Source organism: Alteromonas gilva, assembly GCF_028595265.1.
Classification (GTDB): Bacteria; Pseudomonadota; Gammaproteobacteria; order Enterobacterales; family Alteromonadaceae; genus Alteromonas; species Alteromonas gilva.
In genome coordinates, this window is sequence record NZ_JAQQXP010000001.1 from 403,701 (window position 1) to 519,043 (window position 115,343).

The window sequence follows — 115,343 nt, forward strand, 5'->3', positions numbered from 1 at the left end:
AGCCGTCGATCCGCGTGCCCACAAAGTTATCGTCGGAATAATAGCGGATCTCGGTGTTTACATCGCGAATAACGCTTTTTACATCCACAAACTGATGCGGTGTTGTGCTAGCCAGAGTCAGCTCAGAGGCAGTCAGTAAGATTAAACCTATGGCTGTGGTGGTTTTATTGATCATTGCTTTATACTCGTGGATTTGCCGGTGCCTTTGCTCGCGGGCGATTCGAAAAACGTCAGTCAATCGCTCAACCAGTCAGCTTACTATGCCAGAGTCTGCACGTTCATTGAAGAAATCGCCTGGCCAGGGGCGCGGTCGTTATGCATGCTGGCCAGATAAATTAAAACCTTCAGAAGCGCAAAGAAAGACAGCTTAATCCACCATCAATTTTTTGAAACTCAGACATCGCGACTTCCCTTACCTCATAACCCAGTCTGGCAATATTGTCTGCCGTCACCGGAAACCCTTTTGGGACCAGCACCGTGTCGTTTATCCACACGCTGTTGGCCGCGTAGGCCTCCTCGGCAGGCACGGCAATCTGGTTAAACCGGGCAAAATCGCTGTGACTTTGCATTTCACCAAAGGTCAGCATGTGATTGTTTTCTAAGTAGCTGATGCCGGTTTTTAGATGCAGCAGTTCCGACATGGTCACCGTTGAACCCGTGTAACCGTGAGTTTGCAGGTGCTCTATCATTTGCGCCGCGCCGGCCTGATTGGTTCTGGCCGACAGGCCAATATAAAAATGCTTGTTCACCATCATGATGTCGCCGGCTTCAACGTGTCCCGGCGCCGTAATGGTTTCAACTTGCTTATAATGTTTGCGCACCGCCGCACTAATATAATCCACCTCGCCACGACGGCTTATGGCCCCCGGATGGGTGAGCACGGCGACTGTTGGCGTCAGTAGCGCCACGTCTTCTACAAAGCAGGAGTCGGGATAGTCTTCCAGTGCTTCCAGTACGGTAACCTTGAGGCCACAGGCTTTAAGGGCGTCGATATAGTCAGCATGCTGCGCTAAGGCAAGCTCAAAGTCGGGTTTGCCCAGGTCGGCTTCGGTTAAACCATTCACCATTGCCTGGCAGGGCGTTCTTACTATTGCGTTTTGAAACATATGTCTTCCGATATCAGGTATACAAGACGCCGGCGCCAATGGTCGCCAGCAAAGAAAATACACTGGCTAGCGCCGCAATCACTAACCTGGTGTAGTTACAGCGCTTGCCTTGTTTTACGTCGTTCAACTCCAGCTTAATGCAGGCCAGGCCAGAGCCCAGGTAGGTAATAAGCACAGTAAACGTGGAAATGATCAACAGGTATTCAAAGCCTTTCAGCAGGGTGTTGTTGGCATTAAAGGCGAGTAAAAATACTACCACTGCGCTTGATGCCAGCAGTGCTCTTGCCGGCGTGCCGGCGCTGTTTTCCACACTAAAATAGGCAGGAAATACCTTATCGCGGGCGCCAGCCACCATAAAACTGCCCATCACCATTATCGTCACGTTTAAGGTGCCGCCAATAGCAAATAGCGCGCCAGCGCTAATCAGTATGGCCCCTGAATTGCCGATTAACAGTTTCGCCGCATCGTTAAAGGGTGAAGCTGAGGCGGCCAATTGGCCGAAAGGCACAATCGACATAACCCCTGCCATGGCAATAACGTATACGGCGAGGGCGCTGGCGGTGCCCAGTAAGGAGGCGCGAGGAATGTTCTTTTTGGGGTTTTCAATATCTTCGGCTGGTATCGTTGCGCATTCTACGCCAATGAACGCCCACATAATCAGCAGGCTCATGGCGGCGATACTTTCTACTACGGTGACGTCGCCGGGTTCATAGGCCGGAATTGCCGCCAGGTCGCCGGCATAAATGCCCAGCACACCCACAACTAACAGTGGAATGATTTTTATCAGTGTCATGACTAATTGCACGGTGCCGGCCGTTTTGACGCCGATTAAATTGATGAGCGTAAATATCACCACGCAGATAACGGCTAACAGAGTGGCGTGCACGGCAGTGTCGGTGAAGAGAGGTAAAACTGACAGGAAGTAACCGGCAAAAGAGAGTGATATGGCGGCTGCGCCGGCCACTAGCGACATCCAGTAGCCCCAGCCAACAATGGCTGCCGGAAGCGCGCCAAATGCTTCGCGAACATAAAAGTAGGGACCGCCCAAGCCGGGGTTTCTGGCCGACAAATAATAATAACACATAGCTAAACACATAGCCGCCGCACCGGTAACCAGCCACCCCACAAAACTAAAACTGCCATAGGGTGCCAGTACGGCAGGCAATGAAAGGATGCCCGAACCCACCATCATGCCCGTCACCAGCGCCCAGGATTTCCATATACCTATTGACTTAGACATGAATACTGACCGTGATCAAAAAATCTATTATACACCGGTTTGCCCGTGCCGGGTCACTACTTTTACTTTGCGCCTGTCCTGGTGTGATTGTTTTTTGCTCTCTTTCTCATCGCTAGTGCTAAGATTAAAATGACCTTAAGATAACAACACGACATTAAAAAGGGAGGCGCGTTATGCGTATCGTAAGTCTCGCAATGCTTTTGCTGGTGATAATGGGGTGTCAGCCAGCGGCAAACTCTGCCAAAGGTTTTAGTCTGCCAGAAGGGGATGCCAGTGCAGGAAAGGCTGCTTTTATGCAGTATGGGTGTGTGGATTGCCATGTCGTGGAGGGCATTACATCAAAACCTGCCGACAGCTACGCGTTGTTGCGTCCGGTCAGGCTGGGCGGTCCTGATGCCGGGATTCGTACCTATGGCCAGCTGGTGACCAGTGTTATCAACCCTTCGCATAAACTGGCTCCGCGTTATCCTGTTAGCATGATTACCGACTCCGAAGGCTCTAAAATGCCAAATATCAATGACTCGTTAACCGTCACTGATTTGATTAATCTGGTGGCTTTTTTGCAGCCTAAGTATGATGTGGAGCCTTACCCTAAATCCAAATACAGAACCTACGAGCTGCGTGTCCCCGAAAAAGACACGGCGCAAAAAAACTAAGTATTTCCTTACTGCACATAATCACACCCACGCGCCGCTTCGCGGTGCTGGGGAATCACTGATTGAGCACTTGTAATTTACAGCCAAACCGAGGACCCGCAGGCTATGTGTGCATTTCGGGGGGCGCGGCTAGCCGCTGGTTTTAAAGCTCTGTTAATGCCCGTTTAAAGTCTTTTTCACCTTTTTTCAGTCTCTTTTAATGGTGTTTTTCATGGCCGGTGTACGGCCATCACTGCCGCTGTGGGTGAAATTTATACATGCTTCATTATTCGCCACAGTATTGCTATAGTCAGATTAGCTTAACAATAACAAACTCCTACGTCAGGGAAGGTCAAAAAATGAAAGCGCTCTCAATATCCGTATCCGCCATGCTGGTGCTGTGCTGGTTTAACTGCAATGTAGCCATCGCCGCAGACAATACCCTCACCGACAAAGAGAAGTCGGCAGGCTGGGAATTACTCTTTGATGGTGAGTCGCTTGCCCAGTGGCGCAATTACCAAAAGCAAACCGTGAGCCCGTTATGGCGTGTAAAAGACGGCGTGTTAACGCTAACGGGGAAAGGTGGTGGCGATTTGATCACCCGCAAGCAGTATGATGAGTTTGAACTCAAACTGGACTGGAAAATAGCTCAGGGCGGTAACAGTGGTGTGTTTGTGCTGGCCGACGAAGCCGGGCAATACGTCTATTCCCACGCGCCCGAAATTCAGCTTATCGATAATGAAAGGCATGCCGACGCAAAAACAGACTCGCGTCGCGCCGGTTCGTTGTACGATTTAGTGGCAGCACCTTCGGCGGCTTTCAAACCGGCAGAAACGTGGAACAGTTTACGCATCCGCTTGCAGGATAACGTGCTGTCGGTATGGCAAAACGAGGTGATGACCGTTCATATTGTGCTGCATTCCTCGACCTGGGATAAGCTGGTGGCGGCCAGTAAGTTTGCCGACTGGCAAGGCTTTGCGCAGCAATCGTCTGGTTATATTGGCTTGCAGGATCACGGCGACCTTGTGTCATTCAAAAATATAAAAATAAAGGAGTTACCCTGATGACTGCACCAAAGCATGAGGTTCTGATCGTTGGCTCAGGCGCGGGCGGTGCCATGGCGGCCTATGAACTGACCAAAGCCGGCATTAAAGTACTGTTGCTCGAAGCAGGCCGTGATTACGACCCAAAAACAGAAACCCCCATGTTTAAACGCAATGCTGATGCGCCGCTGATGGCCACCAGTACGGCAGATAAAAACTTTGGTTATTACGATGCCACCGTAGATGGCGGCTGGTCGGTACCCGATGAGCCTTACACCACCGACGACGAGTCAGAGTTTTTATGGTGGCGGGCGCGTATGTTGGGCGGCCGAACTAATCACTGGGGGCGCTACTCACTGCGCTTTAGTGAGCATGATTTTAAAGGCAAGTCACGGGATGGGCTGGGCGCCGACTGGCCTTTTGAGTATGACGATATTGCGCCCTGGTACGATAAAACTGAAACGCTGGTTGGCGTATGCGGTACTAACACCGGGCTTGATGATATGCCCGATTCTCCAGAGGGCGTGTTACAGCCGCCACCGGTGCCTCGCGTGCCTGAGTTACTGATTGCGGCAGCCGCCAAAAAGCATGGCATTGCAGCCGTACCTATGCACCGCGCAGTATTAACCCGCCCTAAAGATGACCGCGCGGCATGCTTTTATGCCACCCCTTGTGGTCATGGCTGCTCCATCGGTGCGGCGTTTCAAACTACCACCTCGCTGCTGCCGATGGCACAGAAAACCGGTAACCTTGAAGTGATTACCGATGCCATGGTTAAACAGGTGAATACCGATGACGCTGGCAAAGTTACCGGCGTCACCTATATTGATAAAAAAACGGCCAAAGCCGTGTCGGTGAGTGCGGGTGTGGTTATTTTAGCCGCCAGTGCCTGCGAATCAGCCCGTATTATGCTGAACTCATCGTCGGCGCAGCACCCCAACGGGCTGGCGAATTCCAGTGGCCAGGTAGGGCGCAATCTGATGGACTCAACCGGCGCTGGTCTTGGTGCGACGATCCCCGCGCTTAAAAACCGTCCGCGTTATAACGAAGATGGCCATACCGCTAATCATTTGTTTATTCCCTGGTGGGGCCATGCTGCCCAGGCAGCCGGAGAACTCGACTTTCCCCGAGGCTACCACCTGGAAATCGGCAGTGGTTTCAAAGAGCCTGGTGCTAGCGTGTCGGGTGACTTTAAAGGCTACGGCAGCGATCTCAAAAAAGAGGCCATCGCTAACTATGGTGCGTCGGTATACTTTGCGCTACGCGGTGAAATGCTGCCCAATGAACATTGTTATATGGATATTGATCCCACAGTAACCGACAAATGGGGCATACCGGTTGCCCGTTTTCACTGGCAGTGGTCTGAACATGAGCTCAATCAGGTCGCGCACGGATTAATGACCGCTAAAACGTTGCTGGAAACCATGGGCGCTGACGTCGGTGAGCTACCGCCGCCTGAGCAAGCTATCGCTAAAGGCGGGCAAATTATTCACGAAGTGGGCACCACGCGAATGGGCGAGTCAAAAGAAGATTCGGTGACCAACCAGTGGGGGCAAACCTGGGATTGTCCTAATTTATTTGTCATGGACGGTGGTGTATTTGCGTCGAACCCGCACAAAAACTGCACACTGACTATTTTGACTCTGGCCATGCGCAATGCCAACTGGCTGGCTGGTCAACTTCAACAGGGAGCGTTGTAAAATGAAAACACCATTACCGTCCACTGAACAGATTTCCCTGTCTCGTCGTCAGTCATTAAAGTTATTTGCGATGATGGTCGCCAGCGCCACTCTGCCTGGCTGTATTGGCCAATCAGATAAGCCGGTGAGTAAGACTGCTGCCGTCGGTCACTGGCCAACGCTCACCATTGAGCCTGTTTCGCTGCCCGGTTACGGTCAGGATCCAAATTTAATTATTCCACCGTCATCGGCCTGGCCCAAAACCTTAACCACCAATCAGCTGGCGTTGGTGTCACGGATCAGTGATGTGTTATTACCAGCAGAAGGTACGCAACCGGGCGCACTGGGTATCGGCGCGCCGAGTGTGGTTGATGAGTGGGTGAGCGCGCCTTATAGCGGTCAACAGCGTGACCGTGACAGTATTTTACGGCTCCTTATATGGCTCGATGAAGAAGCGCAAATAAAGCACCAACAGGCGTTTTTAGCGGTGACTGAGGCGCAACAAAAAGCGATCTTAGATACCATCGCCTTTGGTGAGGATAGTGCCGAAGCAGGTTATGAGTTGCCGGCCAGAGCCTTTAACCGTTTGCGGGAGCTGGTTTTAGCCGCGTATTTTTGTTCGGTACCGGGTAGTCGCGAAATTGGCTATATGGGGAATGTGGCTATATCCGGTGATTACCCGGGTCCTACCGAAGAGGCTAAGGCTCATCTGGATGACGTACTGGCGCAGCTGGGCTTAAGTGAATACGCCTACACCGAAGTGGGTTAGTCGCGCGCCCCTGGCGCTGCCGTCAGTCTTTCATCGCGTTTGTGAGCTCCCGGCTAAGGTGTGTCCTTAGCCGGGCGAACATGCAAAAAGCTGGCAAAACGGGGGATGCCCTTTTGGGTTAAGCCATAATATTTAAAGGTTATCCAACTGCCGATAGCCGGGGGGCGCTGACGCTGCCTTAAGCTAAACCCACTGCCCAGTTTAAATTCTCTGCCATCCGGGGTTTGCACCAATAACGACCCCATCATATCTGAGAACTTGCCTTTCCCGGGTAAGTAAGCAATTACTTTGGCTTCGGCATCTTCAAACCGCTTAGCTTTAAGCAAACTGTTACTGCGGCCGTCTTTATACAATGCCTGACGATGATGCAGCATCAACCCCTCGCCCCCTGCCGCGGTAATGGCATCCAGTCTGGCTTCCAGCGCCTGTGGTGAGTTAAGGGTAAATTGCGGGATCATCTGCAAGTGGGGGTTATTGGCGTGTTCAACAATGGCCTTGATGGCGGCAACACGGCGCACAAAAGGCGCTTTGCTGTTGGGCAGGTCGAACAGCATCATAGATACCTGCTGCCAGCGTTTATCTGGTGTATCGCTGAGCACAATTGATGCTATCCGTTCAAAGTCACCCCGTTTGGTCCACAACTCTCCATCCATGGCCACATCTGGCCAGCTATCTGTAAACCAGGCCGGTGCGTGAATGGGGTTGCCGTTGCGGGTTAGCAGATGCCGGCCTGTCCAGCGCGCTCGTATACCATCGAGTTTTTCACTGATCAGATAATGGGCAGGGTTAACGTCGTGGTCATAACGTGTGGCCAGTTGAACCGGCCCTGTTGCGATATTGTGTGGTGTAGCCCCTGCCTGCGGTTGCCACAATACCAGTAGCGCCAGTAATAGTTGCCAGTGCATGTCCTTGCCCTCAGTTCAAAACTTACAGTTTACCGGCTTTTACATGCCAAAAAACTGAGCTGAGGGCGGGTATTCAGGTGTCAACAGACCCTAGTCAAAAGCCGCTTTAATGCTTTTTTGCAGGGTGTCGTCGGCACTGGTTTTGGCAAGGGCCAGGTGGTGCGTGAGCGCTTCAAGATTGTTACTGTGTTTATACAGCTGCGCTAAGCGAAAATGCGCCCAGGGCACGGTGGGAAGGTTGGGTTTGTCGGGCCCAATGTCTATAAAACGCTGCAGCGCCGCGGTGCCTTGTTCAGTAAATTGTTCACTGAAAACAGCATTGCGACCGATTTGGTACAGTGCGCTTAAGTGGAAGTGTTGTTCTTCGTCTATGTTCGCCGCAACGGCCTGGTTAAACGCCTCCAGCGCCGGGGCAAACTGCTCTTGCTGCTGTAAATGTAATCCCAGTAAATAGTGAAACTCGGCATGGTCAGCGTAGGCGCGCTGTGCACCGTGCAACAATTCAGAATATCCCTGCTCATTTTCAGTTTGACGATAAAAGCGCAGCTTGGCGCGAATTCCGGCCAGCGCGTCGAGATCCTCAATAGCACTGGCGTGCTCCCAGGCCAAATCAGTATCACCGCCGGCAATACCGGGAGCACTCAAATAATAGATCATCAGGCCAAGCCGGTAATCGGTATTTTCGGGGGCCAGTTCAACGGCTTTTTTAAAGCAGTCCAGAGACTTACCGGCATAGCTCATGGCTGAGAATATGGCGTTGCTGGCTTGTTGGCCCATGATCTGGCCACACAAAAAATGCGCTGCGGCGTTGTCCGGATAACTGGCCATCACCTCTTCGATTAACTCCTCAGCTTCGTCGAGGTCGCCAGCCATCCGCTTTGTTACCTCTGCCAGTTGCATGTTGATATCGGCGTTAGCAAATACCGGCAAACAGATAAGCAACGCACAACACAGTAAGATGATTAATCGTTGATGACACACAGACACACTCCTTTTTTGTGATTTCCACCAGATTAGTCTTAATACCGTGCCGCGAACAGTGTCAAAAGTCACTTTTTAAAGTGTGACTTCTGGCTGAGTCTGGTAGCGTTGAATTAGCCGCGGCCCTGGTTGAATAGCGGCGGCGAACTGTCTATTCTTGCCATTACTTGAGTGTTGTTGTGGATGGAATTATGTGTGAGTTGCTTGGCATGAGTGCTAACACCCCTACTGACCTGTGTTTTAGCGTTACCGGGTTAACCCGTCGTGGCGGCGGCACCGGCCCGCATAAAGATGGTTGGGGAGTGGCGTTTTACGAGGGCAAGGGTTTGCGTTTATTCCACGATGTTGAACCCTGCGCAACGTCACCTATTGCTGAGTTTGTTGGCAAACTGCCAATTAAGAGTAAAACCGCCATATGCCACATACGTCAGGCCAACGTCGGCAATATTAATCTGTCTAATACCCACCCTTTTGTTCGCGAGCTGTGGGGGCGTAACTGGGTGTTTGCCCATAATGGCCAGATACCGAATTTTACCCGGCGGGTGGGGATGTACGAAGCAGTGGGTGACACCGACAGCGAAGAGTTGTTCTGCGATATCATGAATCAGGTACGGCAAAATCTGCCGCGCGACGCCATGCCAGCACAACTCACCGATACATTGGTTTCGCTGGCTCAGGAATATGCCCGGCAAGGCGTGTTTAACTGTTTACTCAGTAACGGCGATTGGCTGTTTAGCTTTTGCAGTACCAAAATGGCCAGTATTACCCGCCGGGCACCCTTTGGTCCGGCGTGTTTAAAAGACGTCGAGGTAAACATTGATTTTGCCGCCGAGACGGCACCTGATGATGTGGTGAGTATTATTGCCACCGAACCACTCACCCACGACGAAGATTGGGATATTTATGAGCGCGGTGAGTGGAAGTTATGGCAGCACGGCGAGGTGATTGCTGGTGGCAAAACAGATGTGCCGGTGCATGCCGCCGAAGCGACCATGACGGCTCCGGCTGGTATGCCGGTGGATGCAAAGGCATAAGAATACCCTGACACCGTGCTCCATAAATTGTTACAAATTGCCAGTGGCTACGACTGAAAATTCCTGTAGGGTGAAAAGTACACAATAATAAATTCAGGGACTGGTCTTTATGCTCACCATCAATCAACTCACCAAAACGTACTCTAACGGCGTCCGTGCTCTCGATGGCATTAATTTAACCATACCCAAGGGTATGTTTGGCCTGTTAGGGCCAAATGGCGCGGGTAAGTCGTCACTTATGCGTACTATTGCCACACTGCAATCACCGGATACCGGCAGTATCGAATTTGATGGTACCGATGTTATTGCCAATCCAAACGAATTACGCCAACGGCTGGGGTACCTGCCGCAGGATTTTGGTGTTTACCCGCGGATCAGTGCCGAAAAACTGCTTGATCATCTGGCCATTTTGAAAGGTTTGAGTAATAAAGCTGAGCGTAAAGAAGCGGTAGAAGGTTTGTTGGTGCACACTAACCTTTGGCAGCATCGTGACAAAGCCGTCAGTGGCTATTCTGGCGGAATGCGTCAGCGTTTTGGTATTGCCCAGGCGCTGCTTGGTGACCCTGATTTACTGATAGTAGATGAGCCTACCGCCGGTCTCGATCCGGAAGAGCGCAACCGGTTTCATAATCTGCTGGTGAGTTTAGGCGAAGAAAAAGTGATTATTCTGTCCACGCATATTGTCGATGATGTGTCGGAGCTATGCCCCAATATGGCGGTACTGGGACAAGGGCAGATCCTGCTCGAAGGCAATCCTGTTGAACTTACCTACCGACTTAAAGAGCGTATTTGGTGCAAGCAGGTAAGCCTGGACGAGCTCAAGGAAATTGAACAGCAATACAGCCTGATCTCTTCGCGTCTGATTGCCGGTAAGCACGTGGTACACATTATGGCAGATGAGGCCCCTGAGGGCTTTGAAGCCGCACCGGCGAACCTTGAGGATGTGTATTTCTCGACCTTGTACGAGTCACGTAAAAACGCCGCGAAAGCAGCATAAGGAGCGCTGCTATGTTGCTTAAAACACTTGGTTTTGAATGGCGCTATTACCTGCGTCAGCCGTCATTTATTGTTACCGCGATGGTATTTTTCCTGCTGCCGTTTCTGGCGACTACTACCGACAGCGTGCGCATCGGAGGTGGCGGTAATGTGCTGTATAACGGCAGCTATGCGATTGCCCAGACGATTCTGATCATGGGCGTGTTTGCGCTGTTTTTACTGGTTAACTTTATTGCCGGGACGGCAACGCGCAATCACACCTCTAAAATGAGTGAGTTAATTTATACCCGCCCAATTAACCCCTTGCAGTACCAGTTAGGGCGCTTTTTTGGGGCGTTGCTGATCACTCTGATGGTTTTCGCCACAGTGCCGCTGGGTATTCTGATTGGCTCACTGATGCCGTGGGTTGATCCGGAGCGGGTTGGCGCAACGCACTTAAGCTACTACCTGACCGTCTTTTTTTATATTACCGTGCCGGGCTTTTTGTCGATGGGCATGATCTTTTACGCCCTCGCGCAGCGGGTGCGTTCGATGATGGCGGCCTACCTCACTGCGCTTGGCGTATTTATTGTGTATGTGGTGGGCGGCACTTTAACCAGTGAACCTGAATACCGGGAAATTGCTGCATTACTCGACCCATTTGCGCTACGCACTTTTGGCGAAATCAGCCGCTACTGGACCGTTTTTGATAAGAACGTTACCACCATCTCACTGGAGGGCGTGCTGCTGCAGAACCGCCTGATCTGGCTGGCGATTGGCACCACGGTTTTAGTGGTATTCGGGAATCTGTTTTCTTTTAGGTGGCAGCAGGGAACCAAGAAAGTTAAACCCAGCAAAGCATCGAGAATGCCAGCGCCGGTAGGTAACCGTATTGATTACCCGGCATCGGCGGCTTACCAATGGCAGAAATTTACCACCACCTTAGGCTTTGAGATGCGCCAGGTGTTGTTCAGCCCGGCGATGATTGTGCTGGTGTTGTTTAGCATATTCAACCTGACCTCCTTATACGCCGTCCCTTACGGTGGCTTGTATGGCACCGACAATATGCCGCTTACGCAAACCATGACCGGTGCCATTGTAGACAACTTTGGCCTCACCATGATGATCGTGCTGATTTACTACAGCGGCGAAATTGTATGGCGCGAACGTAGCAGTGGCATGGGCGATATTATCGAATCTACGCCAGTGTTCAATGCAGTGTTCTGGGTGTCCAAGCTATTGTCGATGTGGGCGGTGCTGGCCGTACTGTATGCGGTAGGCATGGTATTTACCATTTTCTTCCAGCTCACCAAAGGCTATACTAATCTGGAACTGGGTCTGTATTTCAGTGAACTCTTTTACGTGGAGTTGTTGCCCTGGATGTGGGTAACCGTACTGGTTTTCTTTATTCAGGTGCTAAGCCCCAATAAATACCTGGGCATGTTGCTTGCGTCAGCGTATTTAATTTCTACCCTGGTACTTAATCAGTTGGGGGTGGAACACAATATGTGGACCATCGGCGAAGCACCGAGTGTGCTTTACTCTGACCTCAACGGCTATGGCTGGTTCCTGACGGGCTTTAACTGGTACATGCTGTATTGGGGGGCATTAAGCCTGGCGCTGTCGGTTATCGGTTACGGTTTATGGCAACGCGGACCGGAAACCAAGCTGAAAGACCGCTTTAAACTGCTGGGCTATCAGCTGGGTAAAACAGGTAAAGGCCTGCTCACTGCCAGTGTGGTGGTGTTCCTGGCAACCGGCGGCTTTATTCATTACAACACTAAGGTGCTCAATGAGTTTACCGGCCGCGATGAAGGGCTCGATGCCCGCGCCGAGTATGAGCGTCAGTTTGTCGAATTTGAAGAGGCCAATATACCGGTGATCACCAGCGTGAATGCGTTGGTAGATATCTACCCGCACCAGCGCCGCATAGAAGCGACCGCCGAAGTTGTGGTTAAAAACAAACAGGACACCCCTATTCAGCGCGTGTTAGTGTCTTATCCTCAACATACGCCTGACTGGGAGATTGACTTGCCGGGCGCGCAAATTGTTGAAACTATGCCGGAATACCGCTCTGCCTGGCTGGAGTTCAGCGAGCCACTGGCGCCCGGAGCAGAAATCGCCGGTAGTATCAGTGTGGTGCGCGACCATGAAGGCTTTAAGGATCGCGGCTTTGATGTCGCCGTGGCCGAAAATGGCACCTTTATCGACAACTATTCACTGTTTCCGGTCTTTGGTTTCAGAACCGATCTGCTGATCAGTGACCGTCACGAACGTCGCAAGCGTGATTTACCGGAACGGCCTCGTGCTGCCAAGTTAGAAGACAGTAGTAAGTACTCGCAAAGCTTCTTCGGCAAGGGCGTGGATTTCATCGACTTTGAAACCACAGTGTCGACTTCCGCCGAGCAAATAGCCATTGCGCCGGGGTATCTGCAAAAAGAATGGACTGAAGACGGCCGGCGTTATTTCCACTATAAAATGGATTCACCGATGGTGGCATTTTATTCGTTCTTATCTGCTGAACATGAGGTTAAGCGCGATACCCATAACGGCGTAAATATCGAAGTGTATTACGATGCCAAACACGCCTGGAATGTGGATGTGATGATCCAGGGCGTGAAGGACTCGCTGGATTATTTTACGGCTGAATTTGGCCCGTATCAGCATAAGCAAATGCGCATTATAGAGTTCCCGGGCTATCGCTCATTTGCCCAGAGTTTTGCCAATACCGTGCCTTACTCTGAAAACATCGGCTTTATCGCAGACCTGCGCGATCCGGAAGATATCGACTATGTGTACTATGTGACTGCTCACGAAGTGGCTCACCAGTGGTGGGGCCATCAACTGGGTGCTGCAGATGTACAGGGCAGTGCAATACTGTCGGAGAGTTTGTCGCAATACAGTGCCATCATGGTGCTTAAAAACCGCTATGGCGAAAACCAAATTCGCCGTTTTCTTAAGTACGAGCTGGACCGCTATTTACGCGGCCGAAGCGGCGAGTTATTAGAAGAAATGCCCTTTATGCGCAGTGAGAGCCAGCAGTATATTCACTATCGCAAAGGCTCGGTCGTGATGATGTCTATTCTTGACCGCCTTGGTGAGGAACGCCTCAATGCGGCGCTGGCGCAATTAATGGCTGACTTCCGCTATAAGTCAGACCCTTACCCGACAACGCTGGATTTACAGGCGGCACTCAATGCCGTCGCAACGCCCGATGAGCAAGCCTTTATTGCCGATCTGTTTGAGCAAATCACCTTGTACGATCTCAAGTTGGACGCTGTGACGGCGGAGCCGGTTGGCGATGCATATGAGGTGACGCTTACCGTTAACGGCGCAAAATATGCCGCCGATGGTGAAGGCATGGAAACCGAGCAGCCCCTCGATGAATGGGTGGATATTGCCATTTTCACCGTGGAGCCCTCGAAAGTTAACGATGACAGCCAGATCCTGTATAAGGCGAAGCACCAGATAGTCAGCGGCGAAAACGTGATCACTGTCACCGTACCGGAAAAGCCCTATTACGCAGGCGTTGATCCCTTTATTAAACTTATCGACCGCGATAGCGGCGACAACGTTAAGCCGTTATAGCGGCTAATTATAACACCGGGCCTGTTAAGGCCCGGTTTTGCTGTATCTGCACGGTAAAAAACCTGCTTTACTCCGCGGCTTTACCCGCCCCGTTCTCGTTAGAATCATCGTTAGTGTTTTGCTCTTCAAGGGCTTGCTTCACCTCACGCCACTGAGTGATTTTTTGGTAATAAATATCCCAGATACACGGACAACAGCCGTCACCGCAACAGTCATCCATGAGCGGCTCCCTGGGCTTGGGAGGAAGTTTTTGCATAAGCACCTCGTAGCTGCGTGATTGCCTGGGTTATGACCAATACACCACTAAGTATGACGCCCGCGCCGGGCGTTCGCAACTGGCATCCGTCAATGATACAAGCCAGGCCTCAGGCGCAGTTTTTTTCTTACAAAATTTACGTTGCGGAGTGATTCTACGCTGTGTCATAGTCGCGCCATTGTATTGCCGCGGAACCATCATCATAGCGCGAGGGTCATACTGACCGTTATGTGGTGAATGATGCGTAAGCTCGTATTAATAAGGATATGGACATGAAAAACAGTTTGCAGTTGAAGTCTTTAACGCTGGTGGTTAGCGCCGTGCTGTTGTTGGGAGGGTGTACCGCCAAGCAATCTTCACGGGTAATCGAGGCGCCCAAAGTTGAGTCGTACAATACGTCTTACGCGGGTGAAAAAAGCAAGGTGGTCGTAGGCAATTTCGTTAACCGTTCGAGCTTTCAGAATGGCATTTTTTCTAATGGTGTCGACCGTTTGGGTTCGCAGGCTAAAACCATCTTAATCAGTAATTTACAGCAAACTAACCGCTTTGCCGTGCTCGACAGAGACAATATGGACAAGCTGGCAGAGGAAACCGGTTACGCCGGCACAACCCAGTCAGTCATTGGCGGCCGCTATCTCATCACCGGTGATGTCACCGAGTTTGGTCGTAAAACCGAGGGCGATAAGCAATTGTTCGGTTTATTGGGCAAAGGAAAGTCGCAAATTGCCTATTCGCGGGTGACCCTGAATATCGTAGATACCCAAACCACGGCGGTGGTGTATTCGGTCAGTGGGGCCGGCGAGTACAGTTTGTCAGAGCGCGAAGTGCTCGGCTTTGGCAGCAGTGCTGGCTACGATGCCACCCTTAACGGCAAGGTACTTGAGTTGTCGATTCGTGAAGCGATCAATAATTTGGTAGCGGGTATTGAAACTGGTCAGTGGCAGCCTGAAAGTTAATGAATATCAAAATCTTATTAGGCTTTGCGGCCGTTTTTCTGCTGACGGCGTGCGAGAGTACGCCGCAGCGCATTTACTATCATGGTGATTACGCTGCATCGGTTTACCACTACTTTAAAAGTGATGAGGTGACTGTTGATGAGCAAATTAACGCGCTCACTATCATCATCGAAAAGGCCGCTAATTCTGGCCGCCCCATTGCCCCGGGCATACATGCCCATTTGGGCATGCTTTACTTTGAGCAGGGCGACAGCGTAAACGGCATTGCGCAGTTTGAAATCGAAAAACAACTGTTCCCTGAATCCGTAGCTTATATGGATTTTCTGTTGGCTAATCAAGGAGTCACGCAATGAGCCGTTGGATGGGAATGATAGTAGTGGCGGTGGCTTTGCTAAGTGGTTGCACGAGCAGTCCGCAACAGAGCTATGACTACACCGCGCTGCGCAACGCCCGACCGGCGTCGATACTGGTATTGCCGCCGGTAAACCAAAGCACAGAGGTGGTGGCTCCCTATGGCGTGATGGCGCAAATTGCCAAACCCATTGCCGAAGCAGGCTACTACGTGTTTCCGGTTGCGGTAGTCAATCAAACCTTTATGGCTAACGGCATGACCGTGGCTGAAGATGCGCAGGCGATCCCGCCGCTTAAGCTGCATGAGATATTTGGCGCCGATGCGGGTATGTATATTACCATCACGGATTACGGCACCACCTACGCTGTGCTGGCCAGTGACACCGTGGTATCAATTGAGGCCCGCCTGATTGATCTGCGCAGTGGTCAGTTGCTATGGCAGGGCGCTGCCAGTGCGTCGAGCGGTGAAAACCGCGGTAATTCGGGCGGCGGTATGCTGGGTATGCTGGTAGAGGCGGCCATTACGCAGATTATCGAAACTGTTTCGGACCGTGGTTTTGATGTGGCCGCTATTGCCACCGGGCGGCTGTTATCGCCCACCGCGCGTGACGGCTTACTGCCAGGCCCGCGTTCACCGCAGTATCAACTGATGCCGCAAACCGAGGCGCACAGCGCAACACCGATCAGTGGGCAATGACGCTCGGGGCGCAATAATCACCAGGCGCTGCGTTAGCGCACGCCTGGTGTTGGTAAAGCCTGCGCCGGTTTGATGGTTATTCCCATCGGCCGTTAAAACCAGCGATACGTCAGGCTCAGCAGGTAATTACGCGGCCGGCCGGGAAAGTAGCGGTCGCCGCCAAATGAGGTAAAGTCGGCGCGCTCAGCATAAGCGGTATCAAGCGCGTTATTCACCCGGGCGAACATTGTTAATTGTGGCGTAACCTGCCATGAGGCTCTGATATTTACCAGTTCATGGCCTTCGTAACGATGCAGGTTTTCCGGATCGGTGTAGTAATCGTCCACCCGGTTCCATTCAAGTTCAACTCGCGTCGTGTCGGCCAGTTGATAACCCAGGCGTACATCGGCAATAACCCGTGGCGCCGTGTCGATGTCGTTGCCGTTGATATTGACGTCGTTAAGTACCCGGTCAAACTCATAGGTATGGCGCGCTGCCGTGGCGGCCACCGCGATATCCCAGTGTTCGCTGAGCTGCCAGTCAAGCTCCAGCTCAATCCCTGTGTGGCGGGTTTTACCATCGTTGACGTAAAAGAAATCACTGTCTCTGAAGATAAAATTGTCTTTATCCATGGTGTAAGCCGACACCGTATAACGCACAGACGGGTAATCGCCTTTAATACCCACTTCGAGGTTGCGGGCTTTTTCGGAGGCCAGATCGGCAACCTGCTGAGCGCGTTGCAGGCGGTAGAGTTCAGTAGCCTGGGGCGCGCGGTAACCCAAAGAGTAATTGGCATACCAGCGGGTGGTGTCTGAATAGATATAGGTGGCCCCTAATTTGGGCGAAGCATTGGTGAAACTGTTGTCGCCACTGGGCGGGCGACTGTATCGACAGCCGCCGAAACCGCACTCGCTGCCGTCTTCACGCAGTCGGCCGCTGTTCATATTATTGGTATAGTCGTAGCCCATGTATTCGTAGCGAATACCGGCTGATACCAGCCATTTCTGTTGTTGCCATTCAAGCTCAGCAAAACCGGCATACAGACTGGCGTCTACGGTGTAATCGTAGTGTTTGCCGGCAGGGATGGTTTCGGTCAGAAACGCTGAGCCCTCAGTGGGACCATCCTGCGATTGCAATAAAGTGCCTTCGGTAAACTCGATATCCACACCGGTATTGAGTGTCAGCGTGTCGGAAATGGCGTGCGCCCACAACGATTGTACGCCTGCGCCTTGTTGCGTGTTTTCCTCAAGTGGTGTGCCCGGCAAAAAATGCATTAAAAACTGCATATCCTGATCCCGAACATAGGGCGTTACAGAGACGGTATCGCCGTTGTTCAGTTGCCACTGCAGGCGCGACCAGATGCGTAATGCGCTGGCCTTGCGAAACGCTTCGGGGTTTTCATTGCTGCGCGCGAGTACGGGATCTTTATAGGCGTTCAGGCCGGTAATGTAGCCGGCGGTTTCCTGATCGAGATTGGTATAGGTCAGGCCGGTGGTGAGGCTGACGTCGTCCCAGGTATGCTGATGCCTGAGATTAATCTTTTCCTGATCAACACCTTCCTGCTCGCGATAGCCGGTGTCGCGGGTAATACTGGTGTTGATACCCACGCCGCCATCGCCATAATTGTGCCCGGCGCGAAGCTTATAGCGGCTATAGCCGTAAGAGCCGTAATCAACTCCTGCCATACCGCCACCCAAGGTGGTATCAGGGGTAATGACGTTTATCACCCCGTGCACGGCATTAGAGCCATACAGGGCCGAGCCCGGGCCTTTGAGCACCTCAATTTGCGCTGCCATTTCAGAATGGGCCTCAAACAGCTCGTTGATATTACAAAAACCGGCTGCGCGCAGCGGTATACCATCTTCGGCGGTTAACAGCCCCCCGCAGGCCCCGGCACCGGTAAACACCTGTGAGCGTAAGGCCGGTAAGTATTCCTGACCGTTACCCCGTTGCACCTGAGCACCGGCAATAAACTTGAGGGCTTCCTCAATATGGGTGGGCGAAAGCAAAGCCAGTTCGTCGCGACTGACCGCACTGATCACCAGCGGCGCATTTTGGTTATCGGTACCGGTACGGGAGCCGGTCGTTGTGATCCGCTCAATGTTGTCAGGTACGGTGTCGTCGTTAGATTGGCCTCTGGCTGGAAGCGCCAGTAACAGTAAGCTGCTGAACAAAGAGAAAATCGAAAGCGTAGCGAGTGTTCGCTGATAAGTCATAACTTCAACCTGATAAGTCAATATTGAGTGCCCGGCTTTGTGCACTGCCGCAAACCCCGAGTGATGACCACCCGTGTCAGCGGCTGTTAACACATAGTGCGGGAGAGATGTGTTGCTGCACCAAGGGCTGCCGTTGTATTGCAGCCGATTGTACGTAATACCAGTGGCTATGCAATACCCGTATGCCTTGCAGCTATAACGAAACAGCGCGCTGATGGGATCAATCCCACCGCATTGGTTTGTGGGAGCTGCAAAGCGCCGACACTGCGATAAGCGCTGACGGAAACGCGGTGGCGGGAAGGCCTTTTCGTCGTGTTTTACTTACATTACCTCTACTTTACGCTAAGCTGAAAACGACTAACGAACAGATATTTATATAACATAAAAAAGGTAATACTTATGAACCTAAAGGGATTTCGGCTTAGTGTTGCACTGGGCCTGGCAGTTATGACACTGCCATTAACCGCCACGGCCACCCAGCTTCTGCGCCAGCCTGCGCTGCACAACGATACGCTGGTGTTTACCTATGCCAATGACATTTGGAAAACCACCACTGACGGCGGCGAAGCCCTTCGCCTGACCAGCTTTCAAGGCAGCGAGTCGCAGCCGGTAATTTCACCCGATGGCAAAATGATTGCGTTCACCGGTGAGTATGAGGGCAATAAAGATGTGTTTGTGGTGGGGATTGATGGCGGAGAGCCCCGCCGCCTTACTTACCATCCTGGTGGTGACGCCGCCATTGGCTGGTCGCCCGACAGCAAGCAGGTATTGTTCAGTTCGGCGCGCTTTTCGGCACCGCGTAACTGGCAGCAGTTATTTACCGTATCGGTAGACGGGGGCAATCCCACCCAGTTACCGATGCAGCGCGCGTTTGATGGTGACTTCGACTCAACCGGCGAGAATGTTGTGTTTCGCCGGGCCGGGTTTTGGGACCGCGGCTGGCGCAACTATCGTGGTGGCCAAAACCAGGCGCTGCGCGTGATCAATTTAACCACTCTTAAGGAATATGACTTACCTTTTGACAACGACTTTGATGTCGATCCTGAATGGTCTGACAACGGCGATATCTACTTTTTATCTAACCGTTCCAAAGTTACCAATGTGTTTAAATACTCACACACAACCCAGTCAGTCAGCGCAGTGACTGATCACGATCAGTATGATGTGATGGGTTTTGCCGTTGATGGCAATAACGTGGTGTATGAATACCTTGGCGATCTGTATTTAAAAGAAGGTGAAAAGCCGGCTCAAAAGCTAGCGATAGAGATTACCGGTGATTTTTACTGGGCCCGTGAAGAATATGTCGAGGCGCATGAGCACATTACTTCGTTTAACGTATCGCCGCAGGGCAAGCGAGCGGTGTTTGCCGCCCGTGGTGATGTATTTACTGTGCCTGTTGAGCACGGTTCGGCGCGCGCCCTTACTGATACCTCGGGTGCCCGCGAGCACGCGCCAGCCTGGTCTGCCGGTGGCCAGCATATTGCCTGGTTTTCTGATGCGTCAGGAGAGTATCAACTGATCATCGCCGATCAGTATGGCAACACTGAGCAAACCATAGCGCTTGCCGGTAAGGGCTTCTACGACGAACTCGTCTGGTCGCCGGACGGCAAACGACTGATGTTTACCGATTCTGCGCAGCAGTTGTGGGTGGCCAACCGCGATAACGGCAGTACCAAAATCATCGACGCCAACAAGCGGGTACATCCTGAGTGGCATATGATGGCAAGCTGGTCACCGGATAGCCGTTTTATTGCCTACACCACACAAAATGCCACCATGTTTCGGGTATTACATTTATACAGCGTGGCCGAACGCAAGTCTTATCAGTTAACTGACGGGCTGGCGGAAGTCAGATGGCCCGCCTGGAGCGACGACAGCAGCAAGCTGTATTTCCTTGGCAGCGTTAACTACGGGCCGAAATCGGCCTGGCTGGATATGTCTACCATTGCCTTTAATCCGACTGCCCAGCTGTATTACGCAACCTTAAACCCGGCCGAGGATCCGCTCTTTGAACTGCGTTCAGACGAAGAGGCGCCGCCGCAGGACAAGCCTGAGGACGACACAGAAAAAGACGATTCAGCTAACGAAAATGCGCCACAAACGGTTGTGGTAACCGAAGGGTTTCGTGAGCGTATTATGCCGGTCGCCAGCAACGACGGGCAGTTTAGCCATTTAACCGGCGGTAAAAACGGTAACCTGTTCTTTCTTAGCCAGTACACCAGTGACAGCGGTGAGAGTCAGACCAGCCTTATGAAGTTTGATGCCGAAGAGCGTGAGATCACCAAACTGGCAGATAAGGTCAGTGACTTTAGACTCAGCGCCGACAAAAACTCGATTTTGCTGCAAAGTGGCAAGACGTATCGCCTCATAAATGCCGAGCAGGGCTCAGGTAAAGATGACAAAACCCTGCAACTGGCCTTATCCAAACGGGTTAACTACGCTGAGGAATGGCAGCAAATTTTCCGCGAAGCATGGCGTTATCAGCGCGATTACCTGTATGTCGATAATTTTCACGGCGCTGACTGGGATGCCGTGTATAAGGTATATCAACCTATGGTTGCCTCGGTAAGTCACCCGTTGGATCTAACCTATTTGCTTGATACCCTTGGCGGTGAAGTCGCCATTGGCCACTCCTACACCAGCAGCGGCGATAAGCCTGACACCGGTAAGTCGCACGTCGGCTTACTGGGGGTGGACTATGTGACCGACGAAAAAGGCGTGAAGTTAACCCACATCTATACCGGCGAGTCGTTTTTTGCTGACGCCAATAGCATGTCGCCATTGGGCAAGTATGCGGCACAGATCGGTAGCGATGCGTATTTGTTAGCGGTCAATGGTAAGCCCGTTAACCCTGAGCAAAACCTGTTTGCCCAGTTAGAGGGAACATTAGGCAAGGTCACCACGGTAACCATTGGCAATCCGGACAATGCCGGTGCCGCAGAGGATTATCTGGTGAAACCCATTGGCAACGAAAATGCCCTGCGAAAGCACCATTGGGTAGAGAAAAACCGCCGGTACGTGGAAGAAAAGTCTGGCGGCAAGGTGGCTTACGTATGGGTACCGAACACCGCCGAAGAGGGTTACCATTCTTTTAATCGTTACTTTTATCCGCAGGCTGACAAGCCGGGCGTGATCATTGATGAGCGCTTTAACCATGGCGGTTTTATTGCCGACTACATCATCAACGTATTGCGCCGTGAGCTCAATGGCTTCTTTAATAACCCGTTTTCGCCACAGCAGCCCATGACCAGCCCGGCAGCAGGTGTGTGGGGCAGCAAGGTGATGCTGATCAACGAAGTCTCAGGCTCCGGCGGTGATATGCTGCCGTACATGTTTAACTACTATGGTTTGGGTAAGCTGGTGGGAAAACGTACCTGGGGTGGCCTGGTGGGCATATGGGGCGTGCCGGCGTTTATTGATGGTGGCAGCATGACCGCGCCGCGCTCCGGATTTTATGATGTAGACGGTAAATGGCAGGTGGAAAACTACGGTGTGGCACCAGACATAAACGTAGAGCAATGGACCATTAAAACCAGCCAGGGTCAGGATCCGCAGCTCGACAAAGCCATCGAGGTGGCACTGGATGAGCTCAAGGGGTATAAATCGCCTATTAAGCCTCAGCCTGACGCACCGGTGAGAGTGCCAGTGAGTAACTAGACTAACGTGTTGATAGCAAATCCCACCCTCAGGTGGGATTTTTTTTGCGTTCGGTATGGCTGACTATTGCGCCGGCTTAGCGCTGCAATTTGTGCCCCGGCCCCATCAACAGGTGCTACCACTTTCTTAGAATATGCTAATCTGCGCACATGTTATTGTTTGCTGGTTGATTGGCAGTGTTATACCCACAATGGCTGGGCCTTTTCATCACGGCGTTTTTGGCCGCTACCATTTTACCCCTTAGCTCCGAAGTTGTTCTGACCGCGCTGTTGCTCGATGGTCAGCCGCCGTTATTAATGGTGCTGATCGCCACCGCCGGAAATGTAATGGGGTCGCTGACTAATTACGCCCTGGGGTACTTCGCGAATGAGGTAGTGATAAAAAAATGGCTGCGCATTTCCGATGTTGAGTTCAGCCGCGCTGAGCAACGTTTTAAGCGCTATGGTACCTGGGCTTTGTGTCTGGCTTGGGTGCCGCTCATTGGCGATCCATTAACCGTACTGGCGGGTGTATTAAAAGTACGTCTGTGGTGGTTTTTATTGCTGGTCACTACGGGTAAATGCCTGCGCTATGTGGTGCTCACCTACATGGTCGTTGGGCTTTGGTAGCCAGCCAGTAGCTAGCCAGTAGCCATCACTTTTAAACGCAGGCAGCGCCCCCAAAGGGGCGTCATTAACCTATATGACCTGCTACGCCGGTTACCGGACGTGAGCCCCTACTGTTCAGCCTTGCCATAAAAATCCCGGAGCAGGTAAAAGGCTTGCTTTTTTTCACCTTTTTCAGAGATTAAGCCTTTTCGATTAAAGTCGTCCTGTATGCCTGGCAAGGGGCGCCGGGGCGACCGAAAATCGCTCAGGATCCAGGGCGAAAAGCCGATGAAACCATCAATACTCCTGGTCATTTCAATGGTCTTTTGATAAAGACTGGCCTGATATTCTTCGGTCCATCGCTCGTTAACACTGCCATGCAGACCGTATTTGGCGCCGGCACCGAACTCACTGATAAAGACCGGTTTGTCATAAGGAATGTGCCAGCTTACCTGATCAATTTTTTCCAGTGGGCCACTGTACCAGCCAAGATATTGGTTAAAGCTAACCAAATCGACGATATCTGCCAGCGGATCCTCCACGACCGATAAGGTTCTTGCGGCATTGCCCCAATGTCTTTCCATTGCCGCGCTCAGTACCCGCGTGTTATCGAGGCTGCGGGCACTGTCGGCCAGGCGCTTAAGAAAGCGCGTACGCTCCGGCTTCACCGGCGTTTCATTGGCCAGCGACCATATAATGACACCGGCACGATTGAAGTCGCGCTCGATCATTTCGGTTAACTGGTTGCGGGCATTCTGGTAAGTGGCTTCATTGGTCCAGTCGATCGTCCAGTAAACCGGGATCTCAGACCACAGCAAAAAGCCCATTTTCTCGGCGAGTCGCACCATGGCCTCACTGTGCGGATAGTGCGCCAGACGAATGAAATTAGCGTTAAGATCCTTTGCCCAAATAAGCTGTTGCCGGGCTTCCTCTTCATTTTTAACCCGGCCACCGCCATCAAGGGCAAGCTCTTCGTGCAGGGCAATCCCATTGAGTCTGATTGGCTTACCGTTAAGCAACAGCTCTTTACCGGCTGTGCGTATGGTTCTGAAGCCCATTTCATCAACCACTTTATCGTTATGGTAAGTCAGTTCCACCTTATACAGTTTGGGTGAGTCGGGATGCCAAAGCTCTAGTGTGGCTGGCTGGAGAGTAAACTGAGCCGTACCGTCCTTTGCGACAGGCACCGAGGTAGCAATATCGAGTTCCGGGATCGACACGGTCAGAGTGTTCGCCCCTGGTGGTCCATCAATAACTGGCCCGTCGATAACCACTTCGCCTGAAATTTCCCGGCTGGTTTCGGAGCGTAGCGCTATTTTATGTTGTCGGATAAACGAACCCGGCGTAGTGACCAGCCTGACCGGGCGGGTGATGCCGCCATAGTTCCACCAGTCAGTATTAATGGTCGGTACGCCTTCTTTCACACGCTTATTATCCACTCTCACGACCAGCGAGTTATTACCTGGTTTTATTGTATCTGTGACTTCATAGCTGAACGGCGTAAAGCCACCAATATGCGTGCCCAGTTTTTTGCCGTTTAACAAGGGCCTATTGACTTTTGCTGTGCAAATTTTGGTCTAAATGAAAACATTTTAATCGCGAAACAGTCCTGCAGGCCTAGTAGTTCTAAGTCAAAGGACTGTGACAAAGAGTAAAATGTTTTCATGACGACCCCTTCGGGCAGCGCCTGTGTGCCATTTATACTGCGTTGCCTGTTTTTGATTTAGGCCCACTAGACCTGCAAACAGCCGCCTTGTCTAAACGGCACACAGACTGCTGCAAAAATGCATAGCAAAGGTTAATAGGCCCTAGACGTCGGCACGATAATTTACCGCGCCAAAGTGCACAAAGGCGCGTTCGTGTTTGGATAATCCGCTAAAGGTAAACTTATTGCGGTACCAGAGCGTGCCCTCATAATAATACAAACGGCTGTCCTGGGTGTTCCAGTCGCCCGGCACGGATAGTGTTTCTTCCTTATCAAAATTGTATTCCAGTAACTCTTGTTTATTGTCCACCGTAGCGTCCATAAAGTATGCACTTTTAGACGGTGAATCCGCTTCATCCCAGGGTTGCCAGCGGTAGTTGTAATAACCATTTTCATAGGGGTCGACGATATACGCCCAGTCACCATTCAGCGACTGGCTATCGCGAAGATATAAATCCGGGTTGATGTGTTCGCTACCATTGACCAATAATGACCAGCTCAGCAGCGCCATCAGCCATAACAAGCGGTTACCGGGCCTTTCCAACAAATCTGGTTTCATAAATATCCCTATTATTGAATTTTACGTTGTTGAGAAAACGGTGTTCATTCGTTCAGATTGTTAACGGAATATTTACATAGTAAGGCAGGAGGCAAGCTGTCGTCTACCCGAAGCTGCTCACGGAATGAATCATGAGCTCAGGCAAGCCCGTAGCAACCTAATAAACGCTGCGCGCTGCGGGTTAAATCGTGTTGTTTACCTGCAACTTCGGCCAGGTGGCTAACCAGTGCTTGTTGTTTATCCGCTGCCTGAAGACAGCCGGTTTAGGACAATGCTGATTGAGTGTGACGCTCAGGGCAAACAGGGGGGCCAGTCCAAAAGGCGCGATAAATTCAAGTTCACGACTGTTGTTCAGGCGCACGCCAACGGCAGTTTCGATTTCTACCCAGTGCCGCATGGCATCGGCGGTGGATAAGTAAGGCTTATCCTGATTGCGCGTATGCATTCTGGCCTGGTTTTTTACCGACCAGGGGAACGGTGACTTGCCGTATAGCTGTTGTTGGTAGGTTTGATCGGAGGCTGCATTGACGTCTTCAGTATTAAAATACACCACGTCAATATCGTTAAGTGGCGTGGGTTGTGGCTTATTATGCAGGTGATCCCACACCAGATTGCGCACAAAGCCAGCAGCTAAGCACCAGTCTGGCAGTTGCAGCGAGGCGGCCACCTCGAGCGCCTGCCAGCGCTGTGTGTCGGCGCGCAGCCAGGACGCAATTACTGATGGATAGTCTGTGGTTGCCAATATCTGTTTTCTCAGCGTGTTAATTATTGCGTTTAATAATCGGTGTTCGTTTGCGTACTGTCCTGTCAGATTGGTGGGCGATTAATGGACGAGTGAGGGCGCGGCTGGCCATAAAATGGCAGGGATCCCAGGATCTCTGCCATTTCGCCATATATCGCCATAAATCAGCGTGACTGCGGGTCGATTCAGAACTTGTAGCTGATACCGCCGCGCAGCATGCGTGGTTCAATCGGGTGATAGTGCACGTCTTCAACACCGTCTTCGGGTTCGCCCGGTAAGCGGCTGGCATACAGGTAATCAATATCGTGGTCGTTACTGTCAAATACATTCAGCACCGACACTGACGCCTGCCAGTTGCCTGTCTCATACACCAGGTTGGTATTAACCACCGTAAATGTGTCTGACTCGCGCTGCTTAAAGCTGTCTAAGGTGCGCTTGCCAAAATACCGAACGCGCACATCGGTACGCCAGTTATCATTCATTTGCCAGTTAAGCCCAAGGCTGGCAACGACCGGCAGCGAACCATCGATGTAATTACCTTCTCCGGCTTCATCTTCGGTAAAAGTAGACTCGGTCCAGGCAATTTCGAGATCGGTGGTGAGGTTGGCGGTAAACCAGTAATAGGCCGAAAACTCCACTCCCCAACGACGTGAGGCGCGGCTGGCTTCGGTGTTGCCAGCATCGCCAACAAACAGCAGCTCGGAGTCGTTTTCCAGATACCACAGCGCCCATGAGGCATTGTACTGGCGGTATTTCGCTACTCGCAGGCCCAGTTCGGCGCCTTCGCCTCTAACAAGCATATCCACAGGCTCGGCAGCATCGCCGGACACCGGGTCAATACTTATTACCGCGCCCCGGGCATCATTAGAGTGAAATGACTGGCCAAGGTTAAAGTAGGCCTGCCAGGCATCATCGATAATATAGCTGATACCGCCTTTTAAGCTGGTGATAGTGTCGCTGTCCTCACCACTGTTGGCGGCAATATCGCTATTTACGTCAACGCTGAGGTAGTCATGACGGATACCGGCATGGGCACTGAGCCTGTTGGTGAGCGTCACGTCGGCTTCGTAAAAAGCCGAAACCGAGTACTCGCTGGCATTGTCGACGCGTACCGCGCCCTGGCGGACTCTGGCGCTGGTGCGATATAAGCCGACTTCGTCAATGTTATCAATACGAAAGTCGATACCGGTTTTTACATGCACATGCGCACTGCCCATAGGGCCGGAAAAAAAGCGCATAACGGTACCACCATAAATTTGCCGGTCGTCGACCTGCTCAAACTGGTCGCCGCTGTCAGGGTTATCTAAAAAGTAGGTGAAGTTAGAAAACAGATTAAGGTTGCTCTGCACCGCATAGGCGTTAACCAGCCAGTCATTCGACTGCCAGTTGAGCGATAAGCTGTAGCGATCCGATTCGCCGCCCAGCGTGGTATCGATGGAGCCCAGTTCGTCAATGAGGCCACTTTGTACCGCCCGGCGCGGAATTTGATCGGCGGCATTCCAGCTATTGTCGTAGCCCATAAACGTGATGTGTAAACGACTGTCGGTGTTGTCCTGCCGGTAGCGTACAAATACATTTTTCTTATTGATGTCTTCGTCGATGTCGGTCCAGGGACCATCGTAGGTTTGCCATTCAGCCCCCACGGCCAGGTTGTCCTGCCCCAGTGTCAGGTTGGTGGCAGCGACCGAGCGCAGAAAGCCGTTTTCGCCTAATTCAACCTTGGCAAACGGCTGATTAAATGCCGAGACCAGGGCAAAATTTGCCGAGCCTGCCACCGAGAAGTCGCCCTGGGTAGCCCGGTAAGGGCCTTTTTGATAATCGATTTGCTGAATAAATTCTGGCGTAATAAAGTTGAGATCGGAATAGCCCTGACCATGGCCGTGGGTACGCATGTTCACCGGCATACCATCGATATTAATACTAAAATCAGTACCATGATCAAGATTAAAGCCACGCAGGAAATACTGGTTGGCTTTGCCTGAGCCGCTGTGCTGCGTTACCACCATGCCGGGCACAAATTCAAGCACTTCGCCGGCGCGCAGCAGTGGCCGACGTTCGATATCACCGGCGCCAATAACCCCTTCAGAAGCCGAAATAGAATCACCAACCAAATCACTTTGTTTACCAAAAACGACGACCCGCTCTATATGCGGCCCGTCGGCAAAAACGGAAAATGAAGACAACAGCGATAAACATAGAATGGAATATTTCATATTTACTTAGTAGTTAAAACAATGACTACTAATACTAACGCGCAGCCTGCTAGCTTGGATGCACTAATGGGGTGGTTTATTTATAAATTACGACCACCGGATTGAGTAACGCCGGGGCTGATGCGTATTTAAGCGTTGCGCTGTAGTGAAGGCGCCCAAAAAGTAAGCACATAAACCAGTCGCATTGGCGCTTTATAATACCTGTACCAGCAGCAAACCGGTTGCCGCTTGCAGTAACAGGCCGATGAGCAACACAACACCATCTTTGTTGAGCAGACCCACAGCGGTAATAGTGATAGCAAACGCCGGCACTGCCGCGGCAAACGGGATAACCTCAAGCGGGATCATGCTCAGTGATACCAGCGCGCAATACAGCGCTATGACTCTGGAGGCGGGACTATCGGTGAGTCCTGTCAGGCGTGGGGTCAGTATCTTTTCGGCGTTAACAATATAGGGCTTGAACTTATTAATGGCCCTTTTCAGCTTGTCGTGATTGAGCGAGCGTTCTTTGAGTACCTTCGGTAGCCAGGGCTCGCCAGCCCCCAGTGCCATTTGCAGGCAGATCATAAATAAGGTGATACCACAGATAGTGGGTACCCCTGGTATTGCACCGGTCGGCAGCAGGGCAATAAGCGCCGGTATCAGTAACAGTGGCGCGAATCCCCGGCTCTCAAATTTACTTACTACCTCGCCAACAGACACATCGCCGTCGGTTTTCGCCAGCAAGTCATCCATTAACTCACTCATTTTGGTTTTGCTCATATACCCTTTGCCCCGGTGCAAATAAGAAAGCATTCCCCTCACAAACAGGGTTACATTAACGGGCTGTGAATACCAGTTAACTTTTGTGGCGTTACCAGTGTGGTGAAACGGGGTTGGTATATCATGCCAGGCGTTGGAGATTAGATGCAGAAGGGCAATACTGCCGGCACGTGCTGATGGCGCACATGCCGGCAAAAAAGCGGGCTTAGTAAATAACGCCGACCGCATCCATGTTGTAGTCGGTATAAGTATTATACTCCCCTTTTAACCACAAAATCGCGTCCTGCTTATCGCTGGTGGCAAAGATAGGGCGGATATTATCGCCCGCTGAGTCGTCGCTAAGGCGTTGCCAGCTTATGGTGCTTACATTGTCTTTTAAACCGATAGACGCGTGGTAGACGTGGTAGCCGTCAGTACTGTTTTCGCCGCTTTCAGGGTTCGCGTTAGTGGCAATCACCGCGTGGCTGGGATCTTCCGGGTTCAGGCTGATAAGACCGGTATAGCTGGCTTCCCGTTCGTACAATCGGGTGCCGGCGAAAGCCACTTCACGGTCGTGCCATTGTTTACCATCCCAGGAAGCAATGCGATAACGTTGATCGTTATTGCTCAGGTACAGGGTGTAGGCAATGTGCGGGTAGCCGTTGCTGTCCAATACGATATCGCTGGTCCAGGCGCTGTTTTCGGCGCTCAGTTCATGACCTCTGAAGTTGCCACCGCCGCCCGTGAAAATCTTTTCGGCCTCTGATGGCATCAGTGCACCGTCTTTTTCGAGATTTTTAATATAGGTTCCATCGACCTTGTAAAAGTTACCATGGCGGAACTCGGCATAGTACAGGCTGTTACCAAAATCCCGCGGATGGGCATCGGTAAATGATATGGCGATGGTGTCCTGGTCATTGCTGGCATAGCGTGCATAAGGGCGCTGTGTGCCGTTTAATTCATCCTGAATAAAGTGTTTGGTGGTATTCCAGCTGCTGCCGTGATCATCAGAGGTCACATACGACGGATTCCACTGAATGCCGCGGTACAGATTGTACAATTTACCCTCGTCTGCCAGATTAAACAGGTTCATATAGGTGACCGATTCGGGTTGTTCAATAACCTGTTCATCGCCCCACTGCAGATAGTTTTTGTCATCAGAGATACGGTAATAGTGCACATTCTCGGTACTGTGGCGGGCATAAACAGTGAGCACACTGCCATCAGGGCGGGCATAAAAGACCGGCGAATTATGATCGTCATGGTCAAAGTCTTCGTGTAACACAACCCGACCGGCAACCTGTTGGCTGTTTAAATCATAGATTCCGGCGACGGCATTACCGCCACCGTTACCTTCTACACCACCGATAAACAGGGTGTCGTTGTGGATCATCGCTCGTGGATCCTGAAACCAGCACCAACCGCTGTTTTCCATCAAGGTCAATACGTCGGCTGCGGCGATTTGAGCATTGCGTTCGTTTTCCAGCAGCTTATACAGTTCGGTTCCGGCTGCCAGCAGGGCGCCCACGCCATACACTTCGGTGTAGTCGGGGAAAGAATCACCGGGAGCAGCCCCAACCGGTTGCACATTGCCGAGCATGCCATGGTGGTTTACCGCTAACTGCAGGGCGCGCCAGGCCTTCATGATCACCGGGCGGTATTCGTCGCTGTCGAGCAGGCCGTAATTAATGCCCCACGCCAAACCAAAGGTAAAAAACGCCGTACCGCTGGTTTCTACTTCCGGGTAGCCTTCTACGCCACCCAGTAAGCCCATCGACCAGGTGCCATCGTCGCGCTGAATGTCTTTGATACGACTGGCCATGGTGGTAAATAAATCCACATAGAATTGACGACCTTGCCAGTCCTGGGGTAAATCAGGGATCATCAGCGCCAGGCCACCAAATACCCAGCCATTGCCGCGCGCCCAAAAAATGTCCTCGCCGTTTTGTTCACGCTGATCAAAGTAACTGGAGTCGCGCCAGAAGAGCTTATCCTGGTCACTCCAGAGCAAATCAAAGGTGGCGCGATATTCCTGATCCATAAACTCAAGATACTTATCTTCGCCGGTAATTTGCGCCAGACGTGCCCACACGGGCGGTGCCATAAACAGGGCATCACACCAGCCCCAGCGATCGTGAGCATGGGTATCTTCGGCCAGCCACTCAAGGGTACCTGTTTTAGGGTTGTCTAAAATCCAGTCAAAGCGCTCCTTGGTGGGGCTCATCATGGCCGGTTCTTCAAACTCCTTGTAAAAGTTTAAGTAAAACTGACCGACGGTGTGATCATCCGCGTGATAGGGGCGCTGATGCAGGCGCCACTTATTGCGCTCACCAATCTTGCGCAGCCACTCGGTGTACCTGGCGTCACCGGCAATAGTGCGCCATCTGTCCATGCCTGCATACAGAGCACCGTGGTGCCATTCCAAATCATGATAGCGCTCGCGGTTGGCCCAATCCGGTGGGTTACGTGGAATCGCCCGGTACTCGCCCTGCTGCTCATGATGTTCAATTTGCCAGTCGGCGACTTGCTGAGTGAAGCGTTTCACCGACTGCATGGTCATTGGTGCATCCTGGCCGGGTAAGTAGTTGTGCAGGTATTGCTTCCAGTTAAAGTAAGTGGTGATGTCGCCGGCTTTTTGCCAGGCAAAGCCGGCGTAGTAGGTGAGTTTCCCGGCGTTGTCGGTTGACGTTACTAACACCGCATTGGAGCGGTCTTTGGTGGGCGACACCTGCTCATAAAATGTTGCGTCTGAGTTGGGCGGTAGCACCACCCCTGTGCCGACGTGGCTGTCGTCGATTTGTTCCCAGGTGCTCACGATAGTTCGGCGCTCGTTAACATCGGCCAATGCCTTGCCATCGTGAGTGGTAACGCCAACGGCAATATCTAACTGAACCGGCTGGCCGGCCTGGGTAAACTGACTTTCTGCTTTGTATAACTGACTACCCCGGGTCAGGGTAACCCGTTTGGTTTCACGAATATCCTGCTCTGGCCAATAGTACTGAAGCTCAAACACCACCTGCTGCGGGGTTTTCTCGAGCACCGTAAAATCCTGATAGACATTGGCCTGAAGCAGTTTATCGTCACTCCCGGGTTGCCACAGGGCAAGGCCGCCGCAGCCAAGAGACGATCCTACGTGGTAAGGGTCGTAGCCTTCGCCATGGTCAACGTGATATGACTTTCCTGCCTCGTGTTCGGCATACCATTTGTTAACTACGGGGGTGGCAACGCGTTTTAGCCAGCAATCGGTGCCGTTAGATTCGGCAGAATCGGCCAGGGCAGGCCCATACATGCGAAAAGCAACCTTGTCGTTTTCAAAGGCAAAGTCATCCTTGCGTTCAGGTACCTGACGCGCTTCATAGCGCATATCCTCGTCGCTCTGTTGCACAGAACATCCCTGCAAAACTAACATACCGAGCAACGTAATAAGGTGAGTAGGTTTAAACATCGAAACTCCATTAGCGACCACAACCACTCTGGTCGGGTAAGTCAACCAGGACAGGACATACACAATATCGATTGTGTTGCGCATTTGTTTTAATAATGTAACCGTCTAAAGTAGTAATATAATACTTAGGTGTAAAGCCCATATATGAAATGTTGAGCCGAAAACCGGGCGTAAATCACGCTTAACGCATTGAAAATAGTTTACTTTGCAGGTTGGCGTAAGGGCAGAGCATGCAGCGAAGGCCAAATAATAGTGGGGCAATATAAGTGAGGCTGCCGGTTGGCAGCCTCGTTATTTTTACGGTTAAATCGTTATACGCTAAAAGTGCGCGGCGTGAAAACGCAGGTGGTCGTCGATAAACGAAGCAATAAAATAGTAACTGTGATCGTAACCGTCGTGCTGACGCAGGGTCAGTGGATAATCTTTTTGCGTGGCGGCCTGCAGCAGTGCCTCGGGTTTAAGCTGCTCCGCCAGAAAGTTATCGTCGAGGCCCTGATCAACCATCATAGGCACGTTGGTGGTACTTTCTGTTAGCAAACACACAGTGTCGTATTGTTGCCAGGCTGTTTTATCGTCGCCCAAATAGGCGGTAAAGGCTTTTTCGCCCCAGGGGCAGTTCACCGGATTGGTAATGGGGCTAAACGCGCTCGCCGAGGTAAACATCGCCGGGTTTTTCAGGGCAATGCTCAGGGCGCCGTGTCCGCCCATTGAGTGGCCGCTGATGGCCCGTTGCGTAGACACCGGAAAGTGTTCCTCAATGATGGCGGGTAACTCTTTTACCACGTAGTCGTACATTTGGTAATGGGTTGCCCACGGGGCTTGAGTGGCGTTTACATAAAACCCAGCGCCTTTGCCTAAGTCGTAGTTATCGTCATCGGCCACGTCATCACCGCGTGGAGAGGTGTCGGGTGCAACAATGGCAATCCCCAGTTCGGCAGCCACGCGCAGCGCCCCGGCTTTTTGCATAAAGTTTTCGTCGGTACAGGTCAGGCCTGATAACCAGTAAACCACCGGTACCTTACTACCGTTGCTGCATTGCGGCGGTAAGTAAATAGCAAACCGCATTGTGCAGCGGTTCACTTCTGAGCGGTGGGTATACTGCTTGTGCCAGCCACCGAAGCTTTTATTACAACTGATATTTTCTATCGTCATGGTCACTCCTTAAAAAAGTGAGCCGCCAGCATTATCGGCAGGATAAGTCTGGCGGTTAGAGAGATTAAAGGTTGTAATGAATAACGCTACGGATGCTCTTACCCTCGTGCATTAAATCAAACGCCTCGTTAATATCGCCGAGGCCCATGGTGTGGGTAATAAAATCGTTGAGCGCAAACTTACCGGCCAGATAGTCTTCAACAATACCGGGTAATTCAGAACGACCTTTTACACCGCCAAAAGCGGTACCGCGCCATACCCGACCAGTGACTAACTGGAAAGGACGGGTGGAAATTTCCTGACCGGCACCGGCAACCCCGATAATCACAGATTCGCCCCAGCCTTTGTGACAGCATTCTAATGCCGAGCGCATTACATTGACGTTACCGATACATTCAAATGAGTAATCCACACCACCGTCGGTGAGTTCTACAATGACTTCCTGAATCGGCTTGTCGTAATCGTTAGGGTTAATGCAGTCGGTGGCACCGAGTTTTTTAGCCAGTTCAAATTTAGACTCGTTAAGATCGATACCGATAATACGTCCGGCCTTGGCCATGGTCGCGCCAATAATGGCCGACAAACCAATACCGCCCAGGCCAAATATGGCAACGGTGTCGCCTTCCTGTACTTTGGCGGTGTTCATGACCGCACCCATACCGGTGGTGACGCCACAACCCAGCAGGCACACTTCCTCTAGCGGCGCATCGGGATTAACTTTTGCCAGCGAAATTTCGGGCAATACGGTGTATTCGGAAAAGGTTGAACAGCCCATGTAATGGAAAATTTCTTTGCCGTTACAGGTAAAGCGCGTGGTGCCATCTGGCATCAGGCCCTTGCCCTGCGTTTCGCGCACAGCACTACACAGGTTGGTTTTACCGGATGTACAAAATTTACACTCACCGCACTCGGCGGTATACAGTGGGATAACATGATCGCCCACCTTAAGGGAGGTGACACCTTCGCCGACCGACTCCACGATGCCGCCGCCTTCATGACCGAGTATCGACGGGAACACCCCTTCCGGATCTTCGCCCGACAGGGTGAAGGCGTCGGTGTGGCAAACGCCTGTGGCCACAATTCTGATCCGCACTTCACCGGCTTTTGGTGGTGCAACCTGCACTTCTTCAACGCTTAAGGGTTTACCCGCTTCCCACGCAACGGCGGCTTTACAAGTGATGACGTCTGCCATGGTGTTTTTCCTCTGGTTATCTTGCTAATGACTTTTCTATTGTAGACCTGATATATTCAGTAACAATAGGCAATATATGTAAATCACTTTTACTGTAGAGTAATAATGGGGCGGTATGGCAAATTGGGAAGGCATTAATGAGTTTGTTGCGGTAGCCGAAACACAAAGCTTTACTCAGGCCGCTAAACGCCTGGCGTTATCTACCGCTCAGGTTTCGCGGCAAATCGCCAGATTGGAAAACCGCTTAAGTACCAAACTGCTCAACCGCACTACCCGGGTGGTGGCACTCACCGACAGCGGCGACACCTTTTATCGCCACTGTAAGCCTATTCTCGAAGAGCTAAGCGCTGCCGAAAAAGTGGTGACAGATCTGCAGGCCAAGCCCACCGGCAAGCTCAAAATGACCGCGCCGGTGACCTATGGCGAACGTATTATCGCGCCAATCATTAACGATATTTCGGCGGCATACCCTGAACTGCAAATTCAGCTGCACCTGACCAATCAGGTGGTGGATCTTATTCACGATGGCTACGATTTAGCGATTCGCTTAGGCGAGCTGGAGGATTCGTCGTACATTGCCCGGCGCTTGTCGAGCCGCGCCTGGCATCTGGCGGCTTCGCCGACCTATCTGGACAAACACGGCACACCCCATTCGCTGTCTGAGTTACCGCAGCACCAATGCATACTGGGAACATCCGATAACTGGAAGTTTCGCCGCCATGGCAAAAGTGAAATTGTTAAGGTGCGGGCCCGACTGCGTTGCAACAGTGGCGTGGCACTGATTGATGCCGCGCTCAAGCACCTGGGGATTGTTCAGTTGCCAGATTATTACATTGCGCCATACCTGGCATCCGGCGAGTTAATCGAGTTGCTGCCGCAGCAGCAAATTGCTGATGAAGGGATTTGGGCGTTGTACCCGCCGACCCGGCATTTGTCGCCCAAAGTGCGCATGGTGATTGACAGGTTAGTCAGCGCCATGTAAATGATAACAATTACTATTTGCATTTGTGGTGTTTATGGCGTACCTTAACAGCGTACGTAGTTTTTAATAGTGTCTCTTAACTCTATTAGAAAACCCCTTTAAGCAGGCCCTCATCCACTGGCCTGCTTTTTTTTGCCTGTTGGTTAAGGCGGCTGCCTCGCCTCGCTAAAGGCGTGCCGCTGGCGGTTTCTTAAAAATCGCCCTGCCTCAGGGATAGGTTGGCCACGCAGTGGCAGCGAATTAAAACTGCCAGTAGCCCAGGCGTTTGCGCATTTTTAACTGGCGAATAAAATTTTTGGGTTTGGCGCGTAAATCGCTGTGGGGCAGATGGGCAATTTCGGTTTTAACAGCATCGAGAATGCGCTTAGCCGATTGACCGTCCCGGTAGGGGTGCATTTGCTGGCCATACTCCTCAATGCTATCAAGCAATTCACCGTCAACCGACAACGCCCTGGTGATTGCATCACCGAGTTGGTCTGGCGCAGTGATATCAAGCAACGGCGGCTCGGGCTGCGAATTGCGGAAAGTGATAACAGGTTTGTTGAGCAGCAGGAATTCGGTAATGACTGACGAGGTGTCTGACACCATAACGTCGGCCTGTTGCAGCAAAGGAATGATACTTTGTTCGTCGGTCACAATGAGCTTAGTGTGCTGGCGATCGTAATAGCGAGCCTGGATGGCCAGATCCATTTTGGGGTGGAATTTTACTATCCACTGCCAATCATGCTGCTGACTAAGCGCTAAAATCGTATCGGCTAAGGCCTCTGCACTACTGAAACTGGGCGAGAACGTGGGCGCATATAAAATGGTTGAGCAGGACTGGCTGTTTTCCGCGGTGGTTGAAAATAATCGATCCAGCTTGGGCCAACCCGTCTCCCGCACGTGAAAATGCCGGTGCTGTTGCTGCAACTCATTAAACTTGTTAGTGAAAAACGGGCCCTGGGTACAATACAGATCAAAGCAGTCGCGAATTCGAAAGTGGCCCTTTTTCTTCCATTCAAAGCCATGAAACACTTGTACCTTGAGGCCCGGCACAAAGCTGGGGACGATGTTGCCAGGCACAAACACCGCATCGGGCTTATATTGTACAACATCAGAGATAGTTGGCAGGCAGCGCTCATCGGCGTTAAACAGCGCAGTATTAACCCCTTTACCTTCTACAAACCAGGCGCATTCGTCGCCACGTTGCCAGGCTTCCTGTTGTATCGGGCGAAGGATCTCAAAGGAATAATTTTGTGAAATATAAAATAAATAGCGCACGTAGGGAGTCTTCGGTTAAAGGGTTAGCTGTTGGCAATAATATATTTGCATATTCTGTCGCCACATTTGCCGTCAGTGGCACCCACCATGTCCTGGGTGATTTGTAACCGCTGTTGTTCTAATTTGGACGGATCTTTTAATACTGAACGAATCGCGGCCGGCACTTCTTTAGGAGATTTGGCGCGCAAACACAACTGATGAAACAGCTCAATATCGGGATCGAGACGGTTTTTTAATCTGAATTTTAGCAGCCCCCGGTAACTCCAGCGCGTTTGATAAAAGTCGCACCAGACGACTGGTTTATTGAGCGCGGCATATTCAAAAATCGCTGACGAGGCATCAGACAGCATCACATCAGACAATTGCATGTAGGGCAACAGATTATAATCTTCTACATCGGTAACATGAACATGATCAGATTTATTCCACTGTTCGAACAATGCTCTCTGCGCTGCATATTTGTCTTTAACAAAACTAAAGTAATGTGGTTTTACAATAATGTTGTAGCCGCGCAGCTGGTTGGGTAGCTGGGCGTTAAAATGCTCAATACTCGACGGGTAAAACGTCGGCGCATAAAGTATGGTTGGCTTGTTTTCATCCAGACCGAGATCGCTCAGGGTCATTGGTGCGGGCGAGTTGTCAAACAAGGGGTCAAGCTTGGCATAGCCGGTATCCACAAAGGTGGCATCGGAAAAACGCGATTGTAAGCGTTGCAATCGCTGTTGGCCTTCGACAAACCTGACATCAAAGGGAAACTCAGACACATCGTAGTAACATGATTTTGGCCCAATGCCGTGTTGTACCAAGGCCAGTTTTGCTTTAATGCGCGATTTTTCGAGGTGGTCGAACTGAGGCCTGTTACCAAAAATAACCCAGTCAGACTGATTCTGCTGATAAAAGAGATGGGCATTTTTGGGCGAGTCGATGTAATTAAACGGAATATTAGCGTTTTCTAACTCGCGCTTTTTTAACCTATCAAACCCACATTCCGGATATAAATTAAAAATGCAGTTTACGCCCGCTTTAATCAGTTTTTTGGCGACGGGTAAATATTGGGGAAGGTAGTATAAATGTTGTGTGTCGAAATAAACGCGAACCAACGAAACCTCACTCAATTATAGGCAAAACCAACCATCACAATGTGTGTTGAACACCACTATAAATTCGACGAAAGTATGTACATATACGTTAAATATCACCGAAATGTAATCATATAGACAAAAATAGGCGATTTCTAGGCCTGTTTATTTTTGCCGCCAGCTGGCACCACCCTAATAATACACTGCGTTAGCAAACTCCGCGCTGTGATGATGATGGTGAGAATAAACCTGGGTTGACGATATGAACGGGTGTTTCAGGGACGGTGAAAACGCGCTGCCAAAGGCTTTAAACGACCTTGGCAGCGCGCTGATTGCAGTCTTAACGAAGGCCAGCCGCTACTCGCTGGCGGCTTTTATGCCATAACATTGGTATTTCATTTCGAGATATTCCTCAATGCCAATGTGAGCGCCTTCACGGCCGATACCGCTTGCCTTAACACCACCAAAGGGGGCATTGGCGGCGGATATTGCGCCTGTGTTAATACCCACCATGCCCGACTCGATAGCGTCGACCACGCGTTGAGCCCGGTGCAGATTGTCGCTAAAGAAGTATGCAGCAAGGCCAAAAGGCGTATCGTTAGCATACTCAATAACCTGCTCTTCAGTGTCGAATGGAATGAGCGGCACCACCGGACCAAAGGTCTCTTCGCTGGTGCACTTTGCGTCGGCCGGAACCCGGGTGAGTACTGTTGGCGCATACCAGTTGTCACCCTGCTCAAGCCGCTTGCCACCGGTGAGTAATAACGCGCCGTGGCTCAGGGCATCCTCAACGTGCTCGGCGACCTTGTCGGCACCGGCCTTGTCGATCAGAGGGCCAATGTTGACGCCATCGTGCAGGCCATTACCCACTTTAAGCGCCGCCACTTTGTCGGCCAGTTTGGTCTGGAATTCCTCCAGCACACTGCTTTGTACATACACCCGGTTAGGTGAAATGCAGGTTTGCCCGGCGTTACGAAATTTACCTGCCATGAGGCCTTCAACGGCCAAATCGACATCCGCGTCATCAAACACAATAAAAGGCGCATTACCGCCAAGCTCCAGCGAGAGTTTTTTAACATCGGGTGCACATTTAGCCATTAACTGCGAGCCAATTTCGGTGGAGCCGGTAAAGGTTAGTTTGCGCACCTTTGCGTTCTCGCATAAAGCATCGCCGATATCGCTGGCTTTACCGGTCACAATTTGCAGTACGCCCTTGGGTATTCCGGCCTGTATGGCCAGTTCGCCCAGTGCCAGGGCGGTTAGCGGCGTTTGACTGGCAGGTTTTACAATCATGCTACAGCCGGCGGCCAGGGCTGGGGCTGCTTTTCGGGCGATCATCGCTGCCGGAAAATTCCACGGCGTAATGGCCGCGCACACGCCAATGGGATCGCGCGACACGCGAATATGAGTGTTTTCTGTACCGGCCGGTAAAATTTCACCATTAATGCGCATCGCCTCTTCGGCAAACCACTTTATGTAACTGGCTGCGTAGGCGATTTCACCTTTTGCTTCTGCCAGGGGTTTACCTTGCTCAGTGGTCATGATGGTGGCGAGTTCATCGGTATGTTCAATAATGAGGTCATACCATTTTCTGACAATGTCGCCGCGCTTCGACGGCGTTACTTTTCGCCAGCTTTTAAAGGCTTCTTCTGCGTAGTCTATGGCCTGGTGTACGGCTTTGGCGTCGAGTTTTGGTACCGAGGCGATAACATCGCCGGTGGCGGGGTTAGTAACATCGAGGCGGTCAGCAGTGCCTACCCACTCTCCGTTAATCAGGCAATCTTGCTTAAAAATATCGTAGTGTTGTAGTGTCATGATTACTGTCCTTACTCATTTGAGACGGTCCAAACGTCATGCTTTATAACTTGTACTGCAAAGGGCCGGTCTTGGTTTGATCAGATTTATTGAATCGGCGGTGGATAAATAAAAAAACGGCGCCAACAGGCGCCGTAAACGAGAGTTACTCTAACAAGGAACACATCAAACAGAAGTCTATTCGTTATCGAAAAGGCGACCGCCGATTTCTATTTTACGTGGTTTCTTGGCTTCTGGGATCACTCGCTCTAAATCTACGTGCAGCAAGCCATTTTCCAAATCGGCAGCCAGCACCTTAACGTGGTCGCCTAATTGAAACTTACGTTCAAAATTGCGTTCAGATATGCCTTTATGCAGGAATTTACGTTCCTGATCGGCTTTAGTGTCGGTATTTTTTGTGCCGGTAATCGCCAGGGTGTTATCTTCGACCACAATGTTGATGTCGTCTTTACTGAACCCGGCAATCGCCATCGTAATTCGGTACTTGTCTTCCGCCAGTAATTCAATGTTGTACGGCGGGTAAGTGCTTTGCTTTTCAGCTCTGCTGGCTGCATCCACCAGTGACGCTAAATGGTCTGAACCAATGAATGAACGGTATAATGGAGATAAATCGATAGTACGCATAGTCATATCCTTTAATTAAGCAATATGTGTAAATTAAAGCCCCGGTATTCGGCGGCGTGATTGTTTTGTTAGCTATTTTTTTAGCTAAACGGTTAGCGTCGGCCTTGTTATCAAGCACCAACACTTCTTATATAAGCACGCGCAAATTGTTTTCAAGTCACAAATATAAAATTTTTTCGACCAATTTGCCGATAGTTACGAGTAAGGGGGTCACAGGCCGGTTTGAAACACTGGTAGAATGGTGCCAATTAAACCTTTATTCGAAGTGAGAAGTTTTATGTTACGACAGCGTTTATATAGCGCCCGGTTACTGGTATTGAGCCTGGTGGTAATTATTATGACGGGCTGCCAGAGCACGCCCGTTAAGCCTGATACTGAATACGGGCCGGTTTTTGGCCAGCATGACGAAGGCTTTACTGCTGTTGTAGTGGCATATGCACCCGAAATGGAAGGGATTTTGGGACGTATTGAGGCTGATCCCAATGCCAGCATCACCGAAACGTTAACCTATAAAGGCATAAAATACCGCATTGGTGAATATCACGATAAGCCCATTTTAGTGTTTGCCACAGGCATGAGTATTGCGAATGCGGCCATGAGTATGCAAATGGCGCTGGATTATTTCCCGGTTAAGCAAGTAGTGTTTATGGGCATAGCGGGTGCGGTAAATCCGGCCTGGCAACCCGGTGATGTGATTATTCCTGAGCGTTGGTACTACCATGATGAAAGTGTTTACGCTAACCCTGATCCTAACAATCCGGGCGAGTCGATATTGCCTGAATACTATGCCCGCTTTATGGCTGAACAACCAGCGCGCAAAGCGGCCGATCCGCATTATCCAAACTATAAACCGTTTCATTTTATTCAGCCCGATGAAGTACTGATCATTAAAGACGGTATGGATAAACCTCAGGATACGGCTTACTTTACGGCCAGTGACCGATTGCTGCGTGCCGCTGAGCGAGCAATGCAAAATATGCCGGCCCAGATGATCCTTAACGAGCGCGAAGCCAAGCTCACTGTGGGTGGCAATGGCGTGACCGGTTCGGTGTTTTTAGACAACCGGGCATACCGTAAATGGACCCGCGATGTGTTTAACGCTGAGGTCACCGAAATGGAATCGGCGGCCATTGGCCAGGTATGTACCATTAATGATGTGGATTGGGTGATTATTCGGGCTATCAGTGATTTAGCCGGTGGCCAGGAAGGCGTAAACGTGGAGCATATTTACGACAAAGAAGTCTCTCGCGTAGGTGCTAATGTGCTGTTTGCGGTAATGGACGAACTGGCCGCCGGACAATAATGGTTAAACTGCTGCGGGGAATAGTGTGTTGCCTTTGTATGAGTAGCGCACTGGTAACACAAGCTGTGATTGCACAGCAGGATAACACCCCGCCAGCAAGCACTGAACAACGCGACGTTGCCCGGCAATATGCGCAATTGGTGGGGCGATTGGCGCTCACCGACAAGTTGTTTGCCGCAATGTCGGCGCGATGTGATGCCCAACTGATAATGCCCAGTGAGGCATTGTCGGCCATTGACTATGCACTGCGTCAGCAAACCGGCTACTCATTTGCGGCGTGGCAGCAGTCATTCAGCGATGCAAAGCACGAATCCCGCATGGTTAACAAGCTAATTGATAGCACGTTAACCGATATCGGAGGCTGCGATACTGACGCGGTAGAGGCTTGGTATAACGGAATGCGGCAAAACTTGCTGCAGCCGGGAATCCAAAAATTAGCCTCGTTACCACGGTTGTGGGGATTGCCGCCCGAAGCACCCAGTAAACCGCAGTTAAGTGTTATCTTTAGACAAAAGCTGCAGCACTATAAAAGCCTGTCAATTGCCGAAGTACGCGGGCTGGCGCGAGCCCTCAGCAGCGGCATTTACACTTACAGCATTGTAGCTTTTGCTCATCCTGTCAGCCAGGATCCAAAGCAAGCCGTAGCGTTAAGGGAGTTTGTGTACGACCGGGCGCCAACCGCAGAACATTTATACGAACTGGCCAACAGCGTTCAGGCTATCGACAAACCCCGTGCCTTAGCACTGTTTAAACAGGCCGCCGAGCAAGGTGACTTTTTTGCACAGCGCTGGTGGGGCAATTATCAGGGCTGTACAGGCCACACCGATAAGGCGCTGCACTGGTTAACTCTGGCCAAACGCACCAGGCCCGACGAAGCCAGCTTTATTGACGATATCATTGCCGAAATTAACCTGTTAGGCGAACCCACCAACTGTATTGATGGTTGGGTGCACTAGCGTATTCGTCACAGCATCATCAGGAGATATGCATATGTCTGACAACTTTTATTCTTATAATGTAAACGACGGGCACGGTTTACCCCATGATCCTTTTAAAGCCATTATCGCGCCCCGGCCGATAGGTTGGATAGCCTCTCAAAGCGCCGATGGCAGGGCAAATCTTGCCCCTTACAGTTTTTTTAATGCATTCAACGCAGCGCCACCCATTATCGGTTTTGCCAGTGTGGGGTATAAAGACAGTGTCAGCAATATTGAGCAAAGAGGCGAGTTTTGCTGGAGCCTGGCCACACGCAACCTGGCCGGGCCCATGAATCAGTCGAGTGCTGGCGTGCCTGCTGAAGTGGATGAATTTGAGCTGGCGGGCCTTGTTAAGCGGCCTTCACGCTGTGTGGCGGTGCCACACGTGGCGGCGAGTCCGGCGTCGATGGAGTGTAAACTAACTCAGCTTATTCAGCTTAAGGATGTCGCGGGAACACCTTGTGACTCGTGGCTGGTGTTAGGGCAGGTAGTGGCAGTGCACATTCAGCAGGACTACCTTGATGACGGTACGTTTAATACCGCCAAAGCCGGCTCTATTATGCGCGCCGGCGGACCGGGTGATTACTTTAGTGTGTCGGAACAAACCCACTTTTTTATGGGCAGGCCAACGTAACTGTGCCGCCGGGAAGAGCCAGGCGGTAGCCTCGTTCCCCGAGTGTTTCAATAATAATTGTGTCGGCAGTGCAGTTTTTTGCGCAGCCGATTAATGTACACGTCGACCACGTTGGTGAGCGGACAGTTCTGGCTGCGCCATACGCGCCGGCGCAGTTCATCCAGGGTGATGGGGCTCGCTGCAAACCACATTCTCGCTGATTAACGGATACCTACCTTATAGTGCGGGTGACCCTGATTGTTGCCGTGGCCAGTTTTACCTCAGCCAAAAACATCAGGAGTGCTGAAATTAACAGGAGCATCGCCAGAATAAACAGCGTGACGACTAACAGATTTAATTTAACCTGCCATAACTCACCGGCAAATAAACTCACAACCACGCCACACACCATAACCGCTGACGCGGTACAAAAGCCGATTGACCAGTTAATGAGTTTTACCCGTCGCCATAATAAGATAATTTCACGGTGCAGGCGGACATTTTGGGTGATATCGGTAAGTTGATTTAGCGCCGCTTCGGCAGAACGAACCCGATCGGTAATGCGGCCCAAACGCCCCGACATTACATTTAAAAAACCAGCGATACCGGCCAGTAAAAATACCGGGGCAACGGCAATCTCAATGAGCGTTGAGAGCGACGGAATAAGTGCTTCCATTAAATATCCACATCATAAACTGAATAACACCGCAGCATAGGTTATCTGCGGGCGAGTGGCTAATTTAATTTTGAATAACTGAGGCCGTAAACAGTTATGGGTAAGTCACACCAACGATAGTAGATTGCCAGAGTCTGCCGACATAAAATTGTAAACTATATAAGCCTACAATACTGGCGTAAAAGAAGCGGCGCTTATGCAGCGTTTTTTCTGCTCAAAAATTGTGCAGGGCCACAAAATAGTGCACAATAGAAAGGCATAACGCTGTGCAGTAGCTGGGTTATTTACTGTCAGGTATTTTTACAGGTGCTCGACTTTTCCGCAAGCTCGATGATTTACGAGATAGGTAACGTAAATTTTTGTAGTGGATGAAAATACATTTTTATAAAATTAGACGAAAGTTCAATGCGCCTCAGGCTGGACGTTTTTTGAGTTAAAGCGCTAAAAAGTGACTTAGTTTTCTTTTGTTTAGGTAGAACCATTGCGGAACTATACCGAAAAAGCAATACTAGCCAGCTTGTTCAGGCGAGTGGTAAAATGCCCGGAATACGTGTTGTTGGTATACGCTACTACAACAGGTGGCGCATATTTTGCAGCGAGCAATAGCTATAAAGTATGTAGCGTTTTGCAGGTGTATATGACGGAGTATACATCTGATTAGAATTACGAAATGGAATTCAGGTCGGATTGCACTGTTATTAAAAAAATGGATCGGCTTGAAGTGCAGGGTTGGAACAGGGATTGGACGTTAGAATTCGGTATCACTGTTTCTTTGTAAGCGTTATTTTCACTTCATTCACAAGGAAATAGACATGGGCAAAAAAGGTTTTGTTCGCAATAATGTTAATCAGTTTGCAGTGCTTTACAGGTTTTTCGACCTGCTCATCATTCAGCTCTGCCTGTTGCTAGCCGCAAAAATTTACGGCATTTCGTTAAATCAACAATATTATCTTATAAGCCTGGTGGCCAGCTTAGCCTTTCTGTTTAGCGCAGAAATGCTGTGGCTTTACCGTTCCTGGCGTGCGGGCTCAATTAAAGAGATTTTATTTGTTGCCTCGATAAGTCATTTCCTGATGATTGGGATAGTGATTGGCTGGATGTTTATTTCGAAATCCTCCGAAGATTACTCGCGCGCCGTCATTGCACTATGGTTTACGTTTAGTTGGTTAAGTTCAGGATTGTGGCGCATAGGCTTTCGTTATGTTCTTTACGTGCTGCGCCGAAATGGGCGAAACACGCGGGCTGTAGGGATTATCGGCGCAAACAGCACGGGCGTTGAATTGGTTAACCAAATCAACGGTACGCCCGAAACGGGCTATGTTGTGGTTGGCGCTTATGATGACAGGGACCAGGAGCGAATTGTAAAGTCTGAGCTTTTAGAGTTTAAAGGCAACGTTGAACAGGCCTATGCGGATATCGAAGCCGGCAAAATAGAAACCGTGTTCATTACACTACCTATGACGGCTAACCGCCGGATTGAAGAGATTTTGCGGGTTTTAGGCGATACTAAAGCGCAGGTACATCTGGTGCCCAACTTTTTTGTATACAACCTTTTGCATTCGAGAATATGTAACGTAGGTGAAATGCAAACAGTAAGTGTGTTCGACTCGCCGATGAAAGGCGCTATGAACTTTCTTAAGCGTGTAGAAGATATATTATTGGCATCGGTTATTTTAACCATGATCTCGATACCGATGATTGTAATTGCGTTAGCGGTAAAGTTCACATCCCGCGGGCCAGTTATCTTCAAACAAAGCCGTTACGGTATGGACGGTAAAAAAATCAAAGTGTGGAAGTTTAGAAGCATGACCGTTACCGAAGACGGTGACAAGGTTACGCAGGCTACAAAAAACGACAGCAGACTTACTCCTATTGGCGGTTTTTTACGCCGCACATCACTGGACGAATTGCCGCAGTTTATTAACGTATTGCAAGGCACCATGTCAGTAGTGGGCCCGCGCCCCCATGCGGTTGCACACAACGAAATGTACCGGAAGAAAGTGCAGTACTACATGTTACGTCACCGCATAAAGCCAGGCATTACCGGTTGGGCACAAATTAACGGCTGGCGCGGCGAAACGGATACGGTAGAAAAAATGCAAAAACGCATTGAATACGACCTGGAATACATCAAAAACTGGTCGTTATGGTTAGACTTTAAAATAGTGTTGTTTACCCTTTTTAAAGGTTTTATTGATAAAAATGCGTATTAATATTTGCGATTAGTTAGCTTGTGTTGTCATTTCAATTGTCGGGTAGAATGCAGGGGTAATGTCATCAAGCGCAGTGTCGTACTTTAGTTAGCAAGCGATTCTGATCTAATCAATAATTCTTAAGGAAGTTGACGGTTATCTTTAACCGTCAACTTGTTGTTTTTACGAGTTTGAAAAACGCTAAACAATATTGTATGTGATAATTTTAGAACCTGATTGTGTTCAGATGTTATTGCTGAACTAGTTCAACCACGCATCGCTTTGGCCAATAGACTTCAAAGTCTAATCCTCAGCACACAAGTCATGTCTGATTAAATCCTCATCAGTGTATTGGGCGGCAAGCGGAGGTAGCCTTTAACAGTCGTTGAGCTGACTTCTCCCCCAAAATGGAACCATAACATTGATGAGATTTCCAATGATCTGGAGGCTATTGGTAAGGCCTGAGATTTCCCGACACTTTTTATGGTAAAAATGTAACTTGTACCATAAGAGGTAAATCATGAGTAAAGGCATCCGTTATTCGGACGAATTTAAGCAAGAAGCAGTTAATCAAGTTGTTGTGCATGGCTACAGCGTTGCCGATGTTGCTGAGCGGTTAGATAACAGCACCAAGAGTATTTATGGCTGGATGAAGACATTTTCTAAGTCAACGATGCAACGTAAAGATGATGAAGATCTTCGAGCCGAAGTCGCCAGACTTAAACGTGAATTAAAGCGAACTCAGCAAGAAAGGGACATATTAAAGGAAGCCGCTGTAAGTTCAAGTGAACACCGCAACACTCCTTTCAATCATGTGTGAAGGTGTTTTAAATTCCAATGTTTTTCTTGGTCGTTCATTTAGTTGAGTTGCGACTTCACTGGGTCGGTCTTGAGAGTGCGGTGATAGATCCGTCTTTTTAGGGAAGTATTGTCGAATAAGGCTATTAGTGTTTTCATTCGTACCTCGTTGCCATGGACATTGTGGATCGCAGAAGTAAACTGGCATGCCAAATTCCGCGGTTAAAACGCTATGTTTAGCCAGTTCCATACCTCTATCCCAAGTAAACGATTGGCGGTATTTAGAGGGCATTTTTTAAACACCGCTAACAATGCCGTATTCACTGAATCTGCGTCTTTTCCTGCTAACTTCAAGGTGATTGTGAAACGCGATTTCCGGTCTACCAATGTGGCAATATGGGTGTTTTTAGAGCCTGTTACTAAGTCGCCTTCCCAGTGGCGAGGGAACGTCGATTATCAATATGTTTTGAGCGTTCGTAAATTGAAATGCCGTTGACTAGCCGTTGACTATATTAATGGAGCCTCTATCACCTTTACGGCTATGAAACCGACTATGCCGCATAGGCCGCTTTCTTCGTAAATGCTCAGTCAACGAGTGATGAATGATATTCCTCGCCCTAACATACAATGACTTATAAATGGTTTCGTGTGATACCTGCATTTTCTTATGCCGAGAATACTCGACACGTAGCCAACCAAATATTTGCTCTGGCGACCACGTCAACTCCAGCTTCTCTATAACCAACTTTTTCAGCTCTGGGTATTGTTCTAAAACACCAGACTTTGGCCGCTTGGCCATTCGTTTCGCACCGTTATCAGCATCAACTGCTTTGTAATATCTACGCCCTCTATTTCTGGCAATTTCACGTGATATGGTCGAGAGAGGGCGAACTAGTTGTTTAGCTATTGCTCTAATGCTCATCTTTGCAGACAATGAAACGCGGATTTCTTTGCGTTCTGAAAGTGTTAGGTGGGAAATATTACGATGCCTTGGTCTAGGTTTAATGCCACCATCTTCACGTAAAATTGTGAATACCGATCCCGGCTTTGCCTCAATAATACGACCAATATCACTAAACCCAGCACCTTGCTTCCATAAATCAAAAACAAGTGTTCGCTCATCTTGAGTAAACGTACGTTTTATTCGCTTCATCCAAAGCCCTCACGCAAATCAGTATTTTAGTATAACTGTTGCATTGACCACTTGAATCTACTGCCGTGTACTTTGCCGGGGAGTAAAAGAAAAGTACACGTTCGTAAGGGAGCGAATCCGCGCTATCCAGTTAAGGTTATGTGCCAGATCCTGAATATTGAGCGCAGCGGTTGCTATGCTTGGCTCCAGCAGCAGTTAAGTGCCCGGGCCAAGGAAGACCAGCGATTATTAGGTAAAATCAACCAGTTCTGGCTTGAAAGAGGTTGTACCTATGGTTACCCGAATACCACTATCGAGTTCAAAAGCGACGGTGAGACATGCGGTAAGAATCACGTTCATCGATTAATGCGAGAAGCCAGTATCCGCGCTGAGCGCGCTTACAAGCGCCATCAATGCTTCAAAGGCCGCAAAGTAAGCATGGTTGGCCCAAATACTTTGAAACGCGAATTAATCTTGCATAAACCAGATAGTTATTGGGTAACTGATTTTACATCTATCCGTAACTACGAAGGCGGTTATATCTTACTGTGGTTATCGACTTATTTCGCGGCGTGTTATCGGCTAGTCAATGAAGAGCAGTCCAAAAGCTGACTTGGTCATTGATGCGCTGCTCATGTCGGTTTGGCGTCGCAGGCCCAACAAGCAGAAGTTATTGGTTCACTCAAATCAGGGAATTCAGTATACCTCGTCAGGACTGGCGTTACTTCCTGAATGACACAAACTGGAAGCAACTATGAGCAAAAAAGGTAACTATCATGACAATGCCGCTACAGCAAGCTTCTTCTCTCTTCTTATAAAAGTTCGGGTGAAAAGAAAAATCTACCCAACACGGGCTCTGGCAAGGGCTGATATATTTGACTATATCGAGGGGTTCTGCAATCCAAGACGTAATCATGGTGCAAATGGTGTACTGTCATCAGTCAGATACGAAAAGCAGTATTAGCAGCACCTTGAAGATGTTTAGAAAACTGGGTGCTTACCAATACAGCGATTTACAAATATCGATATAAGCAGTGTCAAAAAATTTTACATGAATAAAAAATAATCCACCAAGAAAACAATAAAACCTTGATTGTAAAGGGTAAAAAATATTTGGCATGCATAATGCATATAAGGGGGAGCGGCATTCATTTACAACACACTATTATTTAAAGTGTTAGAGAGAGACTAGATTATGAGATTTATTCTGGCGTTATTTTTAATGACTTCTGTGTTCTTTGCAACAAACACAAAAGCAGCGTATATCGATTTTAATGATTATGTGATAAGTTCTAATTATGGCGGTCAATACACTAACGGTGGATATGTCATTAGTGATGATGGACTTAGTCTAACGCTCTCTGGAAACCTATGGGTTGCAGTTTTAGCGCGTCTAGAAGCAGACAACACAAGCACTTTATTTTTCGATTTTAGTGCTACAGGATCCTACGGGGAAATTTATGCGGTCGGCTTTGATGATAACACTATTAACAACAATCCTGGTTCTTTTTACCAGCTAGGCGGAAGTCAGTCGAGTGGTATGAATATATATGACTCATATAGCATAGCTGACGGCACCGTCGAATACAGTATTTTATTATCTGAGTTAACAGGTACGTTCTACAACTGGTTTGTAGTGGCACTTGATAATGACGCGAATACTACGGGCTCGTCAATTACGATCAGTAATGTTGAGATTTGTTCTAATCCAAGTAGTAGCGAATGTTTATCGGCTGGTAATCTTAGCGAGCCCATTAGTGAACCTAGTACTACATTATTACTAATAATTGGAATGTTGTTTATATCAGTCTATTTTAGAAAACGTTATAACTAACATTTCTCTAATGCCCAAAAGGAACCGCGCATACTAGCAAGTAGTTAGTCTGTGCGCGGTTCGGCCTTTCCCCTGAAATATCCCCAATTTTCCGATGTGATTTTTAATATTATGCTGCTCGTTTTGCATACTCAACAGGTGGAAGATAATTCAGTGAATTAAGTGGTCGAACGCTGTTATAATGTACACCCTATAAATCCATTTGGTATTTTGCTTCATCCAGAGTTCTGCCAGTGCTAATTCAGCCATTCGTTTCTGAAGTTAACGTTTAAGCGCTACACGACAGCATTCTGTGTTGGTATGCCTTGCTAGTGAATTATGGTCCGTTGTCAAAATCACCTTCTTTTACTTTCCGCGTAGCCTTATCAGTTGACTTAGAAAACGAGTAACCTGTCGTCCACGAATTGATACTGAGACCAACTGACCAACCATTTCTCTAGATATATCACAAGCTACATTCAGTACACGCGGGCGCCTGCTTCTGTTTAACTGGTCTGATACAAAATCAATAGACCAGCATTAATTCGGTGTTGAAGGCACCTCTATTGGCTGTTTATGCGCTTCTTAGTCGTACTTACTGCGCTTCCTCGGTATAAAGACGGTATGTATGCTTGCGATTAACTACTCGGCATTCTCCTTTGAGTAAGCCAAGAAGCATCAAACAGCCGTATCGAGGATACTGCGGAGCCAACTCTTTAAAATGTAATGCAACAGAGTCATCAGCTTTATTTGTTGGGCAGTAGAGAAATCCCGTTCTGCTACACCAGCAAACTTACAAGCCACCCGTTAAATTAGCTTAAAAACATCAACTAAATGACAGCAACAGGGTTTCTTGCTGCTGGTGTCACCACTATTTTGAAAGAAAATCCTTCATCGCTTCTACTTGCAGAAGTTAGGCTGTCAAAATCTTCTTTAGCATATTATTTTCGGACTCTAATTATTTCAGTCACTTGGCTTCGTTAACTTCCATGCCCGCATATTTGCTTCGCCGGTTATAAAACGTAAGAGAACATATGCCTATATCACGAGATATATCGTCTATCTTAGTACCACTTAATTGCTTTGATAATTTGTTCTTAACTGTAAAGTTTCTTCATAGTGAGATCACCATTGTCTCCAGTTTATTGGAAATATCATCAATGTCATGGTGCTATTATTGGGGGGGGGGAGGTCAAACCACTTGGCAGTGATTAACGAGCTAACACGTTATACTTAAAAGCGACACAACATGTTTGTGTGATTAGCTCTTGGTTACCCAAATATTAGCTCTAGCCCGAAGGAGTAAGCGTCTATTCTTTCTACGTTGGACGATAGCTTAAACGGTGACGCTCGGCCTGGTTAATTAATGCTATTCTGATCATGGCCAATGTGTTTCTCAGTAATGTTTTTTGGGATTAATCTGATCTCAGAAATCACGCTGACTTCCCTTCAAAGAATGATTTACAATTAAGAACAATTATTTAGATAAAAGTACCCGCAACTACCCACCCAAACAGTAAATATGGGCTATAGACAGTCATACTAAAACATGGGATGCTTAAGAGAAAAATAAAGATAATCGGAATACAATACAATAACAGACTGATTAAATTATTTTAACATAACATAAAATAATAAAATAAAAGGAATTTTGCAATATGGTTGATAAAAAACCGAATCAAGAAAGATTAGGCAAAAAAACAAATGTTGCTCTAGTCGCCAACTTATATCCTACAACTGAAAAACCATATTTCGGAACATTTATAAAGCATATAGAAGAGTGCCTAAAGTCTGAAGAGATTGAGTTACATCGCCATGTTCTTCCAGAATATGGCAAAGGCTTACTAGGATACTTAAAGTTTTATTTTAATACCTATATATCACTTTTAAAATTTAATGGTATTGTTTATGTCCACTATGTAAGCCACTCTGTTCTACCCGCATTACTTGCTTTAATTACAAATAGAAAAATAAAACTTGTATTAAATTACCATGGTAGCGACGCTTTCCCAGAATTGGGTGAGAAAAAATATAAAACAATAATAAAAAAATCAATTTGTAAAATTGCTAACCATAACGCGAAATTAATCATCGCCCCGTCAAATTGGTTTAAACAAAAACTAACCGAGACTTACGGATTAGAAAAAAATAAAATTAAAGTATCCTATTCGGGTGGTGTACAAGAAAAAATTTTTAAAAGTAAATTTAAGGATAATGAAAACACAATAAAATGTGTTTTCGCTGGAAGAATGATTAAAGAGAAAGGTGCATTGGTTGCAGCCGAATGTATAATTGAAGCTAAGAAAAAGGGATTTGAATTAGAAGCAACATTTATAGGTAGTGGGCCTGTTAGAAAACAGCTTCAACTAAGTCTTCAAGATGTAGATGGAATCAAATTCTGCGACCAATTAAGCCAACACGAGCTTTCAAAAATATTTCAAGAATCCGATATTTTTCTTTTTCCTTCAAGTCGGAAGGGAGAGTCACTTGGTCTAGTTGTTGCTGAGGCTGCAATATGTGGTTGTCTACCATACGTAGTTAAAAATGGTGCGGTTGAAGAAATGATAATTGAATCGTTACAGTACCAGTGTATAGTCCCGTTGGAAAATTACATAGCAAACTTTCCGTCATTTTTAAAAAATTATGTAGATAACAAAGAGAAATTTCTAACAAATATGTCATTCTACGAAAAATTTAAGAGTAAACATATTTCTATTGATTTAAAGAATATTATGGTGGGAGTCGACAATGAAAAATCGTAAAATGCTTGCAGTTGCTTCAAGCGGTGGACACTGGATTCAATTAAGAAAGCTTTCTAAGTTATTTGAAAGTTACAACACTCGCTTTATTACTACGGATAAAAGCCAGAAGTCTCAAGAAATTTATATAGTAAAAGATTCAAATTTGAACCAGAAATTTAGCCTTATTTTAACTGCTATACAGGTTTTCTATGTGATAGTGAGATTTAGACCACACTATATTATAACGACTGGGGCTGCGCCAGGTTTTTTGGCTTTGGTTTTTGGAAGGATGTTGGGATGCAAGACTATTTGGATTGATAGCATTGCAAATGCTGATGAGTTATCTTTAGCTGGAAAAAAGGCAGGACGATGGGCTAATCTCTGGCTCACACAGTGGCCTGAACTTGAAAATAAAGATTCAAAACTTTTTTTTAAAGGTAGTGTTATATGATATTTGTAAGTGTAGGAACACAATTACCTTTTGATAGAATGATTAAACTGATAGATTCTTGGGCTTCTGAGCAAGACTATGAAATCATTGCCCAAATTGGTGATTCTGAAATTCAGCCCAAAAATATTTCATATCAAAAATATATACCATTTCAAAAATTTAATGAATTATTCAATCGCGCAGAAATAATAATTTCACATGCCGGGATGGGGAATATTATTTCTGCGATGGATAAAAATAAGCCTATCTGCATTATGCCAAGGTTAGCGAGCTTAGGAGAACATAGAAATGAACATCAAATGTCAACAGCTGAAAAATTTTCAAAATTTTCTGATGTACATTTTTTCGATTCATTGTCTTTACTTACAACTGCAGTCGAAAAATGCAAGATAAAAAATAATGAATTTAACGCGATGAATAGAAACGCAGACGAATTTAGTCTAAGAATTAAAGAGTGTTTAGAGGAACTTAAATGAAAGAGAGCGACAATAATTTTGATGGTGGTTTCTATAATGCAATAACATTTCAAAAGATTTCTAGATACTTTTATTTAAGAAAAATGAAAATTATCGCTCGTTTATTCAACTTTTTAACGCACTTTCTTTTCAGCTCAACAATACCATCTAGCGTTGAAATAGGTGAAGGAACGTACTGTAGTCACAGAGGAATAGCGGTAGTTATTCATAAAAATAGCAAGATAGGCAAAAACTGTATTATTGGTACAAGTGTTGTACTTGGGGGTAGACATAGTGAAAACCCAGGAGGACCAGTTATCGGGGATAATGTTTATATTGGTACGGGAGCGAAAATTTTAGGGCCTATAAAAATTGGAGATAATTCAAACATTGGAGCCAATTCAGTTGTGCTGAAAGATGTTCCTGCTAACTCTACTGTAGTCGGTATACCGGGTAAGGTTATATAATTGTGAAGAACGATATTAAATTACTAATAATTGCAGGTACAGAAAAATCAGGTACTACATCACTATATCAGTATTTAGTAGATACCAATTATTTTACTACATCTGTTAAAAAAGAGACTGATTACCTTAGACAGCCGGAATGTAATATTGAAGAATACTTAAATGCAAATTTCGAAAAAGTAAAAGGTAACACTGATACGTACCTAGAAGCGTCACCGGGTTACCTAGCAGACAGCATAATTGTTTCACAAAACATTAAAAAATTAGGACTACAAAATCAAAATTATGTTTTGATTATTAGATCTCCTCTTGAAAGGCTCATATCAAATTTTATATTTAGAAAGAGCCGTCTTTATATAAAAGAGTCTGTAACTTTTGATGAATACGTTGAAAAATCAATATCTTATGAAAAAGGTACACCTTTAGCTGAATTAGGGATGACAGAGTGGTGCATGCGCGCTCTAGATGGCGGGCTATACCATAAGCACATACAGCATTTTAAGAATATCGGCATTAAGAATATTCTTGTGTTTGAGTTTAAAAACTTTGCTACAAATCCGCAGGCTGTAATGAACGTCATTAAAAATAAATTCAATTTAAACTACTCATTACCCGAAAACTATTCTTTTGAAAAATCAAATGTAACATTCTCAGCAAAAAACAGCATAATACAGAAATTTGCTCTTTTTACCAACAGAAAACTAGAGAGTTTTTTTTATAAACATCCAAAAGTAAAACATAAAATCTTAGATTTTTATAAAAAAATAAACTCTAAAGATAAAGAAAAAATAACCATAAAAAAAGAAACATTAGAAATACTGCACAGTTATTACAAAAGCGATATAAAAAAGCTTTGCTCTGACGGGTATATAACTCAAGAAACAAAAGACTTGTGGTTAAAAGACTTTCAATAATATGAATTTAATTATTAAATCTTCACTCAACTGTAAAACATCTACGGTAGTTGCATTACTAATTATTTTTATTTTTATAAAAAAAATTACTACAGGCCAAGCTCAGCAATTTATAGTTATACTTGAATTATTAGTGGTTTCAATTGCCATCTTATACTACGTTTCGAAAGATGGTTTACTAAGAATACCATCCAAATTTCTAATACTTCTATTTTTAAGTTATATAGCATTTGGGATGATAGGGCCTATTATTAATGAAACATTTAATGTTTATACGATAATACAAACAGTCCTCAATCTTAAAATTTTTTTATTACTTCTATATTTATATAATAGTAGCCGTAGTACGATATTTTCAGAGAAATTCTTACTATTCGTATTGATAATAAATACGGTACTAATTTTATTTGAAATGTTATTCACCGGATTATATTCTTCATTATTTCCAGGGACTACTGTAGGGTCAGTTGTACCTGGAACATCGATATTAAGATATTCGGGGTTATTCAACCATCCTGGACAGTTAGCTCTATTTGCATTTGTTATATTCACATCATCGTTATGTAATAAAACTAGCAAGTATACCAAATATATAACTTACCTCTCTTTCGTTGGAATTATTCTTGCAATGCAAAGGCCTGAGCTTATCTTTAGCATTGCCTTAATAGCTCTTTATACGTGTTATCGTTTGGAAATAAAATCGAGATCCTTGATTGCATCTATCGCTATTTTAACAGCTCTAACTATATCCATAATTGCCAGTAATAAAATATCAAGTATATTAATTTCAAATTTTGGTGTTTTTGTGAACACTTCCGGTCAATTGTTAGATATGGCTCCGAGAACAGCTCTCTTGTTACAGTCTGTTACGTTGGCAAATCAGTATTTTCCATTCGGGACCGGATTCGCAACTTTTGGAAGTGGACAATCTATTAATAATCCTGAAAATGTATATCACCTAACGTCGTTAATTGGAATCTGGTGGTTCGAAAATGGTATGTACTATTTTGATTTTTTTTGGGGTTCAGTTATCAGCGAAACCGGATATTTCGGCTTTCTTTCATTATCCCTTTTCGTAGTTATATTGATGTTTAAACTAATTACAAAAAATCCATATTACAACAAAAGAAAAATATTCAACTTTCATAATTTAGTATTATATCTGTTGTGTTTTTATTTTATACTTAACTCTTTGGGTACTCCGATAATAAATGGGAGTATTTTACAATTATTTTTATTATTATTTTTAATTAAAAACCTAAAGGTTTCCTGAATAAATGAAAAGAATTAAAGCACTCAAAATTAGTTCTCTTAGCGGGCTTAATAAAGGTGATTATATTATATCGCTTTGTATAGAACATCTATTTAAAATAAATGATGTCGAAATTACCTCTATTGACATAGAAAAAAGGAGTGTTACAAATAACTCCTCAGTAGATAAAAGGTCATCAAATATAGCATTAAGAATAATAAGATCTAATATTTATTTAAAGTACTTTACTAAAATATTTAAATTAGAAACTAAAACAATCCCTTCAATAATAAAAGAGTCTCTTAAATATGACCTTATTATATTTGGGGGAGGTAATATGTTATTCAATCAAAGCGGTTGTCCGTACCTATATTATTTCAGTAGGTTAGTAACAGAATTTAAAGATAAGAAAAGAATATTATTATATGCAGTTGGTGTTGGTCCCTTTGAATTACCATATAAAAAACAACTAAAAAATATCGTTACACATTCGAATGTTATTTTGGTCAGAGACAAGCATTCCCACAAGTTAGTCAATGATTTAGATATAGATACATCTCAAAAAAACTTGTCAATAGCAGTAGACCCAGCTTTTATATTAAGTGATATTTACCCTATTAAAATATCTGATAAAAAATATATTGCATTCAATATTATTGACTTTCAAGTTATGTCTTTCCATGATAAAAACTTTGATTTGGAAAAACTATCAAGAAACATCATAGAAATTGCTAGCCGATTAGAGTTAGAAATTTTATTACTTGTTACTTCTGATCAAGATATAAAGATTACTAAGAAAATACATGAATTAATATTAGAGGCAAATATAGCTTCTAACTATTTCTATATACGAACAGATACGGATTATTCGGAATTGTATTCATCTGTAAAGTATTCTGTTGCATCCAGGATGCATTCATCTATATTCTCGCTTTCTTACGCAATACCTACAGTGGTAGTTAATTGGCAGCACAAGGTGAAAGGGACTCTAGAGGAAGTATTTTCAGATTCTGCTCCTTATCTAATAAGCAAAGACTTTGAGCCGGATGAAGTTACCAATAAGCTTACTGCTATCCAATATATAGAATTAGAAGAATCTATTAAATCTATTAAAGAAAAGATATATGATCAAGCTTCCAGGATAATTAAAAATGAAAAAAAATCTTTTCTCTGACGCATTTTTTTATTCACTAATCCAGATCTCTAACTTCTTAATTCCTGTTATAACTCTACCCTATGTAACTAGAGTTGTAGGAGTAGATAACTATGGTCTTTTAGAAATCGCTTTCGTTTTTACAAGTATCTTTGTTATAGCAATAAAGTATGGTTTTGAATATACAGCAACACGCACAATATCAAAAAACGCAGATAATAATAGTTTATTGAGTAAAGTTTTTTATGAATACCTTTATGCAAAATTAATAATATTGCTGTTTTGCTTCACAATGTTTTTTGCTCTGTCATACTATGTTGAAATAATTAGTAAATACAAGTTTTTGTTTTTCATTACATTTATCACAATAATAGGTGACTTCTTAATACCAGGATGGTTTTTAAGGGGGGTGGGAAAAGTAAAAACGGTTGCTATTTTTCTATTCTTTTCGAAGCTCTTAACGCTTCCACTTATTTTTCTATTAATAACTGAAAGTGACGATTTTTACTATAGAGCTGCAATTGCTTCATTTTCACATATAGTGATTTCTATTTTTTGTATATTTTATACTGTAAATAAATTTAATTTGAATTTTATTAAACCAAAGCTAAAAGAAGCCTTTGCCAGATTGTCGGAAGGTTTTCCGCTGTTTATATCTGGTGTATTAATTTTACTAACAGGAAATTACAATTTATTCTTTATGGAAAGTTTTGGTAATTTTTCTATGTCGGAACTTGGAAATTACGCGGCTGGCCAAAAGTTAATACAAATCACCCAGAATGTAGTAATGCTTTCTATCTCACAAGTTTTCTACCCCTACTTTAGTAAGCTAGTCAGTGAAGATATTGATAAATTTAAATCAGAAATCCTTTCTGTGTTTAAGTTAGTAATGCCGATTATTGTTGTCGGAACTTTTATATTATATTTCTTAGCGGACTTCGCTTGTAGCGTTATGTTTGGAAAAGAGTTCGTTTTAGCGTCTGACTTTTTGAGGATATTTTCTGTCCTACCTTTATTGTATTTCGTTTCCAATTTGTTCTTATTTCAAGGGGTTAGTAATTTAGTATCTGACAAATTCGTTATGTATACGTACCTGATATTTGCCGTTGTTAATTTAGTCGGACTTTACTACTTAATTCAATCGCAAAATGTTTATTATGTTGCGTTTTTCCGAATAGCAGTACAAATGACTATAGCAATTTTCTCAGTAGTATTTTATTTCTGTATCGTAAAAAGAAGGAAATCAAATATATGAGATTAAAAATCTTAGCATTTTGTGTCTCATTATTTCTAATCTCAGACACATTCGGTTCTGTTTTCGATGAGATGAAACCATTTACAGAAAGTGTACGTGCAATGCTTTTAGCTGAAACAAATTGTGTTTTAGCTGATGTAGAGTTAGAGGCGCAATATCAAGGCGGCGAATCGAAAGTAAGGGGAATCGAATTAGTAGAATCTCCTACCGATAGTAGTAGTAAAGTTTTATCTACCTGGCTAAAAGAACCAAATATAAGAGATAAAAGAGGTAGGGTTCAGGTAAACGCCTATGACATACCGAATACTGAATTATTAGAATATTCTGTTAAACTTTTGATTCCGAAACCAATGACGCAGTTACTTTCGTACAATGGTGATTATGACCATTTCATGGTCGCAGAATTTTGGAATGATATAGGATGGGGTTCTGACTATCCATTTAGGATATCGGTTTACTTAACAAAATATGAAGGTAAGAACACATCATCTTATAGGTTTCAGGTTAAAGCAGAAACAAAGGAAAATAGTCAATGGGAAAATTTAATTTGGTCTGAATTAAACACAGATTTTAACGTACCTTTTGATGAATGGATTACTTTAAATTACAGTCTAAAAGAAGGTAGCAACACCAGAGGGTTATTTAGATTAACTGTAGAAAGAAACGATATTGAACATGAAGTATTTTTAGTACGTAATTGGACCCATCACCCTGAAGATAATAAACCAAGTGGTATAACTCATTTTAACCCAATAAAATTATATACAAGTCATCATTTAATTGATTTCGCTAGTTCAAATGGCTTCAAATTGAACCTGTTGTGGGATGATTTAGATTTTAAGTGTTAAGGTTCGATAGGTTCAATTGAATTAGTCTGATTACCAAGGGATACTGACGGTACAAGTACCAAGCGATTTTGATTTAATCACACTATAAACGTAGCCGCGCTTCGGCAAGATTTGCCAATTTTAACGCAGTAGTATTCATGTTTTCCCTCAACCAGATATTACGAACGCCCCTAGCATGTATGTCGACGTTTCTTTCAGACTTGAGCAACCGTGATACCTTAGACTGTCCCAGGTGTGGGTTAGCCAGGGAGAATTAGATGACGACTTCTTCGATGGCTCTATCTTTACGATTTTTGTCACAAAGATCAGGCGTTTTCTGACGTTTTAACGATTCGATTCCGCCTTGTTGTATCAGCTTACGATGGCGTAAATCGTATCGCGGAAAACACCACTAAGTCGGTATGCCTCTGCCACATTTCCAAGCCTGTCAGCCAACGCTAACACCAGAAAAACTGCGTAACTGTCCGATCAGGTCTGAGCTAGTAAAGTTCAATGTATCAATTAAATTTGAGTTTCTTTATATAAACTTGTGTGTTTGCCGATGATACTGACGGTATAATTACGAAGATTTTTGTCATAATCTCACATCCATTAATCCCGCTCTTTGGCAAGCTTATTCAACTTACTTACTATTTATAATTTCCTTCAGTCAGTTTCCGCGGATTCCGCGGACGTGTATATCACCGTTCAGCAGCACCCGTGTAATCCAACCATTTTAAGCAGAAGTCATTGATTGTATTACTTTACACCGCTCTCAATAGTTATTTAGGTCGTACACCACCAATTACCATATTAGGTCGTTCATTGCTTTAAAGCCAAAGCAATTTTATTCTTAATTCTTTTGGTTATTTGTTGGGAGAGGCCAGAAAAGTAACCATTATCATTAGTTTAATTATAAAAAAATTCTATACGTGATATGCTGGTTAGGCTTTGCTTAAGCCAAAGAATTGGCAAATAAGAAGAGGTTTTAAGTGAGATTCAACAACGCCCGCATAAATTCATTTTTGTTGCTTTCACTTGCTGTGTTAATGCTTAGCGGGACTATATTCGCTATCGGACCTCTCCGTTTTACACCAGAACTCTTTAACCGCATAGAACAGGAATACGGTACTTCAGCGCGCGAACGTGTTGCAGATTGGCAACAAGAACTGCTCGATCTGCAATCCGAAGATATTGATGAACAACTCTACGAAATTAATCGCTTTTTCAATTCAATACCATATTACGAAGATTCCGTTCACTTTAAACAAGCAGACTATTGGGCCACGCCAGTAGAAATGCTGGCCACCAATGGCGGTGATTGCGAAGATTACACTATAGCCAAATATTTTAGTTTGCGTGCTTTGGGCGTGCCCGAGGAAAATATGCGTATGATGTACGTAAAGGCATTAGATTATAATCAGGCCCATATGGTATTGGCTTACTACCCGTCGCCCAATGCTGTGCCCTTTATTTTAGATAATATTAATCCTCGCATATTGCCAGCTAGCCGGCGCACCGATTTGCAACCAGTGTATAGTTTTAATGGTGAAGGGTTGTGGCTGGCCAAAGCACAAGGCCGCGGTAAACAGCTAGGAAGCGGCTCACGCCATAAGTTGTGGGAAGATTTAACCACCCGTATCGAACGGGGATTTTAAATAAAACAGGTAAAGACATGTCACTTTCTAAACAATTCAGCTTAGGTTTTATCATTGTGCTGTGCCTGGTCTTTTTCAGTACGGTGTGGATAAATGTAAATAGCTTCCGCGCGTATATCGATGACCAGCTGACGTCACACGCCCAGGATACGGCGACGTCGTTAGGGTTATCGATATCCCCCTACATTGGCAACGAAGCAGATCTCCCCTTGGTAGAAACCATGGTGAATGCGATTTTCGACCGTGGCTATTACCAATCCATTGTACTTAAAGATCTCGATGGCAATGTGATTTTAGAGAAGGTAAACCCGCCGCTGCCAGAAATGGTACCAGAGTGGTTTATGGAGTTGTTTCCGCTTACGCCGCCCACTGCAGAGACTGAGATCAACTCAGGCTGGAATATTGCTGGCACCATGACAGTAAAAAGTCATCCGGGGATGGGCTACGCGCAACTATGGCAAAATGCAAAAGATACATTTTGGTTCACCCTTGCACTGTTTGTGATCGGTACCTTGCTGCTATTTGCGTTATTACGCATTATTATTACGCCAATTCTCGCCGTGGTGAGAGCCTCTGAACGCATTAGCGCGCGCGACTTTAGCGAAATAGAGTCGATACCCAAAACCCGCGAGCTAAACCTGATGGTGCGGGCCATTAATAAGATGGCCGGTATTTTAAACAAGCAGCACAAAGAACTCACCGCGCAGGCACAAAGCTACTATCAAACTGCCTATTTAGATACCCTTACTCAACTGGGTAACAAGTTGGCGTTAGACAATCGTCTTTCACGGCTCTTTGCTGATAAGGAGATGGACCCTTCAGGCTTTTTGGTGATTGTACGCTTATCCAGCCTGGCGCATGTGAATGAATCAGAAGGTGCACAAACGGCTGATATCTACATTAAAACACTGAGTCATATTCTGACTGAACAGGGCAAGTCATTGAATGGAGAAGTATACAGAGTACGCGGTGGTGATTTTGTCATGCTGCTCGAAAACATTAATGAAGAAAGGTGTGCGGCACTCCTCGATACCTTAAGTGACGAGTTTAACGCGCAGTCTTTGCCTATGTATACTCAGGGCTTTGCCCACATCGGCGCGGCCAAGTTCAGTCAGCTTACTAGTAAAGTGCAACTACTCGAGAATGCCGATGCAGCACTAACTACCGCCAAGAGTCAACCAAAGCGTTGGCAGCTGGCCAGCGAAATCGACACTTACCGCAGCCAAAGTGCATGGCGCGATGAGTTTACCCGCATATTAAGCACCAAAGCCGTCGACGTTGTTAAGCAACCTGTAAAGAATTTCGACGGCTCTACGGTGTACTTTGAATGCTTTGCCCGCTTTAAAGCTTACAATGGCGAGGATTATTTGCCTATGTCGCAATTAATTGCCGAATCAGAGCACCTGCACTGTGCTGGTAAACTCGATTGCCTGATATTGGAAAAAATCCTGACACTTTACAGCCAGGATCCGGGCGATCCCGTTGCGATCAACATTTCCAGAGCGTCATTTGCCGAGCGAAATACGCTCGACGAACTCATTACCGTGCTGCAAAAATTTGCCAGTATCGCCAATAACACCATTATAGAAGTGAACGAAGTGTGCTTACAAAATGCGCCAGATAACGTTCATTATCTGGCAGACAAGTTACGCGAGTTAAATGCTAAACTCACTGTAGAGCGTGTAGGTACAAGCATTGCGGCATTTTCGCAACTTCGCAAGCTGCGCCCCGACTTTATAAAACTCGACGGTAGCTTTACCCGCAACATTCATTTATCGGATGACAACCAGTTCTTTGTGCGGTCGTTAGTTAACATCGCCCACGGATTGAACATTCAGGTAATAGCGGAATTGGTCGAGGAAGAAATAGAGGCACAAACCTTGCAAGCGCTATTTGTAGATCATGTTCAAGGCTACTTATTCTGTAAGCCTCGCGCTTGGTAAACTTCTAGAGCAAAATAGTTTAAAACTTGACCTAGATTTATACAAATTAACTGGTAAACTATATATAGGAATTCCGGTGCATTCCATCACTCAATGGAACTGACGGTGTCTTTATCGTTTATCAAATACACTCAATGGAGAATATTATGCGCAAATTACTACTAGCCTGCGCTGCAGTTATGGTGAGTTTGTCCCCACTGTCATATGCACAGGAAGGATCAAGTTCAACAGAAACAGAAACATCAGCGGTTACTGCTGACAGTATTGTGGCTGGCCTTACACCCGAGCAGAGAGAAGCTTATGAAGCCATGGATGCTGCTGACGCAGCAGTTTTTCTTACTGCAATTGCTAATGGTTCAACTGTAGTTGATGCGTTTCAAGCTACACTAGCGGTTTCTACTAACCCTGCAACGTTAACTGCATTCGCGAAAGCGCTTGATCCTGCTTCTGCGACAGCAATCGATAATGCGGCTCAAACCGCTACTGCGGCAGGTGGTGCTCAGGGTAACCAGGGTAACGCGCAAGGTAACAACGACAATGCTAGTGGTAACTCAACTCCTGGTGCCGGTAATAACAACGGTAATGGTAACCAAAACCCAGGTACACCTGTTGGTGCTGGTAACGGTGCTGGCGGTGGCGGCGGTGGCGGTAACACCGGCTCTAATAACTAAGTTATTGCCAATACAAGTACAGTTTATATTTATGAAAGGCCTCAATATTGAGGCCTTTTTTGTTTTTTAATGCCAATCATTAATAATTTGGACTACACTAACAATCATCACAGGGATTTAGCCGTATTTAATACCTTATGCCGAATACTTCGAATTATGCTACGCAAAGACGCGTAGACCCCGTTAAAGACACTTTTTGGTTTTACGTACTCTTATTTTTGATATTTTGGGCGCCAATCCCATTGGGCTCTAACCGCCCATGGGCATGGGGGATATTAGAAGTTGGCGCATATGTTACTTTTATAGGCTGCATGTGGCTAAACAGTGAGCGATTCTTTCGTGCACTTGCGCCATTTAAATGGCCAATTTTTGCGTTTATTCTTTTTTTAGTTTGGAATGCAATACAAACAATCCCCTTACCGTCTTCCTGGGTTCAAATACTGTCTCCTAATGCGTACAACTTATACACAGCTACCCAACAACCTCTGAGTCACTTTCCACTATCTGTTGACGCAGGGCAGAGCAGGGTAATGCTATTAAAGGGCATTGCCTATTTTTGCTTTTTTGCAGCAACGTTACTCATGTGTAGAACCGATAAGCGAATTAAACAGGTTATGTTGTGTATTATCTTTTCTGGGCTGTTTCAGGCGCTTTATGGCGCTCTGGAAGTGTTATTAGCAGGCAATTCCAGTTGGATATTCGGGTTACCGGTAAAAAATGTAGCCACTGGCACGTTCGTTTATAAAAACCATTTTGCCAACTACCTGATGTTATGTCTTTCTATAGGGGTTGGCTACCTGGTAAGTACCTTAAATACCCAAACAGCGAGCACAAAAAGAGAGCATATCCGTAACTTTTTAAATACCATGCTTAACGGTAAGGCAGTGGTGCGAATTGCTTTGGCCATTATGGTAATTGCGTTAGTAATGTCTCGCTCGCGTATGGGCAATACGGCATTTTTTGCGTCTATGACCATACTAGGCCTGTTAGGGCTTTTACTTATAAAGCATCGTAGCCGCGGGCTAACCATGCTTATTGTTAGTTTGTTTGTGATAGATACCTTTATTTTAAGCGCCTGGTTTGGTCTCGACAAAGTGCAGGAGCGTTTAGAGCAAACAAGCTTAGAGCAAGAAAAGCGCGACGAAGTTGTTCGAGACTCACTGCCTCTGTTAAGTGATTTCTCTTCAACGGGTTCTGGGATGGGTACCTATTATAATGTGTTCACTAATTACCAGGGCGAAGATATTTATGCGTTTTATGATCATGCCCATAATGATTATCTTCAATTCGCTATAGAAGGGGGTATCCCAGCGACTATACTCATTGCACTTTTACCCTTGTGGGCATTTATAGAGGGAATAAAGGCGCTACGGGAGAGGCGTAATGGGTTGATGCAAGGCTTAGCGTTTGGCGGGTGTATGGCTATACTCGGTATGTTTATACACATATCAGTAGATTTTCCACTCCAGGCACCGGCAAACGCGATGTTATTTGTTATTATTATCGCGCTGGCTTTTTGCTCTAAAAAACGGGAAAGAAGAAGAAGGTCTCGACAAGCTCTAAACTAATGCATCTACACTCAAATAGAAGCAGGCTATCGGTTGCATTTTAATCTTCTGTCTGCCCTGTCACTCGCTTCGGCTTGCTTCAGCCAGAGACAGCCGATAGCGGTACCCTGATTAGAATTAACTACCTGTAACACCGAACGAGTAGATAAGTGATTAAGTAAGCCTAACTCAAAACGATGGCTAATCGTTTTGTTAAATTGAACATACAAGCTCAAATTAGACTTTAGAAAACTATAACCTAACCTGGTCATTAAGATATGTATTTCAGGGGTACTGGCACCCAACGTATTGGCTCTGTTGAGATCATAAGCAATATCATCGTTAGGGTGTTGCAGTTGCCATTTTATAAAGGCCTGATTGCCCCAGGTTACAGGCCAACCCGGTCTCATAGCTATAGATTCATTATACAAATCCAATACGTTGTTCTGAGTAGAATCCGCATTCTTCTCGAAACCCCAGTAGATTCCCCATTGCAGCACCTCTGCTAAAACATCTGTATAGAATGCCATGTCGCTTTGGTATGCCACAGCTTCGTTGGCGAATGATACTGCCTCGTTATATTCTGCAACCGAGGGCTCTTCTCCGCTATTCCAACTGTCAATATAGTTTTTAACAGAATAATACTTTAAAGAGGCGACAGTTGAGGTTAATGCTTTTACCGATGCAAAGCAAAGCAACATCGTTATGATGCTAAATATCAATACATTAACTACCTTTCGGATTGCCATATTCACTTGTACCTATTTTTATAACTTAGTTATGTAATATAGTAGGCTAAATACAATAAAGCCGCTTGTTAAGCGGCTTTATTCAATATAATTTTAGCTAAAAACACAACTAGCTGTCTTTACCATCGGCATAATGAGAATTATAGCCATATTTATCATAATAACCTGTATAGGCGTATGCGTTACTGCTTTTCTGTAAATCGACCTGGTTCAACACAATACCATCTACTCGCTTACCTGTGCTCATAAAACGGTTCAAACCACTATTGATTAGCTGCTCTTTGGTATTATCGGCGCGTACTACATACAGTACTACGTCACAAACCTTAGAAACCACTATGGAGTCGCTCACCGCCTGAGTTGGTGCAGTATCGATGATTATATAATCATAAACAGTTTTTAGTTCTGTTATCAGATCCTTAAACTTATTACTCGCCAACATTTCCTGAGGATTAGTCGGGATAGAACCTGCGCTAATCACATCGATTCCGGCTTCCGCATCACTTACCAAACACTCATCTAACCGATGAGTTCCCGCCAGCAAATTTGATAAACCCGGTTGAAAACCCGGAAAATCAAAACGTTTAGCCACCGAAGGCCTGCGCATATCCGTATCTACCAAAATAGTTTTACCCAGTTGTCCCATCGCGAAAGCCATGTTTATTGATACCGTGGTTTTACCTTCTTTAGGTACGCTGGAGGTAACCATTATAACTTGTTTGGTAGTCTCAATATCAATAAGCTGAACACTGGTACGCAATGTTCTAATTGCCTCACTAAAGGTATGGTGAGCAGGATCAAAAAATTCTCGTAGCGGTAAATCCTCTTTTTTCTTGTGTGGTTGCCAAGGTATAAGCCCCATCATACGCTGGCCTAACTTACGCTCGACATCCTCTACTGAGCGAATACCACTATTTAATACGTCCATAATTACAGCTATAAATACACCAAAACCTAAACTTAAAACAAATGCAGCAAGAACAATTAATGTGGTCTTAGGCTTAGCTGGATATACAGGTATTGTAGCCCTATCTAAAATTCGAGCGTTGGCAGATTCAAAACCGCCTACTTCGCTGGTTTCTTTTAAACGAGTAAAGAAGGAATCATAGAGTTGTTGGTTAATACTTACTTCCCGCTGAAGTATTTTCCTTTGTGAATCTAACGTTGTAAGCTTTCTGTATTGCGCTTTTGCGTCGGCAACCGCCTTACGGAGTCCTGCAACCTGAGACGTTGCTTGGCCATAATCGCTGGTTATACCAGAAATCAATGCCCTGACTTGTCGGTTCATGCTCTCTTTAACTGAATTCAATTCAGCCATCGCTGAAATCATCTTCTGATGTTTGGGGCCATACACTTTACTTAATTCAGAAACTTTGCTTTGCGCTGTTAATTCCGACTCTCTAACACTCTGTATCGATGGGTGATTAAGTACCTCAGGGAGCTTGGCGATTTCATCTATATCCCCGGCATAATTTTGAACTTGTTGGTAAATAATTTCGCTATTCTTTAACCTGTTCTCAGCCTCTAAGAGTTGTTCACTTAATCCCTGTAACTCTTCAGCAGCAAGGCCTACAACTCCGTCTAAATCGACCAACTGTTCCTTCTCATAAAATTCGGCCAGTCTTTGTTCCGACCTCTCTAATTTTAAGCGTAGCCCCTGCAGACTATCGTTTAGCCATGTGGTCGCTTTAGAAGTCATATCGAATTTAGCTTCCAGATAACTTTCTATATAAACTTCTGCTGTTGTGTCGGCTATTTTTGCCGCCAACTTAGGAGATTCACTTTCAAACGAGATTTTTACTACTTGAGTGTTATTGACTGGAGAGACAGTCATAGACTCCATAAAAGACTCTATGACCTTTTGTTTATTGATCCAATCGATCTCTTCTTGAGTTAAAACTTCCTTTTCGCTCTGAGGCAAAAACGTTAAAAGAGACTTTATGGTTGCCTTAGCGCCTTCAAGAAAATCTTTAATCCCACCTTCATCTTCTTCCGAAGCGAAATAAGGTGAATTAGTGAGATCTAATTTATCAACCACTTTTTCAGCAATATGTCGTGACTTGAGAATCTCATATTGCGTTTGAAAATACTCTTTCCCTGTAGAATCTAAACCATATACTTCTTCTATAGATACAACTTTTGCTTCTTCAGCCTCTATCAATAGCGAGGAACTAGCTTTGTATATTGGCGTCATAGATAAAACGATTAATGCAACTAAAAGTGTGAAAACTAGTGCTAACCCAAGTATCTTCCACTTATATCGCTTTATCACCATCAAATACCGACCTAAATCAATGACGTCATCTTGATTCATTGCCTTATCGTCGGTTTTCGCTATTCCATTGGATGACATACTAAAGTTCCAGGTAATATTTTGTTCGAGATTAGAAAAAGCTTTGTTCGATAGTGATAATATCACCAGGTAGGATTGGTGTGTACCTGTCTGCTTGTATTCTAACGCTTTCTCCATCAACTGTTCTGTCGATATATACCTTGGTTTTGGAGGCCCTTTCGGTATATCCACCTGCTAATGCAGCAGCTTTGTCTATGTTTAGACCTGGTTGAAATGCATAGCCCCCTGGGTTCTTTACTTCACCATTCACAAAGAAGGGGCGATATTCAACTATCGAAACAGACACAGATGGATCAACTAAATAGTCGCCCTTTAATCCCTCATAAATATAGTTTTCTAATTCGCCGACGGTCATCCCTATGATCTTAACTTCACCCAGGTAAGGATAATTGATAACACCTATATCAGTAAGACGAGTCTCTAAGGTTAAGTCTTCTTGGCCGTACACGAGTATTTTGAGGAGGTCACCCGAACCTAGTGTATATTGATTAAGTTGGCTGGACTGGGCAAAAGAATTTGCTGACACTAAAAGTGCCAGCAACAAACTTACTACTACTGTTTTCATATTTTGAACTGACCGTTTACAAACTCACTGTTGCCGAAACGCTGAACAAGTTTCTATCAAATTCAATGGTTTCTCGGTTACTGCTTCGCTGATCAAAGGTGTAACCCGCTTGAATAAGCACCCAACGTCGCATCTCATAATTTAAAAACATACCAATGGTAGTATTTTTATCTTCACGATCGCTACCTGCACCGGTATAGGTATCTGTTGAGTACGAAGCGTTAACTGTGGTCGAGGTACGCTCTAACCATTGGTGATCCCAGGACGCTCTGTAAGTGTTAGTTTCGATAAAATCACCTTCACCGTTGGTTTCATTGGTATTGGTGAATGCAGTAAAATCAACAGTTGAATAAGTCAGCGGTTCCCAGGTTACACCTACGCGCCAGTCTAAACCATTGAATGATTCACGGCCTGCAGCTGCAAAATCTTTATTACGATAACCTACTTTAACATAACCGGTAGTTTTTGCAGTGGATTCCCACTGTGCACCAACTAATGCGCGTGTTTCTGTACTATCCAATGGCTGGGTAGGGTCTAAAGCAAAATCGTAGGAAACGTCTGCATAGGTAACATCAAAGGTTAAATCGGTTGCTGGCATTACCCGGTAGTAAAACGTACTGCCAAGATCTGCTCTGTCCAGGTCACGGCTGCGATATCGATCGGTGTCAATGTCATAATCGACAATTGAATAACCAGCGGTAAAATCAACACGGCCTTTAGCTGTCATAGCGCCGTAAGAATAAACCGCATTTACAGACGGATTCTTATACGTATCCACCGAATTAATGGAGTCGCCGTTACCTATAGTAAAGCTTGTACCACGGTCATCATGACCATCGTCGTACAAGGCAGACACGTTAAGACGATTACGGCTGTTTAATTCTAGTGCAGCAGATGCACTTAAAAGGTGATCGGTAAAATCATCAGCTGAGCTGGAATAATAGTCCGCGCGGGTCAGCTGGTAACCAAACTGAATTTGGTTAGGGCCATAGTTGTTAACTAACGTAAACGCCGGAACAACAGTACGCTTATAACTTCTGATCTCATCGTCTGATGAGCGGATAACGTTATCGTCAAGAGTCAAATCCAGAGCCACTGTTGGGAAGAGTTGAAACCCGCCTAAATCAATGCCTGCAGCATCTTGAGCGCTTACATTACCACCTATTAAAATACTAGAAACTGCTGTCGCTAAGTATAATTTTTGCATACCTTTGTCCTTTTATAGCTCAATTTAGCTTGTTGTAATCACTTACTGTAAACACTCCCTTTACTACATGGCGGTATGTGGTACGTACTGACTAAAATTTTGTAAGTGTAAAAGCTACCCTGTATTGAGCGTCTCGTTAAGTGTGAAAACCCTGTATAGTGCAAGCGAAAAACATGCCAATACGTTAATTTACTACAATTAAAACCATCGTAAACTAACAAGTATGTTGATTAGCTGATTATCTACTCGCATATAATCTATTTGCATATAATGTCATCTAAGTAACCAGCTAGTCAAAGCATATATTAGCGAATGATTTTAATTTTTTAAGTCTTCAAATGCGATTTTTGATAAATTAAGCGTGTTTTTTCGTTATGATAATAAAATGTTTACGTGGCATTAACATTTGGCTCTTCTAGCATAACCCCTCCATGTATTTTCAAAGGGTAAAGGTAATCTGTAGGGGGTAAATTAACTGCCGCTGGCGGTACTTTATAGTTGTATGTTAGCGAAAGTGGTTAGCAGAAATTACAGGCAGGTGCCTGAGGCATTTTACCAGGTTGCGGCCCTCTGACCTGTCGGCAATCCAAGCCCAACAAATGTGACGGTTGTTAGAGGCACACCATGAATAAATCCGGTGTGCTGATTTTTGATTGAGCTGATTTTTTGCTGGCCTTCCGGGTTTTGTATATATATCAAATATATATAATGCTGCGTTAAAGGGTTTTTATACCGTAATGGTTATTTGTTGTGGCGACCCTTTGTGTTGGACGAACATGCAGTTGTTGGTTTTACAGGTAGTAACGAGATGGTGGTAGTAAAATGAGCGACCAGGATCGATATAAAGGCGATAACGAAATTACCGAACCCCATGTCGGCCACGGTGGCGGTTTTATCGTTCGCAATAAAAATGGTTTTGCTACGCTTTACCGCCTGATAGACGTGTTCATTATCACAGTATTGTACTGTATGTCCGGCTTTTACTTTGAAATAGCATTCACTTTTGCCCCCATGCTGTTGCTATTTGCATACGTTATGAGTTTTCAAATAACGGCCGAGGCAATTGAGCTTTATCGTTCCTGGCGCGGGCATCGAACCATCGAAATTCTCCGGGCGGTGGCGATTGTTTGGTTTTTTAGTGGGTTAATAACCTTAACCGTCGGCTTTTTCTTTGGTTCCAAAATTGCCTTATTGCCGCAATTTATTTTCTTGTGGTTTTGTCTTACGTTACTGGTGCTGCTGGTGTGGCGTTATGTAATGCGCAAAGTGTTGTTCAGAGTGCGAAAAAGCGGCAGGAATTCCCGTGAAGCTATTATTATTGGGGCCACCCAGGTGGGGTTAAATGTCGCCAATCAGATTAACGAAAACGAACAACTGGGTATTCGCTTTAAAGGCCTGTTTGATGACCGTGCTGACACGCGCTTATCTCACGAACTACAAAACCAAATACTGGGGAATATTGATGACGCCATCGCAATGGCGAGGCGCAATGAGGTAGATTACATTTATATTGCCCTGCCTATGAGCGCTGAGAGCCGTATTCGCCATATACTGGAAAAATGCAGTGACACCACAGCAAACGTGTATTTGGTACCGAACTTCTTTATTTACAACCTGCTTAATGCCCGGTGGCAAAGTATTGGCTCAGTGCAGGCATTAAGCGTTTATGACACGCCGTTTCAGGGTGCCGCCACATTATTAAAACGCATTGAAGATGTTGTACTGAGCGTGATTATTTTAAGTTTTTTAATGATTCCGATGGCCCTTATTGCCTTAGCAGTAAAATTAACCTCTAAAGGCCCGGTAATATTTAAACAACACCGGTATGGATTAGACGGCAGACCGATCACTGTGTATAAGTTTCGTTCGATGACCACGCAGGATAACGGTGAGGAGGTTAAACAGGCAACCAAAGATGATCCAAGAATTACCCGGATCGGCGCTTTTATTCGTAAAACTTCCCTCGACGAACTCCCTCAGTTTTTTAATGTACTGCAGGGGCGTATGTCAATTGTTGGCCCGCGCCCTCATGCGGTGGCACACAACGAGCAATACCGTAAAATTATAAAAGGCTATATGTTGCGCCATAAAGTAAAGCCCGGGATCACCGGCTGGGCGCAGGTTAACGGACTACGCGGCGAAACCGAAATTATTGGTAAAATGGTGAAGCGGGTTGAGTATGATCTCGATTATATTCACCGCTGGTCAGTTTGGCTGGATATAAAAATTATCGCCATGACAGTAGTAAACGGTTTTGTAAATAAAAATGCCTATTAGCGGCAATGGGCTAAAGTAGTTTGCTGTGGTAAAGCGGCATGGCTAAACATTAGCGCCAGCAAAACCTCGGCAGTTAACGTAAAAAAGAAAGGGCCTTAACATGGCACACGCAGCAGCGGTTCATATACTGGTTAAAACAGAGCGCGAAGCACTCGATTTGCTTAAACAACTCAAATTAAAAAATGGCAAAAACTTTGCGGCACTGGCAAAAAAACATTCGATTTGCCCGTCAGGTAAACGGGGCGGCGATTTGGGGGAGTTCAGGCGCGGCCAAATGGTAAAACAGTTTGACGATGTTGTGTTTAAAAAAGAGCTGCTTACTATTCATGGTCCGGTTAAGACCAGGTTTGGCTATCACCTTATTAAAACGCTGTACCGCAGCAACTAAACGCCCCGGCTACGGCAGAATATTGTTGCCCGATTCGGGCGCTCTGGCCTCTTCGGCCTGACGCCTGATATTGCTGTTCTCACTCGATACATCATCATGCGCTGCATCAACGCTCTTCTCCTGAGACGGTTGAGAGGGCCGGGGCGGTTGAGTTGTTGGTACGCTTGATGTGTCTGATTCATTATGAGGAGTGGGCGGTAGCTTACCGTCACCGATCAGCGACACCGGCACACCGTCAGGAAAGACTATCTCCCGTGCGTCATCCGGCATGCTAATGCCGTGAGCGTTAAACGCAGACACCAGATCGCGCATTAAAACTGAGGCCATTTTTAATACACTGGTGTTTTCTACATTTATCCAAAAATACACTTTTAAATTGAGGGTAGCTGAAGCGAGCTGATCGACAAGTACCAGTGGCTCAGGATCCTCTAACACGTGAGGGTGTTTACTAATAAGGTTGAGCGCCAGCTGTTGCGCCTGCTGACAGTCAGCGTCGTAGCCAATGCCAATCACAAACTGGCCACGCATTTTGGGGTTTGCCGTGAGGTTTTTAATGGTGCCTTTGTAGATCACCGCATTGGGTATCTGAATATGGTTACCGTCGAAATCAACCAGGGTTGTAGCCCGGGTAGTCACCTTCTGCACAACGCCAACGTGGCTGTTAATTTGCACTACATCATCAATACGAAAGGGTCTTTGTATCGTCAGTAGCAGACTGGCAATCATGTTTTCGGCAATATCCCTGAACGCAAACCCCAGAATTAAGCCAAGTACACCGGTACCGCTCATGATTGCTACCGCAAAGTCGGTCAGGCCGGCCAGTTTTAAAAACAGGTATATGGCAAAAAGTATTAAAAACAGCGTAATGGCCCGCTGCGCCACTGAGCGTAACAGCGGGCTCGATGATAAGTAGGTCACCGGCCGTAAAACCAATCGGGAAACGCTGCCAGCCAGCCATACCGTGAGCAGTAAAATAGCCAGCCCAAGTCCCACGGCAGGCAGCTTGTCTACAAAGCTCTGCCATATGGCGCTGGTTGAAGAGATGATTTCACTGGTAGATGCTGACATCGCTTTATCGTCCCTGTTGGTTGGCGCGAGTGCTGTCTGCGCCGAAAATGCTATCTGTGCCGAGTAAAGTGGCGGCTGGTAAACCCATAGCACGAAGCTCCAGGATTTACGCTATTTACCACACAATATAGGCCTTATAACCACTTTTGTTAACATAAATACTGGCGGGAATGTTTTATAATAGCAAACGCTCGGTGGCGTAGTGTTTCATTAGTGAGGTGCTCCTCACGTTGAATGTGAACTGATGTGTGCAAAGAAGCGCTCTTGTACAGAACAATTCACATTTAATAAGTAGGTAAGTTATGAAACGAATAGTCGTAGTAGGCGGCGGTGCCGGGGGGCTTGAGTTAGTTACCCGGCTGAGTAAAACGCTGGGCAAACGTCAGCAGGCAGAGATCATCCTGGTCGATAGGAGTCGCACACACATCTGGAAGCCTTTACTGCATGAGGTTGCCGCCGGGGTAATTAACAAAGCCTCTGATGGCGTTGATTACCGCATGCATGCAGCGCAGCACCATTATCAGTTTCAGCTCGGTAACCTGAGCTTTATTGATCGCGAAAAGCAATCCATAGGCCTTGATGCGTTATTTGACGAAGACGGCGGTGAAATTCTCCCTGCGCGCACCATAGCTTATGACTACCTGGTACTGGCGATTGGTAGTGTAACCAATGACTTTGGTACACAAGGCGTCAGCGATTATTGCTATTGTCTTGATTCCCTCGACCAGGCGGAGCGGTTTCACCGTGCCTTGCTTAATCAGTTACTTAAAATTAATCAGGACGGCGTAACCAAAAATCATATTCATGTTGCCATTGTCGGCGCCGGTGCCACCGGTACTGAGCTTGCAGCGCAATTGCACCATGTGAGTAATCTGGCGCGGGCCTATGGCATGCCCGAGATGTCGGCAGATAAGCTAAAGGTGTCTATTCTGGAAGCCGGGCCGCGTATATTGCCAGCACTGCCCGAACGGATTGCAGCAGCGGCTCGTCAGGCTCTCACTAAACTGGGTATTGCCGTGCGAGAGAATACCCGGGTTAAACAGGTAGACAAGTCAGGCTTTGTCACCGCCGACGACAGCCGTATTGATGCGGATTTAATGGTCTGGTCGGCTGGCGTTAAAGCGCCTGATTTTTTGGCCGCGCTTAATGTGTTCGAGCTCAATAAGGCAAACCAGATACTGGTTACTCCGGCCCTGCAAAGTACTGTAGATAATAAAATTTTTGCCCTGGGCGACTGTTGTGGCGTGCAGCAAAAAGACGGTAGCTGGGTGCCACCACGCGCCCAATCTGCACACCAGATGGCCAGCTTGCTGGCAAAGAATCTGCAGAATCTGTTTATGCACAAGCCTCTGCAGTCTTACACCTACACCGACTATGGCTCACTGGTGCACTTAAGCAAGTACTCCACCGTGGGCAGTCTGATGGGCAAACTCAGTAACAGCAGCATGTTTGTTGAAGGGCGACTTGCCAAAATAGTGTATGTGTCGCTGTATAACATGCACCTGTTTGCCGTGCATGGCTGGTTTAAGGGCATGCTCATGCTGCTACTCAGAAAAGTCAATAATTGGGTGTCGCCCAAACTTAAACTGCACTAAACGGTGGTTGCTATGCGGTAAGTGGGTGTTTACCCACTTATCCGCTTACTAATTTTGCCGCGGCGGCTTTGTGACGGGCAAGCAGGCTTGCCATATCAAGGCCATTCACGGCGCCGTTGGTAACGCGCCACTGCCCGCCAATCATCACGTGTTCAGCGCGCTCCGCACCGCAGAGTATGAGAGCGGCGAGGGGATCGTGCGAACCACTAAAGCGAATATCATCGAGGCTGAAAAACGCCAGATCGGCCTGTTTATCAACAGCTATAACACCAATATCACTGCGCCCCAGCAGGCTGGCAGATCCCGCAGTGGCCCAGTTTATGACTTTTTCTGGTGTGATGGCCTCGGCGCCATACTTAAGGCGCTGCAGATACAGCGCCTGACGCGCTTCGTACATCATGTTTGACGCGTCGTTCGACGCTGAGCCATCCACACCTAAACCCACTGGCGAGCCGGCAGCGATTAAATCCAGGGTCGGGCAAATTCCCGACGCCAGGCGCATATTCGACACCGGGCAATGACAAATCCCCGTACCCGCCGCACCCAAACGCGCAATCTCTTCGGCATTAAAATGAATGCCGTGGGCCAGCCAGGTACGGTCGCTCAGCCAGCCAACGCTCTCCAGGTAATCCACGGTGCGCATACCAAAGGTTTGCAGGCAGAAGTCTTCTTCATCCAGGGTTTCGGCCAAATGAGTATGCAACCGCACGTCTTCACGCTTAGCCAGCATGGCACTTTCCTGCATGATTTCGCGCGTCACCGAAAACGGTGAGCAGGGTGCCAGGGCAATCTGAATGTGGGCGCCGTCGTGCCGTTGGTGGTACTGACTGATAAGACGTTCACTGTCGCGAATAATGGCTACGCCGGTTTGCACGGTGTGCTGTGGGGGCAGGCCGCCATCGTCTTCACCCAGACTCATTGAGCCACGGGTGAGCATGGCGCGCATACCGAGTTGTTTTACCACATCTACCTGCACATCAATGGCGTCGTCGAGGCCTTGAGGAAACAGGTAGTGGTGATCGGCGGCGGTAGTACAGCCAGATAATAAAAGTTCGGCCATGGCAACTTGCGTAGCCAGATGCAACGCCTCAGGTGTTAAGCGCGCCCATACCGGGTAGAGGGTTTTAAGCCAGGGGAAAAGTGGCTCATTTACTACCGGTGCCCAGGCGCGGGTGAGGGTTTGATAAAAATGGTGATGGGTATTAATAAGCCCCGGTAATATCACCAGGCCACTGGCGTCAAATACACTATCGCAACGCGTTTCTGGTGGTTGATTGTTAAACAACAATGTTTCGATGGTGTTGCCACACACCACTAAACCGGTCACCGGTTGGGATTGCTCAGGGGCATAAATATAAAGCGGGGATTTAATCCAGGTACGTTTTGGATCGGACATCTGTGATGGCTCCTATTTAACTAAAATGGGTAGGCCAGCTCAGTTATGCCCTGTCTGCTGATCCAGGGGAGTAATTACTCGAGTGCGATAATACCCTACTGATAAAAAATGAAAAACCCCGACACTAAGCCGGGGCACGCAAATTCAAGCAGGGGCATGTAAATTCAGTTTTTCAGCGCTGTTATTCTGCTAATTCAACGTGATCCTCTGGCACAAAAGCCGGGCTGACTACCGCGTAAAACACTAAGTCGCTGTGGGCTTTAAAACGGTATTTAACCTTCGGCGGAAGCAACACCACCGCGTTGGGGGTAAGCGGGTGCACCGTGTCGCCCACCGTCAGCTGACCACTGCCACTCATCACAATCACCACTTCGGTGTTTTCTTTGTTGTAACTCAGTGGCAGCTGTTCGCCAGCTTGCATTGTGACTTTGGCGACACTGGTAGCGGCGTTGACGACCGGACCGTTAAGGCCAATGATTTCTTCAATGCTAACGGGGGGAGTCGGGTTTTCCATACGGCCATCCTCTGAGAGCTGTTTGTCCTGATCAGGTCGAGTCAGTGCAATAATGCGCTGGGCCTGTTGCGGGTAGCGCTTAAGTAGTTCGTTACGTCGACCGGCTTTATAGTCGGCATATTCAAACCCCGGTGCCATTGTGGAGCCAAAAAACGTGTAGTCAGCAGCGGCACCTTCAAGGGGTTTTGCCCCCATCCATACACCTCGGGGTACCAACACCTGCGGCTGTTGACCCTGCGACAAATCATTACCGAGGATCACCACTTCGTCATGACCATCAGGGTATAACATCAGTATTTCGGCGGGGGCACCGCCATAGAAATGCCATATCTCATCTGTGTTGAGTCGGTGCATCGCCGAAAAATCGACGTGGGTCAGTAGCGATAAAATTGCGGTGTAGGCATAACGAGGGCCGTTGTAGCGCGCTGCGATAGGCCCTTTAATTTGTTCATCACTTTTTGCCGATTGCACAAACCATGGCCCTTCATGGGGAATATGCTGCATATTGAAATGCTGAATAATTTGCTGTGCTTCGGCAGACAGCGGCGACTCGTCAGTACTTTTGGCGCAAGGGCTTACAAGCAGTCCAAATAACGACGCGCATAAGAGAGAAAAGTATTTCATTGCAGTACCTTTATGATTGACAATATCCCTATGTTAATGGATGGTTCGTGTTTCTCTAATTGAAATTATTAAAAGTAATAGTTTTATAAAATGAAATCGCAGAATGCACCACTGTCCCGAATTGACATGAATTTGCTCCCGATACTGGATGTGTTATTAAACACCCAGAGCGTAGCCGATTCGGCCGAAGTGCTGTCGCTCAGTTCGCCAACGGTAAGCCGGGCGCTGGCGAAACTGCGAGAGGCTTTTCACGATCAGCTGTTGGTCCGGTCGGGACAGCGTCTGGTCAGAACCCCCAGGGCAGATGCTATTCGCGCTGAGCTCAAAACTATTCTCGCTCTCACCGAAGGGCTCACCTCCCGCCAGCTAAAGCCCGACATGGCAGTCAGCCAGCGCATTTTCAGAGTTCGCTGTGATGGCACATTCGCCGGTATCGTGAGTCGTTTGTTAATACCGCAGTTACAGCAGCACGCGCCCAGAACCGGCGTACACTTTATTGGCGAGTCACCGCGGGGAGATTTTCGCGCCGATGATGTTGACCTGGAGCTAAGCGGCCGGCGTGAATTTCCACCAGAAACCGTGGTCAAAAAGCTCGCCGAAGTGCCACTTGTAGGTGTTGTAGCAAAAACGCACCCGCTGTTAACAATGCCAGTAACCGAACAAGCAATGATGGCGTATCCGCATATCTTAGCGACCATACAATCAGAGTTCAGCCATGAACTCAATGCCTCGCTGGCGAGTTATGGCCTGCACCGCCGCGAGCAGTACATGGTGCCGAGCTTTTTTTCGGCGGCCTTAAGTGCCCAGGCATCAAACGGTATCGCAACAATGCCGGGTATCATTGCCCGGCAATTACATCAGATGCTCGATATGGCGCAACTGCGGCTGCCAGATTCTTTACCTCAGGCCGAGGTATTGTGTGCCTGGCATGTTAAATACCGTGATGACTACGAACATCAGTGGTTCAGAAAGCAGGTGTTTGAATGTGTGCAACGCATCGTCGATGCCAGTGAGTCCGCATCACCATAAGGGGCAATAAACTAAAGCTAACCGCGCCTGATTACCTGAGAAAATTATCTGCCGTGCAGTAATATCAGGCTTTACTGTGCAGCATCAAAAAAATGAATTTACGCATTAATGTAGGGAATACATGTCATTACGTATTAAACACTTAGAAAAACACTACAACAGTGTCACCGCGGTGAGCCAATTGTCATTCGATGTGCAGCCCGGTGAGATTTTTGCCTTACTTGGCCCTAATGGTGCAGGCAAATCGTCGCTGGTGAAAATGCTGGTGGGGTTTACGCATCCTGATGCGGGCTCAATCGAACTGCTCGAAGACGGTAACCGCTATGCGGCAATCCCCTCGCACTTGCTCGGCTATTTACCTGAAGACAGGGGCCTGTATCCGGAAAAAACCGTAAAGCAGAACCTGCAGTTTTTTGCCCGCTTACATGGCGTTGGTGAGCGTGATTTTACTGCGCGTTGCCAGCACTGGCTGACAAAGTTTAACCTCAGTGAGCGCGTAAATGCGCCGCTAAAATCGCTCTCCAAAGGCAATCAACAAAAAGTACAATTAATTACCGCTATTTTGCATAAACCGAAGTGGGTGATTTTAGATGAGCCTTTTTCGGGGCTTGATCCCATCAATCAGGAGTTGGTGGTGCAATTTCTCGCCGAGCTCAGGCAGCAAGGCATGACCGTTTTGCTCAGTGCGCACCAAATGGCCATGGTTGAAAAACTGGCCGACAGCGTATTGCTGTTAAACAAGGGGCAAAGTGTATTGTATGGCAAGCTGGGGGATATCTTTAGTGCCTATAACCGTAACATCATTGATGTCAGCTTTACGCAGACGGTTGAGCTTCAACACTTGACGCTGCTTAGCGATGATTACCAGTTCACGCATCAAGCCCCAACCCAACTTTCCATTTCGCTAAGTCAAACGCAGACGTTGAACCAATTGCTGCCGCTGTTACTGCAGATGGGGGATATCCGTGAACTTAAAAACCAATCTCAGTCGCTACATGCGATTTACTTACAAGCGGTGGCTGAGCACAACGCATGCGATCAACAAGGGGCGACAGTATGAGCAATAAGACGCCGGTAACGCGTGGCCAGATATGGACAGTGGCAAAGTGGGAGTTTCTACACTTTTTTAAACTAAAACAAGAGATTATTTCTAAGGTGGTGATGCTGCTCCTGGCCGCAGTGATTTACTTTTTTGCAACCAGCACCAGCGAACTTGCCGAGCAATACCGCATTGCGGTGAATGCTGATTTTCAGCCTGCCGGGCAAGTTGACAGCGCCTTTGATTTTATTAAGGTTGAAAATACCAGTGACGTCATCGACTCACTGGAGAGCGGCAGTGACTACGACGCCGTGTTAAAGTATGACCCCTTAACCCAGGGGTACACGCTCATTAGCGCCGAAAAAGACGCATGGCAAAATACTCTGATTGCTCAGCTTAACGCGGCCCTCAAACAAGCGCAGCTGGATAGCCTTAACTTAACCCGGGCGCAACGTGACCGTTTAGCAAAAACGATAGTCGTGGAGCATCAGATCCTGAATGACTTATTAAAGAATCAGGCCGATAAAAGTCAGACGTTTACGGCTTTTGGCGTGCTGATATTACTGTTTGTTGCCATGTTCGGGGTGTTTGGCCAGCTCTTTGTGAGCATTACCGGCGAAAAGCAACATCGCGTGACAGAGCAACTTATGGCAACCATGACACCGCAAACGTGGATCGATGGTAAGTTAACCGGGCAGATCCTGTTGGCACTTAAAACCATGCTCGGCACGTTGCTGTCGATTGTGTTATCCATACTCTTTTTTACCGTGGTCATCAAACAACAAGCGCTACGTTTAGATTTTGTAAACTGGGCAATGCTGCCCTGGTTTATGGCTTTTGCGATTGCTGGTTTGGCCCTATGCGCGGCCTTTATGGCGGCCGTTGCGGCTGGCATTGATGATCCTAATCACAGCGGCAAGAGTGCGCTCATGATGCTGCCGATAGCGCCGCTTGCCATTGCATTTTTTATAATGGATACCCCTAACAGTGTGCTTAGCATCGTGTTGAGTTATTTGCCGGTAACCGCTTTTGCGGTGATGCCTGTACGGATGTCTCTGGTTGAGTTGCCACTGTGGCAGCCGCTGGTGTCGCTGGTGTTAAGCGTGGGGTGTTTTTATTACCTGCGCATTTGCGCTGCGCGTATCTTTAAGATGGGAATGAACATGTACGGCAAGGAACCTACCTTAAAAGAGATGTGGCTGGCTGTTTTTAAGTAGCCGTACACTGTTTTGCATCAGAGCCAGATTGCAAAATGGCCAAGCCCCGGCCGTTTCTTGTCAGCGTTTAAACTGCAATATATAGCCTTTAAAGGGCACGGCCAGATAATCAACGTTATCCGGTTTGCTGTGCGAGGACGTAAAGCCATGGTTTTCCATAAACCGGGATAATTTACTTTTTCGGCCGCGGCCTGGATCAACAATAATCACTTCGCAGGCCGGGTTGGCGTGGTTTTCAATAAAATTCCCGAGCAGTTCGATGTGCTCATCCTCATACAATAAGTCACTGCCGATAATAATATCGAACTTGCCCAGCGTATCGTTCTGACTGGCCCAGTCGGTTTGCTCAAAGGGGATTGCCGTATCGCCATTCAGCGCAACATTTCGCGCTAAAAATCCCTGTACTTCAGGGTGATAATCGGTTGCGGTAATATCAACCTGTTTCTTATTCAGTAGCAGGCTCGATAACGCCATGCCGCAGCCAACTTCTAAAATCCGTTTGGCTCGGGTATTAAACTGATTCATAAAATGGGCAAGCACAATGCCGGATGGCCACACAATGCCAAAAATTGGCCAGGTAGCAGAGCTAATCCCCAGCTTTTCGGCAATTAAGTCAGGATCGTAAAACTCCTGGTTATTGCGCAGTGTACATAGATGAATATCAGTTTCTCCAAACTCAACGGTTTGGTAGCTTAAACGCAGGTTAGTCATTTAAGGGGGTCTCGTTAGTGGATAGGGCGCTAAGCCAGCTATCGAGGATAAATGACAAAACAATGAGGTGTGTAGGAACTGTCAGGCAACAAAACATTCTTACCGGTACAGAGATTATAGTAAGCCCGGTGAAATACAAAGCAGTTTATGCAACAGAAAGGGCTAATAAAGCAACCCCGCAATGGCTCATTCCAAAAAAGAGAATGAATTGTTTGATAAATAGATAAAGCCATTTGGCGAAAATGACGTAACAATAAGGGTATAACCAATTGGTTAACCCGAATTATTTACTCTTAGCAACGAAAAGGACCCTGTTATGAACAAACGTATCACAAGTGTCATCGCCGCAGCGCTATTAAGCACCTCAGCTTTTGCTGCTCCTACAACCTATTCTGTGGATCCAACCCACACGTTTGCCGTAGCATCCTGGAGTCACTTCGGCTTTTCAACACCCACCGCTGTTTTTGCTGGTGCAGAAGGAACGATTACCTATGACGCAGACAAGCCGGCAAGCAGTAAAATCGATATTTCAGTGAGCATCGACACCGTGGACTCGTTTGTCGAAAAGCTCAACGAAGAGTTTGTTGGCAGCGACTGGTTTAATGCAGCGGAGTATCCGAAAGCGACGTTTGTCAGCACCAAGGTGGTTCCTCACGGTGATAACAAATTTAGCGTTACCGGTGATTTAACCATTAAAGGTACCACCAAGTCTGTCACTATGGATGCAGTGCTAAACGGCACCGGCAAGCACCCCATGTCTGGTAAGCCAGCGATTGGCTTTGACGCCACAACGGTTATCAAGCGTTCCGATTTCGGTATTTCGCAATACGTACCGCATGTAGGTGATGAAATTACTTTGCGTCTCACCACCGAAGCGCAGGCTAAATAGTAAAGCAGGCTGCGCCTGAATACACCTTCGGTAAAAGGCAGTCTTAACGGGCTGCCTTTTTTATAATGGGTTTACAGCGTGTTATTGGCCGTAAAATTTTGTTGCTTGGTCGGCAACACACTTTAAAGTCGCACGGGCCACGCATATGTTAAATAATGTAATCGTTAATGACTAAATTGGTAGTAATGAACTGGTTAAGATTTTTTGCAGTAATGGTGGTTGTAGCGGGGTTTCCTGCTGGTAGCGCCTTATTGCCTGTCGAATACAACGAGGTTAATTTCCTTGTTGGCCAGCATGACATTACCCTTGAAAGCCACGCCAGTGAAGTTGAGCTTGCCGGGCACGCCAAGGATTTTCCGGCCAACGATATTGACGATGATACCGACAGCAGTGTTTATTCGCTCCGTAAAACCTGCAATATTACTAGTCCGGTTCCCCTTGCTGGTCAGTACCATGTTGTTAAAACCGCGATATGCTGGGCTGAGATCCGCGCCCCACCTTCTTTAAGTTAATTCAAATTACAAACCACCAGTGTGAATATTTCCCACTGTGCAACCGAATTAAACTTAAAAAAGGATGCGATTATGCACCATTTATCACTATGTAAAACCGAAGCCTTCGATACCCTGGCTCAGCCATCACTGGTTGAACACCTTGAGCTCAAATCCAGCGCCCTGAGCGTGTTTACTGATTTTCAGCAATATCAACCGCAGATCATCGACAGCAATGCGAAAGCCATTGAGCTTGAACATTTAATGCGGGTAGCGCATGTAAAAATGAAGCTGGTCGTCGATCAGAGCGAAAAATTTGTGGGAATCGTCACGCTGACGGATATCGACGAACAAAAAATTCTGCAACGCGTTGCCCAGCTACAGATTTCCCGTTCGGAGTTGCTCGTTGCCGATATGATGCAACCAAAAGCGACGCTGCATGCCTTTAACTATCATGATCTAAAAGCTGCCAGTGTGGCTGATGTGATTGATACCCTTAAAGAAAACGGCGCTATGCACTGTTTGGTTATCGACCAACAGCACCATGCGATCCGTGGCGTAATAAGTGTCAGTGATATCGTCAGGCGGCTACGTATTCCACTGGATATTCAGTCACTGCCTTCCTTTGCGGCGTTGTCGAATATTATAGCCGCTTAGGGCCCGGGCAGCTCGCGTTTGCCTGATGTTGTACGACCAGTTGCGCGATGCGCGACTGGTCGTAAAAGTTTGGTAAACTGCCATAAAGCAGATGCGAGGGTCAAATCTTGGAAAATCTATTTCAACGACAACATGGTGAGTTTGCACTGATCATGAGCGAAGAGATTGTGCTCACTAATGCAGAAGGCCCGTGGAATAAGGAATGCATTGAGCATTTTGGTCTGGTGTATGCGAAAACCGTTTACAATAGTGGCTGTCCGCGCTGGGCTGATATTGTGTACTTACAAGGTGAAAGTCTGCTGGTGCCGGAAGCCGAAAGCGATCTTAGGGTCCGTATCAGTCGGGCGATTTCCGCCGGGCTGGCAAAAGTGATTTATGTGACGGCAAAATCGACAGTAGCGACTGCTGCCAAAATGCAGTTGCAACGTTTGTATGGTGGGCTCGATGTAGAAATGACGTTTGCTGATAGTGTTGAGGCTGCCATCACAATAGCCAGCAACGATGGTTTTAAGGTAGACGAACAGGCGGTCATCAGGTTTTTTAGCCAGCCCCTCGGCCGGACTTAGTTTTACCTTTCGCTTTGCCTGTTGCGTGCTCGGGCGCGTTAGGCTTTCAGGTAGTTGTCCTGCGCGGAATCAACGCCTGAATAGACCGCTAATTCCACTTTCTGAAGAAGACTTCAAATAGTTTGGGCGCCTCTTCCCGCAGTGAAAACTGGCCGGGGTTTTCCAGGTATTCATGCACGATGCCACGAAAGAAACAGCTCAACGCAAGCGTCAGTGTATGGGGATCGAGTTCTTTGGCGAGCGTGCCATTTTGCTGGGCCTTTTCAAAAAACTTTGCCAGCGTGTCACTTTTTTCCTGGCGCGCCTGAATGGTTTTTTCCTGGCAAATTTGCAAGTTGCCGGTGTAGTCACATTTGATTAAAAACAATGACAGCACACGACGCAAATACAGATCATCCTCAACGCGGATCACCAGTTCGCAACAAAGCTGCTTTAAGCTATCCAGTGGATTATCGTCGGTATTCTCCAAACCGTCGACCAGATCTTGTATAAACGGCTTGTGCAACTCATCGTGAAGCGCCATAAAAATGTCGGCTTTATTTTTAAAGTGCCAGTACACAGCGCCGCGGGTAACATTTGCGGCCTGGGCGATTTGTTCGAGGGTTGCCCGGGCAACGCCTTGTTCTGTGAAGACGTCTACAGCGGCTTCTAAAATGGCGTTGCGGGTTTTTTCTGCTTCTTCTTTCGTTCGTCGCATAATCTGTATTTTTCGGCTGATTGACAACATACATACATGAATGTATTTTAAACTATAGCGTCATTTGGCCGTTTGTCCAGTATTCCTGTTGATGACTTCTTCAGGACCTTAATAAGTTAATTAGAAATTATGATCAATAAATTTGTTATCGCAGCTTTATCACTTTTGGCAATTGCCGGCTGCTCACAAGACCTTGCAGAACAATCGGGATCGGCTCAGGGAGCCGGTCAGGCGCCTGCGCCAATGGTGTCGGTTGTGGAACTTAAACCTCAGCAAGTCGATAATATTATCGCTTTACCTGGCCGGGTTAGCCCGTTACGTCAGTCTCAGGTACGCCCGCAGGTGCAGGGGGTGATTACCGAGCGACTTTTTGAAGAAGGCGCCTATGTTGAGAAAGGGCAACAGCTTTATCAAATTGATGATACGCGTTTTGTTGCCGAACTTGCCCGGGCAAAGGCCGATTTGGCAAGTGCCGAGGCCAACCGCAAAGCACTTAGCGCCCGTTTAAAGCGCTTTAAGGATTTATTGTCCAGTGATGCGGTGAGCGAGCAGGAATATGACGACGCCCTTGCCCAGGCTGAGCAGGCGGATGCGCAAATCAGCATTGCTAAAGCGGCAATATCACTGGCTCAGGTTGATTTGGATTTTACTAAAGTCTATGCGCCAATAAGCGGCCAAATCAGCCGCTCATTTACCACTGTAGGCACCCTGGTTTCAGCAAATCAGGCGCAACAGCTTGCCACCATTACAGCGCTGGATCCCATTTATGTCGACATGCAGCAGTCGGGCAAGGGCATACTTACGTTGCGCCGTGCCATGCAGGAGCAGGGCACGTTGCCGGTACAACTGGTATTAGATGACGTTACGGGCGAGCAGTATGAGTACCCGGGAGAGCTCAAGTTTTCTGAGGTCACCGTCGATGAAACCACGGGCGCGGTGGCGCTGCGTGCCGAGTTTTCTAATCCGGATTCACTGTTAATGCCGGGCATGTATGCCAAAGCAATAGTGCGTTTATCCAGTTCACCACAATTACTGGTACCGCAACGAGCGGCTACCCGTCAGCCGGACAGGTCCTTATTGGTGATGGTGGTTAATGCACAAAATGAAGTGGAGCCGCGTACCCTGACGATTGCCGGCAGTTATGGCGATCAATACATTGCAACCGGTGGTGTTACCGCCGGTGACAGAGTGATCGTAGCGGGATATCAGAAAGTTCAGCCTGGCGCCAAAGTGAATACCCAGCCATGGCAGGGTGCTCAGCAAAGCCAGCCACGCGGCTAAATTAACTCAGGAACTTATTTTCTATGGCACGTTTTTTCATCGACCGCCCGGTGTTTGCCTGGGTACTGGCTATTATTGTTATGGTTGCCGGTGCGCTGTCTATCACCGAGTTACCTATTGAGCAGTATCCTAAAGTTGCACCGCCGTCGGTAACCATTAGCGCCGGCTATCCTGGCGCCTCTGCTGAGACGGTGGAAAACACCGTTACGCAAATCATCGAGCAAAACCTGACCGGGATTGATAATTTGCGTTACTTCAATTCGAGCAGTCAAAACGGCAATATGTCGATTGTACTGTCTTTTGAGCCCGGTACCGATCCCGATACCGCACAGGTGCAAACCCAAAACAAACTGCAATCGGCCATGTCGTTATTGCCCACGCAGGTCCAGCAACAAGGCGTAACGGTGACTAAATCTAACGATGCCTTTGCCGTGGTGATTGGTTTTTACTCCAAAGATGGCAGCCTCTCGCAGTATGACTTAAGTGATATGCTGGTGTCGCAATTTCAGGATCAGATTGCCCGGGTTAATGGCGTGGGGAGTTTGCGCGTATTTGGTGCCCAGCGTTCAATGCGGATCTGGCTCGACCCCGATAAACTCTATAGCTATAACATGACGCCGGTGGATGTTCGTGAGGCGGTGCGCACCCAGAATACCGACATTTCTGCCGGTCAGTTAGGCGGCATGCCAGCCGTAGAAGGGCAGCAAATTAACGCCACCATCACCGCCCAGTCACTGCTTAAAACAAGCGCTGATTTTGAAAACATCGTACTGCGGGTGAATACCGATGGCTCGCAGGTGCGCTTAAAAGATGTCGCCCGGGTTGAGCTCGGATCTGAAAACTACAGCAATATTGCCCGCTATAAGCGCCAGCCGGCTTCCGGAATGGCAGTAAGTCTTGCCAGTGGTGCCAATGCACTGGAAACCATCGAAGCGGTTAAAAAGCGCGTAGAAGAACTGTCGGTAAATCTGCCTGATAGTGTCGAAGTGGTGTATCCGGTGGATAGCTCGCCGTTTATTAAGCTGTCGATTAGTTCGGTAGTTCAAACCCTGGCAGAAGCGGTAGTGCTGGTATTTTTTGTGATGCTGCTGTTCTTACAAAACTGGCGGGCCACGCTGGTACCGACGATTGCCGTGCCCGTGGTGTTGTTAGGTACCTTTGCGGTGCTGTACCTGTTTGGTTTTACAATCAACGTACTGACCATGTTTGCCGTAGTGCTGGCCATTGGCCTGTTGGTTGATGATGCCATTGTGGTGGTGGAAAACGTTGAGCGGCTAATGGAAGAGGAAGGCCTGGATCCTAAAGCCGCCACTAAAAAGTCGATGACGCAGATTTCCAGCGCCCTGGTAGGTATTGCGGTGGTATTGTCTACCGTGTTTATACCTATGGCGTTCTTCAGTGGCTCTGCCGGCTCAATTTACCGGCAGTTTTCAATCACGATTGTGTCAGCCATGACGTTCTCTGTGCTGGTAGCAATTATCCTGTCGCCGACGTTGTGCGTTGCCTTGTTGCGCAAAGAGGATGTTGAAAACAAAAAAGATACGGGCTTTTTTGGCTGGTTTAACCGGGTCTTCAATAAAGGCCGCGATAGGTACACTAAAGCGTCGGGTGGCATTGCTAAGCGGGTAAAACGATCGCTATTGGTGTACGGCTTACTGGTTGCCGGTATGGGCGCCATCTTTACGCAGCTGCCGGGCGCGTTTTTGCCCAATGAAGATCAGGGCAATATTATGGTCCTGGTCAATGCGCCAACCGGGGCAACGGCCCAGCGAACGCTCGAATCAATCAAACAGGTTGAGGATTTCTTCCTCGATCAAAACGGTGAAGCGGTAAAAGATATCTTTACGATCGTCGGCTTTAGTTTTGCCGGCGCGGCGCAAAATGCCGGTATGGGCTTTGTTCACCTGGTGGATTGGGACGAGCGGGACGAGTCGCAAAGTGCCTTTGCCATTATCAACAACGCTTTTGGCGCACTATCGCAAATTCAGGATGCCAGCGTGTTTCCTATTTTGCCGCCGCCAATTCGCGAGTTAGGCAATGCGACCGGATTCAGCTTTCAGTTAGTTGATCGTGGCGGTAATGGCCATGCAGCCCTGATGCAGGCCCGTAACCAATTCCTTGGCATGGCAGCGCAAAGTCCGTTGCTAGTTGGCGTGCGGCCAAATGGCCTGAGCGATGTTCCGGAGTTTCAAATAAACATCGATAACGAAAAGGCCTCGGCGCTGGGGTTATCCTTGTCTGATATTAATAATACGCTCAGCATTGCCTGGGGCTCGTCTTACGTAAATGACTTTTTAGACAGAGGCCGTATTAAACGTGTGTACATGCAGGCCGATGCGCCCTATCGAATGAATCCCGAAGATTTAGACAAGTGGTTTGTGCGCAACAACAATGGCGACATGGTGGCATTCAGCGCTTTTTCAACCGTTGAATGGGGCTATGGTTCGCCCAAACTCGAGCGGTTTAATGGTATTTCGTCGGTCAATATTCAGGGTAGCCCGGCCCCCGGTGTCTCCAGCGGTGAAGCCATGGACGAAGCGCAACGCCTGGTAAACCAGTTGCCGCCAGGATTTGGTCTGGAGTGGTCAGGCTTGTCATTTGAAGAGCAAGCGGCAGGCTCGCAGGCGCCTATGCTATATACGCTGTCAATTTTTGTGGTGTTTTTATGTCTGGCGGCACTCTATGAGAGCTGGGTGGTGCCCTTTGCAGTGCTGTTAGTGGTGCCGCTCGGTATCCTCGGCTCCGTTGTGGCGGCTTATCTCTTTGGTTTGCCCAATGACGTTTATCTGCAAGTGGCGTTTTTAACCACGGTAGGCCTGGCGTCTAAAAACGCCATTTTGATTGTCGAGTTTGCCAAAGAGCTCTACGATGGCGGAGCATCGTTGTTAGATGCGGTTATGACCGCCGCGCAACAGCGGTTTCGGCCGATATTAATGACCTCCATGGCGTTTATTCTGGGTGTCACCCCACTGGCTATTTCTACCGGGGCTGGCGCTGAAAGTCAGAACGCTATTGGTATTGCCGTCATGGGCGGTATGTTTGCTGCCACATTCCTGGCGATTTTCTTTGTGCCGATGTTTTATGTGTTGGTAGTGAAATGGTTTGGCGCGAAGCGTCAGCCCAATGAAACCGACGACACGCAGCAAAGTATGTAGTCAGGGCGGGCAGTTAACTCGCTGACATGCCAGCGCTAATAATCTTTAAACCCCTCTTTTTACGAGGGGTTTATTTTTATAAGCCAGATCAAATAAGCCGCAACGGGTTCTGTCTTCATGGTTAATCTGTGGCATTATTAACGCAGGTGAATGAAGGAGTATAGCAATGACAATTGCTTTGCCTGCGCGACCCGATTGGTCGCAATTGATTAAGTCTGGTAGTCGGGTGTTTGTTGGCGGCAATGCCGGTGTACCTTATGCACTCATTGATGATCTGATTGAGCACAGCAAAGGCTTCAGCGATATTGAACTGGTGCACATGCTGGCACTGGGAGATACCCGCTGGGCAAAAGAAGAGTACCGTGAACGCTTTAAGGTAAATACCTTTTTTATTCACGGCGAAGAGGTGCGCCGGGCCATTGATGAAGGCCGGGCTGACTATACCCCGGTATTTCTGTCAGAGATGTCGAGCCTGTTCAGTGACGGCACCCTGCCGCTTGACGCTGCGTTGGTCAGCGTGAGCCCCCCGGATGAATTTGGTTATTGTTCGCTGGGGGTGTCGGTGGATATCTGCATGTCAGCGGTGCGTCAGGCGCGCGTGGTTGTTGCCCAAATTAATCCGCAGATGCCGCGTACAGCCGGCCACTCATTTATTCATATCAGCGAAATAACGGCCTGCATTGAAGCCGATGAACCGCTCCAGCAAATTACCCTGCCGCCAATTGATAGCGTGGCTGAGCGAATCGGCCAGTATGTGGCCATGCTGGTCGAAGACGGTTCCACCTTGCAGTTTGGGGTGGGGAAAATCCCCAGCGCCACGTTAAAGTACCTGCAGCGGCATAAAGATTTGGGCATCCATAGTGAAATGCTGTCTGACAGTATTATCGATATTATTGCTTCAGGGGCTATTACCAACCGCAAAAAAACTTTTCACCCCGGCAAAATTGTCACCAGCTTTTGTATCGGCAGTGAGCGCCTGTATCAATTTGTGCACAATAATCCCCACATTGAGTTTTACCCCAGCAGTTATGTAAATAAGCCGTCGAATATCGCCAAAAACGATAAGATGGTTACCATAAACAGCGCGCTGGAAGTCGATTTGACCGGTCAGGTGGTGGCAGATTCACTCGGCTATGATTTTTACAGCGGTATCGGCGGCCAGGTGGATTTTGTTTCCGGCGCGTCAATGAGTAAGGGCGGCAAACCCATTATTGCACTGCCGTCCACGGCCAAAGACGAGAGTATTTCACGGATTGTACCGTGCATTACCGAAGGCGCCGGAGTAGTGACGTCGCGTGGTAACGTGCACTATATCGTCACCGAATATGGCATTGCGTCGTTGCGTGGTAAGAGCATTCGCGAACGTGCGCTGGAATTGATCCGCGTTGCCCACCCTAAGTTTCGCGCTAAACTGCTGGAGGAAGTGCGCAAGCACTACTGGGTGCCGCATTTTCAGCAAAAGTACCCCACGGATATTGCCGAACTGGGGGCTATCCAGTTACAAAAAATTGTGATTCAGGGTGAAACCTTTTACATGCGGCCGCTTAACCCGGCGGATGAGCGCCGTTTGCAGGAGTTTTTCTACTCGCATACCAAGGAAACGCTGCGCCTGCGCTACAACTACGATCCTAAACAAATGTCCCGCGAGAAATCCTGTAACCTGGTCAGTGTCGATCAGAACACGGATGTGGCCTTATGTATTGTGCGTCAGGAAGGCTCCAGGATCACCATACATGCCGTGGGGCGTTTCTATTACAACCAGCACGATAACTCCTGTGAAGCCGCTTTTGTAACGCGCGAAACTCAGCAGGGTAAGGGCATGGCCAGTCGCTTACTCACCAAACTTATCGACATCGCCAGAATGCGCAACATTCACCGCATGGTGGCGTTTTGCCGGGCCGACAATAAACCCATGATTGCTATTTTTGAGCATCATGGCTTTAAACGGTTATTCAGCGACGATCCCAGTGAAGTCGAACTGGCATTACCGCTGCAGGAAGACAACGCAGCTAACGCCACCGAGCAGGATAAACAACGTGACCATTAAAATATTTCGCGGTAAGGATTGTTTGCACCACGATGTCTCAGCCGAGCACCCGGAAAACCCCGATCGGCTGTATGCCATCGATGACCAGTTACTCGCATCCGGCCTTGATATGATTTGTCAGCACGGGGATGCCCGGCAGGTACAGCGTGAAAACCTGCTGCTGGCGCACGATCCTTATTACGTAGAGAGCATTTTTAAGCGCTCACCCGACTCAGGTGTTATCTGGCTGGAGCAGGATACCGGTATGACGCCAATCACTCTGAGTGCTGCACTCTATGCCGCCGGTGCTGGCTGTGATGCGGTAGACTGGGTGATGGACGGTGAACAACGCCAGGCATTTTGCGCAGTGCGCCCACCGGGCCATCACGCCGAATATGATAGCGCTATGGGCTTTTGTTTGTTTAATAACGTTGCCGTCGCTGCCCGCTATGCGATTAAGCAGTACGATTTGCAGCGTGTGGCGATTGTTGATTTTGATGTGCATCATGGCAATGGCACCGAACATATCATTGGCGGCGATCGACGTATTATGATGTGTTCATCATTTCAACACCCATTCTATCCGCATTCGGGGTCGCCGGTGTCGGCCAGTAATATTCTCAGTGCGCCGCTGGAGGCGGGCGCCGATGGCGATGCATTTCGCGCCGCGGTGAGTTATTGGTTTGATGCGCTGCGTAATTTTAAGCCCCAGTTAATCTTGATCAGTGCCGGTTTCGATGCCCATGCCGAAGATGATATGGGGCAGCTGCGCCTGCGCGAAGACGATTACCATTGGATTAGCCGGCAATTGCGCGGGGTGGCTGATGACGTGTGCCATGGTCGCATTGTCAGCATGCTTGAAGGGGGCTATATACAAAGTGCCTTAGGCCGCAGTGTCGTGGCCCACCTGAAAGGCCTGCAGGGTGACGACCAGAGCCATTAAGGTTTACCTGCTGTAAGCGAAGGTAGGCTTATACCGCGCAAAAACAACCTTTAGCGTCGGTGTTTACACTGGCACCGTAGTAGTCAGTTGCAGTCGCTAACTGGCTTATTTCGGCCACCAGATTGTTACCGGTAAAGCAGCCATAGCCAGTAGCGTAGGGGCCGAGGTAGCGCAATTTTCCCTGCTTATCGACTACCGCCAGGGCCGGAAAAGCGTCGATATACCTGCGTAGCGTGGAATGCTCTGTTAACGATAGCTGTGTTACCCGATAGCCCTTATCGGCCAATGCCTGGGTAAGCTCCTGCTGATGCGGTTCGGTAAGCGTATCGCAGTAACAACGCTGACTGGCCCGCATATGCACTAACGATCCCGGCCCCACCCCAGCTGCGCTAAGGTGTGCGGCGAACTGTTGATCAAACTCCGGCTGACTGGCTGCCTGAGCCAGTTTCATTTGCGGATCAAACATTTTTATCTGATCCAGATTAGCCACCATCAGCGCGCCTAATATGGCTACTGCCCAGACGATAACGGCGGCGGTAATCACACGGTTTGACATTATATTACGAAGCGATTCACGGTATTGAGCATGGACTGACACTTTTGCGCCAGTTCTTTGGCTTTTGCTTCTAACTCGGCGGCGGTATTGGCCTCGAGTGTCGATAACTCATGGATCCTGGCGGTACTCTTAGCGATGGAGCTGGAAGCGGCTTCCTGTTCGACCGCTGCCGTGGCAACTTCCATCATGTTGTCGCTGGCAGCCTGAATTTGCTCCTCGATATTTTGCATAAAGCTGGCGGCATTGTCTGAGTCACTGACTGCCTGATCAACCAACTCAACACATTCGTTCATCTGACTGACTGACGATGCCGTGCTGGCCACCAATTGTTCGGTTATGGTGCTGATTTCATCGGCACTTTCTTTGGAGCGAATCGCCAGCGTTCGCACTTCATCGGCCACCACCGCAAAGCCTCGTCCGTGCTCGCCGGCACGGGCAGACTCAATGGCCGCATTAAGTGCTAACAGGTTGGTTTGGTCGGCCACGGCGGTAATTGACCGCATGGATTCAGAAATACTTGAGCACCGATCATTCAACTCCTGATTAGTCGTTGCTGCTCTGTTTAGCCGGTCGCGCAATGAATTGATAGTGGTTTTGGTACTCTCAACTGCCTTCCGTGAGCTACTGGTATCCTGCTGCGCCTCGCGGGTAATGTCATTGGCCGCATTGGTGCGTTCAGCTGAGTCTTGCAGGGTAACGGCAATTTCTTCAGAGGCGGTCGAAATGCTGCCAAGTTCATGGTTACTCTGCATAACGTGACCATTTAGATCCTGGGTTGACGACTGCATAAAGGCACTGGTATCGGCGACCTGGTTGGCCAGGCTGGTGGCATCGTTGACCAGTTCGCGCAATGCAGATAACAGTTCGTCGAAGCGGCTTAACAAGGGAATCGACTTATCAATATCGACCCGAAGATTAAGCTTTTGCTGGTCGGCCAGAATGTCATTAATCGCCACTTCAAGGGCGGCAGCACCGACGCCTTCCTCATGACTGCGCTTGGTCATGTACATCAGTATAAAGCCTTCAACCAGCGCAAATAAGGCGTGGAGCAGCAAGATAGTAAAAGTAACGTGGCCCTCTTCGAAGGCATAAACGCCGAACCCTTCGACCTGCAACAGGAAGAAGCTGATATGGTGAATGGCGATGAACACTGTGGCCGACGCAATGACCTTCCAGTTCCGAAATACGGCGAGGACTGCCAGTAACGAAAATATCTCAAAGTGCATTTCAATCAGGCCAAATGACTGATGAATATGCAGCGCAGTCATAAGTTGTGAGCCAATACCCATGGCATGGGCGCTGATTTCTGATTTTTCAGAGGTAAAGCTCAGGTATAACGGTAACGCGACAATGGGGATGCCTAACCAAAACGCGATCATTAGTTCGCCAGTTACAAGCCCGATGATAATGGCAATGATAAGTTGTACCATCAACAGCGCGCGGAAAATCTTATGGCCTTCTTGAATCCACGAATACATGCGTAAAGCTCCAGGATTAGTTTATAACTAGCGGGCGGACTTCGACTTAACATGCCGAAAATCCTGTATTTTTAGTTAAGTGTAGATGAACACTGAGAACGTGCCAGAAATATACGCAAAGGTGTTACAAAAAGATTACTTTGTTTATCGAAGAATGCTCCGGAATAAATGGTTACAGCCATTTTTTCCAGAGCATGCCCAGTAGCATAAGAAACGCCAATATACCCATGGACACCATTAAGTTAAAAAAGCCGTCGGGCGTCTCTGTGCCTGGCAGTCCGGCGACATTCATGCCAAAAACACCGGTTAAAAAAGACAGCGGTAAAAAGATGGCGGTGACCATCGACAGTACATACATACGAATATTTTGTTTGTCGCTGATTTGGTTACGCAGCTCATCCTGTAACACGATAGCGCGTTCACGGGCGAGGTCGAGATCTTCAATTGAGCGCGTCATTCGGTCAGACTGATCACGCAGACTAAATGTCTGAGTATTATCAAACAGGCCGGCTACGCGTCCTAGCGCTTCGAGTGCATCCCGCTGGGGAGCCAGATAACGGCGAATGCTGGCGGTCTGGCGACGCAGCATCGACAACTGATGGCGATCCTGCTTATTAAGCGTTTCAGCCGCTTCATACTCGCCCAGGTGTTCGTCGATTTCTTCTACTTTGTCGTGAATGCGGTCAGCGATGCGCGTGAGCAGCACGATTAACAACTCGGCAATGGAAGCCGGCGCATTGCCCTCTTCTACTTGCAGACGGGTGTCCTGCACACTCACGAGCTTACGTTCATGGCGCCGCGCGGTGACAATCAAACTTGGCGTAATCCACAGCCTCAGCGACACCATATCTTCAGGGTCAGCACCAGGATTGGCGTTAATGCCGCGTAAAAAAGCCAACGCGCCATCAGGCAGCGGAATCACCCGGGGACGGGTTTGCAATGCCAACAGACTTTCACCCACTGAACCAGACAGTGCCATTGTCTCGATCAGTTGTTCGGCATCTGAGCTGTCAGATTGCATGTGTACCCAGCGGTAGCATTGCGCCGGTGGCGTTGTGCTTAATTGCTCAACAGTTACAGGGTTGGCGCTGCCGTCAGCGGCGATATCATAGGCCCATAGCAGGGCGCTGTTTGCATTTGTCACTGGGGCTCCTTAGCCTGTCTGACCAGTTGTAAAGTGCCATCAAGATGCACATCGCGCTGTGGAAAGGCAATAACCACATTATGTTCAGCGAATATTTCATCGATAGCAAATCGTACGTTGCTACGAATGCGGCGCAGATCGCGTTCCACCGTAGCGTTAACCCAGAACAGGGCTTCAAATACCAGTGCGTTATCACCAAAGTCTTCAAAAATCACAACCGGGGCGGGCTCCTGTAATACCTCTTCCTGAATATTTACCGCTTCGGCGATGAGTTTGGCCACCAATTTACAATCAGAACCATAGGCAACGCCCACTTTCACCGATGTTCGCGTCAGGTAGTCGATTAAGGTCCAGTTAACCACGGTGTTTTCCAGCAGTTTGCTGTTAGGGATCAACATGTGCACGCCATCGACGCGCCGAATGCGGGTTGAGCGGGTGTTGATCGACTCTACCGTACCTCTGGCGCCGTCTACCTCAAGAAAATCACCGATGCGAATAGGCCGTTCCCACATTAAGATCCAGCCAGAAATAAAGTTATTAATAATATTTTGCGCACCAAAGCCAACGCCGATAGCGACGGCACCGGATAAGAATGCAAAGGCGGTGAGCGGCACTTCCATGACATCCAGCGTCGTCACGATGAGAATCGCACTGGCCAGTATATAGAATATTCGCTTAAACAAATGCACCGCGTCGGCACTGGCGCCCGACGCGCGTAGCCGGTAGGTAGCGATATGGGCAAGTTTTTTAATTAACCAGATGCCGACTACGTAAATAAGGGGGATTGCAACCAGCACGCCCACGGTGATCTGGACGTCAAACAGGGTAAACAGATGGGTAGATAATACGCTTTGTAATTCGGTTATTGCCTTATTCACGCAGAGCAACTTTATTGACTAAACTGCCCACATGATATGACTCAAATCGTCATACGTCTAGCATAGTATGGTGTTGTGGCAGCATCTTTTGAGGTCTTCGAACAGCCGCCTGTCAGCCCTTTCATGACGATGGCTCATTGGCACAGCAGAGGGGACGACTATGTCATGGATACCGCGTGTCTGCACATGCCTGTACGGCATAAGTGTGGTAGCCTTGCGCTACTTTTTTACAGCCGAAGTTTGCTATGCCGATTTTTATGCGGGCGGCTATCGCCCTTACAGTCCTGGCTATGGTGCTTGTTGCACCAGCCGCACAGGCATTTACGTTAACCTTATCAAAACAACAGCTGAACGTTATGGTCAGGGCTGTGTTTCCCCAGCAGCGCACCTTTGACAATATCGAGTTTACGTTTTCGGATCCGCAGGTGGATTTGGACCCGCTCGAAGACGAGTTAATGGTTCTGGTAACGGTATTGGCGGTTCAAAATGGCCAGCGCTTACGAGCGACTGCCGAGATTGCCGGGCAAGTCAGCTATCACGGCCAGCTGGCCCAGTTGCAAATTAAACAACCGCGACTGGATAAACTAACTATCGATGACAACCAGGCCATGGTTGCCGACAGTTTAATTACCGGTATCAAGCGTCTCGAAGGTAAGCGGATGCCGCTGATACTGTTGGTAGACTTTGCGCAACTGGATCTGGCCGCGTGGGGTTTAAGTACGCCCAGGCGCATCGAAATCACCTCACAGGGTTTACTGATCGAAATTTAATATAAAGGCGCTTTATGAAAAAACTCGCTTTTCTCTCCATGGACCCCAAAGACCTGGAAGAGTATTTTGTTTATGATGATCTCCTGATTGCTCCCTTTGCACAGCTGGGTTACTCAGTTAGCACGGTGTCGTGGCATGAGCAGAGCCATGATTATTCGCAGTATGAAGCCGTTATTGTACGCACCCCCTGGGATTACCAGCAGCACGAAAGCGCGTTTATCGCGTGTTTGCAGCGCATTGCCAGTCAAACCCTGCTGATTAACTCGTTGCCGTTGATGCAGTGGAATCTGAACAAGCAATATCTTAAGGATCTGCAACGCAGCGGCGTTGCCGTGTTGCCAACACTGTGGTTTGACACCTTCAACAGCGAGAGTGTTAAGCAGGCATTTAGCCATTTTGAGTGCGATGAACTGGTGATCAAACCCTGTGTTAGTGCCAACGCCGATGATACGTTCAGACTGACACCCACAACGCTGCCTGCTTGTGAGCCTGAACTCAGCCGCTGCTTTGAGCAGCGCAGCTTTATGCTCCAGCCCTTTGTTGACAGTGTTACCGAATATGGTGAAATCTCCCTGTTTTATTTTGCCGGTGAACTCAGCCACGCCATTTTAAAGCGCCCCAAAGACGGCGACTTCAGGGTGCAGGAGGAACATGGCGGTAGTTTACGTGCCATTACGCCGGATACCGCCATGTTGCACAGTGCTGAAGCCGCGCTGGCTGCTATGCCCGATGATTATTTGTATGCCCGGGTGGACCTGCTCATGTTTGACGCGCAGTGGCGTGTTATTGAACTGGAGCTCATTGAGCCATCGCTGTACTTTAATTTAGCACCTGCGTCGGCGCAGTGCTTTGTGTCTGCCTACCAGCGTTACCTTGCCCTTCATGGGAATGATTAGGAGGCTGGGTGGTGGCGCAGCTCGTCGCCACCCCGGCTAGTGTTCGCGCATCATGCGCTGCTTACTCTGGCTGGCAGGGCGTTGCGACTTGGTTACCGAACCAGGCGACTTGGTTACCGAACGAGGTGGCTTATTTGCCGGGCGATGCGTTGCAGTACGTTTTGACTCCCGCTTAGCGTCGCGTTTGGGGCCATAATCGGCCGGACGCGAGCGTTCAGTATGTTGCCCGGCTTTGATCTTACGCGGCTGCGATGAGTGGTTCACTACAGGCCTGGTCTCGCGTTTCACGGTATCCTTGTACTGATTACGTTGCTTAAGCGCGTGATTATCGGGCTTAACAATCTTGTGTTGTGCTGGCTTACGCAGGTTTAGCTGGGTGTCGCGGTTACCGGTAACGCTGCGCGGTGAATGAGTGGTCGCCTTTAGCGGTTTGTGGCTGGTCGCCTTTATCGGTTTGTGAGTGGCGCCACGCGTCGATAATGCTTGTGTTGCCGTATACAACTTACGGTGAGCAACCTCCTTATTAAGGGTACGATGTTGCTGCACAATAGCGGGACTCTGGCGTGTGACAGTTTTTGAATATCGCGCATGACGTTTTCCTGCATTGTGCTGCCAGCGGTGATACTCCTTCACTGAATAACGCTTGTGGTAGCTGGGTCTGGTATAGCGGTATACCGGTGTGTGGCGCACAATAATATGGCGTTCTGGCCACCAGATATGGCCAAAGTAAAAGCTCGCCGACAATGCCACATGCGGGCCCCAGTAAATACGGTGGCCAAGTGCGATGCGAACCTTACCCGGCCAATACACCGGCGGGCGATGATGGTGCCAGTGCCCGTATACGTAGTGAGGGTCGTAATAGGGAATGTAGACGACTTCGGGGCGGCGTGGCTCAATAACAATGATGCGCTCCTGGGTGGTGACCTGCTGGTAATCATTACTTTGTAAGTTGCCGCTCTCCCAGGCTTGTAAACGCAGTGCCTGAACCCGGTCGAGCACCTGGTTTTCGTTAGTGATTACCGCATCACCAAGGGTTTGCAACCAACTGAGGTCGTCGCTCATATGACGCAGTACGTCTGTAAAGGGCACCAGCGCTTTGACACTGGGCTCCCAGTCAAAGTCTGCAATGGCGGCATCGATTTGCGCCTCATCGAGGTTTGGGTTGGCCTGTCGCCAGCGATCAGCTTCTACCACTTGCAGTGGATAGGTACTGGCGATGAGAATATGAGTGACCACGGAATCCGGGTATAGCGCAATGGGCGCGAGCAGGGTATCAAGGGTTTCAATGCTGATCTGCGGTGCGTTAAACGCTGGTTGCGTTTCAGGCGGGCTCAGGGCTGTTTGTGTCCCGCTCAGGGTTGCTTGTGTCCCGCTCAGGGCTGTCTGTGTCCCGCTCAGGGCTGTATAAACAGAGCTCAGGGCTGTTGCCTGACCGCCGTAAAGCAGTGGTAGCAAGGTGGCTAACAGGATTCGCTTTTGCATACTGACTCTCCCGCGCCGAGAGGCGCTGCATGTTTGTCTGTATGCAGTTATAGCCAGAATTACATTAACCCCGGCTGAACTAACTTAAACCGGGTATTCAGTTAACCGGCTGCAGGCGCAGCTACGCATGAGCAAGGGCGTGCAAGCCTAAGCCTGCCACTAGTCTTTAAATAAGTGCGGATCAAACGCGTGACCGAGTTTCTCGGTTTTAGTGCGGATATAATGTTTATTATCGTTGGTGATGCCGTGATCAATAGGCTTGCGCGACACCACGTTAATGCCTAAGTCTTTAAGCGCTGCGGTTTTTCGCGGGTTATTGGTCATTAGCTCAACGTTGTGGACATCGAGTTTATCGAGCATTAACTTACACATGTCGTAAGTGCGCAGGTCGGCATCGAAACCCAGGTGCTCATTGGCTTCAACCGTATCCATACCGCTATCCTGCAAATGGTAGGCACGGATCTTATTAATCAGTCCGATACCGCGGCCTTCCTGGCGCAGGTACAGCAACACGCCGTATCCATGGGCCACAATGTTCTCCATGGCGCGCTCTAACTGAAAACCACAATCACAGCGGGTAGAAAACAACGCATCACCGGTCAGGCATTCTGAATGGATGCGGATTGGCACAACATCGCTGGGTTGCCAACTGCCATAGGATAACGCAACGTGCTCGGTGCCACTGTCTTCAACAAAGGCATGGATGGTAAACTCCCCTTTTCTGGTGGGTAGTTTAGCGGCGCTAACAAATCGGTATTGCTGAGATGTACTGGTCATTAAACTCGAAGCCGGAATTAAGATGAAACTGCTATATAGGGGTGCAATGCGGTTTTACAAGCCCTGAGCGCGGCAGTATAGCGCCTATTGGGTAGTTTAGTCTAATAGCGGCGCCCTCCATTTTTTCGCTTTACGCTGAGTTCGTCCACCGCCGGGTTTATCGTTGCGGGTTTAACTGCTCGGCGATGACATGCAACATTTGTGGCTGGGTTAAGTTATTTTGCGAGATGCCAACAGGTTGCAACCAGACTGCCTCGCATAACCATTCCACATTCAGCAATAGTTCGACGTTTGCGTTATGAAGTTTTACCTGCATGCGGTCAGCGCCCCAGTCGGTATCGCTGGTTTGCGCCTGTAGCAAACGGGCAATAGCATGGCACAATCTTACTGCCGCCTGTTGGGTTTCAGGCATTGGCCCCTGCCAACTCACATGGGTGTCTTCAACCTGTAAATATGACGCAACTTGTTGTTGGGTTAACTGCTGCATGACAAACTCACCTCGCTGCTTTGCTTACCCGGCTGCTGAAAATCACGGGTCGCCGGGTTATCCTCAAAAGGCTGTTTGATGGCGGCAATTAACGCCTCGGCCGGGCCAAAATCGCCTTGCTCCGCGGCGTCGATGGCGTTTTGTAAATAGTGCGTGCGGGGTATCACCGCCGGGTTTAATGTTGTAAGTAACTGCTTACTTTTATCCTGAGAGCTACTAATCCTGCGTTGCCGGTAGTTCTGCCACCAGTTATCAAAGGCTTCTCGGTCAATAACATGGTCGCGTAATGGTGTGTGTTTCTCATTGGGATCGGCCGTTGCCAGTTGCCTGAAGCTATGGGTATAGTCGAGTGTGTTTTGTTCCAGTAGCGCCAGCCACTGCTGTAAACAGGGCTCATTATCGTCATTGTCGTCTAATCCCATCCGGCTAAACATTTGATGCCGGTACTGGCTTAAAAATGTGGGTTCAAACCGGGCCAGACACGCGCGAATGTCATCGGTGCTCAGGTAATCGGTAAAGGTGTGTGCCAGGGCATTTAAATTCCACAGTGCAATGCCGGGCTGACGGTCAAACGCATAGCGGCCTTCATAATCGGAATGGTTAAACACCGCATCAGACTTAAAGTGCTCCAGGAATGCGTAAGGCCCGTAATCAAAGGTAATGCCGTGAATCGACATATTGTCGGTATTCATTACTCCATGAACAAATCCGTGAGCTTGCCACAGGGCAATCATGCGTGCGGTGCGCAGGGTGATGGCGGTAAGTAATGCCTTATGCGGATTTGCCTGTTGCCGGCATTCCGGGAGATGGTTCGCCAGGGTATAGTTCATCAGCTTGTCGAGGATGTCCGGCTGGCGACTATGAAAATAATACTCAAAATGGCCAAAACGCAGGTGGCTTGGTGCCATGCGGATCATCATGGCGCCCGGTTCAAGCTGCTCACGCAAGATTGAATGCTGACTGGTCATCAGACATAACGCGCGGGAGGTTGGAATGCCCAGATGATGTAAGGCTTCGGAGGCGATGTATTCACGCAGTGTAGAGCGCAATACCGCGCGCCCGTCAGCATGGCGGGAATAAGGCGTTTGACCGGCACCTTTTAGGTGTAAATCAAAGGACTGGCCATTTTCATCGGTCACTTCACCCAGTAACAACCCCCGCCCGTCACCAAGCTGAGGGTTCCAGTGGCCAAACTGATGGCCACCGTATTTTTGTGCGACCGCATTGGCCGCAAGTTTGCCATCAGGCGAAAAAATGGCTGTCATTAATTCCTTACCAGCTGGCAGGTTAAACTGCTTTGCCAGGTCAGTGTTATGCAATTGCAAGGCAATACCATCAAGTGTTTGCGGTGTTACCTTGCTCACTGTTTCAGGCAGTGCTGTTGCATACTTATGGCTTAATAACATTGAAACCTCGTTTATTGTGCGCCGTGTTTATCATTAGCTGGTTATGCGCTGCCAGTGTAGCATTTTGCGGCGGATAATAATCTAGTGGCTGTTGGTCATATGATGCTGGCTGTGCAGGTAATATGGTGATTGGTAAGGTTAATATTAAGCTCTTAGGACGTTTAAATGTAAGGCGCGTCGTTATATGCTGATACGCTGAATAGTCATATTGTCATAACCGGGAGTAATGTCACGTTGTCTGAACCTCAGGTACCCGTAGCAATAAACCTTGAGCAGGTCTATTACCAATACCCGAAAAACGGCGCGGAGCTGTCGATCCCTGCGTGGCAGGTGTTGCAGGGCGAGCGCGTATTTTTGTATGGCCCGTCCGGTTCAGGTAAAACGACATTGCTGAACCTGTTGGCGGGCGTGTTAAGCCCGGACCGTGGCAGCATTACTTTGCTCGATAGTGCGTTTTCGACGCTAAGTGGTGCTAAACGGGATCGCTTCAGAGCTCGCCATATCGGGGTGGTGTTTCAACAGTTTAACCTGATTGCGCACCTAACGGTTGCGAAAAACATCGAACTTGCCGCCTACTTTGCGGGTAATACCCGGGTAAAACGTGACGATATTGCTGCGCTGGTGGCAGCGCTACAACTTTCCACCGACCTGTTAGATAAGCAGGCCGGTCAGCTCAGTGTCGGTCAACAACAGCGTGTAGCGATTGCCCGTGCCCTGATCAACCGGCCGGAGATCCTGCTGGTAGACGAACCCACCTCGGCGCTCGATGCGAGTGCCCGCGATGCGTTTATGCAGTTGCTGACGACGCTGTGTGCGAAGCTTAACGCAACGTTGATATTTGTTAGCCATGATCAGAGTTTGCAGCAATACCTCGATGTAACCGTGGCGCTATCGTCACTGTGCAGTCCCCGTGAGGACGCACCATGTTAGTGTCGTTTGCCATCAGTAGTTTAAAGAGCCGGGGAAAATCCCTGGCATTAACCTTTTTGTCGCTGTTAATCAGTGTCAGTGTGTTGCTCAGTGTTGAGCACGTGAGGCTGCAGGCTGAGGCAAGTTTTAATCGCACGGTATCAGATGTTGATCTGATTGTGGGGGCGCCAAGCGGTCAGCTAAACCTGATGCTGTACAGTGTGTTCAGAATGGGCAGCCCCACCAACAATATCCGCTACGACAGTTATACCATGCTTACGGAGCATCCTCAGGTGCGCTGGGCTATACCAATTGCGCTGGGCGATTCGCATCAGGGCTTTCGTGTGCTGGGAACCAATGAGCGCTACTTTGAGCACTTTAAATTTGGTAATAAAACACCGCTTAGCTTTAGTACCGGCGAGCCTTTTAGTGGCGTTTTCGGTGCTGTGCTGGGCGCCGATGTGGCGGCAAGTCTCAATTATAAAGTTGGCGATGAGGTAGTTATTGCCCACGGCACAGGCTCGGTGAGTTTTACCCATCACGATGAATCTCCCTTTGTTATCAGCGGCATTCTGGCACCTACCGGTACACCAGTGGATAAAACCGTGCATGTTAGCCTGGCAGGTGTCGAGGCAATGCATTTAACGCCGCAGGCCCGGCATGAGGTGCTGGAACACGACGGCAGTTCCGCTGCGCAGGCGCTGCAGCCAGAGGGCGTGACAGCCGTGTTGGTAGGGTTAACGAGTAAGTTTGCAACCTTTACCTTGCAGCGCGAGCTGAATAATTACGCCGACGATCGGTTAATGGCCATTTTGCCCGGTGTCGCGCTGGCCGAAATGTGGCAGATGATGTCGAGCGTGGAAAATGTTCTGCGCTTTATTAGTGCGCTGATTTTATTGTCGTCGTTGTTTGGTTTGTCGACCATGTTACTGGCATCTATGCAGCAACGGCAGAAAGAGATTGCGGTGCTGCGAATCATTGGCGCCGGAGCCGGCACCATATTTCGCCTGGTATTGCTCGAAGCCCTGGTGTTATCCGGGGCGGCCTGCGCCGCGGCTGTGGTGTTGGTGACTGTAATATTCAGTGCGTTGCAGGGCTGGTTGGCAAGCCACTATGGCATGTTTATTTCGGCAAACTTTATTACCCTGCATACCTCTGGGGTTATCGGCGTAATACTGCTGGCCAGTGTGCTTTGCAGCCTGCTGCCCGCGCTTGATGCATACCGCGGAGCCATACAGCAGAGGTTGTGAACGTGGCGGTAAAACTATAAATACTCGTCGAAATAGCAACGAAATAGCATGCAGGTCATTTTAGGTTAATCCAATTAAATGTTTGCACGTATTGATAACATCGCATTCATGTTTTCTCTGTCTGGAAACGGCGTTTTACAGGATTTATTATGACTTCTGAAGCTGCGTTGATTGTACATCATCTCAACAATTCCCGATCTCAGCGCGTTCTTTGGCTCTTAGAAGAGTTAGGTGTTAATTACACTATCGAACACTACCAGCGCGATAGCAAAACCAATCTGGCGCCGGATTCACTCAAAGCCGTGCACTCACTGGGGCGTTCACCGGTTATCACCCATAATGGCTATACGCTGGCTGAGTCTGGCGCAATTATTGAGTATCTGATTGGCCAGTTCGGTACCCACCTCAAACCCGGCAGTGATAATACGGCCGCGTTAAATGAATATCAGTTTTGGATGCACTTTGCCGAAGGCAGCTTAATGCCACCGCTGGTGGCCAGCTTAGTTATGGGCAAAGCGAAAGACAAAGCCAAACCTTTCTTTATGAAACCGGTGGTGGCAAAAGTGGTCGACGCCATTACGGATGCTTATTACGGACCAAATCTCAAGCGCAGTCTCGAATACGTTGATGCCCATTTGGCAAAGCATGAGTGGTTTGCCGGTGAGACGCTGAGCGGTGCTGATTTTCAGATGAGTTTTCCGCTTGAGGCGATGCTGGGACGAGTTGGTAAGGGGCTGTATCCGGCAATTGATGCCTGGGTGAACAAAATACATGGCCGCGAGGCTTACCAGCGCGGAGTCGAAAAAGGTGGAGAATACGCCTACGCCTAAGCGGCAGGCGCTAACCAATTTTACACGTTATGGTCGCGTTCCAGGTAGTCGTTAATCAACTGCAAAAACGGCACACCATAGCGTTCCAGCTTGGTAAGACCCACACCGCTGACCGCCAGGAAAGCGTCCTTGCTGGTGGGTTTAATGGACGCCATTTCGGCCAGCGTGGCGTCGCTGAAAATAACAAACGGCGGTACATCGTGCTCCTGGGCAAGGACTTTGCGCAGGTGTTTAAGGCGGGCAAACAGCACCTTATCGTAGTTTTTAAGCGCGGGTTTAACCGGTTTTTCAGCTTTGATCTCCAGCCGTGGTGTTGCCAGCTCTACCGCAATCTCACCTTTGAGTACCGGCCTGGCGGCTTCGGTTAACCGCAATACCGCATGGCTGGCAATATCCACGCGGATCAGGCCGCGGTGAATAAGCTGGTTAATAATATTGTGCCAGTACTGGTCGTTGTGATCTTTGCCGATACCCCAGGTAGACAGCTTATCGTGTCCGGCTTCCTGTAAGCGCTTGAGATTTTTGCCGCGCAGTATGTCAATGATGTATTGGGTGGCGTATTGCTGTTGTACCCGCAATATGCAGCTGAGCACTTTTTGGGCGACCTGCAGGCCATCAAAGGGCCGCGGCGGATCAAGACAAATATCGCAGTTGCCACAGGCCTTGTCGCTAAATTCAGAAAAGTAATTTAACAGCACCTGGCGGCGACAGGTTTGCGCTTCGGCAAAAGCCTCCATGGCGGCAAATTTTTGTAGTTCGATGGCGTTGCGATCGGCCAGGTTGCCTTGCTCTATCCATTGTTTTACCCGCGCACTGTCTTTCTCGTCGAACAGCAGCAACGCCTCGGCGGGCAATCCGTCGCGCCCGGCCCGACCGGTTTCCTGATAGTAGCTTTCGATACTGCGCGGCACGTCATGGTGCACCACAAAACGCACGTTAGACTTATTAATGCCCATTCCAAAGGCAACCGTGGCCACCACCACATCAATTTTGTCGGTTATAAACTGGCGCTGTACCCAGGCCCGCTCGTCGGCGTCCATGCCGGCATGATAAGCCGCACTACGAAACCCCTGGCGGTGCAGTTTGGCACTTAAGTCGTCTACCTTGGCGCGGGAATTACAGTAAATAATGCCGCTGCCACCATCCTGCTGACGAATGTAAGTGACAATTTGTTCAAAGGGTTTGTACTTTGCAATGACCCGGTAGCGAATATTGGGCCGGTCGAACGAGCCCTTATACACCAGCGGTTCATCGAGTCCGAGCTGGATCTGAATATCTTGCTGCGTGGTTGTGTCGGCGGTAGCGGTTAAGCCAATAACCGGAATGTCGTGAAAACGCTGCTTGAGCATACCGAGTTCGCGATAGTCCTGACGAAAGTCGTGACCCCAGTGCGACACGCAGTGGGCCTCATCAACGGCAAATAAGGCAATTTTGGTGTGCGACAGCATATTTAAAAAAGCGCGTTGCAGCAGCCTTTCAGGTGACACATAAATGATATCGTAAAAGCCATCCTGAAGTTTTTTTACCCTGGCCTGATACTCTTCGTTACTCAGCGATGAATTTAAATAGGCCGCTTTAACGCCGGCTTCGCGTAACTGCTCTACCTGATCCTGCATGAGCGATATAAGCGGTGATACGACAATACCGGTGCCTTCGCGCACGATGGCAGGGATCTGATAACACAATGATTTGCCGCCACCGGTGGGAAGCAATACCAGTACGTCTTTACCCGCAATGGTATGTTCGATGACCTCGGCCTGCCCATCCCGGAAAGCGCTGTAACCAAAAATATCTTTGAGAATTTGCTGCGCATTGGGGGCAGGGCCAGCGGCATCACTAACCATGGTTTCACGCCGGTCAGCCGCGGTCGCAATAGCGCTTTGGCTATCGGGCTCTTGTTGCTTTGGAGAGGTATCGGGTAGTGCTGTCATGAGGTGCAAAGTGTACGCGTTTTTGAATGCGGATTCACGGCTTTTTACCAGCAGTTTTTGCTAGGTTTACGCTGGTCAGCGCCGTGCTGCCACAGAGTAATACCAGTGTGCCCGGGTTCGATGATATGATAAAAGAAATTTCGCTGTACGGTGAAGAAGATGGCTGAAGCATTACCAGATTTAATTGAAGAGCTCGTTACCGATAAAGGGCCCGATGATATTCAGGCTGTTGCCGAGTTACTGCTGCCTGCCGAAGATGTCGAGATCGCAACGCTGCTGGAATCCTTGCCGGTAGAAGAGCGGATTTCATTGTGGGAAGTATTACCAGACACGCGCAAAGTCGACGTGCTGGTGGAGATGCGTAGCGATCCACGGGAAGTGCTGATTGCGGCCATGGCCGACGAGCAATGGTCTGCCATACTCGCCGATATCGACGCCGAAGAACTGCTTGAGCTGATGGACTCTTTGCCTTCCCGGCTTATTGATCTGGCTTATCAGGCGCTGGATAAACAGCAACAGGCCTATTTTCGTGATGCTACGCAGTTTCCCGACGAGCAGGTGGGGCACTGGATTTCTCATGAAATGCTGGTGTTGCCATTAAATGCCAAGGTGCGGGATGGTTTGCGCTTGATTCGCCGTAATGTGCCGTCTCACTGCGATACGGTGTTTTTAGTGAATCGCTCCGGTCACTTCTCGGCCGCCGTTAAGCTCACCCGGGTATTTGGCGCCCCGGAACATTTACCCATGGTTGAGCTGACCGAAGAATCGTTACCGGTCATTAAAGGCGCCGACGATGCCACCAATGCCTCGTTACTGGTGCAGCGAAGTGGCTATGCAGCATTACCGGTTGTCGATGACAGTAACAAGTTACTCGGGCGCCTGGACGTGCTCAGTGCCAGTGAACTGGTTAACGAAAACTACGAGCGTCAGGTAATGGCCACCGCCGGTATGGATGAAGACGAGGATTTATTTGCGCCGGTCGCAAAAAGTGCGCGCAGCCGGGCATTATGGCTCGGTCTCAATCTTTTAACGGCGTTTCTGGCCTCCTGGTTTATTGGTTTATTTGAAGCAACCTTGCAGCAAGTGGTCGCACTGGCGGTATTGATGCCGGTGGTTGCCAGCATGGGCGGTATTGCCGGTAGCCAAACGCTCACCCTGATTGTACGGGGCCTGGCGCTTGGCCAGGTAACCAGTGCGAACCTTAAAGCCCTGATGACCAAGGAGCTCAAAGTCGGTGGTGTGAATGGCGTTATCTGGGCCTTAGTGATTGGCATCGTCGCCTTTATGTGGTTTAACGATCCGCTCCTGGGTGTGGTAATTTGTTTAGCTATTTTCCTCAACATTCTGGCCGCAGCACTGGCCGGTGTGATGCTGCCGGTGATTTTGGAAAAGCTAAAAATTGATCCGGCGTTGTCGGGTTCTGTGATCCTGACTACCGTGACCGATATTGTCGGCTTTGTGGCCTTTCTGGGGCTTGGCAGTTTGTTTTTATTGTAATGTAAAAAGGACTTTGCGTGGCCAACGATGCGGTTCAACGCCAGGCTTTTGCCGGTATTCTCTATGCCATAGCGGCGTATACCATGTGGGGTATCGCGCCGCTGTATTTTAAGCAGATTATTGCGGTACCGGCTCCGGATATTTTAATGCACCGGGTAGTGTGGTCGGCCGCGTTGCTTGCTTTGTTGCTTATTGGTCTGGGTCAGGTTGCCAAGGTTCGGATTATCTTTAAATCAAGGCGCCTGGTCGGCTTATTGATTGTGGCCAGTATACTGCTGGCCGGTAACTGGCTGTTATTTATCTGGGCGGTAAACTCCGGCTTAATGCTTGAAGCCAGCCTGGGGTATTACATTAATCCGCTGTTGAATGTGTTTCTGGCCCGGCTGTTTTTGAACGAGCGTCTGCGCCGCATGCAGCAGCTTGCGGTAGTGCTGGCACTGATTGGTGTGGCCAACATTATTATTGCCCATGGCACCTTGCCGTGGGTGGCACTGAGTCTTGCCGGCAGCTTTGCGATATACGGTTTATTGCGTCGCCAGATCCCGGTAGAACCATTACCGGGCCTGTTTATGGAAACCCTGGTGTTATTGCCGTTTGCGGCGGGTTATTGGCTGTTCTTTGCCTCGGATGTCGGGCGCATGACCGGCAATGAAATGTCACTCAATGCCTGGTTAATGGCCGCTGGCGTGGTCACCACCATGCCATTGCTGGCATTTAATGCTGCGGCGAAGCGGATTATGTTTACCACTCTTGGGCTGATTCAGTATATCGGCCCGAGCTTAATGTTTATTTTTGCCGTGGTGTTGTATAACGAACCGCTGGAGCCGGCGCGATTGGTGACGTTTGCTTTGGTATGGTGCGGACTAGTGCTCTTTAGTATTGACTCGCTTAAGGTGTACCGCCAGCAACGTAAGGCGCGTAAGGCTGCTCAGGCCGCCTAGCGGGTTGTGAGCGGGGCGTCATGGACAACGCGATTGCGACCGCTCTGCTTGGCCTCATAAAGCAGTTTGTCAGCATGGGTTAGCATCAGTTCAATATTGTGGCCGGGAATGGTTGTCAGGCCAATGCTGGCTGTTACTGCCAGTTCAATATTGTTAAATTGAACCGGTGCGCTGCTAATGATGCTGCACAGGCTCTGCATTGCCTCAATAGCCTCAGCCGCGCTGACATCGGGCATATAAATACAGAACTCTTCGCCGCCAAAGCGCGCCACAATAAAGTCGGCACAATGCAGCGCAATACTTTTGGCCGTCGCTTGCAATACGGTATCGCCCGCATCATGACCATGGGTATCGTTGATGGCTTTAAAAAAGTCCAGGTCGACCAGCGCCAGGGCCTGATGGGCCGGTTGATTGCGCTGATACTTATTAACGGTGTAAAAAAAGTGACGGCGATTGGGTAAACCGGTGAGATAGTCTGTATTGGCGGTGCGGCGAATGGTTTCGACATTCTCTATGAGCTCAATGTTTTGATTTACCCGGCACAAAAACTCCTCGTGGCAATAAGGCCTGCCAATAAAGTCGTTGGCCCCGCTTTTAATGAATCGCGCTGCCAGTAAACTGTTGGGGTCATCGGTAATGCCAACTATAGCGAGCTCTTCTTTACTGTAGCGTTTTCGTAAACCGGCCACAAACTGCGTAGCAGACTGATCCTCTATTGCGCTGTTTACAAAGAGTAACTTAACGTTGGTGTGCTCAGCGAGCAAGTTGTCTGCTTCGCGGGCGGTGGCGCACTCAAAGGTGATAAAATTATGGCGCCGGAGTAAAGCGGCGGTGGCCTTGCGCTCGATGCGTTTGGGGCCGACCACGATGACGCTGATGTGTTTATTTTTTTGCAGACGGGCAAGTAAGCGCATCAGGTAGTCATACATTTGCGCGTTTTCTTTGGGGATATAATCCACCACATCCCGCGACAACACGCCGTGGCGAATGTCTTCATCGAGGCGGCCGGTTGATACGATGGTTGGAATATAACTGTTTATGGCATAGTCAATGGCTTCGCCATGGGGGGCGTCAGGCAAGTCGTAGTCGACAATGGCACATAAATAATCTTCTGGCTCAGAATGGATGAAAACATGACGGGCTGCGGTGAGGCTGGTGGTTAACACAGCCTCAAGTCCGGCCATCTCAACCAACTTTTTAAGCAGGCCAATATTTGTCGAACTGTCTTCAATGATGAGAACCTTCATCGGCATCGTTATTTTGCCCTTATACCGCCTCTAGCTTGGCAAAACTCAGTACCAGCCATTTACTGCCAAATTCGTCAAAATTCACTTGTACCCGGGCATGATCGCCACTGCCTTCGTAATTAAGTACCACACCTTCACCAAACTTGCGGTGACTCACCCGTTGCCCCAGGGTAAAGCCGCTTTGTTCCATGCGTTCATGGGAGGCTGCTTTGCTAAAACGATTGGGTACTGGTCTTGATACTGTAGACGTTAAGCGGATTTCTTCAACACAGTGTGACGGTATTTCGCGTAAAAAACGTGACGCAGTGTGGTATTTTTCCTGACCGTAGACCCGCCGCATTTCTGCGTAGGTCATGTAGAGTTTTTTCATGGCGCGGGTCATCCCCACATAACAAAGGCGGCGCTCTTCTTCCATGCGGCCGGGTTCGTCGTTGGTCATCTGACTGGGGAACATGCCTTCTTCCACACCCGCCATAAACACCAGCGGAAACTCCAGACCTTTGGCGGTGTGTATGGTCATGAGCTGCACCGCGTCCTGATCGCCGCTGGCCTGGGTTTCGCCGGCCTCCAGAGAAGCGTGCGCCAGAAACGCCGACAACGGCGTCATTTCGTCGGCTTCTTCGGGCACCACAAATTGCTTACAAGCGGTGACGAGTTCCTCGAGGTTTTCCAGTCTGGCCTGTGCCTTCTCGCCTTTTTCTGCCTGATACATGGCATACAAACCCGACTGCTTGATCGCTTTGTTGGCCTGCTCTTCCAGGGCGAGTTCGCTGCATTCACTGGCCATATCCGTAATCAGCGTAATAAACTGATTTAACGCGTTAGCAGCGCGGCCTTTGAGGCCACCGTCTTGCAACAACTGCAGGCTGGCTTGCCACATAGAGCAGTTTTGCAGCCGGGTTTGTTCGCGAATTGTTGCCAGTGTACGCTCCCCTAATCCACGGCTGGGGGTATTCACAACCCGTTCAAAGGCGGCATCGTCATGGGCATGATTGATCAGGCGCATATAGCCGAGAGCATCTTTAATTTCCTGGCGCTCGAAGAATCGTAAGCCACCATAAATGCGATACGCAATGCCCTGATGCAGCAGGGCCTCTTCGAGTACTCGTGACTGGGCATTATTACGGTACAAAATTGCAGACTCTCTGAGCTGATTGCCCTGATTTTGCCAACTGGAAATTTGCGCCACGATAAACCGCGCTTCATCGAGATCGTTAAACCCGGCGTAAATAGAAATAGGTTCACCGTCGTCACCGTCGGTCCAGAGCTCTTTACCCAAGCGGCCCTGGTTGTTGTCGATCACCGTATTCGCCGCTTTGAGTATAGTGGCCGTTGAGCGGTAGTTTTGCTCTAAGCGAATGGTCGACGCGTCGTTAAAGTCTTTGAGGAAGTGCTGGATATTATCGACGTTTGCACCACGCCAGCCGTAAATAGACTGGTCGTCGTCACCGACGATCATGATATTGCTGTTTTCATGACCGCAGAGTAAACGCAGCCACGCATACTGAATGTTGTTGGTGTCCTGAAACTCGTCTACCAGCACTGCTCTGAAGCGTCGTTGGTAGTGAGCCAGTACGTCGGGATTTTTCAACCAGAGTTCGTGGGCGCGCAGCAGCAACTCGGCAAAATCGACCAGCCCGGAGCGATCGCAAGCCTCTTGGTAGGCGGCGTAAATCTCGCGCATTTTTTGCTGAGTATGATCGCCATGAGTGTCGATATGCTCGGGGCGCAGGCCTTCGTCTTTATTGCCATTGATGTACCATTGAATTGGTCGCGGCGCCCAGTGCTTTTCGTCGAGATTCATGGCTTTGAGGATGCGCCTGATCAAACGGTACTGATCGTCTGAGTCGAGGATCTGAAAGTTTTCCGGCAAATTTGCCTCGGCATAGTGGGCCCGCAGTAAGCGATGCGCCAGGCCGTGGAAAGTGCCAATCCACATGGTATTGAGTGGCCGCTCCATGAGGCTTTCAATGCGTCCGCGCATTTCCCGCGCCGCTTTATTGGTAAAGGTTACTGCCAGAATGCTATAGGGTGCAATATTCTCTACCTGCATTAACCAGGCGATACGGTGCACGAGCACACGGGTTTTACCACTGCCGGCGCCAGCCAGAACAAGCATATTGGATAACGGCGCAGCGACGGCTTCGCGCTGCTTGTCATTTAATTCGTCGAGTAACTCAGAAACATCCATAATAATACAAAAACACCTGTATTTTTATTCAGGCTAACAAAAATCAAAGTATGCCATTAAAGCCATTTACGTTAAACCACGCTTGCACAATAAAGCTGGATTCTTGCCTGAAAGTGATCCGCTCTCACACTGGTCTGTTATTAATAGTATGATTAAGGCTGACGGGGTCGCTGCCTGAGCCGGGACAAAGACTCAGTGTGCACAACAGTGAATGGCGCTGCAGCCGACTGGCCGTTAATTATAGTTTTTATCGGTATTTTGGCCGATTCACCTTGAATTCACAGTTTAAATCATTACTTTATGCGCTACGAAGGTGGCCAGGTGGTTGTGGGGCGCTGGATCTGTATCGGCAAGTTAGTTCAGGCCTGTCTGTATCGGCCAGTCAGTTCAGGCCTGGCGGTTCAGGCCAGTGAGTATAAGTATAGCAGGTCGTCTTGCACCGGTGTCTGTCGATGTGGCAGCAAAATGAAATTTACAGTGGAGCCGGGTACAGGTAACTGCCCGTGGCTTTGGGTTATTAAGGAACATGGTATGCACGCAATTACTGATACTGCGGAGTTTTGGCTTCGGCTTAAACAAGAAGCGCAGCAAATCGCTGACGAAGAACCTCTTTTGGCAAGCTTCATTCATGCCTGCATACTTACCCATCATAACTTTGAGTCGTCACTGAGTTTTATTCTGTCTAACAAGATGGCCGATGATGTGATGCCGGCGCTGGCTATTCGTGAAGTACTCGATGAAGCTTACCTGCTTGAACCGGCAATTGTTGAAGCAGCCATCGAAGACATTCGGGCTATTTACAGCCGCGACCCCGCTGTAACCAAATACCTCACCGTACTTATCCATTTTAAAGGGTTTCAGTCTGTGCAGGTGCATCGGATGGCGCATTACCTGTGGCAACAGGGGCGTCATCAGCTAGCGCTGTTTTTACAAAGCCGCAACTCAGAAACTTTTGCTGTGGATATTCATCCTGCTGCGCAAATTGGTAAAGGGGTAATGTTTGATCACGCCACCGGCATTGTGGTGGGCGAAACCACGGTGATCGAAGACAACGTGTCTATTTTACAAAACGTTACCTTAGGCGGAACCGGCAGCGAAAGTGGCGACCGCCATCCCAAAATTCGTCAGGGCGTGATGCTTGGCTCCGGCGCGAAAGTGCTCGGAAACATTGAAATTGGCGAGGGCTCGAAAGTAGGCGCCGGTAGCGTGGTGCTTAATGATGTGCCGCCGCATGTGACGGTAGTCGGTGTACCGGCGAAAGTGGTGGGGCGTCCCTGTTGTGCGAGACCCTGCGACTCCATGAACCAAAATGTGTTAGAAGATAACCTCTACGAGCAATCCTAGTCTTCATATGCACGGCAGGGTGGGCAATTAAGTGGGTTGTCACCCTGCATCAGCTTTTTAGTAATAGCGGAATGAGCCGCAACTCTGTGGCAGTGAGAGTACTCGCTGGCTGGGTTGCGTAACATTAGCGTTAAATATTAGTTAAAAAAGATAACTTCATCGCTCATAAAAATAATCGAACCCTCCTCAAACTGCCGCTAAAGTTAACAAACTATGTTGTACTGCCGGTCCGTTTTTAATGTCATTGTCTCTTCGAACCAATCTGGCTAACGCTATTGTTATTGCCTGCTCATGTTGTTCATTGACTGTAGATGCTGAGCCGATTGCCGCAGACGAAGATAAGTTTTTGGGAAATATTTACTCAACCAGTCAGGTGACTGATTTTCTCGACTACCGGAACCAGGTAACAGCTGAAAACGCCGGTTAGTGGGGGAGTGTTGAGGCAACGCGCGATACCATGAACTGGGTGAGTTAGACGCCGTTTTTTAAATGGCGCGTATTACGCAGCGGTGTCGATGAATGCAATAACCCCCAGGGTTAACGAACAGTGTTTCCTCGTATAGGATGGCGACCCACCATCCGGCCACGCATAAACCGTATGCCCTCGGCTATGCGTTGTTACACCGGCCGCCCCGCGCGGCCGTTTTTTTGCTCGACTAAAAGAAGTCAGCCGAATTTGGTATCGGCAACAAAAGGATTCGACTGCCTTTCCTGGCCAATACTGGTGGTAGGGCCATGTCCGGGGTAAATGGTCATCGATGCCGGCAGGGTAAATAATTTTTCACGAATGGAGTTTACCAATTGCTGCTGGTTGCCCTGAGGAAAGTCTGTGCGGCCAATTGAACCGGCAAAAATAATATCCCCTGCAATGACCGTGTCACTGGTACGCTC

Annotated in this window: 97 protein-coding genes and 3 pseudogenes (2 of these 100 cut by a window edge); 56 read left to right on the top strand and 44 right to left on the bottom strand. The window is 48.1% G+C overall.

The window, feature by feature from the left end:
• From OIK42_RS01915 to OIK42_RS01925, 3 genes are all read right to left on the bottom strand, one after another.
• A protein-coding gene (locus OIK42_RS01915) for a M15 family metallopeptidase (protein WP_273637905.1) crosses the window boundary here: on the bottom strand, positions 1–238 show its beginning. 509 nt of this gene lie to the left of the window's left edge; 238 of the gene's 747 nt are visible here — the first part of the coding sequence; its start codon is at positions 236–238; the stop codon falls past the left edge of the window.
• A 106-nt stretch (positions 239–344) separates the two neighbouring features.
• Complete coding sequence (locus tag OIK42_RS01920; protein ID WP_273637907.1) at positions 345–1,106, bottom strand: dimethylarginine dimethylaminohydrolase family protein; 762 nt, start codon at positions 1,104–1,106, stop codon at positions 345–347.
• Positions 1,107–1,119: 13 nt separating this feature from the next.
• Positions 1,120–2,346, bottom strand: coding sequence for an APC family permease (locus OIK42_RS01925; RefSeq protein ID WP_273637909.1), 1,227 nt, complete (start codon positions 2,344–2,346; stop codon positions 1,120–1,122).
• A 173-nt stretch (positions 2,347–2,519) separates the two neighbouring features.
• Between OIK42_RS01925 and OIK42_RS01930 the strand changes: the two genes are divergently transcribed.
• The 4 genes from OIK42_RS01930 to OIK42_RS01945 all read left to right on the top strand — a co-directional run bounded on the left by OIK42_RS01930 (position 2,520) and on the right by OIK42_RS01945 (position 6,472).
• On the top strand, positions 2,520–3,002 hold the full coding sequence (locus tag OIK42_RS01930; protein ID WP_273637911.1) for a cytochrome C: 483 nt from the start codon (positions 2,520–2,522) through the stop codon (positions 3,000–3,002).
• A 338-nt stretch (positions 3,003–3,340) separates the two neighbouring features.
• Positions 3,341–4,045, top strand: coding sequence for a 3-keto-disaccharide hydrolase (locus tag OIK42_RS01935; protein ID WP_273637913.1), 705 nt, complete (start codon positions 3,341–3,343; stop codon positions 4,043–4,045).
• The gene (locus OIK42_RS01940; RefSeq protein ID WP_273637915.1) at positions 4,045–5,724 is read left to right on the top strand and encodes a GMC family oxidoreductase; all 1,680 of its coding nucleotides are present in this window, start codon (positions 4,045–4,047) and stop codon (positions 5,722–5,724) included. The genes OIK42_RS01935 and OIK42_RS01940 overlap by 1 nt, the downstream gene beginning before the upstream one ends.
• 1 nt (position 5,725) lies before the next feature.
• The gene (locus OIK42_RS01945) at positions 5,726–6,472 is read left to right on the top strand and encodes a gluconate 2-dehydrogenase subunit 3 family protein (protein WP_273637917.1); all 747 of its coding nucleotides are present in this window, start codon (positions 5,726–5,728) and stop codon (positions 6,470–6,472) included.
• A 53-nt stretch (positions 6,473–6,525) separates the two neighbouring features.
• Here OIK42_RS01945 and OIK42_RS01950 read toward each other — a convergent pair whose 3' ends face one another.
• Both OIK42_RS01950 and OIK42_RS01955 read right to left on the bottom strand, forming a co-directional pair.
• Positions 6,526–7,377: a DNA ligase gene (locus OIK42_RS01950; protein WP_273637919.1), complete on the bottom strand. Its 852-nt coding sequence runs from the start codon at positions 7,375–7,377 to the stop codon at positions 6,526–6,528.
• A gap of 90 nt (positions 7,378–7,467) precedes the next feature.
• Positions 7,468–8,358, bottom strand: coding sequence for a tetratricopeptide repeat protein (locus tag OIK42_RS01955; RefSeq protein WP_273637920.1), 891 nt, complete (start codon positions 8,356–8,358; stop codon positions 7,468–7,470).
• A gap of 191 nt (positions 8,359–8,549) precedes the next feature.
• On the opposite strand from OIK42_RS01955, the gene OIK42_RS01960 reads away from it, so the two are divergent.
• The 3 genes from OIK42_RS01960 to OIK42_RS01970 all read left to right on the top strand — a co-directional run bounded on the left by OIK42_RS01960 (position 8,550) and on the right by OIK42_RS01970 (position 13,955).
• Positions 8,550–9,392, top strand: a complete 843-nt coding sequence (locus OIK42_RS01960; RefSeq protein ID WP_273637922.1) for a class II glutamine amidotransferase — start codon at positions 8,550–8,552, stop codon at positions 9,390–9,392.
• 109 nt (positions 9,393–9,501) lie between these two features.
• Complete coding sequence (locus OIK42_RS01965) at positions 9,502–10,389, top strand: ABC transporter ATP-binding protein (RefSeq protein ID WP_273637924.1); 888 nt, start codon at positions 9,502–9,504, stop codon at positions 10,387–10,389.
• Positions 10,390–10,400: 11 nt separating this feature from the next.
• Complete coding sequence (locus OIK42_RS01970; protein ID WP_273637926.1) at positions 10,401–13,955, top strand: ABC transporter permease/M1 family aminopeptidase; 3,555 nt, start codon at positions 10,401–10,403, stop codon at positions 13,953–13,955.
• 67 nt (positions 13,956–14,022) lie between these two features.
• On the opposite strand, the gene OIK42_RS01975 is transcribed toward OIK42_RS01970, so the two are convergent.
• Entirely contained in the window at positions 14,023–14,211 is a 189-nt protein-coding gene (locus OIK42_RS01975; protein WP_273637927.1) for an oxidoreductase-like domain-containing protein, read from the bottom strand.
• A gap of 272 nt (positions 14,212–14,483) precedes the next feature.
• Between OIK42_RS01975 and OIK42_RS01980 the strand changes: the two genes are divergently transcribed.
• The 3 genes from OIK42_RS01980 to OIK42_RS01990 are packed head-to-tail and all read left to right on the top strand — an operon-like array spanning position 14,484 to position 16,215.
• A complete protein-coding gene (locus OIK42_RS01980; RefSeq protein WP_273637929.1) occupies positions 14,484–15,167 on the top strand; it encodes a CsgG/HfaB family protein in 684 nt (227 codons plus the stop codon).
• On the top strand, positions 15,167–15,520 hold the full coding sequence (locus OIK42_RS01985; RefSeq protein ID WP_273637931.1) for a DUF4810 domain-containing protein: 354 nt from the start codon (positions 15,167–15,169) through the stop codon (positions 15,518–15,520). The genes OIK42_RS01980 and OIK42_RS01985 overlap by 1 nt, the downstream gene beginning before the upstream one ends.
• Positions 15,517–16,215, top strand: coding sequence for a DUF799 domain-containing protein (locus OIK42_RS01990; protein ID WP_273637933.1), 699 nt, complete (start codon positions 15,517–15,519; stop codon positions 16,213–16,215). The genes OIK42_RS01985 and OIK42_RS01990 overlap by 4 nt, the downstream gene beginning before the upstream one ends.
• 92 nt (positions 16,216–16,307) lie before the next feature.
• Here OIK42_RS01990 and OIK42_RS01995 read toward each other — a convergent pair whose 3' ends face one another.
• Positions 16,308–18,410 carry a TonB-dependent receptor gene (locus OIK42_RS01995; RefSeq protein WP_273637935.1) on the bottom strand — a complete coding sequence of 701 codons (2,103 nt, stop codon included), beginning with the start codon at positions 18,408–18,410 and terminating at the stop codon, positions 16,308–16,310.
• A 399-nt stretch (positions 18,411–18,809) separates the two neighbouring features.
• Between OIK42_RS01995 and OIK42_RS02000 the strand changes: the two genes are divergently transcribed.
• Both OIK42_RS02000 and OIK42_RS02005 read left to right on the top strand, forming a co-directional pair.
• Positions 18,810–22,067: a S41 family peptidase gene (locus OIK42_RS02000; RefSeq protein ID WP_273637936.1), complete on the top strand. Its 3,258-nt coding sequence runs from the start codon at positions 18,810–18,812 to the stop codon at positions 22,065–22,067.
• A 176-nt stretch (positions 22,068–22,243) separates the two neighbouring features.
• Positions 22,244–22,675: a YqaA family protein gene (locus OIK42_RS02005; protein WP_273637938.1), complete on the top strand. Its 432-nt coding sequence runs from the start codon at positions 22,244–22,246 to the stop codon at positions 22,673–22,675.
• Positions 22,676–22,782: 107 nt separating this feature from the next.
• Here OIK42_RS02005 and OIK42_RS02010 read toward each other — a convergent pair whose 3' ends face one another.
• The 8 genes from OIK42_RS02010 to OIK42_RS02045 all read right to left on the bottom strand — a co-directional run bounded on the left by OIK42_RS02010 (position 22,783) and on the right by OIK42_RS02045 (position 34,403).
• A complete protein-coding gene (locus OIK42_RS02010; protein ID WP_273637940.1) occupies positions 22,783–24,198 on the bottom strand; it encodes a glycoside hydrolase family 2 protein in 1,416 nt (471 codons plus the stop codon).
• Positions 24,199–24,462: 264 nt separating this feature from the next.
• Positions 24,463–24,918: a hypothetical protein gene (locus OIK42_RS02015; RefSeq protein WP_273637941.1), complete on the bottom strand. Its 456-nt coding sequence runs from the start codon at positions 24,916–24,918 to the stop codon at positions 24,463–24,465.
• A 181-nt stretch (positions 24,919–25,099) separates the two neighbouring features.
• Complete coding sequence (locus tag OIK42_RS02020; RefSeq protein ID WP_273637942.1) at positions 25,100–25,660, bottom strand: nucleotidyltransferase family protein; 561 nt, start codon at positions 25,658–25,660, stop codon at positions 25,100–25,102.
• A 185-nt stretch (positions 25,661–25,845) separates the two neighbouring features.
• Positions 25,846–27,873: a TonB-dependent receptor gene (locus OIK42_RS02025; RefSeq protein WP_273637943.1), complete on the bottom strand. Its 2,028-nt coding sequence runs from the start codon at positions 27,871–27,873 to the stop codon at positions 25,846–25,848.
• A 192-nt stretch (positions 27,874–28,065) separates the two neighbouring features.
• Complete coding sequence (locus tag OIK42_RS02030; protein WP_273637944.1) at positions 28,066–28,635, bottom strand: exopolysaccharide biosynthesis protein; 570 nt, start codon at positions 28,633–28,635, stop codon at positions 28,066–28,068.
• Positions 28,636–28,840: 205 nt separating this feature from the next.
• Positions 28,841–32,059: a glycoside hydrolase family 88 protein gene (locus tag OIK42_RS02035; protein ID WP_273637945.1), complete on the bottom strand. Its 3,219-nt coding sequence runs from the start codon at positions 32,057–32,059 to the stop codon at positions 28,841–28,843.
• Positions 32,060–32,377: 318 nt separating this feature from the next.
• Positions 32,378–33,211 carry an S-formylglutathione hydrolase gene (gene fghA, locus OIK42_RS02040; RefSeq protein ID WP_273637947.1) on the bottom strand — a complete coding sequence of 278 codons (834 nt, stop codon included), beginning with the start codon at positions 33,209–33,211 and terminating at the stop codon, positions 32,378–32,380.
• 64 nt (positions 33,212–33,275) lie between these two features.
• Positions 33,276–34,403, bottom strand: a complete 1,128-nt coding sequence (locus OIK42_RS02045) for an S-(hydroxymethyl)glutathione dehydrogenase/class III alcohol dehydrogenase (RefSeq protein ID WP_273637949.1) — start codon at positions 34,401–34,403, stop codon at positions 33,276–33,278.
• Between the two features lie 115 nt (positions 34,404–34,518).
• Here OIK42_RS02045 and OIK42_RS02050 point away from each other — a divergent pair, with 115 nt between their 5' ends.
• The gene (locus tag OIK42_RS02050; RefSeq protein ID WP_273637951.1) at positions 34,519–35,385 is read left to right on the top strand and encodes a LysR family transcriptional regulator; all 867 of its coding nucleotides are present in this window, start codon (positions 34,519–34,521) and stop codon (positions 35,383–35,385) included.
• A gap of 240 nt (positions 35,386–35,625) precedes the next feature.
• On the opposite strand, the gene OIK42_RS02055 is transcribed toward OIK42_RS02050, so the two are convergent.
• From OIK42_RS02055 to OIK42_RS02070, 4 genes are all read right to left on the bottom strand, one after another.
• A complete protein-coding gene (locus tag OIK42_RS02055) occupies positions 35,626–36,645 on the bottom strand; it encodes a CDP-glycerol glycerophosphotransferase family protein (protein WP_273637953.1) in 1,020 nt (339 codons plus the stop codon).
• Between the two features lie 23 nt (positions 36,646–36,668).
• Positions 36,669–37,745 carry a CDP-glycerol glycerophosphotransferase family protein gene (locus tag OIK42_RS02060; RefSeq protein ID WP_273637955.1) on the bottom strand — a complete coding sequence of 359 codons (1,077 nt, stop codon included), beginning with the start codon at positions 37,743–37,745 and terminating at the stop codon, positions 36,669–36,671.
• Positions 37,746–38,081: 336 nt separating this feature from the next.
• Positions 38,082–39,539, bottom strand: coding sequence for an NAD-dependent succinate-semialdehyde dehydrogenase (locus OIK42_RS02065; RefSeq protein WP_273637957.1), 1,458 nt, complete (start codon positions 39,537–39,539; stop codon positions 38,082–38,084).
• A gap of 177 nt (positions 39,540–39,716) precedes the next feature.
• Complete coding sequence (locus OIK42_RS02070) at positions 39,717–40,163, bottom strand: Hsp20 family protein (RefSeq protein ID WP_273637959.1); 447 nt, start codon at positions 40,161–40,163, stop codon at positions 39,717–39,719.
• Between the two features lie 277 nt (positions 40,164–40,440).
• Between OIK42_RS02070 and OIK42_RS02075 the strand changes: the two genes are divergently transcribed.
• The 3 genes from OIK42_RS02075 to OIK42_RS02085 are packed head-to-tail and all read left to right on the top strand — an operon-like array spanning position 40,441 to position 43,077.
• Complete coding sequence (locus OIK42_RS02075; protein ID WP_273637961.1) at positions 40,441–41,466, top strand: 5'-methylthioadenosine/S-adenosylhomocysteine nucleosidase; 1,026 nt, start codon at positions 40,441–40,443, stop codon at positions 41,464–41,466.
• A gap of 38 nt (positions 41,467–41,504) precedes the next feature.
• Positions 41,505–42,422: an SEL1-like repeat protein gene (locus OIK42_RS02080; protein ID WP_273637963.1), complete on the top strand. Its 918-nt coding sequence runs from the start codon at positions 41,505–41,507 to the stop codon at positions 42,420–42,422.
• A 34-nt stretch (positions 42,423–42,456) separates the two neighbouring features.
• A complete protein-coding gene (locus tag OIK42_RS02085) occupies positions 42,457–43,077 on the top strand; it encodes a flavin reductase family protein (protein ID WP_273637965.1) in 621 nt (206 codons plus the stop codon).
• A gap of 47 nt (positions 43,078–43,124) precedes the next feature.
• Here OIK42_RS02085 and OIK42_RS02090 read toward each other — a convergent pair whose 3' ends face one another.
• The gene (locus OIK42_RS02090; RefSeq protein WP_273637967.1) at positions 43,125–43,268 is read right to left on the bottom strand and encodes a winged helix-turn-helix domain-containing protein; all 144 of its coding nucleotides are present in this window, start codon (positions 43,266–43,268) and stop codon (positions 43,125–43,127) included.
• A 20-nt stretch (positions 43,269–43,288) separates the two neighbouring features.
• Positions 43,289–43,732 carry a DUF2721 domain-containing protein gene (locus OIK42_RS02095; protein ID WP_273637969.1) on the bottom strand — a complete coding sequence of 148 codons (444 nt, stop codon included), beginning with the start codon at positions 43,730–43,732 and terminating at the stop codon, positions 43,289–43,291.
• A gap of 812 nt (positions 43,733–44,544) precedes the next feature.
• Here OIK42_RS02095 and OIK42_RS02100 point away from each other — a divergent pair.
• Positions 44,545–45,945 carry an undecaprenyl-phosphate glucose phosphotransferase gene (locus OIK42_RS02100; protein ID WP_273637971.1) on the top strand — a complete coding sequence of 467 codons (1,401 nt, stop codon included), beginning with the start codon at positions 44,545–44,547 and terminating at the stop codon, positions 45,943–45,945.
• Between the two features lie 499 nt (positions 45,946–46,444).
• Positions 46,445–46,744: a transposase gene (locus OIK42_RS02105; protein WP_273637973.1), complete on the top strand. Its 300-nt coding sequence runs from the start codon at positions 46,445–46,447 to the stop codon at positions 46,742–46,744.
• Here OIK42_RS02105 and OIK42_RS02110 read toward each other — a convergent pair.
• A pseudogene (locus tag OIK42_RS02110) lies at positions 46,706–47,866 on the bottom strand (IS30 family transposase). The gene OIK42_RS02105 and the pseudogene OIK42_RS02110 sit on opposite strands and share 39 nt — an antisense overlap.
• 73 nt (positions 47,867–47,939) lie before the next feature.
• Between OIK42_RS02110 and OIK42_RS20385 the strand changes: the two are divergent.
• Together OIK42_RS20385 and OIK42_RS02125 are read left to right on the top strand one after the other, a co-directional pair.
• Positions 47,940–48,818 (top strand): annotated as a pseudogene (locus tag OIK42_RS20385) (IS3 family transposase); the annotation flags it as partial.
• Between the two features lie 231 nt (positions 48,819–49,049).
• Positions 49,050–49,688, top strand: coding sequence for a hypothetical protein (locus OIK42_RS02125; RefSeq protein ID WP_273637979.1), 639 nt, complete (start codon positions 49,050–49,052; stop codon positions 49,686–49,688).
• A gap of 109 nt (positions 49,689–49,797) precedes the next feature.
• Here OIK42_RS02125 and OIK42_RS02130 read toward each other — a convergent pair.
• Positions 49,798–50,758, bottom strand: a pseudogene (locus OIK42_RS02130) (integrase core domain-containing protein).
• 567 nt (positions 50,759–51,325) lie between these two features.
• Between OIK42_RS02130 and OIK42_RS02135 the strand changes: the two are divergent.
• The 13 genes from OIK42_RS02135 (at position 51,326) to OIK42_RS02195 (ending at position 65,022) form a co-directional block, all read left to right on the top strand.
• The gene (locus OIK42_RS02135; protein ID WP_273637981.1) at positions 51,326–52,429 is read left to right on the top strand and encodes a glycosyltransferase family 4 protein; all 1,104 of its coding nucleotides are present in this window, start codon (positions 51,326–51,328) and stop codon (positions 52,427–52,429) included.
• Positions 52,416–52,859: a glycosyltransferase family protein gene (locus tag OIK42_RS02140; RefSeq protein WP_273637983.1), complete on the top strand. Its 444-nt coding sequence runs from the start codon at positions 52,416–52,418 to the stop codon at positions 52,857–52,859. The genes OIK42_RS02135 and OIK42_RS02140 overlap by 14 nt, the downstream gene beginning before the upstream one ends.
• Complete coding sequence (locus OIK42_RS02145; protein ID WP_273637984.1) at positions 52,856–53,335, top strand: glycosyltransferase; 480 nt, start codon at positions 52,856–52,858, stop codon at positions 53,333–53,335. Before OIK42_RS02140 ends, OIK42_RS02145 begins: the two co-directional genes overlap by 4 nt.
• Positions 53,332–53,781 carry a serine O-acetyltransferase gene (locus OIK42_RS02150; protein WP_273637985.1) on the top strand — a complete coding sequence of 150 codons (450 nt, stop codon included), beginning with the start codon at positions 53,332–53,334 and terminating at the stop codon, positions 53,779–53,781. The genes OIK42_RS02145 and OIK42_RS02150 overlap by 4 nt, the downstream gene beginning before the upstream one ends.
• Before the next feature lie 2 nt (positions 53,782–53,783).
• Positions 53,784–54,695, top strand: coding sequence for a sulfotransferase domain-containing protein (locus OIK42_RS02155; protein WP_273637986.1), 912 nt, complete (start codon positions 53,784–53,786; stop codon positions 54,693–54,695).
• A 1-nt stretch (position 54,696) separates the two neighbouring features.
• Positions 54,697–55,968: a hypothetical protein gene (locus tag OIK42_RS02160; RefSeq protein WP_273637989.1), complete on the top strand. Its 1,272-nt coding sequence runs from the start codon at positions 54,697–54,699 to the stop codon at positions 55,966–55,968.
• A 4-nt stretch (positions 55,969–55,972) separates the two neighbouring features.
• A complete protein-coding gene (locus tag OIK42_RS02165) occupies positions 55,973–57,121 on the top strand; it encodes a polysaccharide pyruvyl transferase family protein (protein WP_273637991.1) in 1,149 nt (382 codons plus the stop codon).
• Positions 57,099–58,355 (top strand): oligosaccharide flippase family protein, encoded by a 1,257-nt coding sequence (locus tag OIK42_RS02170; RefSeq protein ID WP_273637993.1) that lies wholly within the window; start codon positions 57,099–57,101, stop codon positions 58,353–58,355. The genes OIK42_RS02165 and OIK42_RS02170 overlap by 23 nt, the downstream gene beginning before the upstream one ends.
• Positions 58,352–59,203: a hypothetical protein gene (locus OIK42_RS02175; RefSeq protein ID WP_273637994.1), complete on the top strand. Its 852-nt coding sequence runs from the start codon at positions 58,352–58,354 to the stop codon at positions 59,201–59,203. Before OIK42_RS02170 ends, OIK42_RS02175 begins: the two co-directional genes overlap by 4 nt.
• Positions 59,204–60,174: 971 nt before the next feature.
• Positions 60,175–60,840, top strand: coding sequence for a transglutaminase-like cysteine peptidase (locus tag OIK42_RS02180; RefSeq protein ID WP_273637995.1), 666 nt, complete (start codon positions 60,175–60,177; stop codon positions 60,838–60,840).
• A 17-nt stretch (positions 60,841–60,857) separates the two neighbouring features.
• Entirely contained in the window at positions 60,858–62,783 is a 1,926-nt protein-coding gene (locus OIK42_RS02185; RefSeq protein WP_273637997.1) for a bifunctional diguanylate cyclase/phosphodiesterase, read from the top strand.
• Between the two features lie 146 nt (positions 62,784–62,929).
• Positions 62,930–63,454, top strand: a complete 525-nt coding sequence (locus OIK42_RS02190; RefSeq protein WP_273637999.1) for a hypothetical protein — start codon at positions 62,930–62,932, stop codon at positions 63,452–63,454.
• Positions 63,455–64,035: 581 nt separating this feature from the next.
• Positions 64,036–65,022, top strand: a complete 987-nt coding sequence (locus tag OIK42_RS02195; protein WP_273638001.1) for an O-antigen ligase family protein — start codon at positions 64,036–64,038, stop codon at positions 65,020–65,022.
• 26 nt (positions 65,023–65,048) lie between these two features.
• Here OIK42_RS02195 and OIK42_RS02200 read toward each other — a convergent pair whose 3' ends face one another.
• The 4 genes from OIK42_RS02200 to OIK42_RS02215 all read right to left on the bottom strand — a co-directional run bounded on the left by OIK42_RS02200 (position 65,049) and on the right by OIK42_RS02215 (position 69,875).
• A complete protein-coding gene (locus OIK42_RS02200; RefSeq protein ID WP_273638002.1) occupies positions 65,049–65,750 on the bottom strand; it encodes a hypothetical protein in 702 nt (233 codons plus the stop codon).
• Between the two features lie 109 nt (positions 65,751–65,859).
• The gene (locus tag OIK42_RS02205) at positions 65,860–68,103 is read right to left on the bottom strand and encodes a GumC family protein (protein WP_273638004.1); all 2,244 of its coding nucleotides are present in this window, start codon (positions 68,101–68,103) and stop codon (positions 65,860–65,862) included.
• 31 nt (positions 68,104–68,134) lie between these two features.
• Entirely contained in the window at positions 68,135–68,668 is a 534-nt protein-coding gene (locus tag OIK42_RS02210) for a polysaccharide biosynthesis/export family protein (protein WP_273638006.1), read from the bottom strand.
• A 16-nt stretch (positions 68,669–68,684) separates the two neighbouring features.
• Positions 68,685–69,875, bottom strand: a complete 1,191-nt coding sequence (locus tag OIK42_RS02215; protein ID WP_273638007.1) for an outer membrane beta-barrel protein — start codon at positions 69,873–69,875, stop codon at positions 68,685–68,687.
• Positions 69,876–70,697: 822 nt separating this feature from the next.
• Between OIK42_RS02215 and OIK42_RS02220 the strand changes: the two genes are divergently transcribed.
• Both OIK42_RS02220 and ppiC read left to right on the top strand, forming a co-directional pair.
• Positions 70,698–72,152 (top strand): undecaprenyl-phosphate glucose phosphotransferase, encoded by a 1,455-nt coding sequence (locus tag OIK42_RS02220; RefSeq protein ID WP_273638008.1) that lies wholly within the window; start codon positions 70,698–70,700, stop codon positions 72,150–72,152.
• A 100-nt stretch (positions 72,153–72,252) separates the two neighbouring features.
• On the top strand, positions 72,253–72,540 hold the full coding sequence (gene ppiC, locus OIK42_RS02225; RefSeq protein ID WP_273638010.1) for a peptidylprolyl isomerase PpiC: 288 nt from the start codon (positions 72,253–72,255) through the stop codon (positions 72,538–72,540).
• A gap of 9 nt (positions 72,541–72,549) precedes the next feature.
• Here ppiC and OIK42_RS02230 read toward each other — a convergent pair whose 3' ends face one another.
• Positions 72,550–73,608: a mechanosensitive ion channel family protein gene (locus OIK42_RS02230; protein ID WP_273638012.1), complete on the bottom strand. Its 1,059-nt coding sequence runs from the start codon at positions 73,606–73,608 to the stop codon at positions 72,550–72,552.
• Between the two features lie 302 nt (positions 73,609–73,910).
• On the opposite strand from OIK42_RS02230, the gene OIK42_RS02235 reads away from it, so the two are divergent.
• Positions 73,911–75,203: an NAD(P)/FAD-dependent oxidoreductase gene (locus tag OIK42_RS02235; RefSeq protein WP_273638013.1), complete on the top strand. Its 1,293-nt coding sequence runs from the start codon at positions 73,911–73,913 to the stop codon at positions 75,201–75,203.
• A 37-nt stretch (positions 75,204–75,240) separates the two neighbouring features.
• On the opposite strand, the gene OIK42_RS02240 is transcribed toward OIK42_RS02235, so the two are convergent.
• A complete protein-coding gene (locus tag OIK42_RS02240; RefSeq protein ID WP_273638015.1) occupies positions 75,241–76,599 on the bottom strand; it encodes an 8-oxoguanine deaminase in 1,359 nt (452 codons plus the stop codon).
• A 181-nt stretch (positions 76,600–76,780) separates the two neighbouring features.
• Complete coding sequence (locus tag OIK42_RS02245; RefSeq protein ID WP_273638016.1) at positions 76,781–77,737, bottom strand: cupin domain-containing protein; 957 nt, start codon at positions 77,735–77,737, stop codon at positions 76,781–76,783.
• Positions 77,738–77,827: 90 nt separating this feature from the next.
• On the opposite strand from OIK42_RS02245, the gene OIK42_RS02250 reads away from it, so the two are divergent.
• The 3 genes from OIK42_RS02250 (at position 77,828) to OIK42_RS02260 (ending at position 81,022) form a co-directional block, all read left to right on the top strand.
• Positions 77,828–78,766 (top strand): LysR family transcriptional regulator, encoded by a 939-nt coding sequence (locus tag OIK42_RS02250; RefSeq protein WP_273638017.1) that lies wholly within the window; start codon positions 77,828–77,830, stop codon positions 78,764–78,766.
• Positions 78,767–78,887: 121 nt separating this feature from the next.
• Positions 78,888–79,826, top strand: a complete 939-nt coding sequence (locus OIK42_RS02255; RefSeq protein ID WP_273638019.1) for an ABC transporter ATP-binding protein — start codon at positions 78,888–78,890, stop codon at positions 79,824–79,826.
• Entirely contained in the window at positions 79,823–81,022 is a 1,200-nt protein-coding gene (locus OIK42_RS02260) for an ABC transporter permease (RefSeq protein WP_273638021.1), read from the top strand. Before OIK42_RS02255 ends, OIK42_RS02260 begins: the two co-directional genes overlap by 4 nt.
• Positions 81,023–81,082: 60 nt before the next feature.
• Here the strand turns inward: OIK42_RS02260 and OIK42_RS02265 are convergent, their stop codons facing one another.
• On the bottom strand, positions 81,083–81,733 hold the full coding sequence (locus OIK42_RS02265; RefSeq protein ID WP_273638022.1) for a class I SAM-dependent methyltransferase: 651 nt from the start codon (positions 81,731–81,733) through the stop codon (positions 81,083–81,085).
• A 316-nt stretch (positions 81,734–82,049) separates the two neighbouring features.
• Between OIK42_RS02265 and OIK42_RS02270 the strand changes: the two genes are divergently transcribed.
• From OIK42_RS02270 to OIK42_RS02285, 4 genes are all read left to right on the top strand, one after another.
• Positions 82,050–82,622, top strand: a complete 573-nt coding sequence (locus OIK42_RS02270) for a YceI family protein (RefSeq protein WP_273638024.1) — start codon at positions 82,050–82,052, stop codon at positions 82,620–82,622.
• Between the two features lie 167 nt (positions 82,623–82,789).
• Positions 82,790–83,134, top strand: coding sequence for a hypothetical protein (locus OIK42_RS02275; RefSeq protein WP_273638025.1), 345 nt, complete (start codon positions 82,790–82,792; stop codon positions 83,132–83,134).
• 72 nt (positions 83,135–83,206) lie between these two features.
• A complete protein-coding gene (locus OIK42_RS02280) occupies positions 83,207–83,770 on the top strand; it encodes a CBS domain-containing protein (protein ID WP_273638027.1) in 564 nt (187 codons plus the stop codon).
• A gap of 107 nt (positions 83,771–83,877) precedes the next feature.
• Positions 83,878–84,336, top strand: coding sequence for a hypothetical protein (locus OIK42_RS02285; protein WP_273638029.1), 459 nt, complete (start codon positions 83,878–83,880; stop codon positions 84,334–84,336).
• 88 nt (positions 84,337–84,424) lie between these two features.
• Here OIK42_RS02285 and OIK42_RS02290 read toward each other — a convergent pair whose 3' ends face one another.
• Positions 84,425–85,033 carry a TetR family transcriptional regulator gene (locus tag OIK42_RS02290; RefSeq protein ID WP_273638031.1) on the bottom strand — a complete coding sequence of 203 codons (609 nt, stop codon included), beginning with the start codon at positions 85,031–85,033 and terminating at the stop codon, positions 84,425–84,427.
• Between the two features lie 129 nt (positions 85,034–85,162).
• Between OIK42_RS02290 and OIK42_RS02295 the strand changes: the two genes are divergently transcribed.
• From OIK42_RS02295 to OIK42_RS02310, 4 genes are all read left to right on the top strand, one after another.
• A complete protein-coding gene (locus tag OIK42_RS02295) occupies positions 85,163–86,314 on the top strand; it encodes an efflux RND transporter periplasmic adaptor subunit (protein ID WP_273638032.1) in 1,152 nt (383 codons plus the stop codon).
• 23 nt (positions 86,315–86,337) lie between these two features.
• On the top strand, positions 86,338–89,469 hold the full coding sequence (locus OIK42_RS02300) for an efflux RND transporter permease subunit (protein ID WP_273638033.1): 3,132 nt from the start codon (positions 86,338–86,340) through the stop codon (positions 89,467–89,469).
• 166 nt (positions 89,470–89,635) lie between these two features.
• Entirely contained in the window at positions 89,636–91,516 is a 1,881-nt protein-coding gene (locus tag OIK42_RS02305) for a bifunctional acetyl-CoA hydrolase/transferase family protein/GNAT family N-acetyltransferase (RefSeq protein ID WP_273638035.1), read from the top strand.
• A complete protein-coding gene (locus tag OIK42_RS02310; protein ID WP_273638037.1) occupies positions 91,506–92,438 on the top strand; it encodes a histone deacetylase family protein in 933 nt (310 codons plus the stop codon). Before OIK42_RS02305 ends, OIK42_RS02310 begins: the two co-directional genes overlap by 11 nt.
• A gap of 28 nt (positions 92,439–92,466) precedes the next feature.
• On the opposite strand, the gene OIK42_RS02315 is transcribed toward OIK42_RS02310, so the two are convergent.
• The 4 genes from OIK42_RS02315 to OIK42_RS02330 form a co-directional block, all read right to left on the bottom strand.
• On the bottom strand, positions 92,467–92,994 hold the full coding sequence (locus OIK42_RS02315; protein ID WP_273638038.1) for a DUF6436 domain-containing protein: 528 nt from the start codon (positions 92,992–92,994) through the stop codon (positions 92,467–92,469).
• Positions 92,994–94,472 (bottom strand): methyl-accepting chemotaxis protein, encoded by a 1,479-nt coding sequence (locus OIK42_RS02320; protein ID WP_273638039.1) that lies wholly within the window; start codon positions 94,470–94,472, stop codon positions 92,994–92,996. The genes OIK42_RS02315 and OIK42_RS02320 overlap by 1 nt, the downstream gene beginning before the upstream one ends.
• A gap of 172 nt (positions 94,473–94,644) precedes the next feature.
• A complete protein-coding gene (locus tag OIK42_RS02325) occupies positions 94,645–95,616 on the bottom strand; it encodes a zinc transporter ZntB (protein WP_273638040.1) in 972 nt (323 codons plus the stop codon).
• A complete protein-coding gene (locus OIK42_RS02330; protein WP_273638042.1) occupies positions 95,613–96,494 on the bottom strand; it encodes a mechanosensitive ion channel family protein in 882 nt (293 codons plus the stop codon). The genes OIK42_RS02325 and OIK42_RS02330 overlap by 4 nt, the downstream gene beginning before the upstream one ends.
• A gap of 245 nt (positions 96,495–96,739) precedes the next feature.
• Between OIK42_RS02330 and OIK42_RS02335 the strand changes: the two genes are divergently transcribed.
• Entirely contained in the window at positions 96,740–97,264 is a 525-nt protein-coding gene (locus OIK42_RS02335) for a hypothetical protein (RefSeq protein WP_273638043.1), read from the top strand.
• A 14-nt stretch (positions 97,265–97,278) separates the two neighbouring features.
• Positions 97,279–98,160 (top strand): ATP-grasp domain-containing protein, encoded by an 882-nt coding sequence (locus OIK42_RS02340; protein ID WP_273638045.1) that lies wholly within the window; start codon positions 97,279–97,281, stop codon positions 98,158–98,160.
• A gap of 36 nt (positions 98,161–98,196) precedes the next feature.
• Here OIK42_RS02340 and OIK42_RS02345 read toward each other — a convergent pair whose 3' ends face one another.
• From OIK42_RS02345 to OIK42_RS02360, 4 genes are all read right to left on the bottom strand, one after another.
• Positions 98,197–99,642 (bottom strand): DUF3300 domain-containing protein, encoded by a 1,446-nt coding sequence (locus OIK42_RS02345; RefSeq protein ID WP_273638047.1) that lies wholly within the window; start codon positions 99,640–99,642, stop codon positions 98,197–98,199.
• 159 nt (positions 99,643–99,801) lie between these two features.
• Positions 99,802–100,419, bottom strand: a complete 618-nt coding sequence (gene ribA / locus OIK42_RS02350; protein WP_273638048.1) for a GTP cyclohydrolase II — start codon at positions 100,417–100,419, stop codon at positions 99,802–99,804.
• Between the two features lie 157 nt (positions 100,420–100,576).
• Positions 100,577–100,906: a DUF3630 family protein gene (locus OIK42_RS02355; protein WP_273638049.1), complete on the bottom strand. Its 330-nt coding sequence runs from the start codon at positions 100,904–100,906 to the stop codon at positions 100,577–100,579.
• Positions 100,894–102,312 carry a protein adenylyltransferase SelO gene (locus OIK42_RS02360; RefSeq protein WP_273638050.1) on the bottom strand — a complete coding sequence of 473 codons (1,419 nt, stop codon included), beginning with the start codon at positions 102,310–102,312 and terminating at the stop codon, positions 100,894–100,896. The genes OIK42_RS02355 and OIK42_RS02360 overlap by 13 nt, the downstream gene beginning before the upstream one ends.
• A 234-nt stretch (positions 102,313–102,546) precedes the next feature.
• Here OIK42_RS02360 and OIK42_RS02365 point away from each other — a divergent pair, with 234 nt between their 5' ends.
• The 3 genes from OIK42_RS02365 (at position 102,547) to OIK42_RS02375 (ending at position 105,301) form a co-directional block, all read left to right on the top strand.
• Positions 102,547–103,242: an ABC transporter ATP-binding protein gene (locus OIK42_RS02365; RefSeq protein WP_273638052.1), complete on the top strand. Its 696-nt coding sequence runs from the start codon at positions 102,547–102,549 to the stop codon at positions 103,240–103,242.
• Positions 103,236–104,471, top strand: coding sequence for an ABC transporter permease (locus tag OIK42_RS02370; protein WP_273638053.1), 1,236 nt, complete (start codon positions 103,236–103,238; stop codon positions 104,469–104,471). The genes OIK42_RS02365 and OIK42_RS02370 overlap by 7 nt, the downstream gene beginning before the upstream one ends.
• A 149-nt stretch (positions 104,472–104,620) precedes the next feature.
• Positions 104,621–105,301: a glutathione S-transferase gene (locus OIK42_RS02375; RefSeq protein WP_273638054.1), complete on the top strand. Its 681-nt coding sequence runs from the start codon at positions 104,621–104,623 to the stop codon at positions 105,299–105,301.
• A 20-nt stretch (positions 105,302–105,321) separates the two neighbouring features.
• Here OIK42_RS02375 and recQ read toward each other — a convergent pair whose 3' ends face one another.
• Positions 105,322–107,175 (bottom strand): DNA helicase RecQ, encoded by a 1,854-nt coding sequence (recQ, locus tag OIK42_RS02380; protein WP_374211858.1) that lies wholly within the window; start codon positions 107,173–107,175, stop codon positions 105,322–105,324.
• A gap of 216 nt (positions 107,176–107,391) precedes the next feature.
• Between recQ and OIK42_RS02385 the strand changes: the two genes are divergently transcribed.
• Positions 107,392–108,729, top strand: coding sequence for a magnesium transporter (locus tag OIK42_RS02385; protein ID WP_273638055.1), 1,338 nt, complete (start codon positions 107,392–107,394; stop codon positions 108,727–108,729).
• A gap of 17 nt (positions 108,730–108,746) precedes the next feature.
• Complete coding sequence (rarD, locus tag OIK42_RS02390; RefSeq protein ID WP_273638057.1) at positions 108,747–109,670, top strand: EamA family transporter RarD; 924 nt, start codon at positions 108,747–108,749, stop codon at positions 109,668–109,670.
• On the opposite strand, the gene OIK42_RS02395 is transcribed toward rarD, so the two are convergent.
• Positions 109,667–110,917: a GGDEF domain-containing response regulator gene (locus tag OIK42_RS02395; RefSeq protein WP_309568750.1), complete on the bottom strand. Its 1,251-nt coding sequence runs from the start codon at positions 110,915–110,917 to the stop codon at positions 109,667–109,669. The genes rarD and OIK42_RS02395 overlap by 4 nt on opposite strands.
• 19 nt (positions 110,918–110,936) lie before the next feature.
• Positions 110,937–113,108 (bottom strand): DNA helicase II, encoded by a 2,172-nt coding sequence (uvrD, locus tag OIK42_RS02400; RefSeq protein WP_273638062.1) that lies wholly within the window; start codon positions 113,106–113,108, stop codon positions 110,937–110,939.
• Between the two features lie 531 nt (positions 113,109–113,639).
• Here uvrD and cysE point away from each other — a divergent pair.
• Both cysE and OIK42_RS02410 read left to right on the top strand, forming a co-directional pair.
• Entirely contained in the window at positions 113,640–114,452 is an 813-nt protein-coding gene (gene cysE / locus OIK42_RS02405; RefSeq protein WP_273638063.1) for a serine O-acetyltransferase, read from the top strand.
• A 238-nt stretch (positions 114,453–114,690) separates the two neighbouring features.
• Positions 114,691–114,879 (top strand): hypothetical protein, encoded by a 189-nt coding sequence (locus OIK42_RS02410; RefSeq protein ID WP_273638065.1) that lies wholly within the window; start codon positions 114,691–114,693, stop codon positions 114,877–114,879.
• Between the two features lie 239 nt (positions 114,880–115,118).
• On the opposite strand, the gene OIK42_RS02415 is transcribed toward OIK42_RS02410, so the two are convergent.
• Positions 115,119–115,343 carry the final stretch of an MBL fold metallo-hydrolase gene (locus OIK42_RS02415; RefSeq protein WP_273641376.1) on the bottom strand. Its footprint extends 420 nt past the window's final position, so the window shows 225 of its 645 coding nt (coding positions 421–645); its start codon lies beyond the right edge, outside the window; it ends in the stop codon at positions 115,119–115,121.

Excerpts from the sequence above, each read along its gene's own strand:
- OIK42_RS02290 (WP_273638031.1), bottom strand. The coding sequence starts at position 85,033 with ATGCGACGAACGAAAGAAGAAGCAGAAAAAACCCGCAACGCCATTTTA.
- OIK42_RS01940 (WP_273637915.1), top strand. The coding sequence starts at position 4,045 with ATGACTGCACCAAAGCATGAGGTTCTGATCGTTGGCTCAGGCGCGGGC.
- OIK42_RS02015 (WP_273637941.1), bottom strand. The coding sequence starts at position 24,918 with ATGAAACCAGATTTGTTGGAAAGGCCCGGTAACCGCTTGTTATGGCTG.
- OIK42_RS02355 (WP_273638049.1), bottom strand. The coding sequence starts at position 100,906 with ATGCAGCAGTTAACCCAACAACAAGTTGCGTCATATTTACAGGTTGAA.
- OIK42_RS02030 (WP_273637944.1), bottom strand. The coding sequence starts at position 28,635 with ATGAGCAAAACCAAAATGAGTGAGTTAATGGATGACTTGCTGGCGAAA.
- OIK42_RS02215 (WP_273638007.1), bottom strand. The coding sequence starts at position 69,875 with ATGCAAAAATTATACTTAGCGACAGCAGTTTCTAGTATTTTAATAGGT.
- uvrD (WP_273638062.1), bottom strand. The coding sequence starts at position 113,108 with ATGGATGTTTCTGAGTTACTCGACGAATTAAATGACAAGCAGCGCGAA.
- OIK42_RS02395 (WP_309568750.1), bottom strand. The coding sequence starts at position 110,917 with ATGAAGGTTCTCATCATTGAAGACAGTTCGACAAATATTGGCCTGCTT.
- OIK42_RS01960 (WP_273637922.1), top strand. The coding sequence starts at position 8,550 with ATGTGTGAGTTGCTTGGCATGAGTGCTAACACCCCTACTGACCTGTGT.
- OIK42_RS02255 (WP_273638019.1), top strand. The coding sequence starts at position 78,888 with ATGTCATTACGTATTAAACACTTAGAAAAACACTACAACAGTGTCACC.
- OIK42_RS02210 (WP_273638006.1), bottom strand. The coding sequence starts at position 68,668 with ATGAAAACAGTAGTAGTAAGTTTGTTGCTGGCACTTTTAGTGTCAGCA.
- OIK42_RS01975 (WP_273637927.1), bottom strand. The coding sequence starts at position 14,211 with ATGCAAAAACTTCCTCCCAAGCCCAGGGAGCCGCTCATGGATGACTGT.
- OIK42_RS02375 (WP_273638054.1), top strand. The coding sequence starts at position 104,621 with ATGACTTCTGAAGCTGCGTTGATTGTACATCATCTCAACAATTCCCGA.
- OIK42_RS02105 (WP_273637973.1), top strand. The coding sequence starts at position 46,445 with ATGAGTAAAGGCATCCGTTATTCGGACGAATTTAAGCAAGAAGCAGTT.
- OIK42_RS02200 (WP_273638002.1), bottom strand. The coding sequence starts at position 65,750 with ATGGCAATCCGAAAGGTAGTTAATGTATTGATATTTAGCATCATAACG.
- OIK42_RS02220 (WP_273638008.1), top strand. The coding sequence starts at position 70,698 with ATGAGCGACCAGGATCGATATAAAGGCGATAACGAAATTACCGAACCC.
- OIK42_RS02245 (WP_273638016.1), bottom strand. The coding sequence starts at position 77,737 with ATGAAATACTTTTCTCTCTTATGCGCGTCGTTATTTGGACTGCTTGTA.
- OIK42_RS02170 (WP_273637993.1), top strand. The coding sequence starts at position 57,099 with ATGAAAAAAAATCTTTTCTCTGACGCATTTTTTTATTCACTAATCCAG.
- OIK42_RS01920 (WP_273637907.1), bottom strand. The coding sequence starts at position 1,106 with ATGTTTCAAAACGCAATAGTAAGAACGCCCTGCCAGGCAATGGTGAAT.
- OIK42_RS02035 (WP_273637945.1), bottom strand. The coding sequence starts at position 32,059 with ATGTTTAAACCTACTCACCTTATTACGTTGCTCGGTATGTTAGTTTTG.
- OIK42_RS02295 (WP_273638032.1), top strand. The coding sequence starts at position 85,163 with ATGATCAATAAATTTGTTATCGCAGCTTTATCACTTTTGGCAATTGCC.
- OIK42_RS02080 (WP_273637963.1), top strand. The coding sequence starts at position 41,505 with ATGAGTAGCGCACTGGTAACACAAGCTGTGATTGCACAGCAGGATAAC.
- OIK42_RS01990 (WP_273637933.1), top strand. The coding sequence starts at position 15,517 with ATGAGCCGTTGGATGGGAATGATAGTAGTGGCGGTGGCTTTGCTAAGT.
- OIK42_RS02335 (WP_273638043.1), top strand. The coding sequence starts at position 96,740 with ATGCCGATTTTTATGCGGGCGGCTATCGCCCTTACAGTCCTGGCTATG.
- OIK42_RS01950 (WP_273637919.1), bottom strand. The coding sequence starts at position 7,377 with ATGCACTGGCAACTATTACTGGCGCTACTGGTATTGTGGCAACCGCAG.
- ribA (WP_273638048.1), bottom strand. The coding sequence starts at position 100,419 with ATGACCAGTACATCTCAGCAATACCGATTTGTTAGCGCCGCTAAACTA.
- OIK42_RS02360 (WP_273638050.1), bottom strand. The coding sequence starts at position 102,312 with ATGTTATTAAGCCATAAGTATGCAACAGCACTGCCTGAAACAGTGAGC.
- OIK42_RS02175 (WP_273637994.1), top strand. The coding sequence starts at position 58,352 with ATGAGATTAAAAATCTTAGCATTTTGTGTCTCATTATTTCTAATCTCA.
- OIK42_RS02100 (WP_273637971.1), top strand. The coding sequence starts at position 44,545 with ATGGGCAAAAAAGGTTTTGTTCGCAATAATGTTAATCAGTTTGCAGTG.
- OIK42_RS02385 (WP_273638055.1), top strand. The coding sequence starts at position 107,392 with ATGGCTGAAGCATTACCAGATTTAATTGAAGAGCTCGTTACCGATAAA.
- OIK42_RS02265 (WP_273638022.1), bottom strand. The coding sequence starts at position 81,733 with ATGACTAACCTGCGTTTAAGCTACCAAACCGTTGAGTTTGGAGAAACT.
- OIK42_RS01945 (WP_273637917.1), top strand. The coding sequence starts at position 5,726 with ATGAAAACACCATTACCGTCCACTGAACAGATTTCCCTGTCTCGTCGT.
- OIK42_RS02280 (WP_273638027.1), top strand. The coding sequence starts at position 83,207 with ATGCACCATTTATCACTATGTAAAACCGAAGCCTTCGATACCCTGGCT.
- OIK42_RS02075 (WP_273637961.1), top strand. The coding sequence starts at position 40,441 with ATGTTACGACAGCGTTTATATAGCGCCCGGTTACTGGTATTGAGCCTG.
- OIK42_RS02270 (WP_273638024.1), top strand. The coding sequence starts at position 82,050 with ATGAACAAACGTATCACAAGTGTCATCGCCGCAGCGCTATTAAGCACC.
- OIK42_RS02190 (WP_273637999.1), top strand. The coding sequence starts at position 62,930 with ATGCGCAAATTACTACTAGCCTGCGCTGCAGTTATGGTGAGTTTGTCC.
- OIK42_RS02320 (WP_273638039.1), bottom strand. The coding sequence starts at position 94,472 with ATGTATTCGTGGATTCAAGAAGGCCATAAGATTTTCCGCGCGCTGTTG.
- OIK42_RS01995 (WP_273637935.1), bottom strand. The coding sequence starts at position 18,410 with ATGACTTATCAGCGAACACTCGCTACGCTTTCGATTTTCTCTTTGTTC.
- OIK42_RS01980 (WP_273637929.1), top strand. The coding sequence starts at position 14,484 with ATGAAAAACAGTTTGCAGTTGAAGTCTTTAACGCTGGTGGTTAGCGCC.
- OIK42_RS01925 (WP_273637909.1), bottom strand. The coding sequence starts at position 2,346 with ATGTCTAAGTCAATAGGTATATGGAAATCCTGGGCGCTGGTGACGGGC.
- OIK42_RS02090 (WP_273637967.1), bottom strand. The coding sequence starts at position 43,268 with ATGTGGTTTGCAGCGAGCCCCATCACCCTGGATGAACTGCGCCGGCGC.
- OIK42_RS01985 (WP_273637931.1), top strand. The coding sequence starts at position 15,167 with ATGAATATCAAAATCTTATTAGGCTTTGCGGCCGTTTTTCTGCTGACG.
- OIK42_RS02340 (WP_273638045.1), top strand. The coding sequence starts at position 97,279 with ATGAAAAAACTCGCTTTTCTCTCCATGGACCCCAAAGACCTGGAAGAG.
- OIK42_RS02370 (WP_273638053.1), top strand. The coding sequence starts at position 103,236 with ATGTTAGTGTCGTTTGCCATCAGTAGTTTAAAGAGCCGGGGAAAATCC.
- OIK42_RS02260 (WP_273638021.1), top strand. The coding sequence starts at position 79,823 with ATGAGCAATAAGACGCCGGTAACGCGTGGCCAGATATGGACAGTGGCA.
- OIK42_RS02305 (WP_273638035.1), top strand. The coding sequence starts at position 89,636 with ATGACAATTGCTTTGCCTGCGCGACCCGATTGGTCGCAATTGATTAAG.
- OIK42_RS02095 (WP_273637969.1), bottom strand. The coding sequence starts at position 43,732 with ATGGAAGCACTTATTCCGTCGCTCTCAACGCTCATTGAGATTGCCGTT.
- OIK42_RS02145 (WP_273637984.1), top strand. The coding sequence starts at position 52,856 with ATGATATTTGTAAGTGTAGGAACACAATTACCTTTTGATAGAATGATT.
- OIK42_RS02345 (WP_273638047.1), bottom strand. The coding sequence starts at position 99,642 with ATGCAAAAGCGAATCCTGTTAGCCACCTTGCTACCACTGCTTTACGGC.
- OIK42_RS02050 (WP_273637951.1), top strand. The coding sequence starts at position 34,519 with ATGGCAAATTGGGAAGGCATTAATGAGTTTGTTGCGGTAGCCGAAACA.
- OIK42_RS02230 (WP_273638012.1), bottom strand. The coding sequence starts at position 73,608 with ATGTCAGCATCTACCAGTGAAATCATCTCTTCAACCAGCGCCATATGG.
- OIK42_RS02065 (WP_273637957.1), bottom strand. The coding sequence starts at position 39,539 with ATGACACTACAACACTACGATATTTTTAAGCAAGATTGCCTGATTAAC.
- ppiC (WP_273638010.1), top strand. The coding sequence starts at position 72,253 with ATGGCACACGCAGCAGCGGTTCATATACTGGTTAAAACAGAGCGCGAA.
- OIK42_RS02045 (WP_273637949.1), bottom strand. The coding sequence starts at position 34,403 with ATGGCAGACGTCATCACTTGTAAAGCCGCCGTTGCGTGGGAAGCGGGT.
- OIK42_RS02070 (WP_273637959.1), bottom strand. The coding sequence starts at position 40,163 with ATGCGTACTATCGATTTATCTCCATTATACCGTTCATTCATTGGTTCA.
- OIK42_RS02275 (WP_273638025.1), top strand. The coding sequence starts at position 82,790 with ATGACTAAATTGGTAGTAATGAACTGGTTAAGATTTTTTGCAGTAATG.
- fghA (WP_273637947.1), bottom strand. The coding sequence starts at position 33,211 with ATGACGATAGAAAATATCAGTTGTAATAAAAGCTTCGGTGGCTGGCAC.
- OIK42_RS02085 (WP_273637965.1), top strand. The coding sequence starts at position 42,457 with ATGTCTGACAACTTTTATTCTTATAATGTAAACGACGGGCACGGTTTA.
- OIK42_RS02140 (WP_273637983.1), top strand. The coding sequence starts at position 52,416 with ATGAAAAATCGTAAAATGCTTGCAGTTGCTTCAAGCGGTGGACACTGG.
- OIK42_RS02185 (WP_273637997.1), top strand. The coding sequence starts at position 60,858 with ATGTCACTTTCTAAACAATTCAGCTTAGGTTTTATCATTGTGCTGTGC.
- OIK42_RS02195 (WP_273638001.1), top strand. The coding sequence starts at position 64,036 with ATGTGTAGAACCGATAAGCGAATTAAACAGGTTATGTTGTGTATTATC.
- OIK42_RS01930 (WP_273637911.1), top strand. The coding sequence starts at position 2,520 with ATGCGTATCGTAAGTCTCGCAATGCTTTTGCTGGTGATAATGGGGTGT.
- OIK42_RS02025 (WP_273637943.1), bottom strand. The coding sequence starts at position 27,873 with ATGAAATATTCCATTCTATGTTTATCGCTGTTGTCTTCATTTTCCGTT.
- OIK42_RS02315 (WP_273638038.1), bottom strand. The coding sequence starts at position 92,994 with ATGTCAAACCGTGTGATTACCGCCGCCGTTATCGTCTGGGCAGTAGCC.
- OIK42_RS02235 (WP_273638013.1), top strand. The coding sequence starts at position 73,911 with ATGAAACGAATAGTCGTAGTAGGCGGCGGTGCCGGGGGGCTTGAGTTA.
- OIK42_RS02250 (WP_273638017.1), top strand. The coding sequence starts at position 77,828 with ATGAAATCGCAGAATGCACCACTGTCCCGAATTGACATGAATTTGCTC.
- OIK42_RS02240 (WP_273638015.1), bottom strand. The coding sequence starts at position 76,599 with ATGTCCGATCCAAAACGTACCTGGATTAAATCCCCGCTTTATATTTAT.
- OIK42_RS02205 (WP_273638004.1), bottom strand. The coding sequence starts at position 68,103 with ATGTCATCCAATGGAATAGCGAAAACCGACGATAAGGCAATGAATCAA.
- OIK42_RS02135 (WP_273637981.1), top strand. The coding sequence starts at position 51,326 with ATGGTTGATAAAAAACCGAATCAAGAAAGATTAGGCAAAAAAACAAAT.
- OIK42_RS01970 (WP_273637926.1), top strand. The coding sequence starts at position 10,401 with ATGTTGCTTAAAACACTTGGTTTTGAATGGCGCTATTACCTGCGTCAG.
- OIK42_RS02000 (WP_273637936.1), top strand. The coding sequence starts at position 18,810 with ATGAACCTAAAGGGATTTCGGCTTAGTGTTGCACTGGGCCTGGCAGTT.
- OIK42_RS02300 (WP_273638033.1), top strand. The coding sequence starts at position 86,338 with ATGGCACGTTTTTTCATCGACCGCCCGGTGTTTGCCTGGGTACTGGCT.
- OIK42_RS02125 (WP_273637979.1), top strand. The coding sequence starts at position 49,050 with ATGAGATTTATTCTGGCGTTATTTTTAATGACTTCTGTGTTCTTTGCA.
- OIK42_RS01935 (WP_273637913.1), top strand. The coding sequence starts at position 3,341 with ATGAAAGCGCTCTCAATATCCGTATCCGCCATGCTGGTGCTGTGCTGG.
- OIK42_RS02150 (WP_273637985.1), top strand. The coding sequence starts at position 53,332 with ATGAAAGAGAGCGACAATAATTTTGATGGTGGTTTCTATAATGCAATA.
- cysE (WP_273638063.1), top strand. The coding sequence starts at position 113,640 with ATGCACGCAATTACTGATACTGCGGAGTTTTGGCTTCGGCTTAAACAA.
- OIK42_RS01965 (WP_273637924.1), top strand. The coding sequence starts at position 9,502 with ATGCTCACCATCAATCAACTCACCAAAACGTACTCTAACGGCGTCCGT.
- OIK42_RS02165 (WP_273637991.1), top strand. The coding sequence starts at position 55,973 with ATGAAAAGAATTAAAGCACTCAAAATTAGTTCTCTTAGCGGGCTTAAT.
- OIK42_RS02160 (WP_273637989.1), top strand. The coding sequence starts at position 54,697 with ATGAATTTAATTATTAAATCTTCACTCAACTGTAAAACATCTACGGTA.
- OIK42_RS02410 (WP_273638065.1), top strand. The coding sequence starts at position 114,691 with ATGTCATTGTCTCTTCGAACCAATCTGGCTAACGCTATTGTTATTGCC.